97 protein-coding genes and 2 tRNA genes are annotated in these 105,871 nt (G+C 60.8%); 55 read left to right on the top strand and 44 right to left on the bottom strand.

Features of this window, described 5'->3' with window-relative positions:
* Nucleotides 1-262: 262 nt before the first annotated feature.
* Nucleotides 263-727: a hypothetical protein gene (locus tag R8871_RS36175; RefSeq protein WP_175054705.1), complete on the bottom strand. Its 465-nt coding sequence runs from the start codon at nucleotides 725-727 to the stop codon at nucleotides 263-265.
* Between the two features lie 387 nt (nucleotides 728-1,114).
* Nucleotides 1,115-1,960, bottom strand: a complete 846-nt coding sequence (locus R8871_RS36180; RefSeq protein WP_175054706.1) for a FadR/GntR family transcriptional regulator — start codon at nucleotides 1,958-1,960, stop codon at nucleotides 1,115-1,117.
* 273 nt (nucleotides 1,961-2,233) lie between these two features.
* On the opposite strand from R8871_RS36180, the gene R8871_RS36185 reads away from it, so the two are divergent.
* The 9 genes from R8871_RS36185 (at nucleotide 2,234) to dhaK (ending at nucleotide 11,960) form a co-directional block, all read left to right on the top strand.
* Entirely contained in the window at nucleotides 2,234-3,433 is a 1,200-nt protein-coding gene (locus tag R8871_RS36185; RefSeq protein ID WP_175054707.1) for an ABC transporter substrate-binding protein, read from the top strand.
* Nucleotides 3,434-3,505: 72 nt separating this feature from the next.
* Complete coding sequence (locus R8871_RS36190) at nucleotides 3,506-4,366, top strand: branched-chain amino acid ABC transporter permease (protein ID WP_093646663.1); 861 nt, start codon at nucleotides 3,506-3,508, stop codon at nucleotides 4,364-4,366.
* On the top strand, nucleotides 4,363-5,430 hold the full coding sequence (locus tag R8871_RS36195) for a branched-chain amino acid ABC transporter permease (RefSeq protein ID WP_175054708.1): 1,068 nt from the start codon (nucleotides 4,363-4,365) through the stop codon (nucleotides 5,428-5,430). The genes R8871_RS36190 and R8871_RS36195 overlap by 4 nt, the downstream gene beginning before the upstream one ends.
* Nucleotides 5,427-6,194: an ABC transporter ATP-binding protein gene (locus tag R8871_RS36200; RefSeq protein WP_175054709.1), complete on the top strand. Its 768-nt coding sequence runs from the start codon at nucleotides 5,427-5,429 to the stop codon at nucleotides 6,192-6,194. Before R8871_RS36195 ends, R8871_RS36200 begins: the two co-directional genes overlap by 4 nt.
* A complete protein-coding gene (locus R8871_RS36205; protein ID WP_175054710.1) occupies nucleotides 6,191-6,892 on the top strand; it encodes an ABC transporter ATP-binding protein in 702 nt (233 codons plus the stop codon). Before R8871_RS36200 ends, R8871_RS36205 begins: the two co-directional genes overlap by 4 nt.
* Nucleotides 6,893-6,925: 33 nt before the next feature.
* Nucleotides 6,926-8,206, top strand: coding sequence for a Zn-dependent hydrolase (locus R8871_RS36210; protein WP_175054711.1), 1,281 nt, complete (start codon nucleotides 6,926-6,928; stop codon nucleotides 8,204-8,206).
* On the top strand, nucleotides 8,203-9,693 hold the full coding sequence (locus R8871_RS36215) for a M81 family metallopeptidase (RefSeq protein WP_175054712.1): 1,491 nt from the start codon (nucleotides 8,203-8,205) through the stop codon (nucleotides 9,691-9,693). The genes R8871_RS36210 and R8871_RS36215 overlap by 4 nt, the downstream gene beginning before the upstream one ends.
* Before the next feature lie 112 nt (nucleotides 9,694-9,805).
* Nucleotides 9,806-9,882: transfer RNA gene (locus tag R8871_RS36220), tRNA-Val, on the top strand.
* A gap of 353 nt (nucleotides 9,883-10,235) precedes the next feature.
* Nucleotides 10,236-11,960 carry a dihydroxyacetone kinase subunit DhaK gene (dhaK, locus tag R8871_RS36225; RefSeq protein ID WP_175054713.1) on the top strand — a complete coding sequence of 575 codons (1,725 nt, stop codon included), beginning with the start codon at nucleotides 10,236-10,238 and terminating at the stop codon, nucleotides 11,958-11,960.
* Here the strand turns inward: dhaK and R8871_RS36230 are convergent.
* On the bottom strand, nucleotides 11,876-12,790 hold the full coding sequence (locus R8871_RS36230) for an amidohydrolase family protein (protein ID WP_175054714.1): 915 nt from the start codon (nucleotides 12,788-12,790) through the stop codon (nucleotides 11,876-11,878). The two genes, dhaK and R8871_RS36230, sit on opposite strands and share 85 nt — an antisense overlap.
* Nucleotides 12,791-12,792: 2 nt before the next feature.
* On the bottom strand, nucleotides 12,793-14,091 hold the full coding sequence (locus tag R8871_RS36235) for an MFS transporter (protein ID WP_175054715.1): 1,299 nt from the start codon (nucleotides 14,089-14,091) through the stop codon (nucleotides 12,793-12,795).
* A 155-nt stretch (nucleotides 14,092-14,246) separates the two neighbouring features.
* On the opposite strand from R8871_RS36235, the gene R8871_RS36240 reads away from it, so the two are divergent.
* Together R8871_RS36240 and R8871_RS36245 are read left to right on the top strand one after the other, a co-directional pair.
* On the top strand, nucleotides 14,247-14,990 hold the full coding sequence (locus R8871_RS36240) for a GntR family transcriptional regulator (protein ID WP_175054716.1): 744 nt from the start codon (nucleotides 14,247-14,249) through the stop codon (nucleotides 14,988-14,990).
* A 244-nt stretch (nucleotides 14,991-15,234) separates the two neighbouring features.
* Nucleotides 15,235-16,545, top strand: a complete 1,311-nt coding sequence (locus tag R8871_RS36245; protein WP_175054717.1) for an MFS transporter — start codon at nucleotides 15,235-15,237, stop codon at nucleotides 16,543-16,545.
* Between the two features lie 6 nt (nucleotides 16,546-16,551).
* Here R8871_RS36245 and R8871_RS38775 read toward each other — a convergent pair whose 3' ends face one another.
* The 4 genes from R8871_RS38775 to selD all read right to left on the bottom strand — a co-directional run bounded on the left by R8871_RS38775 (nucleotide 16,552) and on the right by selD (nucleotide 20,052).
* A complete protein-coding gene (locus R8871_RS38775) occupies nucleotides 16,552-16,686 on the bottom strand; it encodes a hypothetical protein (RefSeq protein WP_281370274.1) in 135 nt (44 codons plus the stop codon).
* A 3-nt stretch (nucleotides 16,687-16,689) separates the two neighbouring features.
* Nucleotides 16,690-17,745, bottom strand: coding sequence for a permease (locus R8871_RS36250; RefSeq protein WP_175054718.1), 1,056 nt, complete (start codon nucleotides 17,743-17,745; stop codon nucleotides 16,690-16,692).
* Nucleotides 17,746-17,774: 29 nt separating this feature from the next.
* Nucleotides 17,775-18,842 carry a tRNA 2-selenouridine(34) synthase MnmH gene (gene mnmH, locus R8871_RS36255; RefSeq protein ID WP_175054719.1) on the bottom strand — a complete coding sequence of 356 codons (1,068 nt, stop codon included), beginning with the start codon at nucleotides 18,840-18,842 and terminating at the stop codon, nucleotides 17,775-17,777.
* 145 nt (nucleotides 18,843-18,987) lie between these two features.
* A complete protein-coding gene (gene selD, locus R8871_RS36260) occupies nucleotides 18,988-20,052 on the bottom strand; it encodes a selenide, water dikinase SelD (protein WP_175054720.1) in 1,065 nt (354 codons plus the stop codon).
* A 254-nt stretch (nucleotides 20,053-20,306) separates the two neighbouring features.
* Between selD and fdnG the strand changes: the two genes are divergently transcribed.
* The 7 genes from fdnG to R8871_RS36295 all read left to right on the top strand — a co-directional run bounded on the left by fdnG (nucleotide 20,307) and on the right by R8871_RS36295 (nucleotide 29,590).
* Nucleotides 20,307-23,375 (top strand): formate dehydrogenase-N subunit alpha, encoded by a 3,069-nt coding sequence (fdnG, locus tag R8871_RS36265; protein ID WP_175054721.1) that lies wholly within the window; start codon nucleotides 20,307-20,309, stop codon nucleotides 23,373-23,375.
* A 9-nt stretch (nucleotides 23,376-23,384) separates the two neighbouring features.
* Complete coding sequence (gene fdxH, locus R8871_RS36270) at nucleotides 23,385-24,317, top strand: formate dehydrogenase subunit beta (protein WP_175054722.1); 933 nt, start codon at nucleotides 23,385-23,387, stop codon at nucleotides 24,315-24,317.
* Nucleotides 24,304-24,969, top strand: coding sequence for a formate dehydrogenase subunit gamma (locus R8871_RS36275; RefSeq protein WP_097394618.1), 666 nt, complete (start codon nucleotides 24,304-24,306; stop codon nucleotides 24,967-24,969). Before fdxH ends, R8871_RS36275 begins: the two co-directional genes overlap by 14 nt.
* Nucleotides 24,970-25,078: 109 nt before the next feature.
* The gene (gene fdhE / locus R8871_RS36280; protein ID WP_175054723.1) at nucleotides 25,079-26,083 is read left to right on the top strand and encodes a formate dehydrogenase accessory protein FdhE; all 1,005 of its coding nucleotides are present in this window, start codon (nucleotides 25,079-25,081) and stop codon (nucleotides 26,081-26,083) included.
* A 10-nt stretch (nucleotides 26,084-26,093) separates the two neighbouring features.
* Nucleotides 26,094-27,524: an L-seryl-tRNA(Sec) selenium transferase gene (gene selA, locus R8871_RS36285; protein ID WP_175054724.1), complete on the top strand. Its 1,431-nt coding sequence runs from the start codon at nucleotides 26,094-26,096 to the stop codon at nucleotides 27,522-27,524.
* On the top strand, nucleotides 27,521-29,437 hold the full coding sequence (gene selB / locus R8871_RS36290) for a selenocysteine-specific translation elongation factor (protein WP_175054725.1): 1,917 nt from the start codon (nucleotides 27,521-27,523) through the stop codon (nucleotides 29,435-29,437). Before selA ends, selB begins: the two co-directional genes overlap by 4 nt.
* A gap of 57 nt (nucleotides 29,438-29,494) precedes the next feature.
* Nucleotides 29,495-29,590 (top strand) — tRNA-Sec (locus R8871_RS36295).
* A 354-nt stretch (nucleotides 29,591-29,944) separates the two neighbouring features.
* Here R8871_RS36295 and R8871_RS36300 read toward each other — a convergent pair.
* The 3 genes from R8871_RS36300 to gcvA form a co-directional block, all read right to left on the bottom strand.
* Complete coding sequence (locus R8871_RS36300; protein ID WP_175054726.1) at nucleotides 29,945-30,286, bottom strand: cyclic-phosphate processing receiver domain-containing protein; 342 nt, start codon at nucleotides 30,284-30,286, stop codon at nucleotides 29,945-29,947.
* Nucleotides 30,255-30,776 (bottom strand): phospholipase D-like domain-containing protein, encoded by a 522-nt coding sequence (locus tag R8871_RS36305; RefSeq protein WP_217468938.1) that lies wholly within the window; start codon nucleotides 30,774-30,776, stop codon nucleotides 30,255-30,257. The genes R8871_RS36300 and R8871_RS36305 overlap by 32 nt, the downstream gene beginning before the upstream one ends.
* Nucleotides 30,777-31,326: 550 nt before the next feature.
* The gene (gene gcvA / locus R8871_RS36310; RefSeq protein WP_175054727.1) at nucleotides 31,327-32,265 is read right to left on the bottom strand and encodes a transcriptional regulator GcvA; all 939 of its coding nucleotides are present in this window, start codon (nucleotides 32,263-32,265) and stop codon (nucleotides 31,327-31,329) included.
* A 284-nt stretch (nucleotides 32,266-32,549) separates the two neighbouring features.
* On the opposite strand from gcvA, the gene R8871_RS36315 reads away from it, so the two are divergent.
* The 12 genes from R8871_RS36315 to R8871_RS36370 all read left to right on the top strand — a co-directional run bounded on the left by R8871_RS36315 (nucleotide 32,550) and on the right by R8871_RS36370 (nucleotide 44,235).
* Nucleotides 32,550-33,728, top strand: coding sequence for a pyridoxal phosphate-dependent aminotransferase (locus R8871_RS36315; RefSeq protein ID WP_246288007.1), 1,179 nt, complete (start codon nucleotides 32,550-32,552; stop codon nucleotides 33,726-33,728).
* Between the two features lie 36 nt (nucleotides 33,729-33,764).
* Nucleotides 33,765-34,712, top strand: coding sequence for an NAD(P)-dependent oxidoreductase (locus R8871_RS36320; protein WP_175054729.1), 948 nt, complete (start codon nucleotides 33,765-33,767; stop codon nucleotides 34,710-34,712).
* A 146-nt stretch (nucleotides 34,713-34,858) separates the two neighbouring features.
* Nucleotides 34,859-35,221 carry a CidA/LrgA family protein gene (locus tag R8871_RS36325; protein WP_175054730.1) on the top strand — a complete coding sequence of 121 codons (363 nt, stop codon included), beginning with the start codon at nucleotides 34,859-34,861 and terminating at the stop codon, nucleotides 35,219-35,221.
* Nucleotides 35,222-35,244: 23 nt separating this feature from the next.
* On the top strand, nucleotides 35,245-35,934 hold the full coding sequence (locus R8871_RS36330) for an LrgB family protein (protein WP_175054731.1): 690 nt from the start codon (nucleotides 35,245-35,247) through the stop codon (nucleotides 35,932-35,934).
* A gap of 133 nt (nucleotides 35,935-36,067) precedes the next feature.
* Nucleotides 36,068-37,066, top strand: coding sequence for an acyl-CoA desaturase (locus tag R8871_RS36335; RefSeq protein ID WP_175054732.1), 999 nt, complete (start codon nucleotides 36,068-36,070; stop codon nucleotides 37,064-37,066).
* Nucleotides 37,067-37,133: 67 nt separating this feature from the next.
* Nucleotides 37,134-37,385 carry an acyl carrier protein gene (locus tag R8871_RS36340; RefSeq protein ID WP_175054733.1) on the top strand — a complete coding sequence of 84 codons (252 nt, stop codon included), beginning with the start codon at nucleotides 37,134-37,136 and terminating at the stop codon, nucleotides 37,383-37,385.
* 50 nt (nucleotides 37,386-37,435) lie between these two features.
* Nucleotides 37,436-38,368, top strand: a complete 933-nt coding sequence (locus R8871_RS36345; RefSeq protein WP_175054734.1) for an SAM-dependent methyltransferase — start codon at nucleotides 37,436-37,438, stop codon at nucleotides 38,366-38,368.
* Nucleotides 38,369-39,709, top strand: coding sequence for a cytochrome P450 (locus R8871_RS36350; protein WP_175054735.1), 1,341 nt, complete (start codon nucleotides 38,369-38,371; stop codon nucleotides 39,707-39,709).
* Nucleotides 39,699-41,498 (top strand): fatty acyl-AMP ligase, encoded by a 1,800-nt coding sequence (locus tag R8871_RS36355; RefSeq protein WP_175054736.1) that lies wholly within the window; start codon nucleotides 39,699-39,701, stop codon nucleotides 41,496-41,498. Before R8871_RS36350 ends, R8871_RS36355 begins: the two co-directional genes overlap by 11 nt.
* A gap of 27 nt (nucleotides 41,499-41,525) precedes the next feature.
* Entirely contained in the window at nucleotides 41,526-42,029 is a 504-nt protein-coding gene (locus tag R8871_RS36360; protein ID WP_246288009.1) for a PaaI family thioesterase, read from the top strand.
* Between the two features lie 50 nt (nucleotides 42,030-42,079).
* Nucleotides 42,080-43,156: a TauD/TfdA family dioxygenase gene (locus R8871_RS36365; protein ID WP_175054737.1), complete on the top strand. Its 1,077-nt coding sequence runs from the start codon at nucleotides 42,080-42,082 to the stop codon at nucleotides 43,154-43,156.
* Nucleotides 43,153-44,235, top strand: a complete 1,083-nt coding sequence (locus R8871_RS36370) for a DUF6817 domain-containing protein (protein WP_175054738.1) — start codon at nucleotides 43,153-43,155, stop codon at nucleotides 44,233-44,235. Before R8871_RS36365 ends, R8871_RS36370 begins: the two co-directional genes overlap by 4 nt.
* Before the next feature lie 567 nt (nucleotides 44,236-44,802).
* Here R8871_RS36370 and R8871_RS36375 read toward each other — a convergent pair.
* On the bottom strand, nucleotides 44,803-46,773 hold the full coding sequence (locus R8871_RS36375) for a lytic transglycosylase domain-containing protein (protein ID WP_175054739.1): 1,971 nt from the start codon (nucleotides 46,771-46,773) through the stop codon (nucleotides 44,803-44,805).
* Between the two features lie 209 nt (nucleotides 46,774-46,982).
* Here R8871_RS36375 and R8871_RS36380 point away from each other — a divergent pair, with 209 nt between their 5' ends.
* Nucleotides 46,983-47,168: a hypothetical protein gene (locus tag R8871_RS36380; protein WP_175054740.1), complete on the top strand. Its 186-nt coding sequence runs from the start codon at nucleotides 46,983-46,985 to the stop codon at nucleotides 47,166-47,168.
* A gap of 612 nt (nucleotides 47,169-47,780) precedes the next feature.
* Complete coding sequence (locus tag R8871_RS36385) at nucleotides 47,781-48,068, top strand: DUF3331 domain-containing protein (protein ID WP_175054741.1); 288 nt, start codon at nucleotides 47,781-47,783, stop codon at nucleotides 48,066-48,068.
* Here R8871_RS36385 and R8871_RS36390 read toward each other — a convergent pair.
* Together R8871_RS36390 and R8871_RS36395 are read right to left on the bottom strand one after the other, a co-directional pair.
* Complete coding sequence (locus tag R8871_RS36390; RefSeq protein WP_175054742.1) at nucleotides 48,034-48,792, bottom strand: SDR family NAD(P)-dependent oxidoreductase; 759 nt, start codon at nucleotides 48,790-48,792, stop codon at nucleotides 48,034-48,036. The genes R8871_RS36385 and R8871_RS36390 overlap by 35 nt on opposite strands.
* A gap of 62 nt (nucleotides 48,793-48,854) precedes the next feature.
* Nucleotides 48,855-49,604, bottom strand: a complete 750-nt coding sequence (locus R8871_RS36395) for an SDR family oxidoreductase (RefSeq protein ID WP_175054743.1) — start codon at nucleotides 49,602-49,604, stop codon at nucleotides 48,855-48,857.
* Nucleotides 49,605-49,705: 101 nt separating this feature from the next.
* Between R8871_RS36395 and R8871_RS36400 the strand changes: the two genes are divergently transcribed.
* Nucleotides 49,706-50,623 carry an AraC family transcriptional regulator gene (locus tag R8871_RS36400; RefSeq protein WP_175054744.1) on the top strand — a complete coding sequence of 306 codons (918 nt, stop codon included), beginning with the start codon at nucleotides 49,706-49,708 and terminating at the stop codon, nucleotides 50,621-50,623.
* 156 nt (nucleotides 50,624-50,779) lie between these two features.
* Here the strand turns inward: R8871_RS36400 and R8871_RS36405 are convergent, their stop codons facing one another.
* Complete coding sequence (locus R8871_RS36405; protein ID WP_246288011.1) at nucleotides 50,780-51,688, bottom strand: LysR family transcriptional regulator; 909 nt, start codon at nucleotides 51,686-51,688, stop codon at nucleotides 50,780-50,782.
* A 111-nt stretch (nucleotides 51,689-51,799) separates the two neighbouring features.
* Here R8871_RS36405 and R8871_RS36410 point away from each other — a divergent pair, with 111 nt between their 5' ends.
* Nucleotides 51,800-52,648 carry an oxidoreductase gene (locus tag R8871_RS36410; protein ID WP_175054745.1) on the top strand — a complete coding sequence of 283 codons (849 nt, stop codon included), beginning with the start codon at nucleotides 51,800-51,802 and terminating at the stop codon, nucleotides 52,646-52,648.
* 126 nt (nucleotides 52,649-52,774) lie between these two features.
* Here the strand turns inward: R8871_RS36410 and R8871_RS36415 are convergent, their stop codons facing one another.
* The 7 genes from R8871_RS36415 to R8871_RS36445 form a co-directional block, all read right to left on the bottom strand.
* Entirely contained in the window at nucleotides 52,775-54,268 is a 1,494-nt protein-coding gene (locus tag R8871_RS36415; RefSeq protein WP_246288013.1) for a CHASE2 domain-containing protein, read from the bottom strand.
* Nucleotides 54,269-54,291: 23 nt separating this feature from the next.
* A complete protein-coding gene (locus R8871_RS36420) occupies nucleotides 54,292-54,906 on the bottom strand; it encodes an OmpA family protein (RefSeq protein WP_175054746.1) in 615 nt (204 codons plus the stop codon).
* 9 nt (nucleotides 54,907-54,915) lie between these two features.
* Nucleotides 54,916-55,449 (bottom strand): FecR family protein, encoded by a 534-nt coding sequence (locus R8871_RS36425; RefSeq protein ID WP_246288015.1) that lies wholly within the window; start codon nucleotides 55,447-55,449, stop codon nucleotides 54,916-54,918.
* A gap of 225 nt (nucleotides 55,450-55,674) precedes the next feature.
* The gene (locus R8871_RS36430) at nucleotides 55,675-57,327 is read right to left on the bottom strand and encodes an FAD-dependent oxidoreductase (RefSeq protein WP_175054747.1); all 1,653 of its coding nucleotides are present in this window, start codon (nucleotides 57,325-57,327) and stop codon (nucleotides 55,675-55,677) included.
* Nucleotides 57,328-57,749: 422 nt separating this feature from the next.
* On the bottom strand, nucleotides 57,750-58,256 hold the full coding sequence (locus R8871_RS36435; RefSeq protein WP_175054748.1) for a DUF302 domain-containing protein: 507 nt from the start codon (nucleotides 58,254-58,256) through the stop codon (nucleotides 57,750-57,752).
* A 53-nt stretch (nucleotides 58,257-58,309) separates the two neighbouring features.
* A complete protein-coding gene (locus tag R8871_RS36440; RefSeq protein ID WP_175054749.1) occupies nucleotides 58,310-59,227 on the bottom strand; it encodes an alpha/beta fold hydrolase in 918 nt (305 codons plus the stop codon).
* 20 nt (nucleotides 59,228-59,247) lie between these two features.
* Nucleotides 59,248-59,901, bottom strand: a complete 654-nt coding sequence (locus tag R8871_RS36445) for a TetR/AcrR family transcriptional regulator (protein ID WP_175054750.1) — start codon at nucleotides 59,899-59,901, stop codon at nucleotides 59,248-59,250.
* Nucleotides 59,902-60,111: 210 nt separating this feature from the next.
* On the opposite strand from R8871_RS36445, the gene R8871_RS36450 reads away from it, so the two are divergent.
* Nucleotides 60,112-60,903: an SDR family NAD(P)-dependent oxidoreductase gene (locus R8871_RS36450; protein WP_175054751.1), complete on the top strand. Its 792-nt coding sequence runs from the start codon at nucleotides 60,112-60,114 to the stop codon at nucleotides 60,901-60,903.
* Between the two features lie 40 nt (nucleotides 60,904-60,943).
* On the opposite strand, the gene R8871_RS36455 is transcribed toward R8871_RS36450, so the two are convergent.
* Together R8871_RS36455 and R8871_RS36460 are read right to left on the bottom strand one after the other, a co-directional pair.
* Nucleotides 60,944-61,858, bottom strand: coding sequence for an alpha/beta fold hydrolase (locus R8871_RS36455; RefSeq protein WP_175054752.1), 915 nt, complete (start codon nucleotides 61,856-61,858; stop codon nucleotides 60,944-60,946).
* An 8-nt stretch (nucleotides 61,859-61,866) separates the two neighbouring features.
* Complete coding sequence (locus tag R8871_RS36460; RefSeq protein ID WP_175054753.1) at nucleotides 61,867-62,232, bottom strand: nuclear transport factor 2 family protein; 366 nt, start codon at nucleotides 62,230-62,232, stop codon at nucleotides 61,867-61,869.
* A gap of 111 nt (nucleotides 62,233-62,343) precedes the next feature.
* Between R8871_RS36460 and R8871_RS36465 the strand changes: the two genes are divergently transcribed.
* On the top strand, nucleotides 62,344-63,255 hold the full coding sequence (locus tag R8871_RS36465) for an AraC family transcriptional regulator (RefSeq protein ID WP_175054754.1): 912 nt from the start codon (nucleotides 62,344-62,346) through the stop codon (nucleotides 63,253-63,255).
* A gap of 8 nt (nucleotides 63,256-63,263) precedes the next feature.
* Here R8871_RS36465 and R8871_RS36470 read toward each other — a convergent pair whose 3' ends face one another.
* The 8 genes from R8871_RS36470 to R8871_RS36505 form a co-directional block, all read right to left on the bottom strand.
* The gene (locus R8871_RS36470) at nucleotides 63,264-64,967 is read right to left on the bottom strand and encodes a methyl-accepting chemotaxis protein (protein WP_175054755.1); all 1,704 of its coding nucleotides are present in this window, start codon (nucleotides 64,965-64,967) and stop codon (nucleotides 63,264-63,266) included.
* A gap of 122 nt (nucleotides 64,968-65,089) precedes the next feature.
* Nucleotides 65,090-65,731 (bottom strand): DUF1109 domain-containing protein, encoded by a 642-nt coding sequence (locus R8871_RS36475; protein WP_175054756.1) that lies wholly within the window; start codon nucleotides 65,729-65,731, stop codon nucleotides 65,090-65,092.
* A 45-nt stretch (nucleotides 65,732-65,776) separates the two neighbouring features.
* Nucleotides 65,777-66,283, bottom strand: coding sequence for a DoxX family protein (locus R8871_RS36480; protein ID WP_175054757.1), 507 nt, complete (start codon nucleotides 66,281-66,283; stop codon nucleotides 65,777-65,779).
* Between the two features lie 5 nt (nucleotides 66,284-66,288).
* The gene (locus tag R8871_RS36485) at nucleotides 66,289-67,068 is read right to left on the bottom strand and encodes an HvfC/BufC N-terminal domain-containing protein (protein WP_175054758.1); all 780 of its coding nucleotides are present in this window, start codon (nucleotides 67,066-67,068) and stop codon (nucleotides 66,289-66,291) included.
* Nucleotides 67,058-67,987: an MNIO family bufferin maturase gene (gene bufB, locus R8871_RS36490; RefSeq protein ID WP_175054759.1), complete on the bottom strand. Its 930-nt coding sequence runs from the start codon at nucleotides 67,985-67,987 to the stop codon at nucleotides 67,058-67,060. Before bufB ends, R8871_RS36485 begins: the two co-directional genes overlap by 11 nt.
* A gap of 32 nt (nucleotides 67,988-68,019) precedes the next feature.
* Nucleotides 68,020-68,331, bottom strand: a complete 312-nt coding sequence (locus tag R8871_RS36495; protein WP_175054760.1) for a BufA1 family periplasmic bufferin-type metallophore — start codon at nucleotides 68,329-68,331, stop codon at nucleotides 68,020-68,022.
* Nucleotides 68,332-68,488: 157 nt separating this feature from the next.
* Nucleotides 68,489-69,130, bottom strand: a complete 642-nt coding sequence (locus R8871_RS36500; protein WP_175054761.1) for a DUF1109 domain-containing protein — start codon at nucleotides 69,128-69,130, stop codon at nucleotides 68,489-68,491.
* A complete protein-coding gene (locus tag R8871_RS36505) occupies nucleotides 69,127-69,678 on the bottom strand; it encodes a sigma-70 family RNA polymerase sigma factor (RefSeq protein WP_175054762.1) in 552 nt (183 codons plus the stop codon). Before R8871_RS36505 ends, R8871_RS36500 begins: the two co-directional genes overlap by 4 nt.
* A 178-nt stretch (nucleotides 69,679-69,856) precedes the next feature.
* On the opposite strand from R8871_RS36505, the gene R8871_RS36510 reads away from it, so the two are divergent.
* Complete coding sequence (locus R8871_RS36510) at nucleotides 69,857-70,450, top strand: TetR/AcrR family transcriptional regulator (protein ID WP_175054763.1); 594 nt, start codon at nucleotides 69,857-69,859, stop codon at nucleotides 70,448-70,450.
* A gap of 14 nt (nucleotides 70,451-70,464) precedes the next feature.
* Here the strand turns inward: R8871_RS36510 and hutC are convergent, their stop codons facing one another.
* The 7 genes from hutC to R8871_RS36545 form a co-directional block, all read right to left on the bottom strand.
* The gene (hutC, locus tag R8871_RS36515; protein WP_175054764.1) at nucleotides 70,465-71,217 is read right to left on the bottom strand and encodes a histidine utilization repressor; all 753 of its coding nucleotides are present in this window, start codon (nucleotides 71,215-71,217) and stop codon (nucleotides 70,465-70,467) included.
* 50 nt (nucleotides 71,218-71,267) lie between these two features.
* Nucleotides 71,268-72,407: a histidinol-phosphate transaminase gene (gene hisC, locus R8871_RS36520; RefSeq protein ID WP_175054765.1), complete on the bottom strand. Its 1,140-nt coding sequence runs from the start codon at nucleotides 72,405-72,407 to the stop codon at nucleotides 71,268-71,270.
* On the bottom strand, nucleotides 72,404-73,258 hold the full coding sequence (locus R8871_RS36525; protein ID WP_175054766.1) for a phytanoyl-CoA dioxygenase family protein: 855 nt from the start codon (nucleotides 73,256-73,258) through the stop codon (nucleotides 72,404-72,406). Before R8871_RS36525 ends, hisC begins: the two co-directional genes overlap by 4 nt.
* Nucleotides 73,259-73,296: 38 nt before the next feature.
* Entirely contained in the window at nucleotides 73,297-74,091 is a 795-nt protein-coding gene (locus R8871_RS36530) for an amino acid ABC transporter ATP-binding protein (protein WP_246288017.1), read from the bottom strand.
* The gene (locus R8871_RS36535; protein WP_217468939.1) at nucleotides 74,081-74,863 is read right to left on the bottom strand and encodes an amino acid ABC transporter permease; all 783 of its coding nucleotides are present in this window, start codon (nucleotides 74,861-74,863) and stop codon (nucleotides 74,081-74,083) included. Before R8871_RS36535 ends, R8871_RS36530 begins: the two co-directional genes overlap by 11 nt.
* The gene (locus tag R8871_RS36540) at nucleotides 74,830-75,681 is read right to left on the bottom strand and encodes a substrate-binding periplasmic protein (protein WP_175054767.1); all 852 of its coding nucleotides are present in this window, start codon (nucleotides 75,679-75,681) and stop codon (nucleotides 74,830-74,832) included. Before R8871_RS36540 ends, R8871_RS36535 begins: the two co-directional genes overlap by 34 nt.
* Nucleotides 75,682-76,023: 342 nt before the next feature.
* Nucleotides 76,024-77,211 carry an NAD(P)/FAD-dependent oxidoreductase gene (locus R8871_RS36545; protein WP_175054768.1) on the bottom strand — a complete coding sequence of 396 codons (1,188 nt, stop codon included), beginning with the start codon at nucleotides 77,209-77,211 and terminating at the stop codon, nucleotides 76,024-76,026.
* Nucleotides 77,212-77,397: 186 nt separating this feature from the next.
* Here R8871_RS36545 and R8871_RS36550 point away from each other — a divergent pair, with 186 nt between their 5' ends.
* Complete coding sequence (locus R8871_RS36550; RefSeq protein WP_175054769.1) at nucleotides 77,398-78,363, top strand: LysR family transcriptional regulator; 966 nt, start codon at nucleotides 77,398-77,400, stop codon at nucleotides 78,361-78,363.
* Nucleotides 78,364-78,621: 258 nt separating this feature from the next.
* Here the strand turns inward: R8871_RS36550 and R8871_RS36555 are convergent, their stop codons facing one another.
* Complete coding sequence (locus tag R8871_RS36555; protein ID WP_097394443.1) at nucleotides 78,622-79,227, bottom strand: helix-turn-helix domain-containing protein; 606 nt, start codon at nucleotides 79,225-79,227, stop codon at nucleotides 78,622-78,624.
* Between the two features lie 224 nt (nucleotides 79,228-79,451).
* On the opposite strand from R8871_RS36555, the gene glnT reads away from it, so the two are divergent.
* The 7 genes from glnT (at nucleotide 79,452) to R8871_RS36590 (ending at nucleotide 88,039) form a co-directional block, all read left to right on the top strand.
* Nucleotides 79,452-80,840: a type III glutamate--ammonia ligase gene (glnT, locus tag R8871_RS36560; protein ID WP_175054770.1), complete on the top strand. Its 1,389-nt coding sequence runs from the start codon at nucleotides 79,452-79,454 to the stop codon at nucleotides 80,838-80,840.
* A gap of 11 nt (nucleotides 80,841-80,851) precedes the next feature.
* Nucleotides 80,852-81,760: a class II glutamine amidotransferase gene (locus R8871_RS36565; RefSeq protein WP_175054771.1), complete on the top strand. Its 909-nt coding sequence runs from the start codon at nucleotides 80,852-80,854 to the stop codon at nucleotides 81,758-81,760.
* Nucleotides 81,748-82,437 (top strand): GltB/FmdC/FwdC-like GXGXG domain-containing protein, encoded by a 690-nt coding sequence (locus R8871_RS36570; RefSeq protein WP_175054772.1) that lies wholly within the window; start codon nucleotides 81,748-81,750, stop codon nucleotides 82,435-82,437. Before R8871_RS36565 ends, R8871_RS36570 begins: the two co-directional genes overlap by 13 nt.
* Nucleotides 82,438-82,462: 25 nt before the next feature.
* The gene (locus R8871_RS36575; protein ID WP_175054773.1) at nucleotides 82,463-83,824 is read left to right on the top strand and encodes an FMN-binding glutamate synthase family protein; all 1,362 of its coding nucleotides are present in this window, start codon (nucleotides 82,463-82,465) and stop codon (nucleotides 83,822-83,824) included.
* Nucleotides 83,825-83,904: 80 nt separating this feature from the next.
* On the top strand, nucleotides 83,905-85,341 hold the full coding sequence (locus tag R8871_RS36580) for an APC family permease (RefSeq protein ID WP_175054774.1): 1,437 nt from the start codon (nucleotides 83,905-83,907) through the stop codon (nucleotides 85,339-85,341).
* The gene (locus R8871_RS36585) at nucleotides 85,342-87,159 is read left to right on the top strand and encodes a bifunctional protein-serine/threonine kinase/phosphatase (protein WP_175054775.1); all 1,818 of its coding nucleotides are present in this window, start codon (nucleotides 85,342-85,344) and stop codon (nucleotides 87,157-87,159) included.
* A gap of 184 nt (nucleotides 87,160-87,343) precedes the next feature.
* On the top strand, nucleotides 87,344-88,039 hold the full coding sequence (locus tag R8871_RS36590) for a P-loop NTPase family protein (protein WP_175054776.1): 696 nt from the start codon (nucleotides 87,344-87,346) through the stop codon (nucleotides 88,037-88,039).
* Between the two features lie 17 nt (nucleotides 88,040-88,056).
* On the opposite strand, the gene R8871_RS36595 is transcribed toward R8871_RS36590, so the two are convergent.
* Nucleotides 88,057-89,010: a LysR substrate-binding domain-containing protein gene (locus tag R8871_RS36595; RefSeq protein WP_175054777.1), complete on the bottom strand. Its 954-nt coding sequence runs from the start codon at nucleotides 89,008-89,010 to the stop codon at nucleotides 88,057-88,059.
* Nucleotides 89,011-89,352: 342 nt separating this feature from the next.
* Here R8871_RS36595 and ansP point away from each other — a divergent pair, with 342 nt between their 5' ends.
* The 5 genes from ansP to R8871_RS36620 all read left to right on the top strand — a co-directional run bounded on the left by ansP (nucleotide 89,353) and on the right by R8871_RS36620 (nucleotide 94,610).
* Nucleotides 89,353-90,849 (top strand): L-asparagine permease, encoded by a 1,497-nt coding sequence (gene ansP / locus R8871_RS36600; protein WP_093635339.1) that lies wholly within the window; start codon nucleotides 89,353-89,355, stop codon nucleotides 90,847-90,849.
* 111 nt (nucleotides 90,850-90,960) lie between these two features.
* Nucleotides 90,961-92,376, top strand: coding sequence for a circularly permuted type 2 ATP-grasp protein (locus R8871_RS36605; RefSeq protein WP_175054778.1), 1,416 nt, complete (start codon nucleotides 90,961-90,963; stop codon nucleotides 92,374-92,376).
* Between the two features lie 94 nt (nucleotides 92,377-92,470).
* Nucleotides 92,471-93,412 (top strand): alpha-E domain-containing protein, encoded by a 942-nt coding sequence (locus R8871_RS36610; RefSeq protein WP_175054779.1) that lies wholly within the window; start codon nucleotides 92,471-92,473, stop codon nucleotides 93,410-93,412.
* A gap of 8 nt (nucleotides 93,413-93,420) precedes the next feature.
* Entirely contained in the window at nucleotides 93,421-94,251 is an 831-nt protein-coding gene (locus tag R8871_RS36615) for a transglutaminase family protein (RefSeq protein WP_175054780.1), read from the top strand.
* An 83-nt stretch (nucleotides 94,252-94,334) separates the two neighbouring features.
* Nucleotides 94,335-94,610 (top strand): DUF883 family protein, encoded by a 276-nt coding sequence (locus tag R8871_RS36620; RefSeq protein ID WP_175054781.1) that lies wholly within the window; start codon nucleotides 94,335-94,337, stop codon nucleotides 94,608-94,610.
* A 64-nt stretch (nucleotides 94,611-94,674) separates the two neighbouring features.
* Here the strand turns inward: R8871_RS36620 and R8871_RS36625 are convergent, their stop codons facing one another.
* Nucleotides 94,675-96,912 carry an NADP-dependent isocitrate dehydrogenase gene (locus R8871_RS36625; RefSeq protein ID WP_175054782.1) on the bottom strand — a complete coding sequence of 746 codons (2,238 nt, stop codon included), beginning with the start codon at nucleotides 96,910-96,912 and terminating at the stop codon, nucleotides 94,675-94,677.
* A 242-nt stretch (nucleotides 96,913-97,154) separates the two neighbouring features.
* Between R8871_RS36625 and aspA the strand changes: the two genes are divergently transcribed.
* The 3 genes from aspA (at nucleotide 97,155) to R8871_RS36640 (ending at nucleotide 102,031) form a co-directional block, all read left to right on the top strand.
* The gene (aspA, locus tag R8871_RS36630; RefSeq protein WP_175054783.1) at nucleotides 97,155-98,582 is read left to right on the top strand and encodes an aspartate ammonia-lyase; all 1,428 of its coding nucleotides are present in this window, start codon (nucleotides 97,155-97,157) and stop codon (nucleotides 98,580-98,582) included.
* A gap of 106 nt (nucleotides 98,583-98,688) precedes the next feature.
* Entirely contained in the window at nucleotides 98,689-99,981 is a 1,293-nt protein-coding gene (locus R8871_RS36635; protein ID WP_175054784.1) for a dicarboxylate/amino acid:cation symporter, read from the top strand.
* An 88-nt stretch (nucleotides 99,982-100,069) separates the two neighbouring features.
* Nucleotides 100,070-102,031 (top strand): alpha-galactosidase, encoded by a 1,962-nt coding sequence (locus R8871_RS36640; protein WP_175054785.1) that lies wholly within the window; start codon nucleotides 100,070-100,072, stop codon nucleotides 102,029-102,031.
* Between the two features lie 60 nt (nucleotides 102,032-102,091).
* On the opposite strand, the gene R8871_RS36645 is transcribed toward R8871_RS36640, so the two are convergent.
* On the bottom strand, nucleotides 102,092-103,948 hold the full coding sequence (locus R8871_RS36645) for a beta-galactosidase (protein ID WP_175054786.1): 1,857 nt from the start codon (nucleotides 103,946-103,948) through the stop codon (nucleotides 102,092-102,094).
* Nucleotides 103,949-104,201: 253 nt separating this feature from the next.
* Between R8871_RS36645 and R8871_RS36650 the strand changes: the two genes are divergently transcribed.
* Complete coding sequence (locus tag R8871_RS36650) at nucleotides 104,202-104,891, top strand: ferredoxin reductase domain-containing protein (RefSeq protein WP_175054787.1); 690 nt, start codon at nucleotides 104,202-104,204, stop codon at nucleotides 104,889-104,891.
* Here R8871_RS36650 and R8871_RS36655 read toward each other — a convergent pair whose 3' ends face one another.
* A complete protein-coding gene (locus R8871_RS36655) occupies nucleotides 104,892-105,050 on the bottom strand; it encodes a hypothetical protein (RefSeq protein WP_175054788.1) in 159 nt (52 codons plus the stop codon). It abuts the gene before it with no gap.
* A 367-nt stretch (nucleotides 105,051-105,417) separates the two neighbouring features.
* On the opposite strand from R8871_RS36655, the gene R8871_RS36660 reads away from it, so the two are divergent.
* Nucleotides 105,418-105,871: porin (locus R8871_RS36660; protein WP_175054789.1), on the top strand; the 454-nt coding region annotated here is incomplete at its 3' end.

Raw genomic sequence — 105,871 nt, forward strand, 5'->3', positions numbered from 1 at the left:
TTCCCATCCCGAACAGGACCGTGAAACGACTCCACGCCGATGATAGTGCGGATTCCCGTGTGAAAGTAGGTAATCGTCAGGCTCCCCTGCAGCATCAGAAACCCCACCCCAAAAAGGTGGGGTTTCTGCGTTTACCGGCGCAAATCTACTGCAGTGAAATACCTGTCGGCTATGGTGCCTGTTTTGCCAACGTAACTCCTATCCGTATGCCACAAAACTACCGACGGTAGTCCCCCACAGTCCAGCATCATTTCATCAAGTTTTAAGCCCTTTTCCGCACAGGCATCTGATATGACAAGCCTGCGGTGAAGCGGTCAAGTCGCTCGCTGGCATCGGTGATCGCCCAAAGGGGCGCGCTGTGCAGTTGCCGATCGTAGTCCGATGCGATTTCGGCGAAAAGCGCGAACCCTGCACTGTCCAATCTCCACTCGCCGGTCTCACGGCCGGTGTCGAAAACCGCCGACACGGCTCTCTCCGCCGCACCGATCTTTTCGCCCGTCGTCGAGCCAAAACCCGATTCAGCCAGAAAACCCGTCAACAACATGACCTGCGTGAGCGTTTGCGCATCGCTCGTGCTGCCGGCACCCCGGCGCAAGGCGTCGAGCGCCAGATGCACGCGCAGGGCAAGGTCGTCGGCGACCTGCCGTGCGATGGGCAACAGCATGGCTTTGTCATGCCGAGCACGTGCAGCGCCAGTTTTGCGGGAAAACGGAATAGGTTGTGCCATGACGGTCCAGTGTTATGCCTGTGCAGATGCAATAACGGCGCGGCCGGAAAAAGGTTGAGTCCTTATTACGCGGCTGCCACAACCCAATTTGGTCGTCGAAAGCGGTGGGATGGCTGTCTTAATCCAAACGGCATAGATTGACCGGTGCATCCGAGCTTTCATCTCGATTGCACGGTTTTCTCCGATTCCCCTCGTTTTGTCGCAGCGTCGAATCGGACAGCCTCTCGAACTACCGGGTCCCGCACCATGGCGATTTCGGACATGCCTGGCCTGCCTGGCCGTTACGTCTGGAGGTTTAGTCGGCCGTGGACACGCCGCTAGTACATAAGCCCCCCACATTCCATTGCAGACGCCGCGCCAACCAGCCGAGACATCCGTCAAACGGCTTCACTCCTCATCCGTCTCATCAACCGGCGCGACACTGCGCGCCCTCACGCGCCGGCGAATCTCCGAATCGAGAATCAGCCGTCCACGCAACTTGCCCTTCATCCGCTTCACATAGCGTGGCGCCTCGGTCATGTGGATCACCATCAGTTCGCGCACCTTTTCCACGTCACGTTCCCGTGCCGCTTTCGTGATCGCTTTGTGGATCTTCACGTTGGCGAGGCCGAAACGTTCATGTTCCACCTGCGGTGTGTCGTTACGAAATTCGATCAGTTGCCGGATCATTTCGTTGATCAACTCGCAACTGAACCGCAGGAACGGATTGGGATTCGCCGCGGCAAGGATGTCGTGAAAGTTGACGTCTTCCTGACGTTGTCGAACGATGTCCTGTCCGCCATGTGACGAAGCCGGCCGGTCGCAGCATGCAATGCTCGCTTCGAGCGCCTCGAAATCCTGCTCCGTCAGATGCGGTACCGCACCTGCCGCCAACTCCGGCTCCAGCAATTTGCGCACGGTGTAAATGTCGTCGATCGACACATCCTTGAAGAACAGGTAGTTCTGCAAGAGCTGTAGCGTGCGATCCAGCGGCACCTCAACCACCATGCCGCCACCGCTTGGGCCCGTGGTCACCTTGATGAGACCTTGCACCTCGAGCGACTTCAGCGCCTCGCGAATCGTGCTTTTGCTTACCGAAAAGAGCTGCTGCAGTTCCACCTCGCGCGGCAGGCGGTCACCTGGTTTCAGATCCTTCTCCGTGATGAGCCGCTTGATCTCTTCGGCGACCAGATCGCCACGCTTTTGCTGCTTGATCTCAATCGCGGCGCCAGCTTTGGCGCGGTCGATGGTCATCTTCGTTACTCCCAGTTTTGTCCTGCACGCTTTCGACGGACCGCCGGGCTCGTCATGGCACGAAACGCCGCGCCGCTGCCGCCAGGAATTTTGCCTTATTGACACTCGAATTTATTGTACCTACGATCGAGTCCAACCTATTTATCATGATAAATAGAACAAAGCCGGAGTGGTGGAAAACTTCTCGGCGGCCAGCAGACCTTCGTCGTCGCTTGCGCAGTCTTTCAGTTTCGCAGTCGGTCAGTGCGTGTCTCTTTCTTAAGGAGCGTAATTTTGAATCGCCGAAATATGTTGAAGCTGGCCGCGCTGTCGGCCGTTCCGGGGACGTTGGTCGCGCGTAGCGCGTTCGCGCAGGCCGGGACCTTGCAGTTCGCCTGTCCGGTGCCGATGTCGGGCCCGTTCGCGGCGAACGGTAAGTATGCCGACCTCGGCATGAAGCTCGCTATCGAGCAGTACGGCAAGGTACTTGGTCAACCGCTCGCGTACACGGTGCTCGATACGGAGGGCAAACCCGCGACGGCCGTGCGTCGCGTGCAGGAAATCGCACAGCAAAAGAATGCACGCTTCTTCGCGGGCGGTATTTTGTCGTCCGAAGCATTGGCAATGGGCAAGGAAGTGCAGAAGGCCGGTGGCATCTTTATCACCACAGCCGGCGCGGACGAAATCACCGGCAAGGACTGCAATGACGCGACTTTCCGCTGGTCCGTGCCGACCTACGGCGCGATTGAACAGACTGTGCGTCCGTTGATCCAGATGATGCCGAAAGCAAAACGCTGGTACACCATCACGCCGCAATACGTATTCGGCGACGGTTTGCTATCGGCGGCCAAGGCGATTTTCAAGGAGAAGGGCATTGAGCACGTGGGCAATAGCTACCACTCGCTCAACGAGAAGGAATTCAGCGGTTACCTGACGAATGCAGTCGCCGCGAAGCCTGACGTCCTGCTGATTCTCAACTTCGGTTCGCAATCGTCCGATACGTTGCGTCAGGCCGTGAGCTTCGGCATGAAGAACAATTGCACGATTCTGCTCGCGTGGGCTTCCGGCCTGGAGCAGTTCGAATCACTCGGCGCAGACCTGTGTGAAGGCGTCTATTTCGGCGCACAGTATTGGCACGACATCGACTCGCCGCTCAACCGCGACCTCGTCAAACGCAGCAATGCCGCGTTCAAGGCCAATCCCAACTACAGCCTTGCGGGTTCTTATATCTGCACAAAGATTTTGCTCGACGGCATCGTGAAAGCGGGCACAGTCGATCCGAAGAAAGTGGTCGCAACGCTCGAGGGGATGAAGTACGACGGCCTGACCGGTCCGGAAGAAGTCCGCAAGGGCGACCATCAGGTACTGAAGAACTACTATCTGTTGAAGGGCAAGGCGAAGAACAAGATGAAAAACGCCGACGACTACGCGGATATCGTGAGCTCCGGCCAGTCGTTCCTCCCGCTCGACAAGACCGGCTGCAAGATGGCCTGATGCATCAGTGCCGCAAGCAACGCGGCACGCTCATTAGCGAAACTCCATCGCCACACCCTTTAGACGGACGCCATGAACGTTTATCTCCTGCAGATCGTCAACGGCATCGGAGTGGGAATGCTGTATTTCCTGCTCGCGGTTGGTTTGTCGATCGTGTTCGGCCTGCTGCGCTTCGTGAATTTCGCGCACGGTGCGTTCTATCTGCTTGGCGCGTACTTTTGCTATCAGGCCATGCAGTGGTCGATGAATTTCTGGACCGCACTCGTCGTTGTGCCGATCGTCGTCGGCGCGCTTGCGTGGATCGTCGAGAAGCTGATTCTGCGGCACGTCTACGCGCAACAGCATGAGTTTCATATTCTTGTGACGGTCGGTCTCGCCCTCGTCGTGCAGGAATGTGCGATCCTGGTCTGGGGGCCGCTCGGCGACAACGTACCGGTTCCCGACATGCTGAACGGCGTGGTGATCTGGGGCAGTTTCGTGTATCCGAAGTACCGCCTGTTTGTGATCGGCTTCACGGCTGTGCTGGCTGCGCTGTTGTGGTGGGTGCTGGAGGGCACACGGCTCGGTAGCGCGGTGCGCGCCGGCAGTGAATCGACGGAAATGGTCTCGTTGCTCGGCATCAATGTGATGCGCGTTTTCAGCCTGGTGTTCGCGCTGGGCGCCGCCACTGCCGCTTTGGCCGGTGTGCTCGCCGCGCCGATTCGCGGCGTCGATCCGTTCATGGGCATCGAGGCGCTCAGCGTCGCGTTCGTCGTGGTGGTAGTCGGCGGAATGGGCAACTTTCTGGGCGCATTGGTAGGCGGACTGCTGGTCGGTATCGTGCAGAGCGTGATGAGTACATTGTGGCCGGAAGGCGCACGGCTGATGATTTATGTCGCGATGGCCGCCGTGCTGCTGCTACGGCCGAACGGCCTGCTCGGGAGAGCAGCATGATCGATACCTCGAAGCCTATCGCACAAGACGCATCTTCCCGGCCGGCTCAACGCAGTTTGAAGCACGCGCTGCATCGCTATCGCTTCCTGTTGCTTGCGTTATTGGTGGTGTGTGTATTGCCGCTGACGCTGCGTTCCGGATCGTTAGCCACGGAAGTCCTGGTGTTCGCGCTGGCCGCACTTGGTTGCAATCTGCTGCTCGGTCATACGGGTTTGCTCTCGTTCGGACAGGGCATTTTCTTCGGACTCGGCAGCTATTGCGCGGGCCTCGTCCTGACCAAAACAGGCATGCCGATACCCGTGGCGCTGCTTGCTGCGACCGTGATCGGTGCGGCTGCCGCTGCGCTGGTGGGCTGGTTTTCGATTCGTCAACGCGGCACGTACTTCGTCATGTTGACGCTCGCATTCGGGCAGTTGTTCTATTTCCTCGCCTACACCACGCCCGATCTGACCGGTGGCGACAATGGTCTGCTCGACATCCCGCGCCCGGCGTTGGGGCTATTCGGCAAGGCACTCGTGCCGTTGGCTTCGCCATGGCAGTACTACGGTTTTGTCGCCGTGCTGTTCCTCGTGGTGTTCTGGTTGCTGATGCGTGTCTCGCACTCGGTATTCGGCCGCACGTTGCTGGCGATCCGCGACAACGAGGCGCGTGCGGCCGCAGTCGGCTACGACGTTAAACGATTCAAGCTCATGGCATTCGTGATCTCCGGCGCGGTGACGGGCCTCGCTGGCGCGTTGCACGCGCTGATGACCGGCATCGCGCCGCTGTCCAATATCGATTACCACACGAGCGAGATGATTCTCGTGATGACGGTGATCGGTGGCACAGGCAATCTGTTCGCGTCGGTGCTGGGCGCAGCGTTCTATGTGTTGTTCGCCGACTGGTTGTCCACGCTATGGCCGCGCTGGTTGTTGCTGCTCGGCATCGTGCTGATCGCCGTTAGCCTTTTCATGCAGCGCGGGCTATGGGGTTTGGGCGAACGAATCTGGCAGGCGCTGCGGCGCGACCGGCCAACCGACGCTGACAACGACGCAGGCAACCACGCAACCAGGGAGCGCGTATGAGCGAAGCGATTCTGCAAGCGAGCGGCGTGGTGAAGCGGTATGGCAAATTCACAGCGCTCTCCGAAGTCAATCTGCGCGTCATGCCACGCACCGTGCATTCGGTGATCGGTCCGAATGGCGCGGGCAAGACGACGCTGTTTCACGTGTTGACGGGCACGTTGCCCATCACCGACGGGAAGATCATTTTCGACGGTCACGACGTGACGCATGAGCCCGACCATAAGCGCGTGCGTCGCGGCGTCGCGCGTTCGTTCCAGGTGACGAGCCTGTTCGCCAATCTGAGCGTGCGCGAAAATCTGCGGCTCGCCGCGCAAGGTGTCGACGCGGTGCGTGCGCTGAACGCATGGACGCCGCCGCACGGCGCTCTCACCCACGCGGACACGGTCGACAGTGTGCTTGAACGCCTCGCGTTGCAGCGCTTTAGCGAGGCGCCAGCGGGTGCGCTGTCGCATGGTCAGCAGCGCCGACTCGAAGTCGGCATGGCGCTCGCAGCGCGGCCCAAGGCAATCTTTCTGGATGAACCGACTTCCGGCATGGGCATCGACGACCTCGATGACATGAAGCAGTTGATACGCGGTCTGCGCGACGATTACACCGTCGTGCTGATTGAACACAACATGGGCATCGTGATGGACATCTCCGACACGATCACCGTCATGCAGCAGGGGCGCGTGCTGGTGGAAGGGCGCCCGGACGATATTCGCGGTGACGAGCGCGTACGCAGCGCCTACCTTGGCAACATGATCACTGGAGGCCGCGCATGATTCTCGACGTTCAGCAGATTCACGGCTTCTACGGCAAGAGTCACATCCTGCAAGGTGTGTCCCTGCAAATCAACGATGGTGAGACGGTCACGCTATTGGGTCGTAACGGCGCGGGTAAGTCGACCACGCTTAAAGGCATTGCCGGCGTCGTCACACCGCAGCGCGGTACGGTGACGTTCAACGGCGCGACAATCAACGGCATGCCGCCGCACAAGATCGCTTCGCGCGGCGTGTGCTTCGTGCCCGAGCATCGTGGCGTCTTTCGTCTGCTGACTGTCGAGGAAAACCTGCGACTCGGCGCACGCAAGGATTCGCCGTGGCAACTCGACGACATCTACCGCATATTTCCACGCCTGAAAGAGCGGCGCACAAACGGTGGTGCGCAACTCTCCGGCGGCGAACAGCAGATGCTCGCGATTGGCCGTGCGTTGATGAATCATCCGCGGCTGTTGATGCTCGACGAGCCCGTTGAAGGTCTTGCGCCGGTGATCGTCGAAGAGATCGTCGCGCAACTCAAACTGATCCGTGAAGCGGGCGTCGCGATTCTGCTGGTCGAGCAGAATCTGGAAGTCTGCACACAACTCGCGGATCGTCACTACATCATCGAACAAGGCGTGATCGTCTACGAAGGCGACAACGCTTCCTTCGCCGCCGACGATTCGATCAAGGACCGTTATCTCGGCGTGGGCGTTGTCTAACGCCTACGCTGTCTTCATTACGAGGAAGCATCGATGCAAGTTCATGAATCAACACCCGTCGCGACGCTCGTTGATCTGCGCGTCGACGGCGCGCGGCTCTGGGACAGTCTCATGCAACTCGCGCAAATTGGCGCGACGGATAAAGGCGGTGTGTGCCGGCTTGCATTGACCGAACTGGACCGCAAGGCGCGCGACCTGTTTATAGCGTGGGCGAAGGAGATTGGGTGCAGTGTGCGGGTCGACGCGATCGGTAATATCTTCGCGCGTCGTGCGGGTTTGCGTGACGACCTGCCGCCGGTGATGACCGGCAGCCACATCGATACGCAACCGACGGGCGGCAAGTTCGACGGCAATTACGGCGTGCTGGCTGGTCTTGAAGTGTTGCGCACATTGGCCGACGCCAACATAAGGACGCTCGCGCCGCTGGAAGTCGCGGTGTGGACCAATGAAGAAGGCTCGCGTTTCGTGCCGGTGATGATGGGTTCAGGCGTGTTCGCCGGTGCGTTCACGTTGGAGCATGCGCTCGAACAACGCGATCGCGAGGGCATTTCGGTGCGCGACGCACTCGCGTCAATCGGTTATGCCGGCGACAGCGCAAAGCCTCATGCAGTCGGCGCGTATTTCGAAGCGCATATCGAACAAGGGCCGGTACTGGAGGCGCATGACACGACGATTGGCGTCGTGCAGGGCGCGTTAGGCCAGCGCTGGTACGACGTGACAGTGCACGGCATGGAAGCGCACGCCGGGCCGACACCGATGGAACTGCGCCGCGACGCATTGCTCGTCGCGGCGGATCTGATTCACGCGGTGAATCGCATTGCCCTCGATCATGCGCCGCACGGGCGCGGGACGGTCGGCTGGCTCGACGTGCATCCGAATTCACGTAACGTAATTCCAGGCCGCGTGACCCTGACGGTCGATCTGCGAGCCGCTGACGATGCCTCGCTCACAGAGATGGATGCTGCACTACGCGCTGCCTGCGCGACTGCGGGTGAGAAGGCCGGCATCACGGTCGACGTCGAGCAAGTGGTGTATTTCCAGCCCCAACCGTTCGCGGCGGACCTGGTCGCCGCGGTTCAGCAGGGCGCGGACACGCTCGGCTTTTCGTCGATGGACGTCATCAGCGGCGCGGGCCACGACGCCGTCTATCTCGCGCGCGTTGCACCTGCAGCGATGATCTTCGTGCCGTGCAAGGACGGCATCAGCCACAACGAAATCGAAGACGCGCGCGCAGACCATCTGGAAGCCGGCTGTAACGTGCTCTTGCAAGCGATGCTGAACGCCGCGCAAACGACGGGGGGCACGGAAGCATGAAAGTCCTGATTGCAAGGATGAACCACGAGACCAACACGTTCTCGCCGGTGGCCACGCCGCTTGCAGCGTTCGGTCGCAATGGCCCGAGTTATGGCGAAGACGCGTTCAACGAAAATAAGGGCATGCAGACGGCCATGGCCGCGTTCATCGACGCAGCCGAGCGCGAGCATGCCGGAATCGTGACGCCCATTTCCGCATCGGCCAATCCGAGCGGACCAGTCGAAGCCGCTGCGTACGATGCGATCTGCGATGCAATCGTTGCGGCCGCAACGGACTGCGATGCGGTGATGCTGGACCTGCACGGCGCAATGGTCGCCGAGAATACGAACGACGGCGAAGGCGATCTGCTCGAACGCGTGCGCGCCGCGCTGCCTGATGCGCCGATTGCCGTCGCACTCGATCTGCACGGCAACGTCACGCAGAAGATGATCGACAACGCCGACGTGATCGTCAGTTTCAAAACCTATCCGCACGTCGATATGTACGAGACCGGCGCGCATGCGGCGCGTCTGCTGTTCGACCTGATCCACGGCAGGGCGAAGCCGGTGATCGCATGGCGCCAGCCGCCGCTGCTCACGCATACGCTGCGCAGTGCGACGGCCGAAGGCGCGATGAAGCGTGCGGTAGAAGCCGCACGCGAGGCGGAGGCCGAAGGCATGCTCGCGGTGTCGGTGCTGTCCGGCTTCTCACTCGCCGATATCGAGGCGCCGTGTATCAGCGTCGTGGTGGTGGCGAACGGTGACCGTGCGCGAGCGCAAGCCGTGGCGGAGCGCATCGCGCAACAGATCTGGAACGAGCGCGAGGATTTCGTTTATCGCAGCGCGCCGCTGGCGGAGTCGGTCGCGCAGGCCGCAGTGCTCGCACAGGGCGCGGACAAACCGGTCCTGTTGCTCGATCACGGCGACAACTGCATGTCGGGCGGTACGTGTGACACGATGGACCTGCTGGAGGAAGCGCTTAAGCAGAAGCTAGAAGGAGTCGTGAGCGGGCCGTTGTGCGATCCGCAGGCTGTCGCTGCGCTGATGGCGGCGGGCGTCGGCAGCACGGTGACGGTGACGATCGGCAACAAGGTCGCAAGCAGCGCGGTGACGCCGCAGCCGCCGGTTGCCGTGACCGGTGTGGTGCGTGCGCTGACCGATGGTGAGTACGTGATCAGCGGCCCGACCTACACAGGTCAGCGTGCGTTCATGGGGCGCGCTGCTGTGCTCGACACCGGCACAGTCAAGCTCGTGATGACCGAGCGCACGCACGAACCATGGGACCTCGGTGTATTCGAGAGTGTCGGCATCGATCCGCGCCGGGCGCGTTTCCTGTTGCTCAAATCACGCATGTACTGCCGCCCGGTTTTCGTGCCGATCGCCGCCGGCCTGGTGGAGTGCGATAGCCGTGGTGTGACGAGTTCAGATTACGGGCTGTTCAAGTTCGAGCACGTGAAGCGGCCGGTGTTTCCGCTGGACGCGCAGACCGAATGGGCGTCGACAAACTGAAGCGGGTTGAACAACGAACCGCACGATGAATCGACGGACACTCGTTAGCAAACATACTTGCCCTGCAGGGCTTGTGCGACGCGTCCGGAGTCTCTATAATTCGCGCCTCTAAAGGCTCGTAGCTCAGTTGGTTAGAGCACCACCTTGACATGGTGGGGGTCGTTGGTTCGAATCCAATCGAGCCTACCAACGCATATGTGACGTAGACGAAAGCGGCTCCGCTTTCGTCTACTGTCATGTTCTCGCATCACATCGGCGCACTTCATCATCGTGCGGCTGTCCTGTCAGTTTCTCCCCTTTGCATTGCCCGTATTTCGCCACGATTTGACTCGTTCGCTGATACCGTCGCGCGGTCGCTGCATATCGACGCATTTTCACTGGCGCACCGCCGTCACCAAGCCGAAGTGTCCGCCTGAGCACCGTCACCGCTTCACGTCACATTCTCCCGATGCGCGGTACAGTTGAGCCTCCAGGTCTCGCAACTGCATAAACTGCCGTGAGCTCGCAACACAGGGCCGGCAGCTTAAAAGGAAGCTGACGCAATGAAGAAGCTCATCAACGACGTCTCCGCATTCGTCCCGGACATGCTCGACGGACTCGCGGCGCTCAATCCCAATCTCTCGTTGTTGCAAGGCAGCACGATCGTCGTGCGTGCCGATGCCGAGTCGGTTGCCGCCCGTGGAGAAGTCGCGCTGATCTCCGGTGGCGGCTCGGGGCACGAACCGGCTCATGGCGGCTACGTAGGCCACGGCATGCTGAGCGCAGCGGTAGCGGGCGAGGTGTTCACGTCGCCCTCCACCGATGCCGTGCTCGATGCAATTCGCGCCGTCTCCGGCGCCGCGGGGGTGCTACTGATCGTGAAAAACTACACGGGCGACCGCTTCAACTTCGGCCTCGCCGCCGAGATCGCGCGTGCTGAAGGTATCCCTGTGGAAATGGTCATCGTCGCCGACGACGTCGCGCTGGCAGCGAGTGGTGACCATGCGGGCCGTCGCGGGCTCGCCGGGACCGTGCTGGTTCACAAGATTGCCGGCGCGGCCGCCGCAGCGGGGCGTCCGTTAGCGGAGGTCGCACAGATCGCGCGTGACGTGGCCGCTTCGCTCGGCACGATGGGCGTTGCGCTCACGCCGTGCACGGTGCCGGCTGCGGGCAAGGCGGGTTTCGAACTGGCCGATGGCGAAATCGAATGGGGTCTCGGCATTCATGGCGAACCCGGTGTGGAGCGCGGCGCGCTGGAACCGGCCGACGCGATCGTCGAAAGGCTGCTGGCGAAGATCGCCGGTGACTTGTCGTTGCAACCTGGCGCGCGCGTGGCCCTGCTGGTGAACAATCTCGGCGGCACGCCTTCGAGTGAATTGAGCATCGTGGCCGGGGCCGCGCTTCGTTATCTGGCGGCACGCGGCATCCATGTGGAGCGCGCGTGGTCCGGTACGTTCCTGAGCGCGCTTGAGATGTCGGGCGTCTCGCTGACGCTGCTGCGCGTGGACGATGAGCGGCTCTGCTGGCTCGACGCTGCCGCGCACACCACCGCATGGCCCGCGTTGAGCGGCCGCGTCGCGCAGGTTTCCGTGCGGCCCGCGCCTGCCGCGCCGGATCACGCGAACGGCGCGACGCTCGCGCGAGAAGCGACGTTGCGCCGCGTGATCGAAGCCGTTTGCGCTTGCCTGCTCGAAGCCGAGCCGACCTTGACCGACATGGATCAGCGCGTTGGAGATGGCGACCTCGGCATCAGCCTGTCGCGTGGGGCGCGCGGCATTCTTCATGAGCTCGATACCTATCCTGCGGAAACAGCGCCGGGCGCTGTGTTGCGCAGCCTGTCCGCAACGGTGCGGCGCGTGGTCGGCGGCACGTCGGGCCCGCTTTACGCGGTGATGTTGCTGCGTGCCGCGGTCGCGCTCGAGCAGGCCGGTGATGAATCGTCGGCGCGGGTGTGGTCAGCGGCGTTCAGTGAAGGCGTTGCGGGATTGATGGCGTTAGGCGGTGCGCATCCGGGCGATCGCACAATGGTCGATGCACTGAAGCCTGCCGCCGATGCGTTGCAAGCCGCGCTCGCAAAGTCGGAAGGTGGGCTCGATGCAGCATTGAAAGCCGCGGTCGATGCTGCAACCGAAGGTACGGCGCAAACCGCGTCGATGCATCCGCGGCGTGGGCGGTCGAGTTATGTCGGTGATCGCGCGCTAGGTTACGCTGACCCTGGTGCGCATGCCGTGGCGTTGTGGCTCGGTGCGACTCGCGCGGAACTCGCGCAGCGGTTCCCGGATTCCTGATCGAATCCGTAGAACAGCGCAGGGGTTGTGCAAAGAATCGCGTCGACCACCGCCGCGTCCAGGCCGATTTCCAATAGCGTCGATAACGACTGGCCATAGTTCATCACATGCTCATACTGAGTATGAGGCCAGTCGCTTCCCCACATCAGCCGCCCAGCGCCGAAGTGTTCGACAAGCTGGCTCGTCGCCTCATGCACAAAACTCGAACCCAGAGCCGCACATCGGTACGCACCCGAGACCTTGACCCACACGCGACCTGTTCCGCCATAACCGAGCAAGCTCCTGAAGCCAGAATCGTGAATACCTTTCGCAGGATCCGGGCGTCCGAAATGATCGACGACCACGGGGATGCCGGCTTCCAGTAAGCGATCGAGCATCGGTGCCAGGTCCTGCGCATTCCGGTGTAGTTCGACGTGCCAACCCAACTTCGATAATCGCTCGAGCAACGGCGTCCAGGATTTTGCTCCAAGATCCGGCAATGCCTGCTCGATCAGATTGAGCCGTATGCCGGTTACGCCTCGACCGTGCAGGTCGGCCAGCGCTTCCTCCGAAGCGTCGGGCGCAACGACCGCTACGCCTCTTAAACGGTGCGTATCTCGCGACAGTGCTTGCAGCAGGTAGCGATTGTCTGTCCCGAGAAAGCTCGGCTGTACCAGAACCGCGCGCCCGATGTCGTGCGTGTTGAGCAGTTGCAAATACGTGTCGAGCGTTGCGTCGTAGTCCGGCGCGTAGCGACGGCTATCCGTGAGCGGCAAGCCTCTTTCGAAGACGTGCGCGTGAGTGTCCACGCGGAAGGAGTGGGACTGAGCGAGGGATACGGAAGCACTCATGATCAGCCCCGCGGCGGGTCCAGGGTCAATCGCGTGTTGTCGACGGCGTCGGGTGCCGATTCAGGCACCACGCCACGCAGACGTTTGCCACGCGTCTCAGGAAGCAGCAACACCGCGATCATCGCGAGGCCGTAAGCAATGGCCGCGTCGATTCCGATTGCCATACCGAGCGACATCGAATGACTCATGTAGCCGACGAGCACAGGGAAGCCCGCCGAGGCGATCCGTCCGAAGTTGTAGCAGAATCCGACGCCTGTGCCGCGCATGTCGGCCGGATACAGTTCGTTGAAAAGCGGGCCGAGACTTGCTGGGATGCCCGCGGCGAACAAGCCGAGTGGGAAGCCCAGCACGAGCATTTGCGTGTTGGTCAGCGGCAGCATCACGTAAGCGAGAACCGTCACGATGCAGCAGAACGCGAAGAGGGCGACATTGCGCCGGCGGCCAATGAGGTCGAGCAGATAGGCGCTCAACATACAGCCGCACCAGAAGGCCACGATGACGACCGCCAGATAACCACCGGTGTTCAGAACCGATAAGTGCCGTTCTTTGGCAAGGAAGGTGGGTAGCCAGGTCATGATCGCGTAGTACCCGCCATGCGCGCCGGTGCCCAGCACGGCGCCGATCACGGTGGTCCGGAGCACGCGCGGCTGGAAGACCTGGGTTATCTGCCCGAGCACCGAGACCTTGGGAGCAGCGCTCGCCGGCGCGACGCGTGCCGGTTCCTTCAGATTGCGCCGGACGAATAAGACCAGGCCGGCCGGCACGAGGCCGACGGCGAACATCACGCGCCATGCAGTGTCCGACGGCAACCAGGAGAACGCCGCGGCATACACCAGCACCGCCGCGCCCCAGCCGACCGCCCAGGCGCTTTGCACGGCGCCCATCGCCTTGCCGCGGTGTTCGGTACGAATGGTTTCCGCCATCAATACCGCGCCTGCCGCCCACTCGCCGCCGAATCCGAATCCTTGCAACGCCTTGAGAACCAGGAGTTGCGGGAAGTTTTGCGCGAACGCGCAGAGAAAGGTGAAGCCGGCGAACCAGAGGATCGTTATTTGCAAGGTCCGGACCCGCCCGATGCGGTCCGACAACGCGCCTGCGATCCAGCCACCGAGCGCCGAGGAGATCAACGTCACGCTGCTGATCGCGCCGGCCTGCGTATGGTCGATGCCGTACGCGGCAATGATCGCGGGAATGGCCAGGGTGAACATCTGCACATCGAGCGCGTCGAGTCCCCAACCCGCAAAGCACCCCCAGAAGGTGTTGCGTTCGAGGGGCGTGCCTTGCTTGTACCACGTGAACATAGCCGTCTCCGTCGTGCTTATCATGTAGTCATATATATGACTACATGAATGGTGGCCGCAAAGCCGCCAGAAGTCATTGAGTATTAACCCTTGCTCACGTTGCCGTTGTGGGATGTTGTACAGTAGTTACTCCTCTGAACAACTATATGAATGCTATGGACGCAACCTCTTTCGTGACCAGGCCGGATGGTCGGTTGCCCCGCTATCAGCAATTGCGTGACGACCTGGTTGGCCGCATTGCCGCGGGCGAATGGGCGTTGGAGGAACCCATCGCCACGGAAGCGGAGTTGGGGCAGTTCTATAACGTCTCCACTGGCACGGTTCGTAAAGCGATCGATCTGCTGGTTGTCGACGGCGTGCTCACGCGCAGCCAGGGCAAGGGCACATTTATTCGCCGGCCCCGTTTCGATTCGTCCCTGTTTCGCTTCTTCCGTTTCAAGTCGCGCGACGGCGAGCCGGTGCGGCCGACCGCGCGCGTGCTCAAGCGCGAGATCGTGAAACCCGGCGAAGAAATTCGCTCTACTTTGGGGATGAAAGCCTCCGAGAAAGCGATTCACCTCTCACGTGTGCGCCTGATCGAAGGCCAGGCGGTTCTGTCTGAAGAAATCTGGTTGCCGCGCGCGCGTTTCGAGCCCCTGGCCACCTTGCCGCTCGGCGATTTCGAGGACCTGTTGTATCCGTTGTATGAGCGTCTTTGCCGGCAGATCGTGGCGTCTGCTACGGAAATCTTAAGAGTAGAACAAGCCACATCCGACGATGCCTCGCTTCTCGATGTAGCGGTCGGCAGCCCCGTGATTCAAGTCCAGCGTGTCGCGTCAGACTTCGCGGGCACGCCGTTCGAATGGCGCAGCACGCGCGGCGCCGCCGCGACGTTTCAGTATCAGGTGGAAATCCGCTGAGTCAGCTACCTGCTGGAATACAGCGGAGCTGATCCGCCTCAACCTCACTCCGTTTTCTTTGAACACAGTGCCGCCAGGATCGCTGGGGCTGCACGTGCCTATCCGGGTATCACCTCATGGTGTCCAGCGTCAGTTCATATAAACATATATATGACTACATCAATCTGGCCGTTTCTCCCGACGTAGCGGCTGCCATGCCGCGAGGCGAGTGGCGAAGGCGGCCGGCGAGGAAACCGGAGCGGACATGTCTACGCAGGCAGGATTTGAGCAGCAGGTAATGAGAAAGATGGCGTGGCGGCTGATGCCGCTTCTGATCGTCATGTTTCTGATTTCGTTTATCGACCGTCAGAACGTCGGTTTCGCCAAGCTGGAGATGGTGCATGCCCTCGGCATGACGGAAGCGTCATACGGGCTGGGCGCCTCGCTGTTCTTCATCGGTTACCTCATCTTCGAGGTGCCCAGCACACTGGCGCTGCATCGTTTCGGCGCGCGGACCTGGCTTGCGCGCATCATGATGACCTGGGGCGTGGTCACAGTGCTGATGGCGTTCGCGCGCTCGCTGCCCGTCTTCTATTCCTTTCGCTTCGCACTGGGCGTTGCCGAAGCCGGTTTTTATCCCGGCGTCATCTACTACCTCACGCAGTGGTTCCCGCAGAGCTATCGCACCAAAGTGCTGGGGTTCTTCACGCTGGGCAGTTCGCTCGCCAACATGCTGGGCTCGCTGGTCGGCGGTCTTCTTCTGACGCTAGGCGGCACGTGGGGCTTCGCGGGCTGGCAGTGGGTGTTTATTGCCACCGGCATTCCCGCCATTCTGATTGCGTTCGTCGCGCTCAAGTTCTTGCCGAATTCGGTGCAGGAAGCGCCGTTCCTTTCGCCGCAGGAGAAGGATGTCGTCATTGCCGCGCTCAAGCGGGAAGCGTCGGATGACGCCAAGGCGACGCGGCCCTGGGGCGCATTGCTCGATCCGAAGGTGCTCATGTTCGCGCTGACGTACATGCTGATGTCGACGTCGTTATACGGGGTGACCTACTGGATGCCGACGCTGCTAAAAAGCGATGGCGTGTCGTCTTCGCTGAACGGTCTGCTGAACATGATTCCGTGGGCGCTCGCGACACTGCTTCTGCTGTGGCTGCCCGGCAAGCTCAAGCGTGAGCGCGTCGTGTTGAAGGCGATGAGCGTGGTAGCCGGAATCGGCGTCGTTTGTTTTGCGTCGAGTCTCGTCCTGCCGACCGCGTCGTTGCGTTTTGCCGCGCTGTGCCTGGGCGGGGCGTGTATACCGTTGCTCTATCCGTGCTTCTGGTCGCTGCCCCCGCGATTCTTCTCCGGTGCAAGGGCCGCGGCGAGTGTGGCGGCGATCAATGCGATCGGCAATCTGGGCGGCTTTGCCGGGCAGAATCTGATGCCCTATGTCGGCAAGGTGGCGCACAGCCATGTTGCGCCGATGCTGGTGCCGACGGCGTGTCTGTTCGCGTTGGGGATTGGCACGGCTATCGCCGCGCTGATCGGCGCGCGCCGCAGGATGACGCTCGAGTCGGCGACGATTCGTCCGACGTAGATCCCGTCAGGGACGGAGCAGGTCGAAGCCGGCCAGCGCGACAACCCCGCTGATGACGATCAGGGCCACCGAGTGCTGTCCGAAGTAAAGAAGGCCGGCGGCCGACCAGCTCGTTAGAGCGAATGCTGCGATACGTTTCATCGTTTAGAAGCCCAAAGCGATAGCCAATAACCCGCTGACCACCCCGCAAACCACCACGGCCAGTGCTACCACCGTCAGCACGCGCCTGGGGAACGAGCGCCCAAGCATGGCCATCGACGGCACGCTGATCAGCGGCAGCGTCATCAGCAACGCGCCAGCCGGACCCGCAGCCATGCCGAAGGAGAGCATGGCCTGAATGATCGGCACTTCGCCCGCGGTCGGAATCACGAACAGCGTTCCGGCAATCGCCAAAGCGACGATCCACAGCAGGCTGTTATCGATGCTGGGTCCGATGTGCGGGAACAGCCATGCTCGTGCGGCGCCGAGAATCAGCACCAGGACGATGTATTCAGGAATCAGCCGCAGCGTCATTGTTCCGAGGATTTTCACCCAGCGTGTGAACGCGGTGCCCGGGTCGTCGGTGGTGACGAGTTGCGCCACGGCTTCGCGCGACGCTTCGGCTTCTTGCGGCGTGACCATGCGGTTCACCAGGTAGCCGAGACCGAACACCATCACGAGGCCGAGGGCAAGCCGCAAGCCCATCCATTGCCAGCCGAGCACGAAGCCCATGAAGATCAGCGTGGCTGGGTTCAGCGCGGTATTGCCCAGCCAGAAGGCGATGGCCGCACCCGGTGCTGCCTGACGGGCGCGCAAGCCGGCCACGACCGGCGCCGCGCAGCACGTGCACATCATGCCCGGTAACGACATCAGGCCGCCCTTCACCACGCTGCTGAAATCGGACCGGCCGAGCGCGCGTGCGACCCACTGAGGCGGAATCAGCGCCTGCACCGCCGAGCCCAGCAGAAGCCCTAGCACCATGGCTTGCCAGATCGCCTTGCCGTAGGCCAGTGCGTAATCGAAGGCGGCCTGCCACGAGGCAGCCGGCGCGCTCGACGCCGTGCCCATCAGGATCGACTTGCCGATGGAATGCTGACTCGCGGCGACGAAGGCGCGGTTGTAGTACGGAAACCACTTCACATAGAAGAGTCCGACGACGGCGATCAGCAGGAACACGATCCAGCCAAGGGCGACGCGGGGCTGCCGAAGGGTTGATTGCATGATGAATGGTCTTGAACGTTAGTTTTTAGTCAGATGACGGCGAGCGCGTTGTTATCGAGCTGGGCAAGCAGGGCCTTTGCCTGCTCAACGAGATCGGCGTCGTTGGGCCGAAAATTCATTTGCAACGCCCGTGGCAACTGCACGAAATGCTGATGGCTGCTGCGCGCATACGCCGGATCATAGTGCCGCTCGATCAGCTCGCGCGCGAGCTCGGCCCGGCTATTTTCATCGACGAGATGTTGCCAGCCCGTGACACGTTCGCGGCTATGCAAACCGATCATCTTCTGCAACTGTGCTTTCAACGATTCAGGATCGTCGAACAGATGCGCATAGTCATGCAGCAGGAACGCCGCGCGGTCTTCGTGGCTCGACAGCACTTCGACGCAGGCGCCCTGATGAAACGTGTCGAGGAGCGCGAGCGGCAGCGCAACCGAACCGATTCGCCGGCTCTCCGCTTCGACGAACACCGGCCGTTTGGGATCGAATGTGCGCAGAGCAGTCACCAGCAGTGTGTCGAAGCGCTTTTGCGACGGCTGCTCAATGCCGGCCCATGCGCCGAGCAGCGAGCCGCGATGGGCGGCCAGCGCTTCGAGATCCAGCGTCTGCGCGCCCGCCTGGCGCAGCGCCTCGAGCAGGCGTGTCTTGCCGCTGCCGGTCGGGCCCACTAGCGCGATGTAGTTGAACTTCTTCGGCAGCGTATCGAGGGTGTCCAGCGTCGCGCGCCGATAGCCTTTATAGCCGCCGTCCAGCTGACGTGCCGGCCAGCCGATCATATTGAACAGCGTCGTGACCGAGCCCGAACGTTTCCCGCCGCGCCAGCAATAGATCAGCGGCCGCCAGTTGCGCGGCCGGTCGGCGAAGGTGGTTTCCAGGTGGTGCGCGATGTTGCGCGCAACCAGCGCCGCGCCGATCCGCGTGCCTTCGAACGGTGAGACCTGCTTGTAAGTTGTACCGACCAGAACACGCTCTTCGTTGCTCAGCACAGGTGCGTTGAGCGCGCCGGGAATGTGGTCTTCGGCGAATTCAAGAGGCGTGCGTACGTCGATGATTTCATCGAAATCACCGGCTTGATCGAGGCTGACGAGTAGGTTTTTCAAGGGGTTACGGACGAAACGGACCGGCGGGGGAAGCGAAATTATCGCATGCGGCGTGAATACCGGCTGGCGAGCCGCCCAGGCCCGCTTCCAGGAACTGCGGCTTGCCTTGCTTCGCTCGGCCTTGCCGATGAAACCCGCTTGCGACTCAGCTAACTTCGACTCGCTTTTCTCCCCTGACCATTTCGCCGATCACACACGCCTCGTGGAAACCGTCGGCGCGGAACAGGGCGAGCACTTCGTCGACTACAGCCGGCGCGCACGAAACCAGCAGGCCGCCCGAGGTTTGCGGATCGGTGAGCAGGGTGCGAGCCGTCGACGGCAATGAGGAGGGCAAAACGATATCTTTACCGTAAGCGTCCCAGTTGCGCCCGGAAGCGCCGGTAAAAATGCCGGCTTCCGCGAAGCTGACCACATCCGGCAGCCAGGGCAGATCTGCATAGCGCACGCGGGCGGTCAGATTCGACCCGCGGGCCAATTCCAGCGTATGGCCCAGTAAGCCGAAACCGGTGATGTCTGTGAGGGCATGTACGCCGTCAAGCGCGGACAGCGCCGCGCCCGGCCGGTTGAGTTTGGTCGTGGCCGCGATCATCGCAGCGTAGCCGTTTGAATCGAGCCGGTCCTTTTTCAACGCCGCCGACAGCACGCCCACGCCCAGCGGTTTGCCGAGGATCAGCACGTCGCCAGCCCGTGCGCCAGCATTGCGTTTGACTCGCCGCGGATCGACCACACCGATCGCAACCAGGCCATAGATCGGCTCCACCGAATCGATCGAATGACCGCCGGCGAGGGGAATGCCGGCCTCGGCGCAGACGGACTCGCCACCCTTCAACACCGCTGCGATCACGTCGTGCGGCAGCACATTGATCGGCATGCCGACTATCGCCAGCGCCATGATCGGCTTGCCGCCCATGGCGTAGACGTCGGACAGTGCATTGGTTGCGGCGATGCGGCCGAAGTCGAACGGGTCGTCGACGATCGGCATGAAGAAATCGGTGGTGGCGACGATCGCCTGCTCGTCGTTGAGCCGGTAGACGGCGGCGTCGTCGGCGGTATCGTTGCCGACCAGCAGGTCGGGGAAGAACGGCAGCGGCGCGCTGCGCTTGAGCAGATCGGCGAGCAGGCCGGGAGCGATCTTGCAGCCGCAGCCTCCGCCGTGCGACAGGCTGGTCAGGCGGGGCGAAGGGTTTGCTGCTGGGAGGGTGTCGGTCATGTGTAGCGCGGATTTCAGGCTTCGAATGACCACATTATGGCCGTTGTTCGCGCGCTGCGCAGAACCGCGGCTACTCACGGCGTGGGTCGTTGCGGACGCAATCAACTGATGCAAGTGGAAAAGTGCCGCTTCTGTTAAATCGGCTGTGGCGCTTCATATTTAAGAACTTTAAAGAGATGGGGAGTCTGGCTGCAGGACTTCATATCGGCCTCTATAATCGTTATTAGTATCCCAAAAAGAGCCGAGGCCATTACATGACCCACATGTCCCGGCGACAGTTTCTGAAGGTCTCCGCCACCACGCTCGCCGGATCAAGTTTGGCCCTCATGGGCTTCTCTCCGGCACCCGCGCTGGCCGAGGTTCGTCAGTACAAACTGTCGCGCACAACCGAAACCCGCAACACCTGCCCGTACTGTTCGGTGGGCTGCGGCATCCTGATGTACGGACTTGGCGACAACGCCAAGAATGCAAAGTCCAGCATCATCCACATTGAAGGCGATCCTGATCATCCGGTGAATCGCGGCACGTTGTGCCCGAAGGGCGCGAGCCTGATCGACTTCATTCACAGCCCGAGCCGGTTGAAGTATCCGGAGTACCGCGCGGCTGGGTCGAATGAATGGAAGCGGATTTCCTGGGAAGACGCGCTCGATCGTATCGCCAAGCTAATGAAGGAAGACCGCGACGCCAATTTCGTCGAGACGACGGAAGACGGCAAGAAGGTCAACCGCTGGCTGACCACCGGCATGCTCGCAGCATCGGCCGGCAGTAACGAGGTGGGATATTTGACGCACAAGACTGTCCGCAGTCTTGGCATGCTGGCATTCGACAATCAGGCGCGTGTCTGACATGGCCCGACGGTGGCAGGTCTTGCCCCGACGTTTGGCCGTGGAGCGATGACGAACCATTGGGTCGACATCAAGAACGCGGATGTGATTCTCGTGATGGGCGGCAATGCAGCCGAGGCGCACCCGTGCGGATTCAAGTGGGTCACGGAAGCGAAGGCGCATCGCAAGGCAAGGTTGGTCGTGGTCGATCCGCGCTTTACGCGCACGGCCTCGGTTGCGGATTACTACGCGCAGATTCGCACCGGCTCGGACATCGTGTTCCTCGGCGGGGTGATCAACTATTTGCTCACCAACGACAAGATTCAGCACGAGTACGTCAAGAATTACACGGATATGCCGTTCATCGTGCGGGAGGATTTCTCGTTCAAGGACGGCTTGTATTCCGGCTACGACGCGGATAAACGCAGCTACGACAAGAGCACGTGGGACTACGAGATTGGCGAGGACGGTTACGCCAAAATCGATCCGACACTGCAGCACCCGCGCTGCGTCTATCAGCTGATGAAGCAGCACTACTCGCGCTATACGCCCGAACAGGTCGAGCGGACCTGCGGCACACCGAAGGAAAAATTCCTCAAGGTGTGCGAGATGCTGGCGTCGACGGCCGTCCCGGGGCGTGCCGGCACGATCCTGTACGCGCTCGGCTGGACGCATCACTCGATTGGCGCGCAGATCATCCGCACCGGCGCGATGGTGCAATTGCTGCTGGGCAACATCGGCATTGCGGGCGGCGGCATGAATGCGCTGCGCGGTCACTCGAACATTCAGGGTTTGACCGACCTGGGTTTGATGTCGAACCTGTTGCCGGGCTACATGACGTTGCCGATGGAAGCCGAGCAGGACTTCGACGCCTTCATCACGAAGCGCGCGAGCCAGCCGTTGCGGCCGAACCAGTTGAGCTACTGGCGCAACTACCGCGCGTTTCACGTCAGCTTTATGAAGTCATGGTGGGGCGATAACGCGACCGCCGAGAACAACTTCGGCTACGACTATCTGCCGAAGCTCGATAAGTCATACGACATGCTGCAGGTCTTCGAGCTGATGAATCAAGGCAAGATGACCGGCTACATCGCACAGGGCTTCAACCCGCTTGCCGCGGCGCCGAACAAGGCGAAGATCGGCGCGAGTCTGGCCAGGTTGAAGTGGCTTGTCATCATGGATCCGCTCGCCACCGAAACTTCGGAGTTCTGGAAGAACTTCGGCGAGTTCAACGACGTGGACCCGTCGACGATTCAAACGGAAGTTTTCCGTTTGCCTACCACGTGTTTCGCCGAAGAGCGCGGCTCGCTAGTCAGTTCCAGCCGCGTGCTGCAGTGGCACTGGCAGGGCGCTGACGGCCCGGGCGAGGCGAAGAGCGACCTCGAGATCATGTCGGGGTTGTGGCTGCGTATTCGCAAGGCTTATAAGGAGAACGGCGGCAAGTATCCCGATCCGATTCTCAACATGAGCTGGCCTTACTCCGATCCGGAAAGCCCGACACCTGAAGAACTCGCCATGGAGTTCAACGGCAAGGCGCTCGCCGACGTGACCGACGCCACCGACAAAACCAAGGTGCTCGCGAAGAAAGGCGAGCAGCTGGCGGGCTTCGCGCAATTGCGCGACGACGGCAGCACCGCGAGCGGTTGCTGGATCTTCTGTGGTGCGTGGACTCAGGCGGGCAACCAGATGGGCCGTCGCGACAACTCGGACCCGACCGGCATCGGCAATACGTTGAACTGGGCGTGGGCATGGCCTGCGAACCGGCGGATTCTGTACAACCGCGCTTCGTGCGACGTCAGCGGCAAACCGTTCGACTCCACGCGCAAGCTGATCGCGTGGAACGGTAAGACGTGGAGCGGTGCCGACATTCCCGACTTCAAGGTGGACGAGCCGCCTGAAAATGGCATGAATCCGTTCATCATGAATGCGGAGGGCGTGGCGCGCTTCTTCTCGCGCGACGGTTTGGTGGAAGGTCCGTTCCCCGAGCACTACGAACCGTTTGAAACGCCGCTCGGCTATAACCCGCTGCATCCGGATAACAAGGCGGTCGTCAGCAGTCCGGCGGCGCGCGTGTTCCCGGACGACCGGGCCGCTTTCGGCACGCATGAGAACTTCCCGCATACGGCCACCACGTATCGTCTGACCGAACATTTCCACTACTGGACCAAGCACGCGCGTTTGAATGCGATCGTGCAGCCGCAACAGTTCGTGGAGATCGGCGAGGATCTGGCGAAGGAGGTGGGCGTGGTCGCGGGGGATCGCGTGAAGGTATCGTCCAACCGTGGGCACATCATTGCGATTGCGCTCGTCACCAAGCGGATCAAGCCGCTGATGATCGAAGGGAAAAAGGTCCAGACAGTCGGGTTGCCCTTGCATTGGGGCTTCAAGGGGCTCGCGAAACCGGGCTATCTCGTCAATACGCTGACGCCCTCCGTGGGCGACGGGAATTCGCAAACACCGGAATTCAAGTCGTTTCTCGTCAAGGTCGAAAAGGTATAGGGAGAAGAGATGGCACTGCAATCACTGGATATCAAACGCCTCTCGGCCACGACCTTGCCCGAACCGCAAGTGCGTGAGCCGGTGACGGGCACGGTCGCCAAGCTCATCGACGTATCGAAGTGCATTGGCTGCAAGGCGTGTCAGACGGCCTGCATGGAGTGGAACAATCTGCGCGACGAGATCGGCACGACAACCGGCATCTATGACAACCCGCGCGATCTGTCTGAGCATTCGTGGACTGTTATGCGGTTCTCGGAGTACGAGAACACCGAGGGCGATCTCGAGTGGCTGATCCGCAAGGACGGCTGCATGCACTGCGAGGATCCGGGCTGTCTGAAGGCCTGTCCCTCGCCGGGCGCAATCGTGCAGTACACGAACGGTATCGTGGATTTTCACGAGGAAAACTGCATCGGCTGCGGCTATTGCATCACCGGCTGCCCGTTCAACGTGCCGCGCATTTCGAAGAAGGACAACCGCGCGTACAAGTGCACGCTGTGTTCGGATCGCGTGGCTGTCGGTCAGGAACCGGCGTGCGTGAAGACCTGCCCGACCGGCGCGATCATGTTCGGCACCAAGGAGGACATGAAGCAGCAGGCGGCGGATCGGATTGTCGATCTGAAGGAGCGCGGTTTCCAGAACGCCGGTTTGTACGATCCTGCCGGTGTGGGCGGCACGCATGTGATGTACGTGCTGCATCACGCCGACAAAGCCAACCTGTATCACGGTTTGCCGCAGAATCCGAAGATCAGCGTGATGGTTTCTCTGTGGAAAGGTCTGGCGAAACCGCTCGCGCTGGCGGGTGTCGCGTTTGCTGCGGTGGCAGGGTTCTTCCACTACACCCGTGTCGGCCCGAACGAGGTGACGGAGGCAGAAGAAGCCGAAGCACAGCACGAAGCTGATGAAGCACGCCGTTCGCGGGAGGCATCCGATGAAGCACGCTGAAAATCACGAACACGTTGTGCTGAAAGACGTGAAGGGCAACAGCCTGATCCAGCGCTACACGCCGAATGAACGGACGAATCACTGGATCACCGCCATCACGTTCGTCCTGCTGGCGCTCTCCGGCCTCGCCATGTTTCATCCGGCGATGTCGTGGCTGTACGCGATCTTTGGGGGCGGGCAATGGACGCGGATTCTGCATCCGTTTGTCGGCTGCGTGATGTTCCTGTCGTTCCTGATCCTTGCGTTGCGCTTCTGGCATCACAACTATCTGGACAAAGCCGACATCCAGTGGATGAAGCAGATCGACGACGTGCTCAACAATCGTGAGGAAAAACTCCCCGCGATCGGAAAGTACAACGCGGGTCAAAAGCTGCTATTTTTCACTATGGTGATTTGCCTGCTGCTATTGCTGGCGAGCGGCATTGTGATCTGGCGGCGCTATTTCTCGTTCTATTTTCCGATCGAGATCATCCGCCTCGCCGCGTTGGTTCATGCTGCGGCTGCGTTTGTGTTGATCGTTGGCATCGTCGTGCATATTTATGCGGCGTTATGGATCAAGGGTTCGATCGGCGCGATGACGCGCGGTACCGTGACCTATGGATGGGCCAGAAAGCATCATCCGAACTGGTTCAAGGAAATCATCGGCAAGTAGGAGCCGCAAGAAGCGTGGCGTAGCTTGCCATGCGCCCTGAGCCGCCGCCTCTGTTCGACGAACTGCGGCGGCTCTTCAGTTTTCAGCGCAGTTTTCAGAGGTCGATACTTTGGTTCAACGCATTCTTGAGGCCGGCGATATCGAATCGCTCGATCACACGGCGATTCCTCGCATCCGCACGCCGGAACGGCTGGCGGTCTTTTCGGCGCGCGCCGCGCGGCTGCGTCAATTGGCGGCGCTCAGCAATCCGATCGCCGGCTATTTGCGGCTGATGGCTGTGCTGGCTGACGCGCAGCAAGCCGTGATCACCGGCTTCAAGGCAAAGCCGCCCAGCGCCGAGTTGATCGCGAGTGCGCAGCAGCATTCCATGCCGCTGATTCCGGCGCTTTCCGGCGTGCGCGATCCCGCGTGGCACGAGGTTTTGCTGCAACTGCTCGACAAGGTGCAAGCCGCCGGTCCGCTCACACCACCGCTCGAAGCGCTCATTGAAAAGCTGCGAACGCTGGATCAGGCCACGCTCGACACCCAGGCCGATGCGATCTTTGCGCAGCGCTTCGAGGAAGTCGATCCGGCGAGCGCGCCGTTCATCATGGCCGCGCTGCAAGTCGTATGGACCGACCTCGCTGCCGACATCCACAAGCGGGATGTACCCTACATCGAAACACTGGGCTTGTGTCCCGTGTGCGGGTCGCATCCGGTCGCGAGCATGGTGCGCGTGGGTGGCGCGTATGACAATTACCGCTACCTGCAATGCGGTCTGTGTGCGACGGAGTGGCACATGGTCCGCGCGAAATGTTCGAACTGCGATTCGACCAAAGGCATTGCCTATCACGCAGTCGGCTCGCAGGACGCTGACGAGGCCACGCGAGAAGCCGATTCGAAGAACGCATCCTTGAAGGCGGAGTCGTGCGACGAATGCCATACTTACCGGAAGATCGGCATTCAGTCGAAAGACTACGATTTCGAACCGTTCGCGGACGATCTCGCCAGTCTCACGCTGGACCTGCTGATGGGAGCGGAAGGTTACCGGCGCGCGTCGCCGCATCCGTGGCTCTGGCCCGAACAGGCCGAACCTGCGGCTGATGACTCTTCCGGCGAGTCCGACCGAGAATGAGGATTGCCTCGTGAGCGATGTAACCGGCTCTGAATTGCGGGCGCTGATGGCGCGTGTGCCGTCGGTAGAAAAGGTGATGGCGTCGGCCGAGTTTGCGGCGTTGCTGACTGAGTTCGGCCGTACGCAGGTGTTGGGCGCTCTGCGTGACGCACTCGATACGTGGCGCGCTAGCGCGCAGTCCGGCGATGCGTCGGTGAGCGCGCTCGATATTGCGCAACTGCAGGTCACCGTCGAGGCCACGCTGCGCCGGCGCAATGCTGCCCGCTTGCGCAGCGTCTTCAATCTGACCGGCACCGTGCTGCATACCAATCTCGGCCGCGCATTGCTGCCCGACGAAGCGGTGCAAGCCGTCATGAAGGCGCTCACGCAACCGGCCAACCTCGAATTCGATCTCGGCACCGGCAAGCGTGGTGATCGCGACGATCTGATCGACGAACTCATCTGCGAGTTGACGGGGGCCGAAGCGGCGACCGTGGTCAACAACAATGCCGCGGCAGTGTTGCTCACGTTGTCCGCGTTGGCGTCGAAGAAAGAAGTGATCGTGTCGCGTGGCGAGCTGGTTGAAATCGGCGGCGCGTTTCGCATTCCCGACATCATGAGCCGCGCTGGCGCCAAGCTACGCGAAGTCGGCACCACCAACCGCACGCATCTGAAGGATTACGACGAAGCCATCGGTCCGCAAACCGCACTGCTGATGAAAGTCCACACGAGCAATTACGCGATCAGCGGATTCACCAAAGAGGTCGGGGTCGACGCCATCGCGCCGCTCGCTCACACGCGTGGTCTTGCTGTTGTGGTGGACCTAGGCAGCGGCACGCTGGTCGATCTGACGCAATGGGGTTTGCCGCGTGAGACGACGGTGCGCGAAACCATCGAAGCCGGCGCCGACCTCGTCACGTTCAGCGGCGATAAACTGCTTGGCGGCCCGCAGGCGGGGTTGATCGTTGGCCGGCGTGATCTGATCGCGAAGATCAAGAAGCATCCGCTCAAGCGCGCGCTGCGGGTCGGCAAATTGACGCTCGCGGCATTGGAGCCCGTGCTGCAGATGTATCGCGCACCGGAAAAACTCGCTGAGCGGCTGACTACGCTGCGTTTGCTCACGCGACCGGGCGACGACATCCGGCTCACCGCGGAGCGGGTACAACCTGCATTGCAGCGTGTGGCCGGCGATCGCTACATCGTCGTGGTTGAGCCCATGTTCAGCCAGATCGGCAGCGGGGCATTGCCTGTCGATGTGCTGCCGAGCTACGGCCTTGTCGTCAGGACCGCCGACGGCAAGCGTGGTGGCCGTCAATTGCTCGCGCTCGAGAAGCGCTTGCGCGAGATGGCGCGGCCGGTCATCGGCCGTATTGCAGACGACGCATTGCGTCTCGATCTGCGCTGTCTTGAAGCCGCCGACGAAGCGCAGTTGATCGAGCAATTGAAGGACGTGCAGGCATGATCGTAGGTACGGCCGGGCATATCGACCATGGCAAAACGAGTCTGGTGAGAGCGTTGTCGGGCGTCGACACGGATCGTCTCAAGGAAGAGAAGGCGCGCGGCATTTCGATCGAATTGGGCTATGCATACGTGCCACTCGACAACGGCGATGTGCTTGGCCTGATCGATGTGCCGGGCCACGAAAAGCTCGTCCATACGATGACCGCCGGCGCAAGCGGGATCGATTTCGCGTTGCTCGTGATTGCCGCCGATGATGGCGTCATGCCGCAAACGCGCGAACATCTGGCGATTGTGGAGCTGCTAGGCATCAAGCGCGGCGCCATCGCGCTGACCAAAATAGACCGCGTTGATGCCGAGCGGTTGCAGCAAGTGCATGACGAGGTGACAGCGTTTCTGAGCGGCAGCGTGCTGCAGGACGCACCCGTGTTCGACACCTGCGCGACGCGTGACGATGATCCTGGCGTGGCCGCGTTGAAGGCGCATTTGTATGGAGCGGCATTAGCGTGGCGCATGAGGCGCGACGACGGTCTGTTCCGTCTCGCGATTGATCGGGTCTTCACGCTCTCAGGCCAAGGCACGATCGTGACCGGAACTGTGGTGTCGGGACGCGTAGCGGTGGGGGACACGATGCTGCTCGCGCCGAAAAATCAGCCGGTGCGCGTGCGCAGCATTCATGCGCAGAATCGTCCGGCCGAGACTGGAAGGGCAGGTGAGCGCTGCGCGTTGAATCTGGCGGGCATTGAGAAGAGCGCAATCGATCGTGGCGACTGGATTGTCGACCCACGTTTGTCAGAAGCCTCGGAACGCATCGACGTCATGCTGACGCTTCTCGCCGATGCTTCGTTGACGTTGGAGCATTGGGTGCCGCTGCATGTGCATCTGGGCACGCAGCATCAGGTGGCGCATGTTGCGTTGCTCGATGGAGAGACGCTCGGCGCGGGTCAGCGAGCGCGCGTGCAACTCGTGTTTGAACGGCCGGTGTGTGCGCTTCCTGGCGACCGTTTTGTCGTGCGCAATGCTCAGGCGAATCGCACGGTTGGGGGCGGTCATGTGCTCGATCCGTTTGCGCCTTCGCGCAAACGTCGCTCGGCTGAGCGGCTGGCGTGGCTCGATGCGATTCAGGTCATGCTTGACACCGGTGCGCTGGATTCGCTGCTGGCAAGGGCTCCGCACGGATTGTCCCGTTCGTTGCTGGAACGACTGACGGGTTTGCAGGCGACCGTGCTCGCGTTGCCATCAGACACGCGCGTGGTGGATCTCCCCGGCGGTAATGACGCGTTGTTGATCGCGGATGCGTCATGGCGGGCCTTGAATACGCGGCTGATCACGGCATTAAAGCAATATCACGAGCGCTCGCCGGATGAACTCGGCCCGGATGTATCGCGCTTACGGAGGATCGCAGCGCCTCTCGTCGGCGATGCATTGTGGCGCGCCTTGGTCGACGATGCGGCGGCGCGTGGCGAGATCGTCAGACGCGGGCCGTGGTTGCATCTGCCGGACCACGCAGTGACACTCGACGACGCCGATCGCGCGCTCGCGGCAGCACTGCTGCCGGCGCTGAAAGAGGGACGTTTCGATCCGCCCTGGGTGCGTGATCTGGCAAATGCACATGGCGTATCCGAAGATCGCGTGCGGCAGTTACTGCGCAAACTCGCGCAACAGGGCGAGCTTTTTCAGGTTGTGCGCGACCTGTTCTATCACCATGAAGTGATTCGCGAACTGGCTTTGATTGCGGGTTCTGAAGCGAAGAAAAATGCGGGTATGGTTGCGGCCGCACCGTTTCGCGATGTCACTGGGCTCGGGCGAAAACGCGCGATCCAGCTTTTGGAATTCTTCGACCGGGTTGGATATACTCGCTTCCACCGCGGCCTGCATCTGATGCGCACGGATAGTCGTTGGGTCGATCTGATCTGATTCAGTGTTTGAGTTGCTGGGTGCGGTTCACGTAGTTCAATTTGTTCAATCACCGTAGGAAGGCATTCGCATCCGGTGGTGCGGCTGGGCTTCAAACCCAGTTGAGGGCGTCAGACGCTCTCAGGTCGGTTCGACTCCGGCTGCCTTCCGCCAGACATGGCTTCCGGGCAATAGCCGCCTGCGATGTGGAGCAGGGCACTCCAAGCGGCGCTGGCGCGATTTTGCGGAGTGTGGGGCATAGCCAATAGGATTTGGTAATAGGTCCGCTGGTCGGCCATACCCGACATTCAGGTATAGGGATCGGTTAGGCGGCTGTAGATCACTTTCCCGACATCCGCACTTCGGTACCCGCTAACGGCGGCTTCACTGTAATCGAATGCGTACTCGCGACCCGATATGGCGGTCGCTCGACGGAGTCACCGTGAATGACCGTCCCTCTATCGATCGGCGTCGCCTGCGATCGATGTGCTTCGGTCATTCAGGCAACGGAATGCATCACCTCTAAGATCAGCCTGCTGCGGGCCGATCGACTGAAATCTCGCGCTGGCGCAGATATGCCTCAAGCAGACCCTCGATGTTGCCCTTGCCGACTGGATTCGCGCTATGAACCGAGTAGACGAAATCGGGAGGGATGAATCTGCCGCCAGTATCCAAGTCCATCGTCACCAGCTTCCTGGCCACGACCATTGCAGTGTCCTCACCGCCCAGGTCGTGATCGAAGGAAATTTCGAAGGGACAGCCACGAGCCTCGAGAAGAGTAATGGCCTCCAGGGACGTACGCGCGATTACCCAATCGGATGCGACGGGGTCACGGATGTCATCGATAAACAAGCGGTATCGGGTTTCCATTTTTATCGATCCTCGGAGCCTGGTCCTGGCGACATCTGTGGTCTAAATACGCCGGATACGCTGCGAGCTGCCGGTGCTGGGGATCCCCCTTGATGCCGTCAACAACGTAAGACAGCTCCTCATTCGACGTAAGCGCAGCCTTCGTGATGTTAGCCGACCCCACAATTGCGGAATACCGATCGCCCGCCTCGAAGCAGTACAGCTTCGTGTGGAGGTACGCGCGACTGTGATCCACGACGATGTGCTCGACACCGAGCTTGGCCAATGCTTCGGCCGCGTCCCGTTCTGTGTGCTTGTCGTTGGAGTAAAAGATGACGCGGGCTCCGCGATCTACGGCCTTCTTAAGTTCATCCCCAATCGCTTTGACCCCACCGAATTTTAGATGACCAGAGCACATCGAGATGATGTGTGCGTCGATCAACTCCCTGCTGATCGCTGCAAAATGACCGTGCTCTCCGGTCTTCGGTTGATTCCAGATGAAAGTCGACATGGGTTGATTATTGTTTGTTGGCGAAGATCCGACCTGACGCGAGGTTTCGGACAGAAACCGGCCATATCGCTGGCCATCCCCGCTGCGCATTGTCGCCAACTATGGAAATCGAGCGATTGTGAACCTCACGTTATTGTCCGGGGAACCTGTCGTACCCACGACGGCCATCCGTCAAAAAGCAGACATACCTTTCCATTGGACGGGGCGACTGTTCGTAGCCGACTGTATGCGTTCACTCCCTACGCCGTAAGCCGCCGGTCGAAAACATTCGGCCTGCGCTAGCGTCAGCTTTGTGACGCCAAATCTCAGCGGGTGTAACCGGCCATGTACAGCCGTTCGATCCATATCTTAAATCGTCCGTTTATGTGCGGACACCGGTCAATCAAGTCGCACGAGTTGCATTTCTGCTCGTGAGCGACTGTAACTACAACGTCAAAATCTGTTCTGGTGCTCGCCCGGAGGTTCAAGCACATAGAAAAATTGCCCAGAGATGGAGGGGGTTATCAAAGTACAACCGGATATTACGCCCCGAAGCCCGCTAGAGCCTTCGCTATCGAATATCTTCACGCCAGTCTAGCGGCTTCGCCTCACTCTGCAGCTCTTCGAACAGCCAATCACGAAACAGCTTCACCGTGGATGACCGGCTCATTTCTTTGGCGCATACAAAGTGAAAGAAAAGCCCCGTCGGGATCTCCGGTCCGAACGGGATCGTCAGACGTCCGGCCCGTACGTCCTGCGCGGCCAGCACGCGCCGGCCTAGTACGACACCCGTGCCTTCGACCGCCGCCTGGATTGCGTGGTCCGCGTGATTGAAAAACACGCCGCGCGTCACATCGATTTTCATACGCGCTTGCTTGAGCCACTCCGACCAGCCCGTGGCCGCCGGGTCGACCATCCGCAGGGACTCGTCGTGAATCAAGGGCACGCGGGCGAGATCGTCGGGCGTGAGCGGCTGACCTTGCGCATTGCGCAGCATCGGACTGCACATTGGCACCACGGATTCCTCGATCAGACGCTCCACATGCAAGGCCGCTGTATCGATTCGGCCAAAGCGAATCGCCACATCCACCCCTTCCTTGACGAAATCGCACAGTGCCAGCGAAGCGGACACGCGTGTTTTGATCTCGGGATGCAAGTCGGTGAATTTCGAAAGACGCGGCACGAGCCATTTGGTCGTGAAGGCAGGGCCTGCCGTGATGACCAGTCGCTGTGAATCCCGAGTCGTATCGACCCAGGTCATCGCGCGCGTCAGATGGGTGAACCCGAGGCTGACTTCCTGGAAACAGCGCTTGCCGTGCTCAGTCAATTCGATCGCGCGGTTCGAGCGGCAAAACAGCTCGACGCCGAGGTACTCCTCGATAGTACGGATCTGGTGGCTGACGGCCGCCGGTGTGACGCACAACTCTTCCGCGGCTCTCTTGAAGCTCATATGACGTGCGGCAGCTTCAAACGCGCGCAACGCATTCAACGGCGGCAATCGATATTTCATCACATCCGGACTTTAGCCAAAGTAACGCAGCGCAAAGATTATTAACGCTTTTCCAAATATTAGAAAGTGATATTCAAATCGCATAACGCGATAGGCAAACTAACCCGATGGCTAGAAAAAATCACTTTTTTGCGCCTCGCAAAGAAAGCACACTGCGGTCCTCGGTGGCTGCTCGGTGGCTGACCCCGCAGCGTGGCCAATCGCACGAACGAGCTTGCAGCAACCTCTAATCCTTCATTGGGAATCAAATGGTTACAAGCGTACTTCGCGATCCTGAGTCAACCATGATCGCCCACAAACGGGCCGGCCGCGTCTCCGAAATCGCAGATTTTCACGTGCTGCAAATCTCCAACGCAGCCCGCGCATTGGCGCAGCAAGGTCACGACGTGATCAGGATGGAAATCGGCGAACCGGACTTTTCGACGCCCAAGCCAGTGATCGCGGCCGCGGAGGCTGCGTTGCGCAACAGCCCGCTGGGCTATACGTGTGCGCTCGGTATTCCGGAGCTACGGGAGGCGATCTCGCAGTTTTACGCGAGCCGCTTCGGCGTGGACGTTCCGGCTGACCGTGTGATCGTCACGGGCGGATCAAGCGCGGCGCTGCTGCTGGTTTGTGCGTTGCTGTTCGGCCGCGACGACGAGGTGCTGGTGTCGGATCCCAGCTATCCCTGCAACCGCCAGTTCATCCGCACCATGGAAGCGCGCGCGGTCGGCGTGCCCGTCGGCCCCGAATCGCACTATCAGTTGACCGCCGGGTTGGTGGAACAGCATTGGACCGAGCGCACGCGCGCCGTTCTCCTGACCACGCCGTCCAATCCCACCGGCTCGCTGATTCCGCAGGCGTCGCTCGAAAAAGTGGCGGCCGCGGTGCGCGCAAGAAATGGAGCGTTGATCGTCGATGAGATTTACCAGGGACTGGTTTACGATGGACCGGCTTCGACAGCGCTCAGTGTGACCAGCGACGCCTTCGTGATCAACAGCTTCTCCAAGTACTTCAACATGACCGGCTGGCGCCTTGGCTGGATGGTCGTGCCGGACGGCGCTCAGAAAGATATCGAGAAGCTCGCGCAAAACCTGTTCATTTGCCCTTCGGCACTGGCACAAAAGGCTGCGCTCGCGTGCTTCACCCAGGAGACCCTGGAAATCCTCGAGTACCGGAAGAGCCAGTTTCGCTCGCGACGCGATCTGCTGATCCCATCTCTGCGTGAACTCGGTTTCCGGATCCCCATAGTGCCCGGTGGCGGTTTCTATATCTATGCCGATTCATCAGAACTCGCCTCGGACAGCCAGGCGTTCTGCGCGGACATGCTGGCACGTACCCACGTTGCGTTCACGCCGGGCATCGACTTCGGCTCGCATCGGGCAAGAGAGCACGTGCGATTTGCTTACGCGGCGCCCTATCACAAGCTCGAAGAGGCCGTCGAGCGCATCGAACTCGCCTTGCGCGCAGCCGTTCATTGCTGAAACCCCATTCAACTTCAACCAGAAAAAACGTCCGATATGGAAGTCATTGCGTTTCTAGACCGTAGTACGTTGCCGGGACCGTTGCGTATGCCCGCATTGCCGCACGAGTGGCGCGAGTATCCACTCACCGCGCCTTCGGAACTGATTGAACGCGTGTCGGAGGCGACCATCCTGATCTCGAACAAGGTGACATTGAGCGCCGACGTTCTGGCGGCCGCGCCGCGTCTGAAGTTCGTCGCCGCATGTGCTACCGGCACGAATCATATCGATCTGAACGTGTGCCGCGAACGTCGTATTCCGGTGTCCAACATCCGCGACTATGCATCGGACGCAGTGCCCGAACACGTGATGATGATGCTGTTCGTGCTCGCGCGGAATCTGCTCGCCTACCGCAGCGACCTGCAACGCGGTGCCTGGCAGCGCGCGACGAACTTCTGTATCGCGAGTCACCCGATCCGCGATTTGTCGAGCATGACACTGGCTGTGGTCGGCTCCGGCAGTCTGGGGCGCGGCGTGGCGCGCCTGGCGAAGGGGATCGGCATGCGCGTGTGGCAGGTCGAGCGCAAGGGCGCGAAGGCGGTGCGCGACGGCTACGTGGCGTGGGATCGCGCGATCGCCGAAGCCGATGCGATCACCTTGCATTGCCCGCTGTGCGCCGACACGCACAACCTGATTGGCGAAGCCGAGATGCGCGCAATGAAACCGGGCATGCTGCTGATCAACACCGGCCGCGGCGGCCTGATTGATGAAGTGGCTCTGGCCGAAGCACTGCTGGCCGGGCGCATTGGCGGCGCGGGTCTGGACGTGCTGCATGAGGAGCCGCCACGGCGCGGCAATCCGCTGCTGGATCTGAATCTGCCGAATCTCATCATCACCCCGCACAACGCCTGGACCTCCCGCGACGCCGTCACGCGAATGGCCGATCAGTTGACGGCGAACCTCGAAGCATTCGCTGCCGGGGCGCCGCGTAACTGCGTCGCCTGACGAACGTGCGTGCCCGGTTACTCAGGTGCAGTAAACAAAACTAATCCGAGGCTGCGAATTACTCGCTTTTTTCGCTAACCGGCTGATGCCATAGTCGTACCTATCCGGCGCCACCGTGGCGCCGCTTCGGATAGAGAGTCCTGATCATGTTCGGCTTCGCTTTTTATATCGCCATGTATCTCGTCGGCAGCTACCTGTCGGCGCGATTTGCGCTACCGGTACCGGGGGCGATCATCGGACTCGGTCTGGTGTTTGCCATTCTGACCCTGCGCGGCAAAGTGGACGCACCGCTCAAGATTTCGTCCGATGTATTGCTGCGGTACTTGGCGCTGATGCTGGTGCCGACCTGTGTCGGCGTGGTCAACCTGATTCACAGCGTGCCGCCGGGCATCCTGAGTCTGATCCTGGTGCTGGTTCTCGCGCTGGTGGCCGGCTGTCTCGCCACGGCATGGATCGCCAACACGCTGCTCGGCCGCCGTCACGTTGCAACCGATCCGGTTGCATCATAATTTTCAATACGCCGATGCTTACCATGACGATTTTCAGCAGTTCTCTCGGCCTCGTTGCGCTGACGATCGCGGCCTACTCGGCCGGCAACTGGCTGTATCTTCGCTCGGGAAAATTGCCCGTGCTGCAACCGGTCATGATCGCGACGCTTGCGCTGGTGGCCCTGTTGCTGGGCACCGGCTTGCCGTACAAGCAGTACTTCGACGCCACCAGCATGCTGCACAGCCTGCTGGGTCCCGCGGTGGTCGCGCTCGCCGTGCCGCTCTATGAGAACGTGCACAAGGCGCGCGCGGTGCTGCTACCCATCGTGCTCGCGACGCTGCTCGGCGGCCTCGCGGTCACCGGCAGCGCGTTGCTGCTGGGCCATGTGTTCGGCTTGAGTCCGCTGATGGAACGGGCGCTCAGCACCAAATCCGTGACGACGCCGATCGCCCTGTCGGTGGCTGACAAGATCGGCGGGTCGGTCCCGCTGACGATTCTCGGTGTATTCGTTACTGGCCTCGCCGGAGTCACGTTGACGCCGTTCCTGCTGAAAGCTATTGGCGTGGACAGCCCGGCCGTGAAAGGCTTTACGCTGGGCGTGACCTCTCACACCTTCGGCATTACGCGTGCCGTCGAGTTCGGCTCCGAGGCTGTGGCCTTCGCCACGCTCGGCATGGCGCTCATGGGCTGCGCTTCGGCACTCCTCGTACCAGCGATTTTCCGTTTGTTCTGACCGACCAATCGGGTTTTGCCTGCCGATCGCCAACTAGCCACTGCGATCGAAGGCGGCCCTTCCCCGTTGTTCCCCGCGTACCGTGATGCCATCGGCGTGTCATTTACTTCGCAAAGTCTGTCCAGAGGATTCGATGACGTCGCATTTCGAGCAGGAATATCAGTCGCTTTTCACCGAAGAGTTGGCCGTCGCGGGCGGCAAGCAGGTGCTGAACGATCCGTATCTGCATCGTTTGCAGCGCCGTCATTTTTATCTGTTCGACGTATTACCGCTATTTGGCACATTGGCCGCGCTCGCACTGCTCGCATGGCGGCCTCCCGGCGTGCCTGAATTGCTGGCGTGCTTCGCAATGTGGGTGGTGTCGGGCCTCGGCATTTCCGCCGGATATCACCGGCTGTTTGCACACCGATCGTGGCAAACCACCCGCGGCACCCAAACGTTACTGGCAATAGCAGGTGCGATGGCGGGGCAAGGCAGCGTGATTTCCTGGGTCGCGATGCATCGGCGACATCATGAACGCGGCGACCGCGACGGCGACATGCACTCGCCGAATCTGCACGGACCCGGCAAGCGCGACAAGTTGCGCGGCTTTCTGCACGCGCATTTCACCTGGATGATCGCGCATCCCTATCCGAACGTGCTGCGGTACGCACCGGACCTGTTGCGCGAGCGGCATCTCGTGTCGGTCGGGCGCCGCTATTACACCTGGGTTGCGCTCGGCTTCGTGTTGCCGGCGCTCGCGTGCGCGCTGCTGGAACGATCGTGGGGAGGTCTGCTGAGCGGCTTTCTGTGGGGCGGCATGGTGCGCATGTTCATGCTCGCGCAGGGCATCTGGTCGCTCAATTCGTTTTGTCATCTGATCGGGCGACGATGTTTCGTCACGCGCGATCGAAGCCGCAACATCGGCTGGATGGCGCCGCTGATTTTCGGCGAATCGTGGCATCACAACCATCATGCGTTTCCTGGTTCGGCGTCGTTCGGACTCGCGTGGTACCGGATCGATCCGGGCTTCTGGTTCATCCGTCTGCTTGGCGCGCTCGGCCTCGCGTGGAACATCAAGGTGCCCTCGCGCGAGCAGATCGACGCGCGCACCGTCACGCATGCGGCCTCGTGGTCCGCCGACAGCCAGTGACGCGCCACCTCTCGGCGGCGCGGATCTTCTTTGGCTTCAATGGAGAGAAACAGCTATGAATGCAGTCATGCAGGACAGTCAGCAGCAGCGCATCGTCTATTGGTGCGCGGAATTTATCGGCAAGGTGCTCAATCTTGATCCGACCACCATCGGTCCCGATGACGAGTTCGATTCTCTAGGGCTCGACTCTGCGCTGACGACTTCAATGATCATCGAAATGGAAAACTGGTTGCACGCCGAGATCGCTCCCTCGATTTTCTTCGAGCAGGTCACCTTGGGCGACATCGCGGCCGAAGTGGCGAGACGCGTGCGCGCCTGACGCACAACCGGATCAGAACCGCTAAAAGAAGACGAAGAAACGAGACGACGATGATAGACGCGAGAGACGCGACGGCGGTCGCCGAGCCCAGGCCGTTGGAGCCTGCTTACGGCGGCTCTGCCGACGCCGTGAAGTACCACTACGATGTCAGCCGCGCTTTTTACAGGCTTTGGCTCGACGACACGATGACCTATTCGGCGGCGCTTTGGGATGACACCGCCCCGTCGCCGGACACACTCGAGGCGGCGCAACGCCGCAAGATCGGGTTCCATCTCGACCATGCGCGCGCCGGCGCCGCGCGCATGCTACTCGATATCGGCTGCGGCTGGGGCGGCCTCGTGAGCGCCGCGGCACACTTGCCGCAGATGCAGCATATCGTCGGCTTGACCTTGAGCGAAGATCAGGCGCAGTACGTGCGGTCGATGGCGCTCGCCAATGTCGATATCCGTTTGGAAAGCTGGGTCGATCACGTGCCGTCGCAGCGCTACGATTCGATTGTTTCGATCGGCGCGCTCGAGCACTTTGCCAAGCCAGCCGATTCCATCGACGAAAAGATCGCGGTGTATCGCGACTTCTTCGAAAAGTGTCGCGACTGGATGGCACCGGGCGGGCGCATGTCGTTGCAGACAATTGCATACGGCAGCATGCGCCGCGAAGATGCGAGCGCATTCATCAACAACGCGATTTTCCCGGTCGCCGATCTGCCGCGCCTCGCCGAGATCGCGCAGGCGGCGGACGGTGTGCTCGAAATCAGCTCGATCCGTAACGATCGCCTGCATTACGCACGCACGATGGAGCGCTGGGCGGGCAACCTGAGGCATCGCTTCGATGAAGCCGTCGCGCTAGTCGGCGAAGAGACGGCCCATCGCTATCTCACGTATCTGACGCAATCGGCGGTGGGCTTCTACATGGGCAAGATCGGACTGCTGCGAATTGCGCTGCGACCGATCTCGGCGCGTTGGGCAGAAAATCGCGAGGCATGAGTGTCGAACCGCATCCCGTTGACCCAAACGCAGTGCGTGGCCGGCGCGGCTGAGAGCAGCGTGATTGGCCGTCTGTCCGGCGGCGAGCGCGCCGGTATGCCGGGACGCGTTCGCTTCAACCCGCTGGACGCGGGCTTTCGGCAAGATCCGTATCCGCTCTATGGGCGTCTGCGCGACGAGGCACCGTATCTGCGCACGCTCGGCATGCTGGTGCTGACGCGCCACGCGGACGTGCAGGCCGCGTTGCGCGAGCGGCGCCTGAGCGTCGGCCTGATCCCGGCGACCATCACGTGCGGTGTCGCCAAACTGAAGCTCGACGGCGCGCAACAGATCGAGCAGTTCATTCGCAATTCGATCGTCTTCACCGATAGCCCCGAGCATCTGCGCTTGCGCCGATTGATCAATCAGGCGTACACGCCGGCCGCGATCACGCAGCTCAAGACGATCGTCGCCCGCGAAGTCGACACGTTGGTCGAACGTGCACTTGTCGTCGGGAGCATCGACGCGATCAGCGAGATCGCCGCGCCATTGCCACTCAACGTGTTATGCGCGTGGATGGACGTGCCGGCCGAGGCGCGCGAGCAGGTCGCCACCCATGTCAGTGCAATCCGCGCGCTGCTGGATCCGGGCATGCTGGCGCGCGCGCACTATGAGCAGGCGATCGCTGCAACGGCTCAATTGACTCGCTTCTTCGTCGACCATGCGAGCCGCGCTGCCGGTTTGCACGACGGCAGCACGCTGACCGAACGGCTTTTCGCCGCGCGCAGCGATGGCGACCGTCTGAGCGAAACGGAGGTTGCATTCGCCTGCATCATGTCGTTTGTGGCCGGCAACGAAACGACCCAGTGTCTGATCGGCAACACGCTCGACATGCTGCTGCGTTTTCCCGCCGAAACCGCCAGATTGCGTGCGCAGCCCGACTTGATCGACGCGGCGGTCGAAGAAAGCATTCGCTATCAGACCCCGCTGCAATTCACCAAGCGAGTGGCGCCGCAAGCTGTCGAGATCAACGGTCACGGCATTGCACGAGGCGAGCAGATTCTGCTTTGTCTCGGCGCGGCGAATCGCGACCCACGCGTGTTCGATTCGCCTGAACGGGCCAGTCTCGAACGCAGCCATGGCGCGCAACTGGGTTTTGGCAGCGGCATGCACGCATGCCTTGGCGGCGCGTTGGCGCGCCTGCAGGCCGAGGCATGCATCTCAGCGCTTGTCGAACGGACGGTCTCGATCGAACGACTGACCGATGCGGTGCGCTGGCAGACCCATAGCCTTATCTTGCGTGGCCTCGAGACGCTGCCGCTGCGGCTCGTGCGGCGAACGGGGGCCGGCGTTGGCTCCTGACACACCTCGCACGCTCGTCGAACTGGCGCAACATTGGGCCGCGAGGCAGCCCGATGCGCGCGCATTCGTTTTTCTCGCCGAAGATAATCGAGAAATAGAGACGCTGAACTTCGCCGCACTCGACGCCGCCGCGCGACGCGTCGCGGCGGATCTGCTGGGCGCTGCCACACCGGGCAGCCGGGTGTTATTGATGTTTCCGTCTGGCTTATCGTTCATCGTCGCTTTTTTTGCGTGTCACTATGCCGGCCTCGTGCCGGTGCCGCTGGCGCCGGGACACGGTCGGCGTATGCGCGACGCTGTGCTGGCGATCGCGCTCGACAGCCAGCCCGCGCTGCTGCTCACGACGCCGGGCGCGCGCGAGTTGGCCGCCGCGCGATTCGCAGCCGAACCCGCATTGCGCAGGGTGCGCTGCATGACGGTCGATTTCGCTGGCGCAACGCGGGCAGACGCCACGCCGGTCAATACAACGCCTTTCGTTCCACGCGACGCCGACCGCCTCGCGTTCATCCAGTACACGTCCGGCTCGACGTCCTCGCCCAAAGGCGTCTGTGTCACGCAAGCGAATCTCTTCGCCAATCTGGAGATGCAACGGATCGCGATGGGCCATCCGTGCGGATCGACCTTTGTCGGCTGGGCGCCGCTTCATCACGACATGGGACTGATCGCGAATGTGCTGGAGCCGTTCTATCTGGGCGGCCTGAGCGTGCTGATGTCGCCGGCCCAATTCGCGCAGTCGCCCTGGCTCTGGCTGCGGGCGATTTCGGACTATCGCGCGCGCGCCAGTGGCGGCCCGAACTTTGCGTACACACTCTGCGTCGCGCGGATGCGCCGAATCCTCGACGAACCGCTCGACCTGTCCTGCTGGCAACTCGCCTTCAATAGCGCGGAGCCGGTGCGGACAGAGACGCTGCGCGACTTCGCCACCGCTTTCGCGCCGCTCGGATTTCGCGCCGCGGCACTGTACCCGTGCTACGGCATGGCCGAGGCAACCTTGCTGGTGTCGGGCGGCGCGCCGCAAGCATTGCCGGTGATTGCCGCATTCGACAAACTTTCGCTCGAGCTGGGCCATGCGCGCGCGCCGCGTGGGGCCGAAGTCGCGCGCGAACTGGTCGGTTGCGGACAGGCTTTGCCCGGCGAGCAACTGGCGATTGTCGAGCCGCATACCACCCGGCGTCTGCCCGAGGGTGCGGTCGGCGAAATCTGGGTTCACGGTCCACACATTCCGCACGCCTACTGGAATCAGCCGGCGGCATCGATCGCGACCTTGCGCGCCCGCATTGCCGGCGAGCCGGGCAGGCTCGCTTACCTGCGCACCGGCGATCTCGGCTTTATGCGTGACGGCGAACTGTTTATCACCGGGCGGTTGAAGGACGTCCTCATTTTGCGCGGCAAGAATATCTATCCGCAGGATGTCGAGCGGCACGCCGAGCAAGCTTTTACCGGACTCAGGCAGAACGCGTCAGCGGCGTTTCTGATCGACGAAGCGCATGTCGTGCTCGTGCAGGAATTAGAGCGCTCAGTGCGACGGAGTATCGACGCGCAGGCTGCCATTCGCGCGATCCGGCGTGCCGTGCTGCAAGCGTTCGAGTTCACCCTGCACGATGTCGTGCTGGTCGAGCCCGGTTCAATTCCGAAGACGTCGAGTGGAAAAATTCGCCGCGCTGAAACCCGCACGCGGTTTCTTGCCGGCAGGGTCGAACGCGTCGGGGCGGCGGGTGGGGCGGTTGCGGCGGCGAATCCGGAGAGCGTGGCCGCCGGCGTGGACTTATCGATTCAGGACGCAACATGAAGCGGCCGGCTCATTGAGGATTACGGCATGGAGAGCGTTCACCGGATGCGGGAAGACAGCGCGCGTCAAGCGCAGGCGTTACCTCATGCGCAAGATGTTTCGCCTCGGCGTATCGCGGGCGACGCCGAGGGCTATCCGCGCGACCAACTGGAGGCTGTGATCGAGCGCACGCCATTCGCGATCTGGCTCGGCGCGAAGCTCGAAGCCTATGGCAAGGGCCATGTCGCCCTATCGGTGCCGCTGCGCCGCGAACTGACCATGCACCATGGCTTCGCGCACGGTGCGGTCATCGGTTTTCTGGCCGATAGCGCCTGCGCGTGGGCGGCAACCTCGCTGGTCGGCGACGTGCTGACCAGCGAATACAAGCTCAACTTGCTGGCGCCCGGCGCGGGCGACGTGCTGGTGGGCGTGGGCGATGTCGTGAATGTGTCGGGCCGCCAGGTTGTGTGCCGCGCCGACGTGTTCAGCGTGCTCGGCGAACGCACACGTTTGATCGCCACGGCGCTCGCCACGCTGACCCGCTACAAATGAAATCCGGCCCGCGTCGCTGTCTCCCGGCTTTAAACACCTTGAGGACCTAGATGATCGCTTTTGAAGAAATGCCGCTGGCCGCTCTGCACGCGCCGTTGGTCTGGCGCATCACGCGCGGCCAGCAGGCAGCCCAGGCGACGGTGCGCGACTGGCTCGCGGCTCATCGCCAACTGTACGACGCGCGGCTCGATCAGTACGGCGCTGTGCTGATTCGCGGCTTCGCCGCGCTGCATGCCGCGACGGATTTCGATACCGTGCTCGCCGCTGCCGGCGCCGATCTGCTCGACTATGTTGGCGGCACCTCGCCGCGCCGGGCTGTGTGCGGACGCGTCATGACCGCCACGGAAGTACCGTCCGACTATTCAATTCCGATCCATCAGGAGATGTCGTACACGGCGAATCCGCCGGAACGCATCGCGTTCTTCTGTGTGACACCTGCCATCGCCGGCGGCGAGACCACGCTTGCCGACATGCGGGAAGTGACCCGTCGCATCGACAGCGGCGTGTTGCAGCGTTTCAGACAGAAGGGCGGCGTGCAACTGCGCCGCAATCTGCCGCTGCCCGAACATGCGGCGCTTCGACCCGGTGTGCCAAAACCGTGGACTGAGGTGTTCAACACAACTGAGCGCAGCGCGGCGGAGCGCGCGGCAGCCATGCGCGGCTGGCGTACGCAATGGCTCGACGACGGTTCGCTGCAGTTGTGGCAAGACGTGTTGCCCGCGACCCGTGTGCATCCCCGTACCGGAGACGACCTCTGGTTTAACCAGTTGCACATTTTCTCGCCGATCGCGGCGCTGCGTTGGGCGCGAAACGACGGTCGCCATGCGCTCGCCGAACGGATCGAAGTCGCGTTGCGGAATACCCCCGACCGCGCCGACGAGGTATTGCACGGTGACGGAACGCCGGTTTCCGCCGAGGACGTTCTGCACGTTGCGGAAGTGCTCGATGCTTGTGCCTTGCCGCATGCATGGCAGGCCGGGGACTTACTGATGCTCGACAACCTGCTAGCCGGCCATGGCCGCCGTCAGTACAGCGGCCCTCGCTCGATCCTCGCCGCGTTGATCGGCGCGCGCCACAGCGCGGCCCCGCTGGACGCCGCTGCTGCACGCAGAGAGGTGAGCGCATGACGCCAGACAACCGCAGCCCTTTGATCGATGCATGGCTCGCGGACGATCACGCGGTGATCGATCCGGAATACGCGTCATTGCTCACGCTGCTGAACCGTTGCCGCGCCGGCCAGAGCTGGCACAAACACGGCACGTTCCGCGACCATCTGACGGGCGTTTACCGGATGCTCAAGCTGTGGGGGCAAGACCGCGAGACCTGTTTGTGCGGACTGTTTCACAGCGTATATTCAAACGAATATGTCGACCTTGCACTGTTCGATCCGCAACATGGGCGCGACGAGCTCGCCGGTCAGCTTGGTGCAGAGGTCGAAGCGACGATACATTTGTTCTGCAAGATGCCGCGTACTGCGTTCGTCAACGAGCTGCTTGCGCGCGATTCAATCCCCGCACAAGGTCTCGCGCTGACGCGCGCCGATGGCGAGATTTTCACGCTGACGCGGCGGCAAACAGCGGTATTTCTGGTCGTGACAGTCGCTGATCTGATAGAGCAGTGGTACAGCTGGCAGGAGGACACGATGGCCGGCTATCCCCTGACCGGCCGCGTGCCGGCCGCGCCGCTCTGGAGCGTGACCTTGTGGCCGGGGCCATTTCGTCCCGGCACGTCGGCGCTGCACCTTGCGTCACGGCTGGCGCGTCACTTGCCGGCCCTGGACTTGCCCCTGCCACCCATATTTGGTGCTTGCTCGCAGACGCTTTCGTCGGCGGGCGAAGCGACGGCCAGCGCACTCTACTGGCAAGTCACTTCGCAGAGCATGCCACTGACGTTGCCGGTTCATGCCCGCCATCTGACGGGGGCCGCCATTGCTCACAATCCCTGGATCGGAGAGCCTTATCTGTTGCTGGCGCAACTTCATCTGATGGCCGGCGAGTTCGATGCGGCGTGCCTCGCTGCACGTCGCGGCCTCGCGTTGTTATGCGAGTGGGGTGTGGCTTGGGACAAGCGGGTGTCGTGGCAGGGCTGGATAGTGTGGGGTCGCCTGCTCGCGCAAAAGGCAGAGCGTCGCGAGTGGCCCTCGACTCTACGCGATTTCAACAATCTAGGTCTTGTGGATCCAGAATATCAACCGGTTCAACGGTAACAAAGGGCTTGCAGGAGGGCCCGATCGCGAACGCTTTTTGCACGCGCTCAGTGCGGCCTTTACGCCGCTGCGTTCTCGCGTCCAGACGTCAGCACACGCCGTAGCCGTCCGCTACCGCGAGCGGGCTTGCTGGACGCCCGCTCTCGAGCTCGCCGCAGACGTTCATATGCAGGATCCGAGAGGCCGCAACGGGTCGAGAGTACGCATTCGCGGAAGTTGGGATCAGTCGTTTGCCCCAGGGCCGCGCGAACGTCCGGATTGCGTACCATAGTGACCTCATCAACGCCGATAGCTGAATGTCGGCATTGGCCGATCAGCGAACGTATCGGGCTGCACCGGTGAGGGCAGTAACGTGAGTCGGATGGGTCCGTTTCGACATAACACCCGCCGGCAAACTTGCACATGATGTCAGTATTATCGCAACGTCGCGGCTCGCGGAATTTACCTTCACTTTCTCGGTTCCCCGCTGATAGGCCATCCAGATAGAGATGGATCGTGGTTCGGTGTCGCATATGTAGCCGCGACCACCGCGCCCGTGCGGTCAGCGCAGCAGCGTTGGGCACGATGTCATCGGGGCTCGATATGGCCAAGCCGCTCCGTTAGCGATTGCGGGTGGCCATCAAACAGCGCCGCATAGTAGACCGTGTTCGACAACACATTCTTGACGTAGTCGCGGGTTTCGTTGAACGGAATCGTCTCCGCGAAAATCGCGCCTTCCACCGGACGCGGCAGGTTGGACTGCCATTTACGCGGGCGCCCCGGGCCGGCATTGTAGCCGGCGGTCGCAAGCACGGCAGAACGGTCAAGCTGGTTGTAAATCATCGACAGATAATACGTGCCAAGCAGGATGTTCGTGTCGATGTCATTCATTCTCGCCTGCGAGATGGTACCGAGCCCAATCTTCCTCGCGACCATCTCCGCGGTGCCCGGCATCACCTGCATCAGGCCGCCTGCGCCAACGTCCGAGCGCGCATTGATGATGAAGCGCGACTCCTGGCGAATGAGGCCATACGCCCATTCGACAGCGAACCCGGTGGACTGCGCATCGCGCTCGACAATCGTGCGGAACGGCGCCAGGTAGCGCAGCGAAAAATCATGCTCGGTCAGCGTCCTGTCGGCGGTGCTCACAGCCCGGTCATAGAGCTCGATGCGGCGTGCGTACTCGGCGACTGCGAGCAGTTGCCGGTCGCTCATGCCGCGCAACTGCCAGTTCCACTCACGGTTGCCTTCCGTGCGCAGACGCAGCGCATAAAAACGCTTTGCCAGTTCGAAGCCCGGTGTCCGGCCGGCCTTCTCAACTTCCTCGTCGGTCACTTTGGTCTGTGGCGGAATGACGATTTGCTGGCCGAGCGCTTCGGAGGCCAACTGGCCATAGAAAGTGTAGGTTCCCGCGACCTTTGCGAATTCCTGGTCGGCTGCCGCCACCTCGCCGCTCTGCTTCAAGGCGCGTGCGTACCAGTAGACCCATGCGGGTTGTGCGCGCAGCGCGGCCGGCATCTGCTCAATCGACCAGCGCACCATCGTCCAGTCTCCTGCCAGCAGCGCGCTGCGCGTGCGCCACTCATAGGCCTGGCTCGACAGGGGAGCGTTCGCCGATAACCGGTACCAGTCCACCGCGCCTGACAGTTGCCGGGTCGCCGCCTGATAGGCAATCGTGCCCCAGCCTATAGCGCGTTCCGCCAGGGTAAGCGACGGTGCGATCGCGGTGAAGATGGCCGGGGCCGCCGCCGGATCGCTGGCCGCCATCTGCGTGATGGCGAGCAGCGCGAGTTGATGGGAGGCTGCATCCATCTGGACGCCTTTCGCGAGCAGCAGACGCGGCTGGTTCGTCGCCTGATCGAGGCGCAGCGGATCGGGGCGCGCCGCGCCCAGCGCATCGACCAGTCTGCCGCCCGTCTTCGTCGCGCCCTGTTCGTAGGACTCGCGAATCCTCTGCCAGACATCCTCCGAAGTGAACTGCTGGTTACGGTCGAGCGCGGTGATCAGATCGACGCAGCCGTCGCCGTACCACTTCGGCTCGACGAGCAGCACGCGCGCCGCGTCGGCCACGTTCTCACCCCGCGCGGCGCGCGACTCGAGCGCATAGCACTTCACCTGCGTGTCGTCGTCCAGGACGAACTGTGAATATTGCGAATCGAAATCGTGCCAGTCGTGACGCGCCCCCAGCACGCGCAGGTAGTCGTTGCGCAGACGGTCGGCAATCGCCTGTCCGTCATAGCGTTGCAGAAACGACAGCACCGGTGCGTCCGGCGCGTCGAGATTCGCATGCCCCGCGCCGTTGAACAGACGCGGCTTGATCTGGAAATAGCTGAGATAAGCCGGCGCCGGATAATTCGGGATCAGGCTCGCCAGTTGCGCGGCACGTGCGGGATCGTTGTCACGGGCGGCGTCGTGCAACTTGATGAAAATCTGATCGTCGGCGGAAAACGAGGAAAACCGGGTGGGATGTCCGGCTAGCACCGTGCCAGATATAACGAATGTCGCGGCGGCGAGGGCAAAACCGACCGCGCGAGACACCCGGTGAAGTCGTGTGGACATCGCTGTTTTCTCGTTGTTTCGGTGCAGAAGATTGAGTCAAAGCTTAGGCCGCAATTCGACGAAGCGAAGCTTCGAAAAACACGGGACTCGGCCCGCAATTCGGGCCTTTGCGAGCCGGATGCCTGGACCACCCCTGCGTTTGCGTGTGCGCTCTTTCGTGGTATAGGCGCGCGTTCAGCGAACACCCTGTTCTCGCCGGCGTTGTGGGAATGGCAGTCGCACTGGTCTTCGTCTTTCTCACGTTCGAAGCGATCCGTCAGGGTGTCACCAACGCCGTGATCACCGGGTTTGGCGTTACCGTCGCCGCGCTTGCTGGTGCCGCGGCGTGCCTCGCCTGGCCGCATCGGGACTCTCGCCTGGACGTTGTTGATCGGGACTGTTCAAGACGGTCGTGAAACTGCTGGCCTGGTCGCGCCCCTACGACGGCGGAAGTTCTATGGTTAAAAGTTGTCGATATCGGAAATCATTTGGGTAACAGGCCCGGCAAAAGCATGGAGATTTGATCGCTTAAATTACCCAAAACGGAAGTTATTTGGTTAATTTTCCGGAAGGGAATTGAGTTCATCTACACAGCAGAAGATAAATTCTCCAAAGCTGTTACTGCCCCTACGCTACCCCTCGGTCTCCCCACAAGAATGGCACTCTGATGCCACGATTGCGTTTTGAAACATTCGTTTGTCGGTGTGGCAGGAGTTGAGGACATCACGACTGCGCGCCCCCTAAGCTTCGCGATCGTGGTCGACCTGTCGATACCTGAATATTCGCATACCGAAACATACCTTTGTGTCTTCAGAAAGCCGTGCTCCGGTATCGATTTGCACTCGAGCTTGTTCGATCTATCCTGACAAAAAATAAGCGGCGAAACGGGCAAGCAGTTATATGCAAAATATCGATATATACCATCGAGAAATCTCCGCTATTGAGAGGCGACGCAACCGGGCAGCATTGCACGCTTATTGTGAGCGTTGATCTTCTTCACGTCCTCGCCGGTTAGAGGCTTTTCAGTCATGCACGTTGCCGCCACGGACACGTTTCAGGCAGCGGCCCATGGCCTGTTGATAACGGTGCTCGAGTCGTCCGCCAACCATCTGCTGGTTCGTTGGGTGGAAAGCGGGCGATGCCACTATGGCGAGCAGCGGTGGCGCCTGGGCGTGGCCACCCGGACCGGCTATTGCGCTGTCTCTGGCAGGAAGATCCATCGGGGCGACGCTGTCTATCGGCCCACCGGCAGGCCACCGCCAGCAAACCGCGCCGCAATGATCACCATGGGATCGTTTCCCCTTTCCATCGAGTGAACGTTCCTGTGGCGCCGTCCGGGCCCAGCAATGCAACGCGCACCGCCTCGCGAGCGCCTTCCTCGACGGTTTCGGTGCCCGCATATCCGTTGAGGTTCGTCCTGGTAAAGCCCGGCGAGACTGCATTGACCTTGATACCTTCTGGCTCGAGTTCGATAGCCATGGCGACCGTCAAAGCGTTGAGAGCCGTCTTGGATGCCGGATAGACCGGGCCGAAGATCGCGCGGTAAGGGAAGGCTGAGTCCGAGTTCGTCATCAACGACCCAACGCCACTCGACACGTTAACGATGCGGGAGCCCGGCGTCTTGCGCAGAAGTGGCAACATAGCCTGGTACACAACGAGCACGCCGAACACGTTGGTGTCCCACACTGCGCGCATTTCATCGAGCCTCACGTTGCTCGGGCGCGTGGTCTTTGCGTACTCCTCGACGGACTGACCCGGCTGCTTCTTCGTATTCGAGATGGCCGCATTCTGGATGAGCACGTCAAGGCGTCCGAACTCGTTGCCCACGCGCTCCGCTGCAGCGGTGACCGAAGCCTGATCCGTCACGTCGAGCTGGAGCGCGTGGGCGTCCGGCCCAACCTCTCTCGCCGCTGCCTCGCCGCGTTCGAGATCGCGCGACCCGACCAGCACAGTGAAGCCGTGTCCCGCGAGATCCTTTGCGATCTGAAGACCAATTCCTTGATTCGCCCCGGTGATCAGGGCGACGGGTTTGTCCTGCATGACAATCTCCTTGTCGTATTACGCAGTAGCGCGCAGAAATTCAGAGCGGTGGCGTCAGTCGTTCAGCGAGCCTCGGTAGCCCATGCTTCAGCGTCAGCGCCGGCCGGGATGTGCATCGGCGATGACGGATCGGTCGCCGCGCGCCATACGGCTTCGGCGACGTCCTGTGCCAGGGTGACCGGGGACGACGTGTCCGTAAACCTCGCGAGAACGCTGTTGGCGAGATCGGCATAGGCTTCGTGGTCGAAGCCGAGCATGCGGGTACGCGCGTTGTCTCCGAAGCGGGTCTCGGGCGCACGACCCGGCAGCACCAGGCGCACCCGCACGCCGAACTGCTCGAGCTCCAGCGCAATCGATTCAGTGAATGCGTTTACCGCCGCTTTGCTCGCGCGATACGCGGCGATCAAGGGGAGCGCCTTCAGTGTCACGCTCGACGTAACGTTCACAACGACGCCGGCCTTGCGCTGCCGAAACTGAGGCAACACTGCTTGCGTCAACGCGATCGTGCCAATGGTGTTGGTCTCGAAAAGTTCGCGCACTGTCGCGAGCGGGACGAGTTCGCCGGGGGAAGCCGCACCAAAGCCTGCGTTGTTGACGAGAACGTCGATTGGGCCTGCAGCCTCGACAGCCTCGCGAATGCTGTCCGGATTCGTGACGTCGAGCGCCAGCACGCGCAAGCGGTCTGAAGGCGGTAGCACATCGGCACGCGGCGTGCGCATCGTGGCGATGACTTGCCAGTCGCGTGCCAGAAAGAAGCGGGCGGTCTCGAGGCCAAATCCGGAAGAACAGCCGGTGATCAGAACGGTTTTCATGGAAATTCCTGCGTGGCGGTTTGTGTGAGCTCATACGATAGATCGTCGATGTCGTACTTGCTACAATCAACAATCCGAATTTCATTTGCAGGAGTCCGGCGATGATCGATCCGTTAGCCGAGGTGGTGACACTGCTGCAGCCGAATGCCCGGTTTTCCAAACTTGTTCACGGCGCCAGCCCCTGGTGCATCAGTCGCTCGGATGCCGGCCAGCCGTTCTATTGCGTGATCCTCGAGGGAGGGTGCCGTCTCGCGATCGACGGACACGAGCCGATCGAGCTGCTTCCGGGTGACTTCGTGCTGATTCCTGCGGCCTATGGCGTCGCGATGTCCAGTCTCAAGCCGCCACCGCCAGGCGTCGAGACGGCGGCGCCCATCGCGCTGGGCAACGGTGAATTCAGAATCGGCGGCCTGGGCAGACCGATCGACTTACGAATGGTGGCGGGCCACTGCAGCTTCGGTTCACCGGATGCGACGTTGCTGGTCTCGCTGCTGCCGCAACTCGTTCATGTCCGCGGCGAACAGCGGCTAGCCACGCTCGTGCAACTTGTGCGAGAGGAAACACGCGAGCAGCGGCCCGCGCGCGAGGTCGTGCTTTCACGACTGCTGGAAGTGCTGCTGATCGAGGCGCTCCGGTCTACGGCAGGAACGAGCGCGTCACCGGGTCTGGTGCGCGGACTCGCGGACGGCCGTCTCGCCGCGGCGATCCGCGAAATGCACGAACACCCAACGCACGCATGGACCGTTGCTGAGCTCGCAAAGGAGGCCGCGCTCTCGCGCTCGACTTTTTTCGAGCGCTTCAGCCGCGCGGTCGGCGTCGCACCGATGGAATATCTGCTCACGTGGCGCATGGCACTCGCAAAGAATCTGCTACGCCGCAACGAAGGGCGTGTCGCCGAGATTGCGCAGCGCGTTGGCTATAGCTCCGCCAGCACCTTCAGCGTTGCCTTCACGCGGCACGTCGGGCGGCCGCCTTCACAATACGCACGCGAGGAGCAGGTGGCCACCGACGACACGTAAACCATCGGAAACACGCGGTTTCCGATGGCGCCAAGGCCAGGGAATCCGGTGGCTCAAAGGCACTCACGTAGTCGTTTGGCGAGCGTGTCTTGATGAGCAAACGAGTGGCGCAAGCGAAAACCTGTCAGCTTGCGAAAGCGGCTTCACGAGCGGTTTTTACCGTGCTCGCAGAAGCGTCAGGAACGCTGCCAACACCGGCGAAACCTGTTTGCGCGATGGGTAGTAGAGAAAGAATCCGGCAAACGGCGGACACCAGTTGTCAAGTACACGGACCAAACTCCCCGTTTCAATGTGGGGCGCCGCCTCGTGTTCCAGGACATACGCCACGCCAAGACCGTCGATGGCGGCCTGCAGCATCAACTCGGGCTCATTGAAGGTCAGCGGCCCCGACAGGGCTACTTTCAGTTTTCGAGCGCCGTTTTCAAACTCCCATGAATACAGGCTGCCCGCGCTTTCCATCCGGTAGTTGATGCATCGGTGATGCTGAAGGTCTTCCGGTGTTGCCGGCGCACGATGTTGCGACAGGTACGCTGGCGACGCAACCACGGCCATTCGGAGCGCCGCCCCGACCGGCAGCGCCACCATGTCCTGTTCGAGCTTTTCGCCCAGGCGGATGCCGGCGTCGAAACGCCCAGAAACAAGGTCTCTGAAGGCGTAGTCGATGATGACTTCGACGGTTGCATCCGGATAGGTTGCGCAGAAATCGCTCAGTACTGGACGGATGACCGCCTCATAGCCTTGCCGTGTGGCCGTGATTCGAAGTGTGCCCGAAATGCAATCGCGGATTCGGCTGAGGTCGCCCAAGGCACCTTCGATTGCGTCCAACGCCGGTCCCAGCGTCAGCAACAGCGTTTGCCCTTCGGCGGTGGGCGCTACGCTGCGGCTGGTTCGTCGAAGCAGCGGATAGCCGAGGCGATTCTCCAGACGCTTGATCGTGTAGCTCAGCATCGAATTGGACACGTTCAATTCCGCAGCCGCGCGAGAAAAGCTGCGTGTCCGCGCAACTGCCGCGAAGGCCGAAAGATCGTCCAGGACCCCACGCGATATTGTTTTATCTGATTGCATGACCCATGCGAATTATCCAGGATGTTCGAATGGATACTCGCATCTATCCTTTCTCAAGGTCAAGGCATCCGGCGAAGCCGGTGTCGACATTTGACGTGAAACGGAGGAAGGATGATTGACGACAATGCGGTATGGATGATCACCGGGAGCTCGTCCGGTCTGGGTCGCGCGCTGGCCGAAGTGGTACTGGAACACGGATATCGTGCGGTCGTGACGGCCCGCAAGCCGGATGCGGTGCGCGACCTTGCTGAGCGCTATGGAGATCGGGCTCTCGCCGTAGGTCTCGACGTCACGGATGCGCGGCAGATCAAGGCGGCAGTGACGGCCGCGCATGACAGCTTCGGCCAGATCGACGTGCTCGTGAACAATGCTGGCTATGGCTATATCGGGGCGATCGAGGAAGGCGAAGATGCCGCGATCCGCGCGCAGTTCGATACCAACGTGCACGGCGTAATCGCCATGATGCAGGCCGTGCTGCCGGCTATGCGGCAGCGTGGGAAAGGGCATGTGGTCAACGTGAGCTCGATTGGCGGACTGACCACCTTTCCGAACGTCGGCTACTACCACGCGAGCAAGTACGCGCTAGAAGGGCTATCTGAAACGCTCGCAAAAGAGATGGCGCCGTTCGGCATTGGCGTGACGATCGTAGAACCCGGCGCGTTCAGGACGGATTTTCGCGGCCGCTCGATGCAGCAATCGAGCATTCGTCTTCCCGAGTTCGCCGCGACCCTGGGCAAGCAACGCGATGCCCTGCTCGCCTCGGATGGGAAGCAGCAGAACGATCCGGTGAAAGGCGCGCTTGCGATCGTCGAGGCGGTGAAGGCGAAGCAACCGCCGTTACATCTGCTGCTGGGGGTCGACGCGCTGGACCTCGCGCGCAAACAGCTTGCTGCTATGGCCAAGGATTTCGATGCGTGGGAGACGTTGACACGAAGTACTGCATTTGACGAACCGGTGTAGTTGCTGCCCGCCGATTGACATGTTTTTTGCGTATCGTGCTTCCGACTCGCATCGACCCTTCGATGCGGCGTGAAGCCGACGGCAGTTTTCAAGTTGCAGACCATTCGCACAACCACTAACTCAAGGTCATGGCGCTTTGCCGGCGCGGTCGTTGTCGTCTTCACGTCCCGGCGTGTGCGCGGCCTCCGTTCTGGTTTGTTCGCCGAGGCTGAGTAACGCGGGTGACAGGAAGCAGCCCATGACCGCGGACAGGATAATGAAAATCGAGGCTGCATCGACGAGCAGTCCAAAGCGCATGAAAATAAAGAAACAGAACAGAAGGTTCAGCAGATGCAGGCCTATACCGAGTGCGGCGACGCCTTTGGGGACGGCTTTGATGAACACCGCGAACCGGGATTGGGGGCGGGGCACATACCAGATGATCAGCAGCCCGAACGTCATGATGAAAGCGCATTCTGCCCATTTCAGCCAGGTGGGGCGGCGCAGAAACCGTCCCTCAACAATCGTCTCGATGACCTGCGCCTGAATCTCGATACCCGGCACCAGTTCCCCCAGCGCCGTCGTGCGCATGTCAGTCACGCCTGCACCGGTTAGCCCGACCAGCACCAGTTTGTCCCGGATCCGTTCCGGATCGACTATTCCCTGCATGACATCGCGTGCCGACACGTAGCGGCTCAGCGTCGACCGGATCGACGCGAAATGCAACCAGATGTCCCCTCCGGGCTGCGTGGGCACCAGCACATCGGCGACGCCCACCGCTTGCACGCCCGATGTATCCGCAAAGACGTCAATCGCCGATGAATCCGTGGCGAGGCGGAGCATTTCAATTGGCAGACTGGGGACCAGTTTCTCCCTCAACCCCGTGATGAGCGGAATATGCCGGACAACGCCTTGTTCGAGCGCCACGCTCAGCATCGCCTGCCCGTGGGCCGCCGCCTGCAGTTCCGGCAGGCTGCAGAGAACATAGTCGAAATGCTGTACGTAGCCCAGCGGGTCGGTGCCATGAACGCGGATCGGTGCGCTTCGTAGATCGGTGCGGGTACCGAAGGCAGCATGATCGAGCGCCGCGGCACCCAGTATGGTCGGCGCCGCGCGCAACGATCTCGCGAGAATGGCTTCGTGACTGGGCAGGGCCCGCAAGCCGGCGGCCAGCGCCGCAGCCGTTTCGGGCAGATTGCCAGCCACCTTGTCGGGAGACGTCTGATCCGGCTCCGGCATGTAAATGTCGAGACCGATAGCCAGCGGTTTCAGTGCCGCGATGGCATCGATCAGGCTCGCGAGTCGATTTCGCGGCCAGGGCCATTGACCGGCGGTCGCGAGCGTCTCCTCATCAATTTCGACAATGGTCACCGGCTGCGCCGTCGGAATCCGTGGATAGTGACGTTGATACTGATCGAACAGAATTTGCCGGGCTGTTTTGAATGAGTCGGGAAGCGTCTCATCGAGCGTGTCTACGAAAGCTGGACGTGCTATGTCGCTCGGCCATTCGCTGCACAGGTTGAGCAGGCTCAGGCCGAACAACACTACCAGTGCCACCGGACGGCCTTGGGCCACCTTCAGCAGATTCCTGATCCGGACGTGCCATGGGTCGAAAAAGCGTTTCATCGACGGAAAGGCCATTCAGCGCCGATGACTGGCGCGGATCATTGGATTGTGATGACTGCGCGCCGGTTCATGCGATTGGGAACACCATCTGCCGTGGGCACCAGTGGCTCGCGCTTGCCCCGGGCCGCGGTCTCTATTTGCTGGGCAGGAATGCCTTGCTTGATCAGGAACGCTGCAACCGTCTTCGCCCGCTGCATGGAGAGTTGGTCATTGAATTCCTGAGAGCCCGCCAGATCAGTATGACCGACCACCACGAGCTGCGGCGCGGGCCACGTCGCCAGGACGGCTTTTAGCTGTTTGACCGTGGCCGACGACTCAGGGGCCAATTCGGTGGCGGAATCAAAGAGAAAAAAGATCGTAAATGCCATGGGGCGAGGCGGCCGGGCCGCAAGTAGCTGCCCGTATCGTGTCTCCACAGTGGATTGGCTATCCATCGTTTTTTCGATGGCGCCTCCCCTGGTGACGTCGACCCCAGCGTAGGCCTTGTCAATCTTCTGTTCTCCGGTGGCGCTGTGGACAATGACCGCGCCGACTTTACCGTCAGGATCCGGCAATAGAATAATTTTGTCCGGCGTGCTGCACCCGGCGAGGAAAGGCAGCAGGACGCATGCCGCGGCAAAGGCCAGCCCGTAATGTCGAATTGCAGCCTTCACCGTGCCCCCTTATTTATCGCCGACTTCGATGATGAATTCGGTGCCGCGCACGCCCAGCGTGGTAGTCGGCGTGCTGAAGCGGACCGCATCAGGATTCGCCTTCGCCAACTTCCCGGAAATCACAGCCAGGGAACCGCGTTTGATGGAGGCGTCGAGCACTCCGTCATGGGTCGTGGTGTTGAACGCGAATTTGTTGAGATCGAGGATGGTGTTTGCGCCGGCAGAGAGTTGGGTGGTGTCACGCAGCGTGATACCGACAGAAGATTCCGGACCGGTCACGATGCGATCGCTGCCGTAAACCTCGCTGCCGATGGCCGCACCCGAACTTCCTCCAGCCCGTTCGATCTGCACCGTGCCCTTAAGGGTCTTCACGACGCCGGCAGCATCGGCGGCAAGTACATTCGCGGCAGCCATGCACCCGCAGGCAAGAATCAAGGCATATCTGATGGTTCGAAGACGCATCGGTGGCACCTGATTGCGTAAAGTTGCTTTCCGCAGAGTAGCGCGGGGCCCCGATGTCGACCTGGTGTTGTGAGCGATCATTCCCCCATTGCTCGGAGAGCTGGGGCTTGTGAAGGACATGCAGAAATACGGCTTTCGGGTGTCCGGTGGTGATCTGTCTGCCGCATCGAACAGAATATGATCCCGATTCAGATGACTCTGTGCGCTTCCGCGCATTTCGCCCCAGACACTTCTTTGGCAGCCGGCTAACGGCTATCGACCGTAAATGGGCGGTTGGACGCATTCGCCCCACCGTTGCACTCAATGCTATCTGGCGTCGTGCTGCAGATATTTGTGAGCGAACGCGATCGCCATGCTGCCTTCGCCGACCGCTGAAGCGACCCGCTTGACCGGGCTTAATCTCACATCCCCACAGGCAAACACGCCGGGAACACTCGATTCGAGTAGGTAGGGGTCCCGGCTATGGGACCAGCGTCCTGCCTTGACGACGTCGTCGCCGGTAAGAACATATCCGCGCACATCGCGCGCGATTTCCGTCGGCAACCACTCGGTCTCTGCGTCTGCGCCAATGAACACGAACAATCCGCCACAGTCGTGCCGACGCACCTCTGTGCTCAGCCCATCGCGTATGTCGATCGCTGTCAGATGGGTATCGCCGTGTGCGCCGACAACTTCCGATTGCAGTTGCACCGCTACGTTTGACTTCCCGCGAAGCTGCTCGACCAGATAGCGAGACATGCTCTTCTCAAGCGAATCGCCTCTCAAGATGAGCGTAACCATGCGCGCATGATTGGCAAAGTACAAAGCGGCCTGGCCTGCCGAGTTTCCACCGCCGATCAGATAGACGTCGAGTCCGTGAGTCGCGTTCGCTTCGCTGCGCGAGGCGCCGTAGTAAATTCCTTTACCGATAAACCGGTCGAAGCCGTCGATCTCGAGGCGGCGCCACGTGACGCCAGTCGCAAGAATGATCGTTCGCGCACGGATGACGTCGCCCCCGTCGAGGTGAACGTTACGCCCATCGACATCGATTCGAGCGACAGACCGTGTCACCAGAATCTCTGCACCCAGCCGCCTTGCCTGCTGCAGTGCACGGCTCGCGAGTTCGTCGCCCGACACGCCGTTGGGAAAGCCGAGGTAATTCTCAATGCGCGAGGACGTCCCGGCTTGCCCGCCTGGCGCTTCGCGCTCCACCACCACAGTGCGCAAGCCTTCCGACGCGCCATACACTGCCGCAGCGAGACCGGCCGGGCCGCCACCAATGATCATCGTGTCGTATTCGGCAAGGCGGGGCTGCGTCTGCAGACCCAGCAACCCGGCGAGTTCGCGCGTCGCAGGGCGGCAAAGCACCGTCCCGTCGACCAGCCGCACCGCCGGACAATCCTCCTCTGACGGACAGTTTCCAGGCCAGCGTGCCGGCAGTTCGGACGCATCGGGCGTCATCCAGTCGCAACTGATCTGGTTGCGGGCCAGGAACTGGCGCAACGCGGTACAAGCGGTGTCCCAGCGATTGCCAACCATGGTCACGCGGGGTTTGGGCGGCTCGGCGGAGAGGCCCTGCAGTCCGCCGATGCGCTCGCGCGCGAGGGCGCCCATTTTCAACGCAATTTCCGGCGATGCGGCGGCGAGTGTGTAGTAATGCTGAGCGTCGACGCGCATGACACGCGACGGCTCAGCGGCCCGATAGGCGCCCGGAAACGGGGAGCTCAGTGCGAGCGGCACTTCGCCGAAAATGGTTCCGGGTAGACGCCATCCTAGCGTGCGCTCGATTCCGTCGAACGTCTTGATGACTTCGATCTTGCCGGACAGAACGGCGTACAACGCGCGCTCTCCACCTTCATGGACCGCGAATTCACCCGCGCATAGATGGAGGTCCGCGCACGCATGCGCGAGATGCTCCAGTTCATTGTCAGGGAGTGCTGAAAACAGTGGGACTGTCCGGATGTCGTCGATTGTCAGCATGGCTTCGTCCAAACAGGCAAGTGAGATGAAGCTCGGTCCAGGAGCTTTCGGGTTGTCTGTCTGACAAAAAGGACATGCACAAGCACACCGCTCAGCTACCTAAGGTTCGATGCGAGGTGGGCAGAACGCCGTTAGTCTTCCCTCGTCGAACGCACTGATACTGCTCGAACGGTTACGCGAACGAATACCACAACCGCACTACGGACATCAGGCAGACGTACCCAGTATATGACCTCCGGATGCGAATCCATCGTTGCGTCGCGTGCATGATGCAGAACTGCGTTGGCGTGGCATCGATTTCCGACTGATGCGGCTCGTAAAGCTGTGAGATGTACCGCGCACCCTCGCGAAAACCAAAGCAATCATCGTGTTCGTGTGACTGAGTATGCATGGCGATGAAACCCATGCTCGAGTCTGGCAGGTTACGGACGCGAGAGGTGCGCCGCCTTCTCGATAACCTTCTCCAGCTTGACGTCGAGTTCGTTGGCGACCTTGTCCACGTCAGCATTCACAAATGTCCCGAGAAGCGAAGACGGCCGATCGAACTCAATGCGAATCGTGCTCTCACTGACTTCATAAATCAAAACATTGAACGGGACGTAAAGACCGGCACGAATGTCGTGTCGTGTCATTTGAATTGCCACTCGCGGGTTGCCCATCGTATATCGGATCGCCTTACGCGGTTGCTCCCCAATCAACCGGAATCCAACTCCGTGATTGAGAGAACCGAAGATCATCAGATTCTGCTCGCCTTCCATCTTCTTGATGGCCTCATCCATAAGGCTCGGATCATTGGCGAACGATGCCGCGAGCGCAAGATCGAATTTGCCCAAAATCTTCTCGAAATTGCGGGTAAAACTGTCGTACGCGACGTCGATATCGACTGTCTGATGCACGATCTGCACTGAACTTGCTGTACCAATTTTCATCACTGCATTCCTTTTCCTGACAATAAGACGTTGTTTCGATCACGCATGGCGCGCTAGCCGACCATTGATGCCGACGGCTTCTCCGGCACAGACTGGGAATCGCCTCCCGATATGAAGTCGACAACGAGCCGTATGGCATCGGGCGCTCCCAGGATCCGGAAATGACCCCATCCAGCCAGAGGGGAAACCCGCGCGCCTTTGATAAGGCGGGCATAACTTTCACCGTGCCCAAAAGGCACCACGCTGTCGGCTGGGTCATGAATCACGAGCGTGTCTGCCTGAATGCTGGGTGCGATGCGGCCGACGCTAACTTCGGAAAACGATCGGCCGTAGTGCTGCTCTAGCCAGATCTGTACGGCGTCTGTGAACTTGCTGGACATGCCTAGCATGGCCGCAAATTTTTCCAGGAACACTCGCGGGTTGTTCGGAGGCGCAATCAGTACCAGCTTCACCGCAGTGCTACGTGTGTGTGCAAGGCTGCATGCAGCGGCGGCCCCGCCGAGAGAGTGACCCACTACCGCCGACAGCGTGGGTAAGGTCGCGAGCAGTTCCAGGGTGGTGTCGATGAAACCCGACAACGACGCACGGCGGCCGGCACTACGTCCATGTCCGCGATGATCCAGCGCGACGACTGAATAGCCGTTTGCTAGCAACGGTGCAATGAAGGACGCGAACTGCAGGGCCCAGCCATTCCATCCGTGGATCAACACGACCGTCGGTTGCGTCGCGGGATTGCCCCATTCGTAGAGCGTCACGGCGCCGCTTGCGAGCGGCACCTCCCGTAGCAAGGGTGCCGGGATGTCGGCCGGCGCGTCCAGGTTGGCCCGTTTCGGCCGGACAGGTGTACTGAAAAGTGCAGCGGCCCCAGCGGCTGCACGACGCGGTGAAACCAGCGCACCGACCTTGAAGCGCAATCTATGGAAAGCGAGAATAAAAGACCGAATGGTCTCTTTTTTGAGGTGCTTGAGCATGACATGGACTTCCATATCGATCAATTGGTCAGGCGATCGAAGAGTTGCAATGCGTTGCGATTGGCATCGCCGTGGTTAAGGAGGCGTTGTTCGACTTGCGCCGCGCTTTTCAATCCGATCATTAGCATGACCAAAGCCTCCGGGCTTAGCCCCGAGGGCAGTTGAGACGCCTCCTGTGCCTTTTGGGCCTGGCGTATCAGATAGGTGTGCCAGCGGGACCATGCGCCGTGCAGGTGTTCGCGCACATTGCTGTCCAGATCGTCGAATTCGTGTTGTGCGCTGAGAATGGGGCATCCGCCCGGCAAACCGGCGCTCTCGGGCCACTTGAGCCAGCATTCCATGGTTGCGCGCAACCTCGGCAAGCCGCTGGGCGCTTTCAGCGTCGGCTCGAAAACATGCTGCTGAAAACGCGTGAATGCGCGTTCCAGCACTGAGATCTGAAGATGCTCCTTGCTCGGAAAGTGACGCAGCAAGCCGCCCTTGGAACGGCCAGCCGCAGCCGCCACCGGCCCCAGTGTGAGCTGCGCGATGCCGGTGAGGCTCGCTTCTTGCAATGCCGCGTCCAGTACTGCGTCGCGTGTGATTTCACTTTTTCCCATCGACACACTATAGCGACCGATTGGTCTTTTTTCAATCTTAATTTCTTGTCTGATTAATAAACGGAATCGGGGCACGCAGGCGGCCCATGCAAGCCTCCTGTCATTCACAAAAACTGAGTGATAGGACCATGTTTTAGGCCTTTCGGTCGTCGGGACTGAAGCCTATATTGCTTTCACTGGCCGACGGTGGCGCACCGATTACACGTACGTGAACCTCCTGGCGGCATCCGACGTTCAAGACCCGATGTCGCAATTTTTGATTCATCTATTGAAAGGAAATCACTCATGAACCTGAATCTGACAGGCAAACTCGCATTGGTGAGCGGCAGCACCGCCGGCATCGGTCTCGCTATCGCCAGCACGTTGGCGCAGGAGGGCGCTCGCGTGATCGTGAACGGCCGCTCTCAGTCTTCTGTGGATGACGTGGTCGCGAAGCTGAAAGCGGAGACGGGCACCGACGTCCAAGGATTTGCGGGCGATCTCAGTACTGCTGCTTCAGCAGAAGAGCTCGCGCGACGCTATCCGGATGTGGAAATTCTGGTCAACAACCTGGGCATCTTCGAGCCCAAGCCGTTTGAAGAAATCCCCGACGCGGACTGGCAGCGGTTCTTCGACGTGAATGTCTTGAGTGGGGTACGCCTCGCTCGCCTGTTTTTGCCTGCGATGAGGCGGGCCAACTGGGGGCGCATCATTTTCATTTCGAGCGAAAGCGGGGTGCAGATTCCAGCTGAAATGATCCACTACGGGATGACGAAAACCGCGCAGCTGGCGGTCGCGCGCGGGCTCGCCGAAGCCGTTGCCGGCACGGGCATTACAGTCAATAGCGTGCTGCCGGGGCCAACGAAATCGCGGGGAGTGGGTGAATTCGTGGAGACTCTTGCAAAGGCCGACGGCAAATCGTTTGAAGCGTTCGAAAAAGAGTTCTTCGAGAAGGTCCGTCCCACATCGCTCATCAAGCGATTTAGTTCGCCGCAGGAAGTCGCGTCGCTCGTGGCCTATATCGCCAGTCCGCTTTCGTCGGCCACGACGGGCGCTGCGTTGCGGGCCGACGGGGGCGTTATAAAGAGCGCCTTCTAGACTCATGCCGGCATCGGGCCGGCTTGTTTGGTTAAGCGGGTCATCCGAAGAATTCATTGAGATGCCGCACGGTTTCTTCCGGCTGCTCATCTGGAATCCAGTGCCCGGTATTGGGCAGCTTTAACACTGTCGCGTCGGGGGCAGCCGTGCCAAGGAAAGCGGCGAGGAAGTCGTAGCTGATACCACCTAGCCCGAGCACCGGCATGGTCAGCGGCGCATAGCCGCCAGCATCGGCGATGTCCGTTGCAAAGGAGGAGAACCAGCTGTTGGCTGCACGTAACGCATCCGCGCTGTCGTATGCTGCCGCATACACCGCGCGGTCGTGCGCGGTGATTGCTGTCTTGTCGGCTGCCAGGTAGTCGAACAGCCAATCCTGCACGATGCCGTAGCGGCCGGCGAACACTCGTTCTGACAGCCCAGGAATCTGGTTGAAAGCAAACCACCACGGATGTACCGCGCGTGCCGGATTCTCCAGATCGTAGGTACCCGGCGCTGGAAGCAGAGGAATCTGCTCGAATACCGCGAATGGATGCGGCGAGTCCATCATCACCAGCTTACGCGTCGCCTCTGGATGGTTAGCGGCAAAACTGTAGGCCACCATAGCGCCGACATCGTTGCCGGCGATATTCACCGGGCCCAGGTCAAGCTGGGATACGAGGGCGTAGATGTCCGACGCCATGGTCTTCTTGTCGTAGCCGTCGTCGGGTTTGTCCGAGCCGCCCATGCCGCGAAAGTCGATGGCGATCACGCGATAGCGTTCGGCGAGCGGCGGTAGTACGCGCCTGAATTCCCACCAGGTCTGCGGCCAGCTCGGCAGCAGGATCAGCGGGGCGCCGGTGCCACCTTCCACGTAGTGCAGGCGGATACCGTCGACTTCAGCGTAAGCGTTCGTGAAACCTGGCAGCGTTGCGACAAGGTCGGCGTCGTTGATCGGACCGAGTGATGAAGGAGGCATGTGATCTCCTAGAACATTGTGTTGGCGTTCCTGGAAACGGCGGGTACCGGCTGCAATACGTCCCAATGCTCCACTATCTTGCCGTCGGCATCGAAGCGGAAAATGTCGACACCCGCAGTTTCCTGACCGGCCCATTCCAGGTAGCGCACGTGCACAAAAGCAAGATCGCCATCTATCGCAATGCGTTTAACCTCGCATGGAATGCGCCCGGCCTGTTTGATGTAGCCCAGGATGTCGTCGAGCCCATCTGGAAAAAGCGGGTTGTGCTGAATGTATGGCCCGCTCACGAAACCCGGATACAGGTCCGCCTCGCCCTTGTTAAAGATCTTGCCGTAGATAGTGTCAAGCACTTGCAGGACGTGATCCCTGTTCATGATTTCGCCTCCGTGTTTTGTAGCCCTCATTGGAAATGTTCTGCGGGAGATGATCCATACCTATCCGGTGCTAAAACATAGCAGTTCGTCTCATTCTGCTAGGATAGGGTCATGGATGCGTTGAACGGTTGGTTGAAAGCAGTCCGTGCCGACGGACTCGTGCTGGTGCGCACACGCGTGGCAGGCCCATGGGGGTTCGAGGTGCAACCTCGCAACGCCGTGGTGTTCCACTTCGTGGCGGAAGGGCGCGCTTTCGTGCGCCAACCCGAGACGAAAACGATGGAATTGCAGGCCGGTGAACTAGTCTTGTTCCCCCGTGGTAGTGCGCATGAAGTCGCGCATTCTGAGCGAGGCCATGCCATGCCGCTGGAAACGTTCCTGGCTATGCGTGACGGCGTTGTCGACCGCGACCCAAAGGCCACCACGCTGATTTGCGGCCAGTTCGACCTGGATCAGCACCTGGCGCTTCCCGCTCTGCGGGCGCTACCACAAGCCGTGTCGCTCCGCGCTGGAATGGAACCTGGATGTTCACCGCTATGCGACACGTTGCGGATGCTTCGTAACGAAGTGGAGACGCTGAACTTCGGGAATCAGATCGTGGTTCGTAACCTGCTCTCGTCCTTGTTCGTCTACTTCATGCGCGATTGGGCCGATGCTGCATCTCCGGCAACAAACGACTGGTTTTCGGCGCTGCGTTCGCCTCACATCACACGGGCTCTCGCGCGCATACACGAAGCACCCGAACGTGCCTGGACACTGGAGGATCTCGCCAAAGAAGCGGGGTTGTCGCGTGCTGCGTTCGCCCGCAACTTTAGCAATTCAGTAGGCGAATCTCCGCACAGCTATCTAACCCGTTGGCGCATGGGGATTGCCGCTCAACTGCTCGAGCAAACCGATCTGCGACTTCGCGATATCGCGGCGCGTGTTGGATACCAATCAGAATTCTCCTTCAGCCGCGCCTTCAAATCGACTCGTGGCGTCGCGCCGATTCAGTATCGGCGCGCGAGACTCGACTGTCGCTGAGTCGCACATTATCTTTTCTTGCTGTCATGCCGTAAATCAGGATCACTGAGGAATGCAGACTCATCCGAGGTGTAGTTGCGCCCGGGTTCCTCTACCTCTCGTCCAGGTACCCACAAATCCTCCGCCTGTGGTGTCGCAAGGTCCGGCTTTGAATAATCAACTCCCAGCCTGAAGATCGATACGACCTCGCGTAACGTGCCGGATTGCGCCGACACCGATTGCGCCGCGGCCGAGGCCTCTTCAACCAGCGCGGCGTTTTGCTGCATCACCTGATCCATCTGTGCGACGGCTGTATTGACCTGTTCGATACCCGCATGCTGTTCGAGCGATGCAGCAGTAATCTCTTCCATCAGATCGGAGACGCGCTTGACCGCCTGAACTACTTCGCCCATGGCCGTGCCGGCTTCGTTCACCAGATCCGAACCGGCCTTTACGCGCTCAACCGAGTGCGTGATGAGTCCTTTGATCTCTTTGGCGGCGTTGGCACTTCGTTGCGCGAGAGTCCGCACTTCTGCGGCGACGACGGCAAAACCGCGACCCTGGTCGCCTGCGCGCGCGGCTTCTACCGCCGCGTTGAGCGCAAGAATGTTGGTCTGAAAAGCGATACCTTCGATCACGGCGATGATATCGGTCACGTTGGCCGAGCTCTCCGATATCGTATGCATGGTGCCGATCACCCGGCCCATGACATCGCCACCACGGTGTGCAATATCGGACGCGTTTGCTGCGAGCGTGCTGCCTTGCCGGGCACTTTCAGTGTTTTGCCTGACCGTGGAGGTCAGTTCCTCCATGCTTGCTGCGGTTTCCTCGAGCGAAGCCGCCTGTTCCTCGGTTCGCTGGCTCAGATCGGCATTGCCCGCTGCGATTTGCGCCGCGCCCGTAGCAATGCTGTCGCTGCCGGATCTGACCTGCCCAACCAGGTCGGCGAGTCTCTCACTCATGTGTTGGAGCGCTCGCAGTAGATGGCTCGTTTCGTCCTTGCCGCTCACTTCGATATTCGAGGTGAGGTCGCCTTGTGCGACTGTCTGGGCAATCTTCACGGAGACGCCAATTGGAACCGTAATGGAGCGGCTAATGACGAACGCAACAGCGAGACTCAACAGGATGGCTATTCCGATCAGCCCGTATGTGAGCAGCGAGGCGCTGTGGAAGACGGCCGCAGCCTGCTCACCGGAGTCCTTTGCTCCCTGGCCGTTCAAGGCGATATCCTGAGCAATGAACTCAGTGACTTTGCTGAACGCGCGCGAAGACTCGCCTCCTGCGAAAGACCGGGCGTCATTGAAATGTTCTTCGCCGCTGTCGGAAAGCTCATTGAGCTGTTTGTCCAGAGAAAGGTAGGTGGTCCATGCGGCCTTGATCTGGTTCGACAGTTGCAGTTCCTCGGCGGAGCCGACCACCGCCTCGTACTGTGGCCATACCCGCGCAAGTTCGTTCAGCGCGGCGTCATGTTTCGATCGCTGGGACTGACGTTCCGAGGCGCTGGTGGCGATCAGATAACTCAGGGATGCCTGGCGGACCTCATCGACCAGCGCCCGGATATCGCCCAGGCGTTGGACACTGGGAAGGAGATCGGTTGCAAGCTCCTGTGTGCCGTCATAAATACGGGACGCCTGGACCAGACCAAGCGCACCTACCAGGCATAGCAAAACGAGCGTCGCGCCAAATCCGATTCCAAGGCGCACGCCGATCCTGAGGTTGCCAATAGCCTTCACGATTTTTCCTTCGCATGTGGGTTGCAGCAAGCGTTGACTCTGTGCTCGGTGAGCACGTCAATCCGTATTGATCAAAAAGCCTGTTTTCCTGCGATGCGGTTTCGCCTCGAACCCTCGCCGGACTACCACCGCAAGTAGAGCGGAGCAAATACAGCACCTATAGCAGCGGTTATGACAATGCCCAGTACGTACCAGGTACCCCAGAACGGTACGGACATCTCTGAGCAGTAAAGGGAGTACACGAGTGAGCCTTGCGCGCCGGCGAGCAGCCCGGCGCCAGCGCCCGCCAGTGCAAGGCGGGTCGGGGCAAGCCCCTTCATGGCGTGCATCACGGCGGCAAGTGAAGGCAAGGAGAGCAGCACGATATTCGCTGTGGCGACTCGCCATGTCGTGCCTAGCATCAGCGCCAGGCGATAGCCTGGCGGAGTCGCGATCAGCATGAACGAGGCAACCAGCAACATGGCGATGAAGGGCAGTGCGACTGCGAACCAGGCGAGCTTGACGGGTACGCCGGGACTTCCAAGACGCCCGGCGAGCTGCAATGCGGTGATGAGTGTTGTTACCGGGAACGCGAGCCGTATCCAGAATATCGTCGTCAATAGCAATTGCGGCATGTCGCTGCGGATTCCGTAAAGGACCACTAGCATCGCCATGCTGCCGGCAAGCCCCACGCTTAGCGACCGGTTAAGTCTCCTCGAAACGGAATTCGGCTCAATGGTCGTAAGACCATTAGTCAGCCTAAGTATCAGATCTGAAGTTCTCATGTTGTTCAGTGGGGAGCGGCCCAACGATTCGACGAAAACTTCGGGTCAGGGTCTGGGCGACCTGTCACCCAGCAGGTAGTCAATGGATATCCGGCCTGGCCCCCAGGCTGCAATTCCCAGTGCCATCGCCAGCCAGGTGAGATGGATAGGCCAGCCGTCCGGGACCGTCAGCTCGATGAGGCACGTCATCAGTATCAGGCCGGCCGCCGCGAACCGGGTTCCGAAGCCCAGCACGAGCAACACCGGGAACGTCACCTCGCCGCAGCCCGACAGAAATGCAAACACGGCTGGAGCAGGAAACGGGTAGGGACCGCCTGGCAGATGCAACTGGAACTCCTGGGTGAACAGATCGATTGCCGTGTCGTTCAGTTGAAGGAAGCCGTGCCATTTAAGAATGCCCGATTTCCAGAACGGTACGGCCAGTGCAATCCGAAGCACGAGTTGAACGAGCCACGGTTGCGCAAGATGTTGGATCAGCCGTTTCGCCGCACCGATCGCGGATATCACCACGCCTGGAAAGGGCAGTTTTGCCTGTTGTGTGTCCGGTGTCATCTTGATCAATCTCCATGTTGAATGGCGGAAAATACGCCAGCAGAGATCATCCCTGCCATGTTGGCCTGGAGATCGAAGGAAGAGGTTTCTTCAAATGCCGCCGCGACCGCTTCGCCTAGTGATGCGCCCGCGAGAAGGGCGATGAGGAACGTTGCGCCTCCCGCCGGCAGGCGCGAGACGATGACGTCCTGCTCCGGTCGCGTCACGAGTGCATCCTCAGGTTCGTTTGACCGTAGTGGGGAAACAGGACCATCCGTGCGGTTCATCACGAAGATTGCGACGGCCGGATAGATTGAGCGCACGATCCGCGCCGCGGGGTGCGGTCTGAAACGCAACCCGGCCAGCGACGCGGGCTCGATATCTCCTAGTGCCTCGGTGGCAAGCACAGGCAGGTCCGCAGCGTGATAGGCATCCAGCCACGCGCGCTCGATGCGCGCCGTGTCCGCAAGCCATGGCATCTCGCGGGCGTATTCGTAGGACTCGATGAAGGTAGGAAAATCCCGCCCGTACTCGAACAGTAACGGCGAAACGGGGGGCGTCGCGCGGACATGGAAACGGGCCATCGCTCTGAAGAACTCGACGCCAGTGATGCGCTGGATAGCGGGGTAGATCGCTGCCAGTGCATCAATGAGGCTGACCGTGACGTTGTTGCGATAAACGTTGTAGCGCTTGGCTACACGCTTCCCTGATGCGGCCACCAGGTCTTCGGGCGCTGCGATCGCTGGGTCTATCAGTCCCGGCGCAAACGCTGTGGCGTACTGGCGCGAAAGATTTTCAGGCGTCATGGCTGAGTTCCTGTGCGAGTGACATCCCGTGCTCTGCCATGATTTGCCGTGCTGTCGTTGCCTGATCCCGCAATACGGACCACGCGGGAAGATTGCTATCCCACTCGATCAATGCCGGCGTCGGGCCAATCCGCGATACGGCTTGCCTGTAAAGATTCCAGACCGGGTCGGAGATGGCGCGGTCGTGGCTATCGATAAGCAGCAGTTCGTTCTCGTCGTCGCGTTGCTCGCTGTGTCCGGCCAGGTGTATTTCGCCCACGGCTTCGAGCGGCAATCCGTCGAGGTACGCTGCGGCGGAGAAACCGTGATTGATTGCCGAAACAAAAACGTTATTGACGTCCAGTAGCAAGCCGCAGCCGGTATGTTGAACGACGGCCCGTATAAATTCGGTTTCGCTCATTGTCGAAGACGCGAAAGCGACATACGTCGACGGGTTCTCAAGAAGAATGGGGCGTTTGATTGTCTGCTGAACCTGGTCGATGTGTGCACACACGTGCTCGAGCGTTTCTTTCGTGTACGGCAAAGGCAGGAGGTCGTTAAAAAACGCTCCGCCATGTGACGACCACGCGAGATGTTCGGACACCAGCGTGGGTTCGTAGCGTGCAACCAGATCGCGAAAGCGCGTGAGATGGGCAGCGTCCAGCGCATTCGGGCCGCCGATCGACATACACACGCCGTGAATGGAGATCGGGTAGTTCTCACGGATAGCCGCTAGCGCCCGATGCGGGGGCCCGCCAGCGCCCATATAGTTTTCAGCGTGGACTTCGAAGAAGCCGTCTTTCAGACCGTCAGCGAGAATCGCGGCAAGATGTTCATGCTTGAAACTGGTGCCGACACACTGCCGTTGCGCAGCGGTCACACCGGAGGGGCAGCCGCGCTCGTCGATTCCGACTGGCGTTGTTCTGGTGAAATCGGTCATGGCCGCCCCCTTTCCTGTCGTTGTTTGCCGGATCAGGACTTCACAGCGGTGAGCGAGCCATGGCCGCCACCCGGCACGGCGATACTCGTGCAGGTGCCACCCTGAACGAACTTCCATGAGTTGCCCTGGAAATCCATCGCGGACGTACCTTGACACGTGGTGCCAGGACCGGCGGCGCAGTCGTTCTGCCCTTTCAGGGCGACGCCATAGCACTTTTCCTTATGAGCGGCGATTGCGGCGCTTGCCTCAGCGCTCGTAAGCGGTGCTGCGTGGGCGACCGATGCGAGCAGGCTCGCGACTACGCCGGCGAGGAGCGCGGAACTGACAGTGGCTTTAGCGGACATGGAATTTCTCCAGAAGTTGAGATAGAGGAGTACCCGTGCTGGATACATCATCTAATTCGTGGACTGGAGACGTCCGGTTACAGGCAAGTCATCTTTTTTTGCTTTCGACTTGCGCGCAACGAAATCAGGCCGCTCGATCAACGAGTTGCCAGAGCATTCACCACCGAAGCAGTTTGGGACCCAGCACCGCTCCGAGCGCGGCTGGAAGCAGCATGCCGGCCATATACCAGATGCTCCAGAACGCAGGGTTCATCTCAGGGCAATGAAAGCAGTACGCGACCGTGGCGATCGAGCTTGCAAGCAGGCCCGAGACGGCGCCAGCGAGCCGGAGACGGGTCGGCGCCAGTCCTTTGACAGCCCAGAAGATCGCAATGAAGCCTGGAACGGCCAGCAGAAGGATATTGAATGGGCATGTGCGCCAGGTGTGCCCGAGTATCGCGGGCAACCGGTCTTGCGGTGCGGCGCTGATCACCACCGCTATGGCTGCAATCCAGACGATTACAACCGGTACTGCCATGACGGGCCATCCGGTTCCGACCTTGGCGCCGGGGCGTGCCAGCCGGACGGTTGCAATCAGGGCGCCGATTGCGAGGCACAGCGGAAACGCGAGCTTCTCCCAGAAGATTGCGGTTTTGGCGATGGTGCTCAGATCGGGGCGAATGCCAAATACGGCAACCATCAACGCCGTCGCGCCAATGACGGCAACCGGCACTGAGATGCCGAACCGACGGGCCACCGTGCCGCTTTTTACGGGCGCTATGCCGGTTGAGAGCAATCCGACGAGGTCATCTGTTCTCATGCCATTCTCCGGACGTACGTGGCCAGAGCCTTGAGACCCCTATGGATGCTGACCTTGACGGCCGACTCCGATAGCCCCGTCAAGCGGGAGGCTTCGGCAACAGAAAGTCCTTGCAGCTTGACGTGCACGATCGAGAGCCGCTGTTTGTCCGGCAGGTGATCGAGCAGTTTCCCGATGTCGCGGTGGGCATCGGTCGGTTCGTCGGCGGACTCGGCGAAAATGTCGTCGTGCTCGTCAAGGGGGTCATGCAACGACTCCCGTCGCGCACGCGTTCTGAAGAAATCCATCAGTTTATAGCGCGCGATCGCGTGGACCCACGCGGTCAGAGGCTCATCCGGCCGGTATGTATGACGTGCATTATGCACGGCCAGCAGGATTTCCTGAACGAGATCCTCGACGTCGTCGTGAAGTTGGGGAATCCGCTTGCGAAGATAGCCCCGCAGGTGCCGCGTCAGTTCGGACAGAAACGAGCGGTATCCGGATGCGTCGCCTGCCAGGCCCGCGACGAACAACGTTTTCAGACGCTCCTCTGCGGAGTACACGGCCATGATGTTCCTGTGCGTTGCGTTCTCAGACCGCCTGATGCGCGCGTGCTGGCTGTCGTGCGACACCAAAGCAGGTTTGCTATCGCTCCAGGTTGTTTTAGATCGAATGATTTAGAATATCGCAACGTGTGTGACGTTGCAATCCCGGCCGGGAAGACGTTGCGCGATGGCTGGAGTAAGCATGGTTCGACCACGGGAATTCGATGAAAATGCGGTCCTCGATGCAGCCGCCCACCAGTTCTGGGTCTATGGCTACGAGGCGACTTCTGTGCGGGATCTTGCGCAGTGCATGGGGATTACAGGCGCAAGCCTCTACAACGCGTTCGGGGATAAACGTTCGCTGTTTCAGCGGGCGCTGACCCACTACATTGACAATAGCTTCGGCGACCGGGTATCGAGATTCGAGCGGAGCCTGCCGCCTCTCGATGCCATCAAGGCATTCTTTCGGGAAATCGTCGAGCGGTCGGTCAGCGACAGGGATCGCAAGGGATGCCTGCTGGTGAATTCGGCACTTGAGGTTGCACCACACGACGCCGGTTTCCAGACGATGATCGCCAATGTGCTGGTGGCGGTAGAAGCGTTTTTCCGGCGCTGTGTGCTCGCGGGTCAGCAGGCTGGCGAGATTTCGACTGCCCAGTCTGCTGACGATCTTGCGCGCTTGCTGCTAGGGCTCCATCTCGGCATACGGGTGCTTGCCCGGACAAGGCCGGAACGCGCGCTGCTGGAGGGCGTTGTACGGCCCGCGCTGGCGCTTCTCGAGCCTAAGGTCGACTGACGCCCGGGTGTGCCTCAGCGGCCCCTGGCCAAGCCCTGGCCCGGCATCGAATTCGGTTTGAAGCGCGAACCGAGCCGGTACCGCTTGCCGGGATGCACGAAGTGGGCGAGCGTCACCGGCATGCCGTCGGTCCAGGTGCGACGCGTCAGCATCAGGCAGGGTTCGTCGATTCGCATCTCGAGCAGCGCTGCCTGTTCAGGCGTCGGCAAACAGGCGTCGACGATATGCTCGATTTCCAGTTCGTAGTGGGACACGTTGTTGTAGAGATACTGCGACGGCGGCTCGGCCGTGAAATCCTGCGTGAGAAAATCCGGTGCTGCAGCGGGGTTCACATACCGGTCTTCGAACTGAATGGGCCGCCCGTTTTCCAGATGTACGCATGTCAGATGAAACACTGGCGTATTCCTCGGCAGCCCGAACGCCGCGGCGATTTCCACCGAAGCGGCTTCGCGCACGAGCGTAATGACCTTGCAGGCATACTCGTGCCCTCGCGAGCGAATTTCATCGCGAATATGAGCGATCATCAGCAGATTCGACTGCGGTTTGCCTTCGGCCACAAAGGTGCCGACGCCGGCCACGCGTTCGAGCTCACCCTCGGCGGTCAGTTCGCGTAGAGCGCGATTGACCGTCATGCGTGCGACCCCGAACGCCGTCGCCAGATCGATCTCCGACGGGATGCGCTCGCCAACGCCCCATTCGCCTGCACGAACCTTGTCACGCACAACGGCCTTGATCTGCTGAAACGGCGCACCGGGTTTTTGAGCCATATGTACTACCCTTCGATTCCGAATTGAGCGACACCGATTCTATTACGCTTTCAGTCTCGCCCAAGCGCCTTGAGCAACGCGCGCAGAAACATATCATTTTCTTCTTCAGTACCGACGGTTACGCGGATAAGGTCGTCCAGTTCGTATGCACCGAGCGGCCGGACCACGATGCCGGCCTGCAGCAGTCGCTGTGCCACCGTCTTTGCGTCGTTCAGACCAATCGCAATGAAATTGGCATGTGTGGGGATGAATGGAATGCCCTGACGTTCCAACGCCTGGCTGATTTGCGTAATGCCTGCCCGGTTAAGGCTCTGTGTGCGTTGCAGGAATTCGCGATCGGCGAGCGCCGCCAATGCCGCGCGCTGCGCGAGTGCATTGACGCTGAACGTCGGGCGGATTCGGGCAATGGCATCAACGAGATCGGGATGCATGATGCCGTAGCCGACTCGCAGCGACGCCAATCCGTATGCCTTCGAAAACGTTCGCGCGACGACCAGTTGCGGATAACGCGCAAGCAGTGAAATCGAATCGGGGCGCAGCGTGGGATCGACGTAGTCGATATACGCTTCATCGAGTACCACGAGCGTATCCGGACCGACCGAATCCAGAATGACTTCGATATCCGCCGGGGACAGCAGCGTGCCCGTTGGATTGTTGGGGTTGCAGATGTAGACGAGGCGCGTAGTGTCAGTCAGCGCCGCGCGCATCGAGGCCGGATCGTGACGGTAATCGGACGCCGGCACTTCGATTGCGGTAGCGCCACGCGCCTTGATACTGATCGGATAGGCCTGGAATGCGTACTGTGAATAGAGGCCGGCGGTGCCGGCACGCAAGCTCAACGCGGCGCACAGATCGATCAGTTCGTGGGAGCCATTCGTTACCGCGATGTGGTTGGCCGGCACACCATGATAGCGGGCAAGCGCGTTGCGCAGATCGAATGCATCGCTGTCCGGATAGCGCGAGAGAGCGGTGTTCGTGCCGCTGAACTGCTCAGCCAACGCTTGCGCGACATGTGGGCTGCAGCCGAGCGGATTTTCATTCGACGCCAGCTTGATGATGCGCGCAAGACCATATTCGCGCGCAACCGATTGCTCGGAGCGGCCCGGTACATAGAGCGGCAACGCACGGATATGCGCCGGCACCGGCGTGTTTTCTACGGCGTCGTCCAACTCGCTTTTCGCTTCGCTCATGCGCCCACCTGTCCCTGTTCTGCGCGCCACACGATCGGAAACAGCGGGTGCGCCATCGGCGCACCTTCGGCGAGCGTTTCGCGCAGACCGGGAAACTCCGGCGATGTGCGCCACGGGCGTGGCTGGTGACGGATATCGTCGCCGATAAAGCGCAGCGAAAACGCACGGCGCCGACGGTTACCGCCAACGCCGCCCGAGGCATGCAACGTCAGCATATGAAAGCACACCATATCGCCAGGCTCGAGCTCCCAGCCGATGATCGGGTACGCGTCGCGATTGCTTTCGATATCGGGCAAATCGGTCAGGCTGCCTTCGGGAAACCACTTTGCTTCGTTGGCAATGAACGTACGCGGCATCAGCCACGGCCCGCGATGCGAACCCGCGACAAATTCGAGTGTCGATGCGCGCGCGACCGGATCGACCGGAATCCACATGCTGACGTTCTGGTCGCCGGTGATGTTGTAGTACGGCTGGTCCTGGTGCCACGGCGTGCGCTGGCGCGTGTTGGGCTCCTTCACGAGCAGATGATCGTGATAGAAGCGGGCCGCTTCGCCGCCCATCAACGCACCCGCAACGCTCGGCGCGGGTGACTCCATGATGAAACGACGATAGCCGTCGTTATCCTGCCAGTTGCAGAAATCCTCGAAAAACCAGCCCGGATCGTCCGGCCGGCTCGCCACTTTTGCACGCGGACTCGGTTGGGCGATGTTGTGGTCGATAGCCTCGCGCAACATCGCCAGTTCATCCGCGGAGAAAATATTGCGAATACACACTGCGCCGTCGACGCGAAACGCCTGCACCAGATCGTCGGTCACCGCGCGCGCGACTCGCTGTTGAATGGTTTCAGACATCTCCGTTTCCTTTGTATGTGGTTGACATTGCACGCTGCTCACCGCTCAACTGCCCGAATGAAATCGGCGACGCGGCTGTTTCCTGTCGCGCCGAGAATCGAGTCAGGGGTGCCTGACTCGAGAATGACGCCGTCGGCGACAAAATGAATCGTGTCGGCGAGCTTTCGCGCGAACGCCATCTCATGGGTAACAATGGCAAGCGTCAAACCCGCATCGGCAAGGGTGCGAATCGTGTCGAGCACGCCCGCGACAAGCTCCGGATCGAGCGCCGAAGTCGGCTCGTCGAACAGGACAACTTTGGGTTTCATCGCCAGTGCACGCGCAATCGCAACGCGCTGGCGCTGGCCGCCCGACAACTGGTCGGGGTAGTAGCCGAGGCGATTGCCGAGACCAACCTGATGCAGGATCGCCGAGGCCTCGCTAATGACTTCATCACGTTGGCGGCGCTGCACGTGGATCGGCCCTTCGATCACGTTTTCGAGCACGGTGCGATGAGCGAACAGATTGAATTGCTGAAACACCATCGGCATCTTGCGCCGTGCGATACGCAGCTGCGCTTCCGGCTTCGTGCGAAACGTGGCGCCGTCCTGATGACAAAGCCGTTCGCCGTCGAAATGAATTTCACCGCCGGTCGGCATGTCCAGAAAATTGATGCAACGGAGCAAGGTGGACTTGCCCCCGCCACTCGGACCGATGAAGAAGCTGACCTCGCCGGGCCGGATACGCAGGTCGATGCCTTTGAGCACCCGTACCGCGCCGAAGGATTTTTCGAGTGCGCGCACTTCGAGAATGGACGTTGAGGGATTCGCCTTCCCGTTCAGATCAGGTTTCAAGATTGGGCTCCGTGCCAGCCACGCCGGCCTTGCCTGCGGGAATCTGTGTCGACACGCGCTTGCCGCCGCGGTGTACGGGGGTGAACTTCTGCTCGATCCATCGCACGCCGCGTGCGGCAGCAAAGCTCATCGCGAAGTAGATGATCGCCACCATCAGATAGACCTGCATACTCATGAAGGTATCGGCGATCACGATCGTGCCGTGCCGGAGCAACTCGTTGACCGCGATGAACGACACCAGCGACGAATCCTTCAGCAACGAAATGAAGTAGCCGCCGATCGTGGGGAGCGCAACCTTCAGCGCTTGCGGAAGAATCACGCGCCGGTAGATCATCGTGTGCGACATGCCGATGGTCAGCCCCGCTTCACGCTGACCGTTGTCTACCGCCTGGATCGCCGCGCGGAACACCTCGGAAAGATACGCGCCGAGGTTTAGCGCGAGGCCGAGCACGCCCGCCCAGAATCCCGGCAAGGTCAGGCCGACCTGCGGCAGCGTGAAGTAGATCACCAGCAACTGAACCACCAGCGGTACGTCGCGCCAGATCTCGACATAGGCGCGCAGCAGCCAGTCGAGCCAGCGCCGTGACGACAGCCGGCCAAGCGCAACCGCGAGGCCGAGCGCAATCGCACACGTCATGCTGATGACCGACAGTTCGATCGTCACCCACGCGCCCTTCAGCAGGAACGGAAAGTAGCGCGGAATCAGTGTAAAGAAGAACTCGCTCATGATCGGTGCGATTACTTCGTCAGCACCGCTTGTTCCGGCGACCATGCACCGTACTTCGTGAGGATCTTCTGGCGCGTACCGTCCTGGTCCATCGATTGCAGCGCGCCATTGATCGCGGTGAGCAGATCGCTGCATTCTGCGCGAACCGCTGCGGCGCTCGTGCCGAATTTATAGCTCGCCTTGTTTTCGGCGTCGACCCATTCGGGCTTCGGGTGGTAGTAAATCGGCTGACCGACAACGCGCAGATTTTTCATCTTCTCGCGCTGGCCGAGCAGGGTGCCCTGATCGAGCAGCACCGCGTCGACCTGGCCGTTTTGCAACGCCATGAACGGCTCGCCGAACGAATTGAAGTCCATGACTTCGCCGATCTGGCCTTCAGTCGCGAGCCGGTGCGCATTTACCGAATCGTTGGTGCCGAGCGTTGTGGCAACCTTCCGGTTCTTCAGATCTGCGAACGACTGGATCGGCGAATCGGTTTTGACGATTATTTCGTCGTAGAGCAGGAAGTAGGGCCGTGAGAAACGCACGTTGGCGCTCTGGATACGCTCCTGCGTGGCTGACATCGATGAAAAGATGATGTCCCAGCGCTTCGATTTCAGCCCGGGAATCAGCGTGCTCCATTCGGTGACGACGAAGTCCGTCTTCGGCACGCCGATGCGTTTGCCCACCTCCTTCAGCATATCGGCCTCGAAGCCGCCGTAGCTGCCGTCTTCGTTTTGCCAGACGAAAGGGCGGGTACCCATCAGGCCGTTGCCCGCTGTCAGGACACCGCTCGACTTCACGTCGTCCAGACACCCTGCGGCGACTGGAAATGCGGAGCTGGACAGAACGGCGGCGGCACATAACGCGATCAGACGATTCATGGCGGACACTCCGGACAGAAAGGGAACGGCTTGGGAAACGTTGTGCGCGTCCGCGATACCTCGATGAAGTCCATTCGCGTTGCGGTCTAGACCGGACTATACTGCAACAAAAAAAATAGCCAAGCTTTTTTTCGACGTCGATCGCTAAGGGAAAGCAGGCGCTTGCACGTCAGGTTGGTGGCCTGAGTGCAGATCGGAAGGGAGACGGTATAAGTGTTCTTTCGGCGCTGGAATCGCGTTGCGCGATTAGCTGATTGCTCGTGGCGAGACGACGAGACGTATGTACGACGCGATGCGCTGCCCGAATCCGATGGTCAGCGATTCAGAGAACGAGATCCGGAGTCAGGAGACGGCGCCCGAACCGTATTTGCCCACCAGCAGCGCACCGCTGGCGAAGCGGTCGAGCGCGTAGGGTGCGAGAGAAACATCCGTGGGCAGACCGAGCGCATGCTGCGCGAGGATTTTGCCGATGCCCGGCGACAGTTTGAAGCCGTGCCCGGAAAAGCCAAAGCCGACAACGAGACCCTCGATATCGCCGACCTTGCCCAACACCGGATTCCAGTCTGGCGTCACGTCGTACACACCGGTCCATGACGAAGCCAGCCCCGCGGCCTCATAAGCCGGGAAGCGTTCCGCGACCTGCGCGCCGACTTCGGCGACATAGTCGAGCGAGATATCGCCCTGTTCGGTTTCCGGCGAGTTCAACGTTTCGCCGACCACACCTTCCGACACCAGCATCTGACTGCCGCCATAGCTGCGGTAATAGAGCATGCCGTCCGAACCCAGGTCCTTGAACGCGGGCATCTTGAACGAATACGCCGCGTTGTCGCATTCGAGTGCGAGCACCGTGTGACGCTCCGGCTTGACCGGCAGCGGCACACCGATCCAGCCGGCGAGTTCCGGCGTCCAGATGTTCTGTGTGCTGATTAGCGTGCCGCAACTGAAGTTGCCCGCGCTGGTTGTGACGCCGGCGATCCGGCGTCCTTCGCGAACGATGCCCGTAACTGTCACGCCTTCCATGATCTTGACACCGCGCCGGCGCGCCGAGCGGGCGAAGCCGGTCGCCACCAGATAGGCATCCGCGAAACCCGCCTCCGGTTCGTAGCCGATCAGCGCGGCGTCGTCGAAGTGCGCGATCGGCAGGCGCTCGTGCGCCTCATCCTTGCCGATCAGTTGCACTTCGATGCCCATATCCTGCTGCGCGGCGAGCGAGGCGCGCAGCGGTTCCAGCTTGTCGCCGTCGGGCGCGCAGATCAGATAGCCGCATTTGACGAGACCGCAGGACGCTTCGTCGTCGCCGAGATAGTCAGCGAAATTATTGAATGCCCACCAGGAAGCGCGCGCGAGTTCCACGTTCTGGCGCACCGAATAGTGCGTGCGCAAGAGGCCGGACGACTGCGACGTGGTGCCCGCGCCGATCGTGCCCTGTTCGATAACCAGCACGCTTTGTGCGCCCAATGCGGCGAGATGATGGGCGACCGATGTGCCGATAACGCCAGCGCCGATCACGATGAAATCGTAGTGGCTCATGTGAACCTCTGGATGGCAATGAGGCGAATTCTAGAAAAACGTTGGCTGCGTTAATTTTGTATTAGGCAAACTTATGGCGAGCCAATGCAATTTCTCATCCTGCGCACCAACCCTGCGAACCTCGACACATCGCTGCGTGCACCGCACAGGATGACCGGCACGTCACCCACGCGAGCGGAGCATTTCATGAGACGAACCCCAGCCCCAATCGATCTGCGCGCGTTGCAGGCTTTTGTCGCTGTCTGCGAGAGCGGCTCGATGACAGGCGCGGCGAAGCAGCTCGGCGTGAGCCAGAGCGCCATCAGCCAGTCGATTGCAGCGCTGGAGCGAGATCAGAGCCTGACGCTGTTCGACCGCGAGAGCCGTCCGCCACGCCCGAACGTAGCGGGGCGCGCGTTGCTGGAGTTGGCGGGGCCGTTGATCGAACACGCGCAGATGGTGAGCGCCCGGATCGGCGATGCCTCTCAGGCCGGCAAGATGCCGGTGCGCCTGGGTTGCGTCGATTCGTTCGCGGCTACCGTTGGGCCTGAATTGATTCGCGCGGTGTCGAATTCAGAGCGGCAGATTTCGATGTGGTCTGGTCTCACGCCGGGCCTGAGCAAACAGTTGCACGACCGCGAACTGGATATCGCGATCTGCACGCAGACCACGCTGAGCGACGCACGGATCGTGGAAGTGCCGCTGTTTTCCGAGGCATTTGTGGTGGTGGTTGCGCGCAGCCAATTGAACGGACGCCGCAATATCGACTGGCGCACGCTTGCGCTCGAACTGCCGTTGATCCGCTATACGGCGCGTTCGGTGATCGGCCAGCAGATTGAGCGCTTCGCACGGCATCTGGGCATTAACAGTCCGCGGCGTTATGAGTTCGACGCGACCGATCCGCTGCTGAGTCTGGTGGCCGCGCGCGTGGGATTCGCGATATCGACGCCCTTATGTCTGTGGCAGGCGCGGCACTGTCTGGACGACATCGCAGTGATGCCGTTGCCGCCGAGCCGCCTCGGGCGGCGCGATTTTTTCCTGCTGCATCGCCAGGGCGAGTGGGAACAGTTCGCCAGTGACATCGTCATGCTGACGCGCGGCGTGCTGGACAACGCGATTCAACCGTCGCTCGCGCGGGCGCTGCCCGATCTGCCGGACGATGCATTGCGCTGATTCAGGCGCGATGGCGCGAGTTTGTATAAGCGTTGCTTTTAACGCTGCTTAACCGCACACCTCGTTTTTGTGCAAAGTCGCACCAGTCACAGCGACGATGTGCACCGCAGTCAGGCTGATGAACCTTTCAGCGTCGAAATCAGGAGCGATGCATGGTGCCCAAATCGTTTATTGGTGGGAATCTTTGATTCACTTGGATAAACATGGCACAAACGTTGCATTGATAGCGGCATCGACTGAGGCGGCCGCAGCGAGCGATCAGTCAGCTGCACTCGATTGCGGATACACGAAGATCGACAGGAATTGAATGGGCGTCTTGATCAGGCGTTCCGGACCGTGCGGTATCTCGCCCTGGAAAGTGAGCGTGTCGCCAGGATGAAGAATGTAGGTTTGCTGACCGTGGCGGTATTCGATCACGCCCTTGAGCATGTGAATGAATTCGGTGCCCGGATGCTGGAACACGGGAAAGCGTTCGGCTTCGTCTTCCATCGTGATCAGGAAGGGCTCGAAAAGCTTACGCGGACCCTGGTCATAGGCAAGCAGGTGATAGGTGTGGCCGCTTTTGGTGCCCTTGCGAACCACTTCCATGCCGCCGCCTTTTTTGACGAGTTGTGCACCGCCTTGCGGCACGTCGAAATTGCGAAACAGCATGGAGAGCGAAACGCCGAGCGCCTGGGCGATGCGGTTGAGGACCTCGAGACCTGCGGACGTCTGAGCGTTTTCGATCTTCGAGAGCATGCCGCGGCTGATGCCGGCCTGAGCGGAAACCTGAGCAATGGTCAGGCCGTGGCGCTGGCGTAATTCGCGAATGGTGTTGCCGAGGTAGCGTTCAAGCGGCGTTTTATTGTCTTCACCGATCTGCATGTAAGCCTCACGTAAAACGAAAGCGTAGCAGATTGCAGCGCGGAGCTACGTGCAAAGAGTTTCACAAAGAGAATCTTTGTTTCTCACCAATAAAGTACCCGGCCGATTGAAAACACGCTCGAAGCGCGCCACAACCGGCGTTCGGGAGCATGTTGCGCAACCCGGTCACACGCGCTGCGTGTGACTTTTCCAAACGACGAAAGATGCAGTTGCAAGGAGTGGCGATGAACCTGAACGATGCGAGCAAGCTGCCGTTCAACGAGCTCGGATGCGTGCCCCGTTTCGGCTCGGCGGAAGAGGCGCAGGCGTATCTGACGCAGCAGGGTGTGAAGTACGTGCTGGCGCAGTTTGTCGATATTCACGGCGTGGCCAAGGCGAAATCGGTGCCGGTCAGTCATCTGAAGAGTGTGCTGACGGCGGGTGCCGGTTTCGCGGGGTTTGCGATCTGGGGCGTCGGTATCGAGCCGAACGGCCCCGACTATATGGCCGTCGGCGATCTGGCGACGCTCACGCCGGTGCCGTGGCAGCCGGGCCTGGCGCGGATCGTCTGCGACGGTCACGTGAATGGCGAAGCATGGCAATACGATTCGCGCGTGACCTTGAAGAAACAGGTCGCACGGATGACGGAGCGCAACTGGACGCTCTTCACCGGTCTGGAGCCGGAATTCTCACTACTGCGCCGTTCGGCGTCCGGCACGCTGGAGCCATGCGATCCGAGCGATACGCTCGCCAAGCCGTGTTATGACTACAAGGGACTCTCGCGTACACGCGTCTTCCTGGAAAAGCTCACCGAATCGATGCGCGCGGTCGGCATCGACGTCTATCAGATCGATCACGAAGATGCGAACGGGCAGTTCGAAATCAACTACACGTATACCGATTGCCTGACGTCGTGCGATCACTACGTGTTCTTCAAAATGGCCGCCTCCGAGATCGCCAATGAACTCGGCATGATCTGCTCGTTCATGCCGAAGCCGTTCGCGAACCGTCCCGGCAATGGCATGCACATGCATATGTCGATCGGCGACGGTGAACGCAACCTGTTCTCCGACAAGAGCGACACGCTCGGCATGGGCCTGTCCACGCTCGGCTATCAATTCACCGCGGGTTTGCTCGCGCACGCACCGGCACTGTCCGCGCTGTGCAATCCAACCGTGAACTCGTACAAGCGCCTCGTGGTTGGCCGCTCGCTGACGGGCGCAACGTGGGCGCCGGCCTACATCAGCTACGGCGACAACAACCGTTCGACGATGGTGCGCATGCCAGGCGAGCGCATCGAACTGCGTTTGCCGGATGGCTCATGCAATCCGTATCTCGCGACGGCGGCGGTGATTGCCGCGGGGCTGGACGGTATCGATCGCGGTCTTTCACCAGGCGAACCGGCTAACGAGAATCTCTACGAGTGGTCGCCCGCGAAACTCTCCGAACACGGAATCGGCGTGCTCCCGCAAAACCTCGAGCAGGCGCTCGACGCGCTGGAAAGCGACCACGTGATCTGCGACGCGCTCGGCCCGGTTGCCGATGAATTCCTCAAGCTCAAACGGATGGAGTGGCTCGAATACATGCGCCACGTGTCGGACTGGGAACTGAAGACTTACCTCGAATTCTTCTAAGGAGAAGCACCATGTGCGGAATTGTGGGCTTGCTGGTCAAGACGCCGGCATTGCGCGAACGGCTCGGCGAATTGATGGTGCCGATGCTGATCGGCATGACCGAGCGCGGACCGGATTCGGCGGGCCTCGCGGTGTTCGGCAAACAGGTCGATGTGAGCCAGCGCAAGCTGAGCATTTACGCGGGCTTCACTGAAGAAGGCGCGGATTTCGCGTGGCAGCCGCTGGTGGAAGCACTGAACGGGGCGATGGACGTCACCGCGCGGATCGACTCGAAAGGCAATCATGGCGTGCTGACAGTGCAGGGCAATGTCGAGCGCGTGAAGACGTGGCTGCGCGAACGCTATCCGAAGCTGTATCTGCTATCGAGCGGCCGCTCGATCGATCTGTACAAAGACATCGGCTCGCCTTCGCAAGTCGCCGAGCGTTATGACTTTGCGAATCTGAAAGGCTCGCATCTGGTCGGCCACACACGCATGGCGACCGAATCGGCGGTAACGCCCGATCGCGCGCATCCGTTTACGGCTGGCGACGACTTCTGCCTCGTTCACAACGGCTCGCTGTCGAACGCGCACGGCGTGCGCCGCAAGCTCGAACCGCAGGGCATCCACTTCGATACCGACAACGACACCGAAGCCGCCTGCCGCTTTCTCGAATGGCGGCTGCGCGAAGGCGACACGTTGCCGGTCGCCTTGCAGAAGGGTTTCGAAGAACTCGACGGCTTCTACACGTTCCTGATGGGCACCTCGACCGAACTCGCGCTGATTCGCGATCCGTTCGCGTGCAAGCCGGCGGTGGTCGCGGAAAACGACGACTACGTTGCGATCGCTTCCGAGTTCCGTTCGCTTGCGCATCTGCCCGATATCAAGAACGCCCGAGTCTTCGAACCGGCACCTGAGGAGATGTATGTATGGAAAGCCTGACTTTCGATCTGGAGCGCGCGACGGTCCGTGAGCTGAACCAGTTCCTGCACAAACCGGCGAGCGAACTGGAGGGCCAGACGGTGGCGGTCGTCGCGCCGAACGGCGCGCATAACCTTGCAGTCGGTGTGGATGCGCCGGTGCGAGTGACGATTGCCGGTCACGCCGGCTATTACGCGGGCGGCATGAACAAGCACGCAACCATCGAGATCGAAGGCAGCGCGGGCACCGGCGTCGCGGAAAACATGATGAGCGGCAAGGTGCACGTGAAGGGTTTCGCGTCGAACGGCGCGGGCGCTTCCGCGCACGGCGGCCTGCTTGTGATCGACGGCGATGCGGGTCTGCGCTGCGGTATTTCGCTCAAAGGTGGCGACATCGTGGTGGGTGGCTCGGTAGGCAGCTTCTCGGCGTTCATGGCGCAAGCGGGCCGCATGGTGATCTGCGGCGATGCGGGCGATGCGCTCGGCGACTCGCTTTACGAAGCGGTGCTGTACGTGCGCGGCGAAGTGAAATCGCTCGGCGCGGACGCACAGTACGAGCCGATGACGCAAGCCGATATCGACGCGGTGCGCGCACTGCTCACCGCTGCCGGCATGGATCACGACCCGGCGTCATTCAAACGGATCGCCTCCGCTCGCACGCTCTATCACTGGAACGCGGACGCGAACCAGGAATATTGAACATACGCTCTCGAAGAAGGCCCTCATGGAAGCCAAACCCGTTCAATTCGTCCGCTTGCAGCAGGAAGAGTCGCAAGCTTACGACCGCAAGACGATCGACTATATCCACGCCGCCGCACAGCGCGGCCTCTACGAAATTCGCGGTCTGGGCGCGAAACGCCATGTGCCGCATTTCGACGATCTGCTGTTTCTCGGTGCCTCGCTGTCGCGCTATCCGCTCGAAGGGTATCGCGAGAAATGCGCGACGCAGACCGTGCTCGGCACACGCTTCGCCACGAAGCCGGTGGTGCTCGACATTCCGATCACGATTGCCGGCATGAGCTTCGGCGCGCTTTCGGCGAACGTGAAGGAAGCGCTCGGCCAGGCTGCGACCGCGATGGGCACCTCGACCACCACCGGCGACGGCGGCATGACGCAGGAAGAGCGCCGCTCGTCGAAGACGCTGGTTTATCAGTGCCTGCCGTCGCGCTACGGCTTCAACCCGGACGACGTGCGCCGCGCCGATGCGATCGAAATCGTGATTGGCCAGGGCGCGAAGCCGGGCGGCGGCGGCATGCTGCTCGGGCAGAAGGTCAATCCACGCGTCGCCTCGATGCGCACCTTGCCGGCCGGCGTCGATCAGCGCTCGGCGAGCCGTCACCCGGACTGGACCGGTCCGGACGATCTGGCGATCAAGATTCAGGAACTGCGCGAAATCACCGATTGGGAAAAACCCATCTACGTGAAGGTCGGCGCAACGCGCACGTTCAACGACGTCAAGCTCGCGGTGCATGCGGGCGCGGACGTGGTGGTGATCGACGGGATGCAGGGCGGCACGGCCGCGACGCAAACCTGTTTCATCGAGAACGTCGGCATTCCGACGCTGGCGGCGGTTCGCCAGGCGGTGGACGCGCTCGAAGATCTGAACATGAAAGGCCAGGTACAACTGATCGTCTCGGGCGGCATCCGCACCGGCGCTGACGTGGCGAAGGCATTGGCGCTCGGCGCGGACGCAGTGGCCATCGGGCAGGGCATGTTGATGGCGCTCGGCTGCAACAGCGACACGTACTTCCAGAACGGTGCATTGCATTCGGCTGCGGCGGACTACGCGGCGCTGAACACGTCGCCGGGTTTCTGCCATCACTGCCATACGGGGAAGTGTCCCGTCGGCGTGACCACCCAGGACGCCGTGCTCGAACAACGCGTTCAGCCGGACGAAGGTTCACGCCGCGTGCGCAACTACCTGAAGACACTGAACATGGAACTGACGACGATCGCGCGTGCGTGCGGCAAGCAGAACGTCCATCACCTGGAGCCCGAGGATCTCGTCGCGCTGACTGTGGAAGCCGCGGCGATGGCGCGCATTCCGCTCGCGGGTACGTCGTGGATTCCCGGATGGACTAAATGAATTGAGTTGTTTTGAGTTTTTTGACTGTGGAAAAGTTGAGTGCATTCAACCTTGATTCACCCCTCTATCAGGAGCCCAATATGAGCACTCCGCAAAGCACCACACAAGCAGCGCCGGCATCATCGGGTGGCCTGCGTTCCGGTACCTTAGGTTTTCCCGAGGTCATCGGCCAATCCATCGCGAATCTTTCGCCAACTTTCACGCCGTCGATCAACGTGACTGCGATCGCGGCGCTGGCCGGTGCTGGGACCTGGTTGATTTATGGTCTTTCAACGCTTGGGCTGCTGCTGGTGAGCATGAGCATCATCGCGCTCTCGAGCCGGATCGCATCGGCGGGTTCGTTCTTCATCTATATCTCGCGCGCGCTTGGACCGATGGCGGGTGGCATCGCCGGCTGGGGTTTGATTGCGGCTTACGTGGGCACGGCAATGGGGGTTGGCGCCGCTGGCGTCGTGTTCGTGCAGAACGCTTTTACGGCCTGGGGGATCAATGTCCCCTCGTGGGCGGTCTACACGGTCTTTGTCGGGCTCGCCTGGTTTTTCTCGGCACGTGACGTGAAGCTCTCCTCGCGCCTGTCGCTGGCAATCGAAGCCGCGTCGGTTGTGATCGTGGGCGGTGTGCTGATCTATGTGCTCGCACTGCATCCGGACCATATCATCGACCATACGCAACTGGGGCTGCAGGGCGTGAGCGGTAAGGGCATGGCACAGGGCATGGTGCTCGGCATCTTCTCGTACGTCGGTTTCGAGAGCGCGGCTTCGCTCGGCCAGGAAACGAGGAACCCGCTGCGCGTCATTCCGCGTGCGGTGGTCTGGTGCGTGATCCTGTCGGGCCTGTTCTTCATGTTTGTGGCCTATTCGATGACGATCGCCTACCACGACGATGCAGCCAAGCTCGGCGGCGATTCGGCCGTGCTCAACACCTTGCTCACGAGCGTCGGCGCCTCGCCGCTCGGTCCGGTGTTCTATCTGATTGCTTCGGTCAGCGCGTTCTCGTGCGTGCTTGCGTGCATCAACTCGTCCAGCCGTCTGCTGTATTCGATGGGCCGCTATCAGTTCGTGCACCGCTCGATGGGCATGGTGCATCGCACGCACCAGACACCGTACATCGCCGTTGCGTTTTCCTCCATCGTGACTTTTGTGGTGTGCATCGCGATGCTCGGCACGGGACCGCTCAACACCTTCGGCTATACCAGTACGTTTGCGACCTTTGGCTTCCTGGTCGTGTATTTCCTGGTCGCCATCGCAGCGCCGGTTTATCTGAAGAAGCAGGGCGAGCTGAAGACGAGCAACGTCGTGTGGGGCGTGCTCGGCGCACTGGCGATGGTCGGCGCGGTGATCGGCAGCGTGTATCCGGTGCCCGATTATCCGTATAACATCCTGCCGTATCTGTTCGTTGCGTATATGCTGGTTGGCGCAGTCTGGCTGTTGATGCTCAAGAAGCGCTCGCCGCAAGTGCTCGAGAAAATCGAACACGATCTGGAAACCAGCGACGTGATGACCCACGGCAAAAAGTAAATGAGTGAACCCTTCTCACAGGATAGCTTGCCCGCACCGAGCACCAGCCAGGTGCCAGACGATCCAGAGGGAAGGCCCGCTAGCGGTCGCGCAATGGGCGGCCAGGAAATCGACCTGCAGTTGAAACCGGAGCGCGGCGAGTGTGCCGCGCTCGAGATCGGTTGTGTTTCTTTCCCTGCCCGCGCCCGCGGGCAGGATCACATCAATGAAGACTACGTCGGCGTGATGCTCGGCGATCTGGCCGAGCGCGCCGCGCGTGGCAGCGTGATCGCCCTTGCGGATGGCGTGAGCGGCAGCAAGGGCGGACGGGTCGCGGCCGAACTCTCGGTGCGGACCTTTATCGATGCCTATTACGGACTCGCCGACACCTTGCAGCCCGGCGTGGCCGCTGCGCGCGCGCTCGAGGCAATCCACGGCTGGCTGCATCAGATCGGCCGCGTCGACCCCGCACTGAAGCAGATGGCTGCCTCCTTTGCGGCGTTGATCGTGCGCCGCGCTACCGCGTATCTGGTCGCGGCCGGCGATGTACGGCTCTATCTACTGCGCGATGGCCAACTGACCCAGCTCGGCGACGACGACGTGGTGCCGGTCGCTTTCGGTTCGTATGTCGCGCACGCGGTCGGCATGCTTCCGACGCTGGTGACGCGCATCGAAACGCTTGAGCTGCACGAGGGCGACCGCCTGCTGATGTGCTCCGACGGGCTCTATCGTCGCGTGCCGATGCGCGAGCTGCAGACGGTACTGGCGGCGCGCGGCGGTGCGCTCGAAACAGCGCGCCGTCTCAACGCGCTGGCGATGACGCGCGGCTCGCAGGACGACGTGACGAGCGCGGTGCTCGACGTGGGCGGCCTGCCTTTGCTCGATGTCGGCTACCTTGAGCGGGTGGTCGGCACCTTGCCTATTCCGGCGGTGCCCGATGCAGGCGAAGTGGTCGACGGATATCTGCTCAAGAGCGTATTGAGCGACGGCTTCTATTCGCGGATTTTCGCGGGCTACGATCTGGCCGATCCAAACACGCCGCTGGCGCTCAAGTTTCCCAAGCCGCGTGTCGAGCAGGACGAGAACGTGCGGCAGTCGATCGTGCGCGAGCGCTGGCTGGCCGGCAAGATCAGCGACGATGGCGTGCTCGCGCCGATGCCGATCGATGCCGACCGGCAAACCCGGCTCTATGTGGTGATGCCGCTCGGCTCAGGCGTCACGCTCGAGAAACTGCTGGCGGCGCCTCAGCCCATGGCGCTGCCGCGTGCGCTCAAGATCGCGCAACAGCTAGGCCATTCGATCGACGTGCTGAATCGCCGCAATATCTTCCATCGCGATATCAAACCCGAGAACGTGCTGGTGATGTGGGGCGATAGCACGCGCCTGCTCGATCTCGGCTTCGGTTATATGCCCGGCATGCAGTTGCCGGGTCCCGACGCCGCACCGGGCTCACCCGCTTATATGGCGCCTGAGTTGATGAAGGGCGCACAGGGTGATGCGCGCTCCGAGGTGTTCGCGTTTGGCGTGACCCTGTACCGGCTGTTCAGCGGCGGCAAGCTGCCCTACGGCTTCAATGGTCGTGTGCCGCTCTATCAGTACCGGCCGGACGCGCCGCTATGGCTCGACCTGGTGCTGGAGAAAACGCTGCAACCCGATCCGGCGCGCAGGTATCAGGACGTGCTCGAAGTCTGCGCCGATCTCGAACGTTTTTCGAGCGGTCGGGACGCGATGGCGCCGATCCGGCGCAAGCCTTTGCTCGAGAGCGATCCTGTGCTGTTCTGGCAGATGATCGTGGTGCTGTTGCTGGCGCTGCTGTTGTGGTCCTTGATCCGGCATTGAACGGGCTTGGCGGCGCGACCCCGTAACAGATCACTCGATAAGGTATCCTGCCTTTAGAAAAATTGTCGACCGGCTTAACTATTGTCGAATATTTGTCCCTGTAGACTAAGTCGCAATTCCGCCTTCTAAATCTGGTACTTTCTGCTTTCGACCCAGCCGGCTTCATGACAAAGGATCTGCACAGATGAGCTTCATCCACTTTATTGGCGGCGAGAAAGGCGGCGTCGGCAAATCGCTGGTCGCCCGCGTTTTGGCCCAGTACTTTATCGACGAGAATATTCAGTTCGTCGGCTTCGACACCGACAAATCACATGGCGCGTTGTTACGCTTCTATGCCGATTTTGCGGCTCCTGCAGTACTCGATCAGCACGACAGCCTGGATCCCATTATTGAACAGGCACTCGAAGATCCGCAGCGGCGTGTTCTGGTCGACCTTGCCGCGCAAACGCAGCAGTCACTCGGACAATGGCTGGACGACGCGGACGTCGTCGGTCTTGCCGAAGAGCATGGTCTAACGCTGACCTGGTGGCACGTCATGGACGCAGGCCGCGATTCGGTCGATCTGCTGCGGCAGTGGCTCGACCAGTTTGGTGGACGAATCAAGCTGGTGATCGTATTGAACGAACTTCGCGGTGACCGCTTCGAGATCCTGGAGGCATCCGGTGAACTCGCGCGTGCCGAAGCGCTCGGCGCGAGCGTGATCAGGCTGCGCCGGCTGCCCGACGCGACGATGCAGAAGATCGATCGGCAAAGCGCAAGCTTTTGGGCGGCCATCAATCATCATGACCGCGCCGCCACCGGCATGGGTATGCTCGAGCGGCAACGCGTCAAGGTGTGGCTACATCGCGCTTATGGTGAATTGGCCAAGCTCGCTCTATAGCTGCGCGCCGACTGGCCTCACGCCGCGGTCAGGATATCCGGTAACTGATCCACCCGCGGCTCGATCAGCTGGGAGCTGATGAAGGCCCAAAGCTGTTCGGCCGCCTGGCCGCGCTCCTTGACCGGGCGGTACAGGCGTATCTCCAGCTCGGTTGCCCAGATGTCCGAGCCTGCGCGAACCAGATTTCCTTCGCTTAATTCCTTGGTTATACAGCTTTCCGGAAGCCAGCCGATTCCGTGGCCGGCTACAACCATGCCTTTTAACGCCTCCGACATGTGGGTCTCAAAGCAGCGGAACAGCGAGTACGGCTCCGTCGCGTTCATCAACAGCATTTCGACAACGTTGCCAAGGAATGCGCCGGATGAATAGGCGAGCAGGGGCAGCGGTCTGCTGCTCTTGCCAGGGAGTTCGAAGAGAGGCTTGCCGTCACTGCCTGCTGCCGAGACCGGCACAATGCGCTCGACACCGAGTGTAAGGAACGGAAAGTGATTGGGATCGAGTGCGATCGGCAATTGCGGGTGGTGATAGCCGATTAGCAGGTCGCAGTCGCCTGCCACGAGGTGTTGCACACCCTCGGGCACGTTGACGGCCTGGACGCGGGCCATGATATGGCCGAACTCGCTGGTCAGGCGCTTGAGCCAGTCGGGAAAAAGCGTAAAGACCAGTGTATGGGCAACCGCGAAATGAACCACATGGTCGTTTTCCGCGAACTGTTCATACCCGCCTACCAGGTTGCGTGCCGCATGCATGCTGCGCAGGATGTCCGCCGCGAGACTGCGAAACATCCGGCCGGCGGGTGTGAGAGTGATCGGGTTGACGCTGCGATCGACGAGCTTCGTGCCCATCCACGTTTCGAGCGCCACGATCCGTCTACTGAAAGCTGATTGGGTGAGATGCCGGCTGCGCGCCGACCGGGAGAAACTCTTCGTATCCGAAAGGCTAAGAAAGTCTTCCAACCACTTTGCTTCCATATTGATCACTTGTGTTGGGTCAATCGACAACCATGTCTGTGCGACACGGCAACGCTAGCCTACCGTTCCTCATTGCAAGAATACCGATGTTTTTTTTCGATAGGTGTTAGTCGAAATATGCATGAGCGTTGCCCCCATAAATTGGGCTACATACCTTTTGTCTGCCTGCCCTCGATGACCCAATACAAACTGCCCTTGATCCGGCGCTAAAAACGAACGACCGTTCTTAAATGTCAGTTGTTGATTTGTAGATTAATCGATGCGCCACCGCGCATACATCCTTCCGTATATGTCCCCGGGATTGCGAAGTCAAGTGCCCGCATTAAAAGGATCGAACTGATTATGTCCACACTGCACAACCAGAATTCCCCGGCATCCCCTGGCGACGTAGATAAGAAAAGCTGGCTGGAGTCGCACGAAGCGGGATATCACAAGACGTTGGGTAATCGTCAGGTTCAGATGATTGCCATTGGCGGGGCGATCGGCACTGGCCTCTTTCTCGGCGCGGGCGCGCGCCTGCAAATAGCGGGTCCTTCGCTTGCCGTTGTCTATCTGGTCTGTGGCGTCTTCTCGTTTCTGATCCTGCGCGCGCTGGGTGAGCTGGTGATGCATCGGCCGAGCAGCGGCAGCTTTGTGTCGTACGCCCGGGAATTCCTCGGGGAAAAAGCTTCGTATGTCGCCGGCTGGATGTACTTCCTGAACTGGGCGATGACCGGCATCGTCGACATCACGGCCGTCGCGCTGTACATGCATTACTGGGCGGCGTTCTCGTCCGTGCCGCAATGGATATTCGCACTGATTGCGCTGTGCATCGTCGCGGCGATGAACCTGATCGGCGTGAAATGGTTTGCCGAAATGGAGTTCTGGTTCGCGCTCATCAAGGTTGCGGCGATCTCGCTGTTCCTCGTGATCGGCTCGATCATTCTGGGTACCGGGACGCATGTCGGCGGGCACACCACGGGGGTGCATCTGATCAGCGAGAACGGCGGCCTGTTCCCGCATGGTTTGCTGCCTGCGCTGGTGCTCGTGCAGGGCGTCGTGTTCGCGTTCGCCGGCGTCGAGCTGGTCGGCACGGCTGCGGGCGAATGCAAGGATGCGCGCAAGGTGCTGCCGCGCGCCATCAACAGCGTGATCTGGCGCATCGCCGTGTTCTATGTGGGCGCCGTGGTATTGCTGGTCTGCCTGTTGCCGTGGAGTGCCTACAAGGCGGGGCAGAGCCCGTTTGTCACGTTCTTCGCTGCACTGGGCGTGCCGGGCGTCGGCTCGGTCATGAATGTCGTGGTGCTGTCGGCAGCGCTATCGAGCCTGAACTCGGGGCTGTATTCGACCGGGCGCGTATTGCGTGCACTGTCGATGGGTGGGTCCGCGCCGCATTTCCTGTCCCGCATGAGCTCGCAGTCGGTCCCGTACGCCGGCATTCTGGTCACGGTCGCGATCTACATCGTGGGTGTGGTGCTGAACTATTTCGTGCCGTCGAGCGTATTTGAAATCGTGCTCAACGTGGCGTCGCTCGGCATCCTCAGCACCTGGGGATTCATCGTGGTTTGCCAGATGAAGTTCCGTCAGGCGGTGGCCCGTGGTGAGGCTGAACCGGTGACGTTCAGAATGCCCGGCGCGCCGGTGACGTCGTGGCTGACGCTGGCGTTTCTCGTGGGGGTGCTGGTACTGATGGCATTCGACTATCCGAACGGCACGTGGACCGTTGCCGCGATTCCGGTCGTGGCCCTGATCCTGGTCGCCGGCTGGTACGGGGTGCGCCGCCGCGCGCATGCGATGATGAAGCCGACGATTCCGTCGGTCACCCTGACTCAGAGCGTGCTCGAGGACAACGCGGGTTAATGCGGACTGATGCGGGCTGATGCGGCGCGCAACTCCTCCCTATTGCATCGACAACACCAGTAATATCAGCAACAGCAGCAACAACTACAGCATTAACGACGGAGAACCGAAGTGAAGCCATTCGATGAGATGCTGACGTCTGCTGACGGGGTCCGCGCGCCTTATGAACTGCTCAAGCAATGGCTCGATACGCAGCATCCTGCGAATCTCGCGCAGAAAGCGGATGACGCGGAAAGCGTGTTCCGCAAAACGGGCATTACGTTTGCCGTGTACGGTGAAGAAGAGGCGGCCGAGCGTCTGATTCCGTTCGACATCATCCCGCGCATCATTTCCAGTTCGGAATGGACGCGCCTTTCGCAAGGCATCGAACAGCGCGTGATCGCCCTCAACGCCTTTCTCGACGATATCTATCACCGTCAGGAGATCGTGCGCGCCGGGCGTATCCCGAAGGAACTGATTGCCCAGAACGAGGCCTTTCTGCCGGAGATGATCGGCTTCCGGCCGCCGGGCAATGTCTACACGCACATCATCGGCGTGGACATTGTGCGCACCGCCGAAAACCAGTTCTACGTGCTGGAAGACAATGCGCGTACACCTTCCGGCGTCTCCTACATGCTGGAGAACCGCGAGACGATGATGCAGCTTTTCCCGGAGCTGTTTCAGCAGGTCAAGGTGCGGCCGGTCGAAGCCTATCCCCAACTGCTGCGCGAGTCGCTTGCCGCGGTGTGTCCGCCCGGCGGCAACCAGGACAATCCGACCATCGCGGTGCTGACGCCCGGCATCCACAACTCCGCGTACTACGAGCATGCGTTCCTCGCCGACCAGATGGGGGTTCATCTGGTCGAGGGCAGCGATCTCCAGGTCGTGGATGGCCGCGTGGCAATGCGCACAACCGAAGGGTTCCGCGCCATCGACGTTCTGTATCGCCGGCTCGATGACGCCTATCTCGATCCGCTGACTTTCCGGCCCGATTCTGTGCTGGGCGTCGCCGGCATCATGGACGTCTACCGCGCGGGCAACATCACGATCGCCAATGCGCCGGGCACCGGCATCGCCGACGACAAGGCGATCTATTCCTATATGCCGGAAATCGTCGAGTTCTACACGGGCCGCAAGTCGATCCTGGAGAACGTGCCGACCTGGCGCTGTTCCGAGCCGGGCAGCCTGAAATACGTGCTGGAACATCTCGAGGAACTGGTGGTGAAGGAAGTCCACGGGTCGGGCGGTTACGGCATGCTGGTCGGGCCCGCTGCGTCGAAGAAAGAACGGGAAGATTTCGCAGCCAAGCTCAGAACCCGTCCGAACAACTACATCGCGCAACCCACGCTGGCGCTGTCGACCACACCGATCCTGACCGAAAAGGGTCTCGCGCCGCGCCACGTGGATCTGCGGCCCTTTGTGCTGGTGTCGGACCGCATTCGCATCACGCCGGGCGGGCTGACGCGCGTCGCCTTGAAAGAAGGCTCGCTGGTGGTCAATTCGAGCCAGGGCGGCGGCACCAAGGACACCTGGGTGCTTGCCGACTGAGGGCCGACTGAAGGCCGGTGGCGAGCCTCACAGAACGCCAGCCTGATACAGAGCTGGCATACGGAAAAGAACAGACACTGGAGTTGGACAGCACATGCTTCTCGGACGCACAGCAAGCGGACTCTACTGGATGCACCGCTATATCGAACGCGCGGAAAACATCGCACGGATAGTCGACGCCGGGCTGCGTATGGCGCTGACCCGAACGTCCGATGCGCAGGCAACCTGGTCGTCCGTGGTGGTGACCTCCGGCACGGAAGAGGGTTTCCGGGAGAAACACGACGCCTATACCGCCGCCACCGTTTCCGACTATCTGCTGCGCGACGGCCACAATCCGTCGAGCGTTCTGTCATGCATCGAAGCGGCGCGCTCGAACGCCCGCATGGTGCGCACGGCGCTCACCCGCGAGGCGTGGGAGAGCGTGAACGAGGCGTGGATGGTGGTCAGGCGGGTGCTCGCAACGCCGGTGGCGGCGAGCGAACTGCCGGTCGTGCTCGATCAGATCAAGCGCCAGACCGCGCTGATTCGCGGCACCTTCCACGGCACGATGCTCAGAAACGAGATTTTCGATTTCGCCCGCATCGGCACGTTTATCGAACGCGCTGATAACACCGCGCGCATTCTCGACGTCAAATACCACCTGTTGCTGCCCGCGGTGTCCTATGTGGGCACGACGCTCGACAACTACCAGTGGGAATCGATCCTGCGCTCGGTCGACGCGCATCGATCCTACCGCTGGGTCTACGACGTCCAGTACAAGCCGACCAATATCGCCGACTATCTGATCCTCAACGGCCGTATGCCGCGCTCGCTGAACTTCTGCTACCTGAACATCGTCGAGAACCTCGCGTATCTGGCGCAAGACTATGGCGTCACCCATGCCTGCCACAAGACCGCCGACATTACGCTCGCCACGCTCCGGGACAACACGGTCAAGCGGATCTTCGCGCAGGGCCTGCACGAGTTTCTCGAGGGCTTCATCGGGCAGAACAACCGGCTTGGTTTTGAAATCGCCGAAACCTACAACTTCGATTGAGACCGGCCATGCGTATCGCTATTCGCCATACATCGCACTATCAGTACGAGCAGCCGGTTCCTTACGCGTTGCAACGTTTGAGGTTGCGTCCGCAGTCGTGCCCCGGGCAGACGGTGATCGACTGGCAGGTCACGGTCGACGGTGTCGAGCCGAACGTCTCTTACGTGGACGGCCTGGGTAACCGTGTCGACTTCGTGCGGCACGAGCGCAACAAGCGCGAGATCGTCATCGTGGCGCAGGGAACGGTCGACACGGAGGACCGGGCCGGGATCTTCGGCGTGGTCGATGGCCTTGCTCCGCCTTGGGTCTTCGAGCGGGAGACGCCGCTCACGCGGGCCGGCGAAGGAATCAAAGCGCTTGCCGCTGACCTGCGCTCCGAAGACGAGCCACTCCAGTCGCTGCATGCGTTGATGAATACGATCCACGACCGGATTGCTTATCAACCCGGCATGACCGACGTGAGCACGGATGCAGAGACGGCTTTGCTCAACCACCACGGGGTCTGTCAGGACCACGCGCACGCTTTTATCGCCGTGGCGCGCGCGCTCCGCATTCCGGCTCGCTACGTCTCGGGCTATCTGTTAATGGACGGTGTCGCGATGCAGACGGCGAGCCACGCATGGGCGGAGGCGTATCTCGACGGACTCGGCTGGGTCGGCTTCGATGCGGCCAACAATAACTGTCCGGACGAGCGCTATGTGCGCATCGCCACCGGCCTCGACTATCGTGACGCGATGCCCGTATCCGGTATTCGCACCGGGCAGGGCGCGGAGACGCTGACAGTCGAACTCAGCGTTTTACCGGTCCAGGGTCAAAGCCAGAGTCAAAGTCAAAGTTGATGGACCGATATAACGCCTCATTAGCGCTCGCGCTGATGAGGGATGCGTAAAGATGTTCTTAACCACGCTTGCAGGGAGGCAGTATGTCAAATTTCGGTAGCGCAGTGAGCGACATCAATGGCTCGTCGGAAGACGTCGCACACGCTTCCAGCGTGGACGTGGAGCCGGTGTCCGGCAAGGTGCGCGCGCGTCTTAAGCGCGCGAAACAGAAGGCGGCCGATGCGCAGGTCATCGTCATCGAGAAGGGGCGCAAGTCTGCTCGGGCTGCCAACGACTATGCGCATGACCGTCCGTGGACGACGGCCGGTGTGGCCCTGGGTGTCGGCGTGCTGATCGGTTTGTTGATCGGTCGAAAATAGTCCGGCGGGTTACCGGCGCATCCATCCGCACGGTCGCCCTGATTGACAGGGCGACCGGACCCTCTTAAGCCCGCGTTGCCGCCAGTGCGGCGTTCAGCGTCTTGCTCGGACGCATTACGTCGGCCAGCATGTCGGCGTCAGGCCGGTAATAGCCGCCGATGTCTGCCGGGTTGCCTTGCACGGCTGACAATTCGTCAACGATGACCTGCTCGTTGTCAGTCAATTTTTTGGCCAGCGGGGCAAACTGTGCGGCGAGCGCGGCGTTTTCGGTCTGCGCCGCCAGTTCCTGAGCCCAGTACAGGGCGAGATAAAACTGGCTGCCGCGGTTGTCCAACTGACCGGTCTTGGGCGACGGGTTTTTGTTGTTGTCCAGCAGCTTGCCCGTGGCGGCATCCAGCGTTTTAGCCAGAATTCTTGCCTTGTCGTTGTCGGTCTTGATGCCCAATTCTTCCAGCGACACGGCGAGTGCCAGGAATTCACCCAGCGAATCCCAGCGTAGATGGTTTTCTTCCACGAGTTGCTTGACATGCTTCGGCGCCGAGCCGCCGGCACCGGTTTCGTACATGCCGCCGCCTGCCATCAGGGGAACGATGGATAGCATTTTGGCGCTCGTGCCCAGCTCCATGATAGGGAACAGGTCGGTGAGGTAGTCGCGCAGGATGTTGCCCGTGACCGAGATGGTATCGAGGCCGCGAATGACGCGCTCCAGCGTGTAACGCATGGCGCGCACCTGCGACATGATCTGGATGTCCAGGCCCGTGGTGTCGTGGTCCTTGAGGTAGGCCTCGACCTTCTTGATCACCTCGGCTTCGTGCGGGCGGTACGGGTCCAGCCAGAAGATGGCCGGCATGCCGGAGTTGTGGGCGCGCGTGACGGCCAGCTTGACCCAGTCGCGGATCGGCGCGTCCTTGACCTGGCACATGCGCCAGATGTCGCCTTCTTCAACGTTCTGCGTGAGCAGCACTTCGCCGGTGGCGAGGTCGACGATGCGCGCTTCGCCCGCTTCCGGGACTTCAAAGGTCTTGTCGTGCGAGCCGTATTCCTCGGCCTGCTGGGCCATCAACCCGACATTGGGGACCGTGCCCATCGTGACGGGGTCGAAGTTGCCGTTGGTTTTGCAGAAGTTGATGATCTCCTGGTAGATGCGGGCGAACGTGCTCTCCGGGATCACGGCCTTGGTGTCCTTCGGACGGCCGTCGGCGCCCCACATCTTGCCGCCGATGCGGATCATGGCCGGCATCGAGGCGTCCACGATCACGTCGTTAGGCGCGTGCAGGTTGGAGATGCCCTTGGCCGAGTCCACCATGGCCAGTTCGGGGCGATGCTCGTGGCAGGCGTGCATATCGCGGATGATTTCTTCGCGCTTCGAGCTGGGCAGGCTTTCCAGCTTGTCATACAGGTTGACGAGGCCGTTATTGACGTTCACACCTAGTTCGTCGAACAGCTTGCCGTGCTTCTCGAAGGCTTCCTTGTAGAAAATCTTCACCGCGTGGCCGAAGACGATGGGGTGCGAAACCTTCATCATCGTGGCCTTGACGTGCAGCGACAGCATGACGCCGGTCTTGCGGGCGTCTTCCATCTGCTCTTCATAGAAGTCGCACAGCGCCTTCTTGCTCATGAACATGCTGTCGATAATCTCGCCGTCCAGCAGCGAGACCTTGGGCTTGAGCACAATGGCTTTACCGCTTTGTGTCAGCAATTCCATCTTCACGTCGCGAGCGTGGTCTACCGTCATGGACTTTTCGCCATGGTAGAAGTCGCCGTGCTTCATGTGGGCCACGTGGGTGCGCGAAGCCATGCTCCACTCGCCCATGCTGTGCGGGTTCTTGCGGGCATAGTTTTTTACGGCGGCGGGCGCGCGGCGGTCCGAGTTGCCCTCGCGCAGTACGGGATTCACAGCGCTGCCCAGGCACCTGGAATAGCGTTGGCGGATGGCCTTCTCAACGTCGGTTTTCGGCTCTTCAGGGAAATCCGGCACCGCGTAGCCCTTGGCCTGCAGCTCCTTGATCGCGCCGACCAGCTGATGGACTGAGGCGCTGATGTTGGGCAGCTTGATGATATTGGTGTCGGGCAGAAGGGTGAGGCGGCCGAGTTCGGACAGGCTGTCGGGCACCCGTTGCGCCTCGGTCAGAAATTCGGGGAATTCGCCCAGGATGCGGCCCGCGAGGGAGATGTCGCTGGTGGTGACGTCGATACCGGCCGCCGCGGTGAATGTTCGGACGACGGGCAGGAAGGCGCTGGTGGCTAGCAGCGGGGCCTCATCGGTCAGGGTGTAGATGATCGTCGGTTGCTGGGTGCTCATCGCTTGCCTCAAGATCGGAAACCTGTTTTGGATGTCACCGGCCGCGTCACAAACCGGCATTCGTCTTCGAATTCTGCCTCATTTCGGTTTCGCCATCATGTAATTTCCGACAAACCCGGCTGACCTATGCGTGGACTGGCGCGCGTCATGAAAAATTAGCATGACGGTCGCGCTGGATTTTTGTTTCCTCCATATAGGTGCAAGGGTGTCTTCAACCCCAATCCCGCGCGAGGAGCATGTCCATGGCTGCTGAAATTTCCTTTAGAACCGAACATGATCTGCTTGGCGATCGTGACGTTCCCGCTCACGTCTACTATGGGGTTCACACCCTGCGCGCGCTGGAAAATTTCCCGATTACCGGCTCGCCTATCTCGGTATACCCGGAGCTGATCAAGGCGCTGGCTTGCATCAAACAGGCCGCCGCACAGGCGAATCATGAACTGGGCCTGCTCGACGCGACGCGTTGCGACGCCATCGTCGGTGCCTGCGCTGAATTGCTGGAAGGCAAGCTGCATGATCAGTTTGTGGTCGACGTCATTCAGGGCGGCGCCGGGACATCGACCAATATGAATGCGAACGAGGTGATCGCCAACCGCGCGCTCGAACTGTTAGGGAAGAAGAAAGGCGAATACCAGTATTTGCATCCAAATGAGCAGGTCAACATCGGCCAGAGCACCAACGATGTTTACCCTTCGGCCCTGAAAGTCGCGACATGGTTCGGCATTCTGGGTCTCATCGACGCGATGGCGGTTCTGCGACGCGCTTTCGAAGCAAAGTCGCTGGAGTTCAAAGACGTTCTGAAAATGGGACGTACGCAATTGCAGGATGCAGTGCCGATGACGCTCGGTCAGGAGTTCAGCACCTACGCCGTGATGCTCGGAGAGGATGAGGAGCGGTTGCGGGAGGCGGCGCTGCTGATCTGTGAAATCAACATGGGCGCGACAGCGATCGGAACGGGTATTACCGCGCATCCCGATTACGCACCGCTGATCCTGAAGCATCTCAAGGAAATTACGGGTATTCCGCTTGTCACGGCGCCCAACCTTATCGAAGCGACGCAGGACTGCGGCGCTTTCGTTCAGTTGTCCGGCGTGCTCAAGCGCGTGGCAGTCAAGCTTTCAAAAACCTGCAACGACTTGCGCCTGCTCTCCAGCGGTCCGCGTGCGGGTCTTGGGGAAATCAACCTGCCGCCCATGCAGGCCGGCTCGAGCATCATGCCGGGGAAGGTCAACCCCGTCATTCCCGAGGTCGTGAACCAGATTGCGTTCGAGGTCATCGGCAACGACGTCACCGTGAGTTTCGCGGCCGAGGCCGGTCAGCTCCAGTTGAACGCTTTCGAGCCGATCATCGCGCACAGCCTGTTCAAGAGCGTGACCCACCTGCGCAACGGCTGCCTGACGCTCGCCGAGCGCTGTGTCAAAGGCATTACCGCCAACGAGGCGCACCTGCGCGCGTCGGTCGAAAATTCGATCGGCATCGTGACGGCGCTCAATCCGTACATCGGCTACGCCAACGCGACATCCGTCGCGATGGAGGCGCATGCCACGGGCGGACGCGTCTACGACATCGTGCTCGAGAGGGGGCTGTTGTCCGAACAACAACTCGACGAGATCCTCAAGCCAGAGGTCCTCACGCAGCCCACGCCGCTTTATATGCCGCCGAAGCAGTAAGCGATCTGGCCGTACCGGTGTCGAGCCGGGAGACGACGCGTTGCCCAGGTACTGATTGACGGATGCTCAACCCACGATCTAGCGCAGTTGCCGGAGACAGGAATTCATGAAGACGAACAAGCTTACTACGTGGATCATGGTCGCCATGATTCTGGGTGTGGTTGCGGGTTACATCTGCAACATCAACGCACCCAATGCAAAGGCCGCCAAGGAGATCGCCGGTTATTTCTCGATCGCCACAGATGTGTTCCTGCGTCTGATAAAAATGGTCATCGCGCCGCTCGTGTTCGCGACCCTGGTGGGGGGCATCGCCAGCATGGGGGACTCGTCCGCCGTCGGGCGCATGGGCGTCAAGGCAATGGGGTGGTTCATCTCCGCCTCGGTGGTATCGCTGCTGCTCGGCATGCTGTTCGTGAACATCCTGCAGCCGGGCTACGCGCTTAACCTGCCGCTGCCGGACATCGCCGCCACCACCAATCTGCAGACCTCCACGCTGAACCTGAAGGACTTCGTTACCCACGTTTTCCCGAGGAGCGTGTTCGAGGCGATGTCCCAGAACGAGGTACTGCAGATTCTGGTCTTCTCGCTGTTCTTCGGTTTCGCCATCGCATCGTTCAAGGGCCGCGCCGGCCAGCATCTGCTCGCGCCGATCGAGGACCTGGGCAAGACGATGCTGCGCGTTACCGACTTCGTGATGCGCTTTGCCCCAATCGGCGTATTCGGCGCAGTAGCCGCTGCGATCACCGTTCAGGGCATTGGCGTGCTCGTGACCTACGGCAGGTTCATCGGCGAGTTCTACGTGGCCCTGCTCGTGCTGTGGGCGGCATTGATCGGAGCGGGTTATCTGTTCCTTGGCGCACGTGTATTTACGCTGCTCAAGCTGGTCAAGCAGCCAACCATCCTGGCTTTCTCGACCGCCAGCAGCGAGGCCGCCTATCCCGCAGTGATGGAGCAACTGAAGAAGTTCGGTGTGCCCGACAAGATCACCGGTTTCGTGCTGCCGCTCGGCTACTCGTTCAACCTCGACGGCTCGATGATGTACTCGGCTTTTGCGTCGCTGTTCATCGCCCAGGCCTACAACATCCAGCTCAGCCTGACGGAGCAGATCACCATGCTGCTGGTGCTGATGATCACGAGCAAAGGTATCGCCGGTGTGCCGCGGGCGTCCATCGTGGTGGTGGCTGCCGTTCTGCCGATGTTCAAGCTGCCCGAGGCCGGCGTTCTGCTGATTCTCGGCATCGACCAGTTTCTCGACATGGGCCGCACGGCGACCAACGTGATCGGCAACAGCATCGCCACCGCGGTGGTGGCCAAGTCGGAAGGCTTGCTCGGCGTCACGCGCGATGTCGACGAAGACGATATGCTCGAGCCGCCTGAGCAGAACGCTCTGGCGAACTAGGCTGGAGGCGGGTTCGCCGACGGCCTTGGACGCGCTGGGCCGTTGCCGGTACTCTATGGAGGTTGCTCCTGCTCGAGACCGGCCTCCCATGCGCGCCAACGATGCTTTGCCTACGCAAGCCGGCATGCCCGTGTTCCAGAGGACGGGTGATGCCTGCTCATTCGGTAACGACGTACTCGCGTTACGCTGGATCGTCAGGGACGAACGTCTCGCCGATTTCACGCTGATGGATTTCGCAGGAGAGCGCACGCTGCCCGTCGTCGCGCCATTCGCGCTATTGCTCGGTGACGGACGTACTGTTGGCGTGGCCGAGTTGAGAATCCTTGCGCCGCTGAACGAAACCCTGCTCGCAGCGAACCCCCATGCGTCCCGCCTGGCTGAACGAATCGCAGGCCGACGCGTGAGCGCCACCCTCGTCGACGCGCAAGGCCGTCTAAAGGTGGAGTGGAGTACGGAGCAGCGCGAAGGCTCACGATACCTACGTACACAACTGGCAATTACGGCGCTTCTTCGGGACGAAAATATCGCTGTCGTTTCATTGCTGGAGACGTGTGCTGCCGACGCACAAGCCAGCAGCGAATTGAAGGGCACGCCTGTGATCGCGGGCAACTTCTATCTAGGCTTTGAGCTTCCGTTGGCGGAAAGTCATGTGGAGGGCGGCAGCGTCAGATTTACTCTGCAACGTGCATTGCCGCTGGAAATGAACCGGACGCTGGTCTACTCCGCCGTGGCCGGCGTAGCGCGCGATGGCCAGTTACGGCGCGATTTCGCTACCTATCTGGAGCGGGAGCGGGCTCACCCGTATCGCCCGTTCCTGCACTACAACAGCTGGGGCGACATCGGCTACCTCACGCCGTACACGCAGGAGCAAGCGCTGGAGCGCATCGAAGCAATCGGCCGCGAATTGCATGAAGCGCGCGGGGTGCAGATCGATTCGTTTCTGTTCGACGATGGCTGGGACAACCTTGGCGGTGGCTGGCATTTCAGCAAGAGTTTTCCGCATGGCTTCGTTCCGCTGCGCGACGCTGCAGCACGTTACGGCGCCGCGCCCGGCGTATGGCTGTCCCCGTGGGGCGGCTACTGTGCGCCGCAACAGGAGCGCGTGGCGCGCGGCCGTGCTGCTGGCTATGAAGTTATCGATAACGGACTCGCGCTCTCAGGGCCGAATTACTATCGACGCTTTCACGAAGTCGTGATGGCCTTGCTCAATGAGGACGGCGTCAACCAGTTCAAGTTCGACGGTACAGGCAACGCCGACAGGGTGTTTCCAGGCAGCCTCTTCGATAGCGATTGGGACGCGGCGATCCAGCTCATCGAGCATATCCGCGTGGCCAAACCCGATACCTTTATCAATCTCACTACAGGGACGCATCCGTCGCCGTTCTGGTTACGTTACGCGGATTCCATATGGCGCGGTGGCAGGGACGACGATCTGGCTGGAACCGGCACTAACCGTGAGCGCTGGATTACGTACCGCGACGCGCAGACGTACCACAACGTCGTGGTGCGCAGTCCGCTGTTCCCGCTCAATTCGCTGATGTTGCACGGCATTCTCTACGCGCAGTGCAATCCGCGCCTCAACACGGCGGCGGGCGATGATTTCGCCAACGAGGTGCGTTCCTACTTCGGGAGCGGTACGCAATTGCAGGAGCTATACATTACGCCGGCGCTGCTGGGCGAGTCCGACTGGGATGTGCTTGCGGACGCCGCCAGATGGGCGCGCGAGAACGGCGATGTACTGCGCGACAGCCATTGGATCGGCGGGGCGCCTGACCAGCAAGCGGTTTACGGCTGGGCAGCGTGGGCGCAGCACAAGGCGATCGTGACACTGCGCAATCCGGACAGCCGCGCGCAACGCTTCACGCTGGATTTGCGGCGACAACTGGAGTTACCGGTTGCTGCTGCGGCGCGTTTCAATGCTCGTAGCGTTTGGCGTGAAGAGGCTTTTGATATTCCGGCTTTACTGGACGCTGATGTGCCGCACGAAGTCCAGCTCGCACCGCTCGAAGTGCTCACGCTGGAGCTGTTGCCGATCGCTGAAGCGAAGTAGTGATGTGGATGTGGCCGAATTTTTTCGCCGCTTGCCCGGCAGCGACCCGTGGCGCTCGCGCTAAGACAACGTATCCGCCAGTTCCACGGGCTTCGCCTGGATCTGGTGCAAGTCGAAGATCAGCACCTCGTTGTCACCTCGCACGAGCCACGGCGCAGGGCAATACAGGCGCCTTTGCGGACCGATATTCCAGTAGCGTCCGAGATTGTGCCCGTTGACCCAGACGACACCCTTGGTCCAGTTGCTCATGTCGAGCCAGGTGTCGCCGACCTCTTCGAGTGGCAAGCTTGCCTTGAAGAATAACCCTGGCTTTAGCGGGTTCGCGCAGCTTCCCTTCAGGTTGGCGATAAACGTTTCATCCATCGGCAGCAGGAAGACTTCCCAGTTCCTGAGCGTGGCGAACGAGCCATCGGCGGCTTTCATCCTGACCGGATCGAGCAGTCCTTTGCGGTCGACGAGCGCGGGGCCGAAGTTGACCCGTCCCATGCCTTCCACGAGGACCTCTAACGATATCGGGCCGCCTGAGTTCGGCTCGTGTTCCGGCAACGTCGAAGGTAGCGCGAGCGGCGCGCAATGCATCATGTGGAGCGACAGCGCGTACTCCGATGGTATTTGCGCCCTCGACACGCCGCCTGCATAGCGTTCGCCGACAAAAACCGTCGCATAGTCATGAACACTGCTGATATCCAGCACGCCACCTGCATACTCTTGCAACTGCTTGCGGTACAGCGCGAAGCCAAACGCCTGACCATAACGCTCAAAGGACTGTGGATTGATGCTCTGTGCACGCGGCAGCGCCGCGGGCAGGTTATCCCAGATCGACGCGTAGAGCGTTGGCATCAAGGCTTCGATGCCTGTGCGTTCGAGCGTGGCGATGGCGCCAGGTATATCGGGCAACGGCGCAGGCAGGTAGCGGCCGATGATATCGCGGTACTTCATATACTTCAGCGTCGCCGCGCCCTGCTCGTTGATCGGCGCCGAATAGTCGTAGCTGGTGATGTCGGGTTGATAGTTACCTGAATCATCCACGTTCGCACCAGCATAGAAACCAAAGCTCGTACCGCCGTGAATGACGTACAGATTAAACGACTGTTTCGACTGCATGAACGCAGTCAAGGTGTTCGAGAGGTCATAGTTCGTTCCCGCGAAATCCGGTTCACCCCAATGAGTGAGCCATCCTGGGTACACCTCGCCGGCCATCGCGGGCACGGCAGGAAATTCCCGGCGGACGGTTGCGATTTGTGCCGCGTCGCCATTGCTCAACGCAATCGCACCACCGCTTACCGTAGTGCGATTGCGTTCGAGTTGCGGGAGGCCGTCTTCGGTGTAGAACGGCCCGGTTACGCCTCCTTTGAGCCAAAGCTGCCTGAGTTCTTCGAGGTATGCCGGATTGCTCGCATACGAGCCGAATTCATTTTCGATCTGGATCATCAGGATCGGCCCGCCGTGATTGATCAGCAAAGGCTTGATACGTGGAACCAGTTCTTCGATGTAGCGAGCTACCGCCGCCATATAACGCGCATCGGTGGCTGAGTCGGTTCTCAACTGGATGTCCTGATAGCTCAACAGGTAGGAAGGGAGCCCCCCCAGATCCCATTCGGCGCAGACGTAGGGCCCGGGCCGCAGCAGCACCCACATTCCTTCGGACTGGCACAGCCGGATGAAGGCCTCGATATCGCGGTTGCCGCTGTGGAAATCGAATAGGCCCGGACGCGTCTCGTGATAATTCCACATGATGTACAAGGCGATGCAATTCATCCCCATCGCCCTGGCCATCCTGATTCGATGCTGCCAATACTCGCGCGGGATGCGGGCCGGGTGCATCTCGCCGCTGCGAATCTGGAACGGCTTGCCGTCGAGCAGGAAGTGTTCGCCGTCAGGGCTGAAAGAGAAGGTGTGGCCGCATTCGAGGTTCACGGTGCACTCGCACTTTGGCGCCCGAGGCGCGGTTGAACTAAGCGAAAGATGAAAACCAGCTAACGTCCACCCTTTATCCGCATAGTTGTATACGTGGTATGCGCGTTGAACGCCTTGCTGCTGGATTTCTCGCGCCCTAATCTGAATCTACATTCAGCGGTCCTTCGAGCAGCATCCTGGGCCGGCCATCTCATGCAATCCATACATCGACGAACTCCCGATTTCGGAAGACGAAGATCCTATTGGAGAAGACATGCACGACAACCTCCTCTCAGTCATCATCACACGGAAATGGCAACTTGCCGAGAGTTACCATGCCGTCGAACTTCAAACCAGGTCCCGATCGGAGCTTCCGTCGTTTGACGATGGCGCTTGCATCACACTTGTTCGCGACAACGTTATCCGCAAGGAAAAAATATATCCGCTGTGCTGTTTTACGTCCCGGCCGAGCGCATATGTGATCGCTGTAAGACAGGATGATGACGATACAGCCGCAGAAGCATCTGACATCTCCTTGAGTCAAGGAGACGAGGCGTTCATCGTAACGCCACGGAGTCCTGCGGTTATTTTAGACGGCGGCACACGATCTATTCTTTTCGCCGGAGGCGTAGGCGCCGCATCGATCGCGGGAATCGCGAACCGGCTTGCCTCGGCAGGTCAAAAATTCGAGCTGCACAACTTTGCCCGATCGCCTGAACGCGCAGTCTTCCGGAAAGAACTGGATGCGCTTAAAAGCGAGGGTAGGGTCCATCACCATTTTGGCTTGGATGCTGACCGAGTGGAGCAGACGACGTCTCACGCGATGAGCCCGGCACATGCGAACACGCAGATCTACTGCAGTGGCCCCCCGGCATTTATGGACCTCATCGAGCGCCAGGCTCGCGGCTGGGTGTATCCGGCTAATATCCACAGAATTGTCCTGGGTGACACAAAAAATTCATAGTCATGCATTTTCCAGGATGAGCTTGCCGGCCATCGGCAGGTTCAGGTTGACTACGATGTCGGGCACCAGGCCGACATCGTAGAAATCCCCGGCATCTCCACTGCCTTCTATCTCCCGCCTCAGCCCCCCGCGCATCAAATTCGAGCTTGGCTTTTGCATCTGCGGATACTAGCCCTGACTCTTCTGAAGTCCGTCCAGATCCCCCAGATTTTCCCTGTCTCGTTTCGCCGCAAGCTTCGCCGCAAGCAAGGTGGCCGCCCTAACTCAACCAAAATTGCGCAAGAAAAAAACTAACTAGATCGTACAAATGCGTATAAACCCCGAAAGACATCGGACCGTGTTTGAACGACACTTCGGGCTGGTTTAGAGATCCTGGCGTCACTCAGTGCTCACCCCTCTGCGCATTTTTCACCGGCATGCTGAACCGGCTGGCTCAGCACGTCTTGGGTAACCGAGGCGATTGCCGATGTAAGGGATTGAGTGTTGGGGTAAGAAACTAAGAAAAGATTTTTAAAGAGGAGCAGAAATGAAAAAGGTAATAGCAACCTCGGCCCTTGGGTTGGTCGCCCTCGGCGCGCACGCTCAGAGCAGCGTGACGCTGTACGGGATCGTCGACACGGGGTTTGGTTATCAGAGCAGCCAGACGTCGCTCGGTTCGACGAGTGGCGGCCGTTCGGTGATCAAGATGGTGAACGGCATCTGGGCCGGCAGCCGCTTCGGCCTGAAGGGTGGTGAGGATCTGGGCGGCGGCACGAAGGCAATCTTCCAGTTGGAAGAAGGCTTTAACAGTGCAACTGGCGCGCAGTCTGTCTCCGGTCTGGCGTTCAACCGGCAGGCTTATGTCGGCGTGGCCAACCCTACCTACGGTACGTTCACGGCCGGCCGTCAGTACACGTCGTACTACACGCTGCTGTCGCCGTATAGCCCGACCACGTGGCTGACGGGCGCATACGGCGCGCACCCGGGCGATATCGATTCGC

The organism is Paraburkholderia sediminicola, from assembly GCF_902859805.1.
Lineage (GTDB): Bacteria > Pseudomonadota > Gammaproteobacteria > Burkholderiales > Burkholderiaceae > Paraburkholderia > Paraburkholderia sediminicola.

Excerpts from the sequence above, each read along its gene's own strand:
- fdxH (WP_175054722.1), top strand. The coding sequence starts at position 23,385 with ATGGCACTGCAATCACTGGATATCAAACGCCTCTCGGCCACGACCTTG.
- R8871_RS36370 (WP_175054738.1), top strand. The coding sequence starts at position 43,153 with ATGACGCCAGACAACCGCAGCCCTTTGATCGATGCATGGCTCGCGGAC.
- R8871_RS36365 (WP_175054737.1), top strand. The coding sequence starts at position 42,080 with ATGATCGCTTTTGAAGAAATGCCGCTGGCCGCTCTGCACGCGCCGTTG.
- R8871_RS36300 (WP_175054726.1), bottom strand. The coding sequence starts at position 30,286 with ATGGAAACCCGATACCGCTTGTTTATCGATGACATCCGTGACCCCGTC.
- R8871_RS36455 (WP_175054752.1), bottom strand. The coding sequence starts at position 61,858 with ATGCCTCCTTCATCACTCGGTCCGATCAACGACGCCGACCTTGTCGCA.
- R8871_RS36555 (WP_097394443.1), bottom strand. The coding sequence starts at position 79,227 with ATGCAGATCGGTGAAGACAATAAAACGCCGCTTGAACGCTACCTCGGC.
- R8871_RS36510 (WP_175054763.1), top strand. The coding sequence starts at position 69,857 with ATGGTTCGACCACGGGAATTCGATGAAAATGCGGTCCTCGATGCAGCC.
- R8871_RS36440 (WP_175054749.1), bottom strand. The coding sequence starts at position 59,227 with ATGCTCAAGCACCTCAAAAAAGAGACCATTCGGTCTTTTATTCTCGCT.
- R8871_RS36570 (WP_175054772.1), top strand. The coding sequence starts at position 81,748 with ATGGAAAGCCTGACTTTCGATCTGGAGCGCGCGACGGTCCGTGAGCTG.
- R8871_RS36620 (WP_175054781.1), top strand. The coding sequence starts at position 94,335 with ATGTCAAATTTCGGTAGCGCAGTGAGCGACATCAATGGCTCGTCGGAA.
- R8871_RS36565 (WP_175054771.1), top strand. The coding sequence starts at position 80,852 with ATGTGCGGAATTGTGGGCTTGCTGGTCAAGACGCCGGCATTGCGCGAA.
- R8871_RS36550 (WP_175054769.1), top strand. The coding sequence starts at position 77,398 with ATGAGACGAACCCCAGCCCCAATCGATCTGCGCGCGTTGCAGGCTTTT.
- R8871_RS36650 (WP_175054787.1), top strand. The coding sequence starts at position 104,202 with ATGCACGACAACCTCCTCTCAGTCATCATCACACGGAAATGGCAACTT.
- R8871_RS36640 (WP_175054785.1), top strand. The coding sequence starts at position 100,070 with ATGCGCGCCAACGATGCTTTGCCTACGCAAGCCGGCATGCCCGTGTTC.
- bufB (WP_175054759.1), bottom strand. The coding sequence starts at position 67,987 with ATGACCGATTTCACCAGAACAACGCCAGTCGGAATCGACGAGCGCGGC.
- R8871_RS36215 (WP_175054712.1), top strand. The coding sequence starts at position 8,203 with ATGAAAGTCCTGATTGCAAGGATGAACCACGAGACCAACACGTTCTCG.
- R8871_RS36245 (WP_175054717.1), top strand. The coding sequence starts at position 15,235 with ATGTCTACGCAGGCAGGATTTGAGCAGCAGGTAATGAGAAAGATGGCG.
- R8871_RS36495 (WP_175054760.1), bottom strand. The coding sequence starts at position 68,331 with ATGTCCGCTAAAGCCACTGTCAGTTCCGCGCTCCTCGCCGGCGTAGTC.
- R8871_RS36320 (WP_175054729.1), top strand. The coding sequence starts at position 33,765 with ATGGAAGTCATTGCGTTTCTAGACCGTAGTACGTTGCCGGGACCGTTG.
- R8871_RS36250 (WP_175054718.1), bottom strand. The coding sequence starts at position 17,745 with ATGCAATCAACCCTTCGGCAGCCCCGCGTCGCCCTTGGCTGGATCGTG.
- R8871_RS36395 (WP_175054743.1), bottom strand. The coding sequence starts at position 49,604 with ATGAAAACCGTTCTGATCACCGGCTGTTCTTCCGGATTTGGCCTCGAG.
- selB (WP_175054725.1), top strand. The coding sequence starts at position 27,521 with ATGATCGTAGGTACGGCCGGGCATATCGACCATGGCAAAACGAGTCTG.
- dhaK (WP_175054713.1), top strand. The coding sequence starts at position 10,236 with ATGAAGAAGCTCATCAACGACGTCTCCGCATTCGTCCCGGACATGCTC.
- R8871_RS36635 (WP_175054784.1), top strand. The coding sequence starts at position 98,689 with ATGAAGACGAACAAGCTTACTACGTGGATCATGGTCGCCATGATTCTG.
- R8871_RS36625 (WP_175054782.1), bottom strand. The coding sequence starts at position 96,912 with ATGAGCACCCAGCAACCGACGATCATCTACACCCTGACCGATGAGGCC.
- R8871_RS36205 (WP_175054710.1), top strand. The coding sequence starts at position 6,191 with ATGATTCTCGACGTTCAGCAGATTCACGGCTTCTACGGCAAGAGTCAC.
- ansP (WP_093635339.1), top strand. The coding sequence starts at position 89,353 with ATGTCCACACTGCACAACCAGAATTCCCCGGCATCCCCTGGCGACGTA.
- R8871_RS36330 (WP_175054731.1), top strand. The coding sequence starts at position 35,245 with ATGACGATTTTCAGCAGTTCTCTCGGCCTCGTTGCGCTGACGATCGCG.
- glnT (WP_175054770.1), top strand. The coding sequence starts at position 79,452 with ATGAACCTGAACGATGCGAGCAAGCTGCCGTTCAACGAGCTCGGATGC.
- R8871_RS36235 (WP_175054715.1), bottom strand. The coding sequence starts at position 14,091 with ATGTTCACGTGGTACAAGCAAGGCACGCCCCTCGAACGCAACACCTTC.
- R8871_RS36505 (WP_175054762.1), bottom strand. The coding sequence starts at position 69,678 with ATGGCCGTGTACTCCGCAGAGGAGCGTCTGAAAACGTTGTTCGTCGCG.
- R8871_RS36400 (WP_175054744.1), top strand. The coding sequence starts at position 49,706 with ATGATCGATCCGTTAGCCGAGGTGGTGACACTGCTGCAGCCGAATGCC.
- R8871_RS36380 (WP_175054740.1), top strand. The coding sequence starts at position 46,983 with ATGGCAGTCGCACTGGTCTTCGTCTTTCTCACGTTCGAAGCGATCCGT.
- R8871_RS36575 (WP_175054773.1), top strand. The coding sequence starts at position 82,463 with ATGGAAGCCAAACCCGTTCAATTCGTCCGCTTGCAGCAGGAAGAGTCG.
- R8871_RS36175 (WP_175054705.1), bottom strand. The coding sequence starts at position 727 with ATGGCACAACCTATTCCGTTTTCCCGCAAAACTGGCGCTGCACGTGCT.
- R8871_RS36375 (WP_175054739.1), bottom strand. The coding sequence starts at position 46,773 with ATGTCCACACGACTTCACCGGGTGTCTCGCGCGGTCGGTTTTGCCCTC.
- R8871_RS36535 (WP_217468939.1), bottom strand. The coding sequence starts at position 74,863 with ATGGTCGCCGGAACAAGCGGTGCTGACGAAGTAATCGCACCGATCATG.
- aspA (WP_175054783.1), top strand. The coding sequence starts at position 97,155 with ATGGCTGCTGAAATTTCCTTTAGAACCGAACATGATCTGCTTGGCGAT.
- R8871_RS36580 (WP_175054774.1), top strand. The coding sequence starts at position 83,905 with ATGAGCACTCCGCAAAGCACCACACAAGCAGCGCCGGCATCATCGGGT.
- R8871_RS36460 (WP_175054753.1), bottom strand. The coding sequence starts at position 62,232 with ATGAACAGGGATCACGTCCTGCAAGTGCTTGACACTATCTACGGCAAG.
- R8871_RS36385 (WP_175054741.1), top strand. The coding sequence starts at position 47,781 with ATGCACGTTGCCGCCACGGACACGTTTCAGGCAGCGGCCCATGGCCTG.
- R8871_RS36405 (WP_246288011.1), bottom strand. The coding sequence starts at position 51,688 with ATGCAATCAGATAAAACAATATCGCGTGGGGTCCTGGACGATCTTTCG.
- R8871_RS36230 (WP_175054714.1), bottom strand. The coding sequence starts at position 12,790 with ATGAGTGCTTCCGTATCCCTCGCTCAGTCCCACTCCTTCCGCGTGGAC.
- R8871_RS36485 (WP_175054758.1), bottom strand. The coding sequence starts at position 67,068 with ATGACGCCTGAAAATCTTTCGCGCCAGTACGCCACAGCGTTTGCGCCG.
- R8871_RS36345 (WP_175054734.1), top strand. The coding sequence starts at position 37,436 with ATGATAGACGCGAGAGACGCGACGGCGGTCGCCGAGCCCAGGCCGTTG.
- R8871_RS36500 (WP_175054761.1), bottom strand. The coding sequence starts at position 69,130 with ATGAGAACAGATGACCTCGTCGGATTGCTCTCAACCGGCATAGCGCCC.
- R8871_RS36335 (WP_175054732.1), top strand. The coding sequence starts at position 36,068 with ATGACGTCGCATTTCGAGCAGGAATATCAGTCGCTTTTCACCGAAGAG.
- R8871_RS36210 (WP_175054711.1), top strand. The coding sequence starts at position 6,926 with ATGCAAGTTCATGAATCAACACCCGTCGCGACGCTCGTTGATCTGCGC.
- R8871_RS36655 (WP_175054788.1), bottom strand. The coding sequence starts at position 105,050 with ATGCAAAAGCCAAGCTCGAATTTGATGCGCGGGGGGCTGAGGCGGGAG.
- R8871_RS36615 (WP_175054780.1), top strand. The coding sequence starts at position 93,421 with ATGCGTATCGCTATTCGCCATACATCGCACTATCAGTACGAGCAGCCG.
- R8871_RS36610 (WP_175054779.1), top strand. The coding sequence starts at position 92,471 with ATGCTTCTCGGACGCACAGCAAGCGGACTCTACTGGATGCACCGCTAT.
- R8871_RS36240 (WP_175054716.1), top strand. The coding sequence starts at position 14,247 with ATGGACGCAACCTCTTTCGTGACCAGGCCGGATGGTCGGTTGCCCCGC.
- R8871_RS36275 (WP_097394618.1), top strand. The coding sequence starts at position 24,304 with ATGAAGCACGCTGAAAATCACGAACACGTTGTGCTGAAAGACGTGAAG.
- R8871_RS36195 (WP_175054708.1), top strand. The coding sequence starts at position 4,363 with ATGATCGATACCTCGAAGCCTATCGCACAAGACGCATCTTCCCGGCCG.
- R8871_RS36595 (WP_175054777.1), bottom strand. The coding sequence starts at position 89,010 with ATGGAAGCAAAGTGGTTGGAAGACTTTCTTAGCCTTTCGGATACGAAG.
- R8871_RS38775 (WP_281370274.1), bottom strand. The coding sequence starts at position 16,686 with ATGAAACGTATCGCAGCATTCGCTCTAACGAGCTGGTCGGCCGCCGGC.
- R8871_RS36360 (WP_246288009.1), top strand. The coding sequence starts at position 41,526 with ATGGAGAGCGTTCACCGGATGCGGGAAGACAGCGCGCGTCAAGCGCAG.
- hisC (WP_175054765.1), bottom strand. The coding sequence starts at position 72,407 with ATGAGCGAAGCGAAAAGCGAGTTGGACGACGCCGTAGAAAACACGCCG.
- R8871_RS36475 (WP_175054756.1), bottom strand. The coding sequence starts at position 65,731 with ATGAGAACTTCAGATCTGATACTTAGGCTGACTAATGGTCTTACGACC.
- R8871_RS36480 (WP_175054757.1), bottom strand. The coding sequence starts at position 66,283 with ATGACACCGGACACACAACAGGCAAAACTGCCCTTTCCAGGCGTGGTG.
- R8871_RS36390 (WP_175054742.1), bottom strand. The coding sequence starts at position 48,792 with ATGCAGGACAAACCCGTCGCCCTGATCACCGGGGCGAATCAAGGAATT.
- R8871_RS36545 (WP_175054768.1), bottom strand. The coding sequence starts at position 77,211 with ATGAGCCACTACGATTTCATCGTGATCGGCGCTGGCGTTATCGGCACA.
- R8871_RS36450 (WP_175054751.1), top strand. The coding sequence starts at position 60,112 with ATGAACCTGAATCTGACAGGCAAACTCGCATTGGTGAGCGGCAGCACC.
- R8871_RS36465 (WP_175054754.1), top strand. The coding sequence starts at position 62,344 with ATGGATGCGTTGAACGGTTGGTTGAAAGCAGTCCGTGCCGACGGACTC.
- R8871_RS36410 (WP_175054745.1), top strand. The coding sequence starts at position 51,800 with ATGATTGACGACAATGCGGTATGGATGATCACCGGGAGCTCGTCCGGT.
- R8871_RS36525 (WP_175054766.1), bottom strand. The coding sequence starts at position 73,258 with ATGTCTGAAACCATTCAACAGCGAGTCGCGCGCGCGGTGACCGACGAT.
- R8871_RS36190 (WP_093646663.1), top strand. The coding sequence starts at position 3,506 with ATGAACGTTTATCTCCTGCAGATCGTCAACGGCATCGGAGTGGGAATG.
- R8871_RS36325 (WP_175054730.1), top strand. The coding sequence starts at position 34,859 with ATGTTCGGCTTCGCTTTTTATATCGCCATGTATCTCGTCGGCAGCTAC.
- R8871_RS36540 (WP_175054767.1), bottom strand. The coding sequence starts at position 75,681 with ATGAATCGTCTGATCGCGTTATGTGCCGCCGCCGTTCTGTCCAGCTCC.
- R8871_RS36415 (WP_246288013.1), bottom strand. The coding sequence starts at position 54,268 with ATGGCCTTTCCGTCGATGAAACGCTTTTTCGACCCATGGCACGTCCGG.
- hutC (WP_175054764.1), bottom strand. The coding sequence starts at position 71,217 with ATGGCTCAAAAACCCGGTGCGCCGTTTCAGCAGATCAAGGCCGTTGTG.
- R8871_RS36305 (WP_217468938.1), bottom strand. The coding sequence starts at position 30,776 with ATGTCGACTTTCATCTGGAATCAACCGAAGACCGGAGAGCACGGTCAT.
- selD (WP_175054720.1), bottom strand. The coding sequence starts at position 20,052 with ATGACCGACACCCTCCCAGCAGCAAACCCTTCGCCCCGCCTGACCAGC.
- gcvA (WP_175054727.1), bottom strand. The coding sequence starts at position 32,265 with ATGAAATATCGATTGCCGCCGTTGAATGCGTTGCGCGCGTTTGAAGCT.
- R8871_RS36340 (WP_175054733.1), top strand. The coding sequence starts at position 37,134 with ATGCAGGACAGTCAGCAGCAGCGCATCGTCTATTGGTGCGCGGAATTT.
- R8871_RS36180 (WP_175054706.1), bottom strand. The coding sequence starts at position 1,960 with ATGACCATCGACCGCGCCAAAGCTGGCGCCGCGATTGAGATCAAGCAG.
- R8871_RS36435 (WP_175054748.1), bottom strand. The coding sequence starts at position 58,256 with ATGAAAATTGGTACAGCAAGTTCAGTGCAGATCGTGCATCAGACAGTC.
- R8871_RS36200 (WP_175054709.1), top strand. The coding sequence starts at position 5,427 with ATGAGCGAAGCGATTCTGCAAGCGAGCGGCGTGGTGAAGCGGTATGGC.
- R8871_RS36315 (WP_246288007.1), top strand. The coding sequence starts at position 32,550 with ATGATCGCCCACAAACGGGCCGGCCGCGTCTCCGAAATCGCAGATTTT.
- R8871_RS36430 (WP_175054747.1), bottom strand. The coding sequence starts at position 57,327 with ATGCTGACAATCGACGACATCCGGACAGTCCCACTGTTTTCAGCACTC.
- R8871_RS36590 (WP_175054776.1), top strand. The coding sequence starts at position 87,344 with ATGAGCTTCATCCACTTTATTGGCGGCGAGAAAGGCGGCGTCGGCAAA.
- R8871_RS36585 (WP_175054775.1), top strand. The coding sequence starts at position 85,342 with ATGAGTGAACCCTTCTCACAGGATAGCTTGCCCGCACCGAGCACCAGC.
- R8871_RS36425 (WP_246288015.1), bottom strand. The coding sequence starts at position 55,449 with ATGATCGCTCACAACACCAGGTCGACATCGGGGCCCCGCGCTACTCTG.